Raw genomic sequence first — 115,343 nt, 5'->3', positions numbered from 1 at the left:
TTTACTTACGTAATGTTGCAAAAAGGTGCCGTGCTACCTGATAGCCTAAAGCAATACACTGTGGTAAATGTACCGGTAACAAAACTGGTAGCTACGAGTACAACGCACATTCCGTCGCTGGAAATTCTGGGGGTAGAAAATACGCTGGTGGGTTTTCCCGGAACGAATTATATTTCATCTGAAAAGACAAGGGCGCTTATTGATGGCGGAAAGATAAAAGAAGCCGGTGCCAATGAAAGCCTGAACACCGAAGTAGTCGTAGACCTGCAACCCGATGCCATAGTGGCCTTTGCGGTAGATGGTGCCAATAAAAGCCTGCAAGCGCTACAAAATGCCGGACTGAAAGTATTGTACAACGGCGACTGGACTGAACAAACCCCTATGGGTAAAGCCGAATGGATAAAACTTTTTGGGGCGCTGTATGGACTTGATGATAAGGCAGACGAAATATTTACAGGTATTGAAAAAGATTATAATGAAGCCCTGAAACTTGCACAGGTGGTCAAACAAAAACCTACCGTTATGGCAGGCGCCATGCTGAATGATCAATGGCTGATGCCGCAGGGCGACAGCTGGTTTGCGCAGTTTTATAAAGATGCCGGGGGAACTTACTTTTGGGCCAATACTAAAGGTACGGGCAGCCTGAGCCTTTCGTTTGAGCAGGTGCTGGAACGCGCACAAAATGCCGATGTATGGATAGGGCCTGGGCAGTATACTTCATTACTACAAATGCAGGAAGCCAACCCGCACTATGCGCAGTTTAAGGCTTTCAGGGAAAAAAGGGTATATTCGTACAGCAATAAAACGGGTAAAACCGGAGGACTTATCTTTTATGAGCTGGCTCCAAACCGCCCCGACCTGGTACTTAAAGACCTGGTATACATATTCCATCCGGAGCTTTTGCCGGGATACAAACTGCATTTTTTTGAACAATTAAAATAATACATTGCTATGCCTTATCAACGCCGCAGTAATATGCTGTTCCTTATAATGAGCTTGTGTTTGTTACTGCTTTTTGTAGCCAACGTAAGTTTGGGCAGTGTACACATTCCACTCGGCGAAGTGCTGAAACCTTTTTATGGGCAGCTGGCATCGCGCCCTTCATGGGATTATATCATTACCGAATACCGCCTGCCTAAAGCCATAGTGGCCGTAATTGCCGGTATGGCATTATCGGTTAGTGGCCTGCTCATGCAAACGCTTTTTCGCAACCCGCTTGCCGGGCCCGATGTATTGGGGCTTAGCAGCGGTGCCAGCCTTGGGGTGGCATTGGTAATATTAGGTTCAGGGTTGCTGCCGCTTACGATATCCTCTTATTTCCTTTCGGGCTATGGGCTGGTGCTGGCTTCGGTGGCAGGTACCTTTGGCGTATTACTATTGGTTTTGGCTGTATCACAACGCCTGCGCGATACCATGGCCATACTCATTACCGGTATTATGTTTGGTAGTTTTACAGGGGCTATAGTTGGGGTACTCAGTTATTTCAGCCAGGCCGAAAAATTACAGAAATATACGTTTTGGTCGCTGGGCAGCCTGGGTAACCTGCCGTGGAATTCGGTACTGCTGCTTGCGGTACTTACCATTGTAGGCATAGGTATGGGTATTGCCTGTATAAAACCACTTGATGCTTTAATGCTGGGTGAGCGTTATGCTGTAAGTATGGGGATAAACATTAACCGTTCGCGATTGCTTATTATACTGGCCACAAGCCTGCTTACGGGTTGCGTTACGGCCTTTACAGGGCCCATATCGTTTGTGGGGTTAATAGTGCCACACATAGCAAGGTTAATATTCCGGGCGGGTAACCATAGGGTACTTTTCTTTGCTACGATGCTTACCGGAGCCCTGCTTATGCTGTTGTGCGATATTTTTACCCAACTTCCCGGTACTGATTTAGTATTACCCATAAACGGAATAACATCAATAATAGGAGCGCCTGTAGTGGTGGGATTGTTGCTCCAAAACAGAAAGGGGGCTTTTAGATGAATACAAACATAAGCGTTCTTGAAGCCGAAAACCTGAGTATTGGTTACCACGGTAAAACCAATGCTATAATTGCCGGTGGCCTTAATCTTAGCCTGAATAAAGGCATACTATACACGCTTATTGGTGCCAATGGTATTGGCAAAAGCACCCTTTTGCGTACGCTGTGCGGTTTACAGTCATCATTGCAGGGATCGGTTTTGCTGGCGGGGAGAGATATTACAGGCTACACTGCTAACATGCTTGCACAAAGCCTTGCATTAGTCCTTACCGATACCCTGCCACAAGGTAACCTGTCGGTATACGAACTTGTATCACTGGGCAGGCAGCCGTACACCAACTGGATGGGGGCGCTTTCGTCATCAGACAGGGCAAAGGTGGATAATGCACTACAACTTACCGATACGTTTAATCTTGCGCATAAAAAGATACATGAACTTAGTGATGGCCAACTTCAAAATGTGCTTATAGCCCGTGCATTGGCACAGGATACTAATGTTATAGTGCTCGATGAACCTACTACCCACCTTGATTTGCCACATAAAGTAGCATTGCTTAAATTGCTTCGTAAGCTGGCAGAAGAGGAGGGGAAGTGTATACTGTATTCTACCCACGATTTAGATTTGGCACTACAGCTTAGCAATGAAATCATTATCATGAAAAAAGGCAGTCTGGTGCAGGGTACGCTACAGGAGCTTCAGGAAAAAGATGCCCTAAATAATATTTTTGATACGCCGGGTATTGTTTTTGATAAACAATCGGGTAGGTTTATTTTTAAGTAGTTAACTCGGATTACGATTTAATACAATTTTAAACCAGGTCTTAACAGTCTTTAAACACGTATATGTGCTTTATTGGTGTAATTTTAGGTTAAATAAAAACCTAAATGTTATGGGAAATCAATTCACAGTAAAGTATCCGGGAGACAAATCACAGCTTATCAGTAAAATACGTAGTGCTGTAGGGAATAAAGGTAAACTGGACGGTAACGAACAAAAAGGCAGTTTTGAAGGTAGCACCCCTGTGGGTGACTTTGAAGGATCGTATGTAATAAACGGGAACGATATTACTGTTACCATAAGTAAAAAACCTTTTCTGGTATCGCATGGGCGCATACAGGAAGAGTTTGAAAAAGCATTAAAAAATGTATAATATGAAGGTATTGTTTTTAGGTATTTGTTTATTGTTTTCGGTGCTGCTATCTGCGCAGGTGCCACAGCTTGAATTGAAACCTAATGGGTTTGACCCGGTTACTGTAACCCTTCCGCCTGCTAATACTAAAAAGCTTATAGCGCTTACTAAATCATGGGTGTCTGAACACCGTCGCAGTAGTGAGGTAGTGGAAGTAAGCAATATTACTGATAACAGTCTTATCATTACGGTTTACAAGCAGCACGCGTTTTATTACCGTGAGCGCGGCGAAGCATTTTACCAAAATATAAAAATGTTGATGAAGGTAGAATTCAGGAACGAGTCATTTAATCTTGCCGTATCTGTACCCGAAATATACAGCGAGGAAGGCCGCTTGCTGAAGTACCATATACCCGATTATTTTACCAGCGAAGGTAATATGAAAGACGGTTATGACGGACTTAAGGAATCGCTTGAGCTAACCGTAAACAGAATAGCGGGCAACTATTATAATTTTTTGGTAAATTATCGCTAAGGCAAAATTTTGTAATACTTAGTGCCATTGAAAGGGTAATAGAACTACCTGAAAAGCAAATTTTACTCCATATACACAAAGGGCGCAACCGATGAGGTTGCGCCCTTTGTGTATTTATAGCCCTATCAATTATTTTTTATGGGTAGGGCTTACAATCTGTACATTCTGGAATGCTATGGCACCACGTACCACACCTGTAATGGTAGAGCGTAAGGCATCTATTATCTGAACTTTCAATTCTTTTTTGTTGTAAATAAGGCTTACCTCACGCGATGGTTGCGGGTCTTTAAAATGGCGTAGTTTCTGAGCTGCTTTTTCTGGCATTTCCAGCGTGTGCAGGTACGGCAGCAGTGTCATGCCCAGGCCTTCATCGGCAAGTTTTACCATGGTTTCAAAGCTTCCGCATTCTATAGAAAAATGGTGGTTTTGTGGCAGGTTTGCCGCCTTGCAAATGTTCAGTACATTATTCCGGAAACAATGGCCGTCCTGCAACAGCAGTATGTTGTTCAGGTTCATTTCCAGGTCTTCTATATCGAACTCTTTTTTCTGGTACGCCGGGTTATTTTCTGGTACGTAGGCCACAAAGGGCTCGTAGTACAATACTACTTCTTTTATGGTATCTTCATTAAGAGGTGTTGCGGCTATGGCAGCGTCAAGCTGTCCGTTCTTCAGCATACGGATTATTTCTTCTGTAGGGCGTTCCTCTACAATCAGGTTTACTTTTGGGTACTTTTTTATAAAGTTTGCCATAAACATAGGCAGCAGGGTAGGTGTTACTGTAGGGATGATTCCCAACTTAAAATCACCTCCTATAAAACCTTTTTGCTGGTCTACAATGTCTTTAATGCGTGTAGACTCGTTTACAATGTTCTTGGCCTGCTGTACTATTTTTTCGCCCACATCAGTAAGTTGGATAGGTTTTTTGCTGCGGTCAAATATCTGTACATCCAGTTCTTCCTCAAGTTTTTGTATCTGCATACTCAGCGTGGGCTGGGTTACAAAGCATTTTTCGGCGGCTGAGGTAAAGTTCTTATGTTCGGCTACAGCAAGTACATACTGAAGTTGTGTAATTGTCATGTTATAGATTTTTATGATAAAATTATAAAAACCATTGATAATACCTATAGTTTTAATGCTTAAATTTACTCTAACTTTATATCTGTAAAAACTTACAAACTAATTAGCATATATAGCCATGAAAACAAAAGAACAAGCCTTTAACGTACTTGGTTTACCCGTAAAAGAAGCAGAAGTGATTGCAGCAGAGCTTAATATACTGCTGGCAAACTTTCAGGTATATTACCAAAATCTTCGCGGTATACACTGGAACATACGCGGCAAACGTTTCTTTCAGCTTCACGTAAAATTTGAAGAACTGTATAACGATGCCCAACTTAAAATAGATATGATTGCTGAAAGGGTATTAACACTGGGCGGAACACCTTTACATACATTTGAGGATTATATAGCCAATAACAAACTGAAGGTAGGTAAAAACATTAGCAAAGATACCGAAGCGGTAGCGCTTATAATAGAATCGCTGGCTAACCTGCTTAAAATAGAGCGTGTAATACTGGAAGAATCTGCAAAAATAGAAGACGAAGGTACTAACAGTATGATGAGCGATTTTATCAAGGAACAGGAAAAAACAGTGTGGATGATGAAAGCCTGGAGCGAAGAGGAAATTTGATTTTGATTTATTAGGTTTTTATCAAAAAAGTGCTATTTTCGCACCTATGAAGGTGTTGATAAACATAATTGTACTTTTTTTCCTCGTTTTTTTGGCGGCTCCCACTATAGTAAGCCTGCTACAGGACGATGATACAAAAACATCTGTTGTTTACGGCCTGGACGAAGAAGAACTTCAAAAAGAAATAAAAGAGGTAAAAATTGGAGTAGCTTATATTTATGAGCCTGCAATTGTACCTGTTGTTACAAGGTCTTTACCTATAAACGCCCATAATCTCCAAAAACATGAAAATGTTTCTGGAGATATTTTTTTGCTCCCTCCCGAAAAATGTTGCTAATCAGCTAACATTTCCTTTTACAGGAGTATAATTAGTTTTCCTAAAACAATTTATTGTTGACTCTACCTGTATAGTATACGGGCTTATCCATTTTTTGAGATACTATAGCTATGCTATAAAGCGTAGTATAAAGGTAAGAGGAAAGATGTTTCGGGATGAAACCGAAAAGGATTTGTACCTTTGCATACGTTAACCTCACAATTATATTGCGGCTTAAAGCCGGAGGTTAATGCATTAATAAGAGTTTTTAAGGTGATGTGTGTGCGGGCCCCTGACCAGTAATGGCGGGGGTCTGCTATTTTACAGCAGCCTCATAATTATTTCAGTTTCCAGTTAAATAAGGTGAGCGAAACGATAGGGTGGGGCCAGGTTTCTTCGCCTGCTATTTTTGGCATTACATCCAGTATGCTCGTTGTGGCCCATGCATTACTTTTAGGTGTATACATCAGGGCTTCGTAGTGCAGCGGTTTATCAAAAGGATTGTTTACTACAAGCATCATATAGGTACCGCCATCCTCTTGTTTTTCATACTCAAAACTCATGGTTATGGTCCTTTCCGGATGCAGGTTATCCTTCACCACTTTCATAGAGGCTATGTTGCCATCTTTCATTTCGGCCTCCACGTTCAGCTTTTCTCCCGGGTATATTTGCAGCAATGTAGGTTGCACAAAATAAGGCGACTTAGCCACATCCAGTGTATAAAAATGCACTTTGTCTACCGGTAGCTCCAGTGTGAATTCCTCGCGGTCGGGCTTATCGTTTTGTGCAAAACAAAACAATGTATTCAGAGCTATGATAAGGAAAAGCATTTTTTTCATGACAGCCGGTTTTCTTTTAATAACGCATTAAGCAACCGGCTTATTTTTCCGGCTGGCAAAAACAGAAACTATTAATGTGGTTATAACTCCCAGTATGGCACTACCCGCTAATCCCTGTAGGATATAGCTTTTCAGGTTAAAATAAGCCTCGGCGTCGGCCTGTGTGGTAAGGTTATGCGATACGCCGTAGTGAATAGCATTTTTAAAGAAATCGGGTGTTATATACGTCATGGTTATGTACTGGGCTAACGGACTTAAAAGGGTAATGAAACCGGTAATAATAAGCCCCGAGCTTACTGCCTGCTTGTAGGTAATGCGCCCGCCATAAAACCTGCGCCTTATTTCATTTATAGAAAATATGTACAAGGCTATGGCCGGAAAAGCAATAAGATTAGTATATATGGGGTGTTTTTCTATATGTACATCGTGCAGGCCTACAAGTTTTTCTCCGCCTACCCATATCATCCCCATGAGGGTAAAAGCCACAGCCCATTTAAATTCGGTGCCCAGTTTTTTCATGTGTGGTATTCAGTAATAAATTAAACAGAAGATTTTTGCCTTATGTACAGTATAAAAAGTACCAGTATGGCTATAGGTGAGCCAAAAGTGATAACCAGCATAGGCAGCCACAGGATTTCGAAAATGGCACCCACAACAGCGTTTTCATACACGTTAAAACTATTTCCTGTAATACGGAATAGTACCGAAACCATAAAGGCTATCAGTAGTATCAGGATAAACTTGGCGTACTTAGATTTTTTCAAGGCAATATAAATTTATACCCAAAAATAAGCAATATTGCTTAAAGTGTGTCTTCCTCTTCCAGGTTTTCGTTTAGGGCGCTGGGCAGTAACTGCGGAATAAATTTAATAAGCAGCGGTAACAGCAGGCTACCACCAGGCAACAGGAAAATGGTAAGGGATGGTACTGTTTTGCATATTTCCAACAGCTGTTTTTTTACCTTTTTCTTTTCCTTATCGTTAAGGCTGCGGTGGGTAGAGTGGGTAAGCAGCAGCATTAGCTCGCCGTTATTGCCCAGTTCTTTTATAAGGCGGTTTTTATTGCGAATGATAAGGTTAATCACGCTTTGCGACGCATGGTCGTAAAAATGCTTTACAGGGTTACTGTAATTAAAAAACGGTATGTGCTTTTTATTATGTTTAATAAAGGCATTGTATGAATCCAAGCTTTCCCTTGCGGCTTCCTCGCGCAATCCCAACTTTTGGTTCAGGCTGTGCAAAAAGTCAATTTCACTTTGTTGTGCCTGTCCATCACTCCATATTGCCATGGCTGCTACATCGAGCAGGTAGTTTTTCTCGGACTTGGATTCAAAGTAATCAAAACCGGCTTCGTCAAGGCTTTCTACGCTAATATGCGACAGCTTGGTATACCGCACTGATGATTCAAACAGTTTTATAAGCAGGTCGTCATACTGGGTTTTGTCCTGCTTGCTGTTTAGCGCCAGGTTTACTATGGTAACTACCGTTTCCTCAAGCTTTTTAAGGTATTTCTGCGGAAGTTCCCCTACAATAAGAAACTGCCTGAACGCCAGTACATCCATAAACAGTAGCGCATTGGTAAGTATATGGCTAAAGTTGCGGCTTATAATATTATCGTTGGTTTTTATACGCTCGTCAAGCAGGTTTTCCAGTTGGTAGCTTGGCGGAGACGATGGCAGTACTTTTTTTAGCAATACAAAACTCTCCGGATGCATTTCGGTATAAAAAGCTGTGGCACGGGCTATAAATCCTGTTGTATCCTGAGTTTTTGTTATTAGCCGGTAGGCATCATACAAGCCGTTCAGTAAGGCTACTTTGGTCACTTCCTCTACGGTCCAGTTACCGGTTTCTTTTGCATCAAGGTTTTTAAACTTAGCCACATGCCCGTATATAAAGCCGGTGTCGCGTATCGCCCTGTAAAAGGCGTGCGAGTTTTCATACTGGGGCAGGCGCCCCGAAAGCGTTCCGAAAAACTTGTCTATCCAGCCGCTGGCGCTTGGGTTTATCATGATGCCTGTTGCTATTGCTGTACAAATCTATGAAAAATGTACGGGCTAAAACAACAGTTAAATATATCATATAATTTATTTCCTGTTAATTCTGTTCTGCAAAAGCATACTAACTTTAAGTAAAAAACATGCTATGAGTCTTAAAGCAGGATATCCTTTATGGCTGGTACGCGATGGCCTGCCGTTTACCTACCCTAAATTGGATCATGATATAGAAACTGAAGTGGTAATACTTGGCGCCGGTATATCTGGGGCGCTTGCCCGATACTATCTTGTAGAGGCAGGAATACCTTGTGTTACCGTTGATGCCCGTACCATTGGTCTGGGCAGTACCAGTGCCAGTACATCGTTGCTGCAATATGAAATAGACGTGCCACTATACCGCCTTACCGAAATGATAGGTAAAGAAAAGGCAGAACGCGCTTACCGCCTGTGTGGCGATGCCATACTGGAGCTTGAGCGCATAACCTACGATGTGGGAATTAAGTATTTCGAACGGAAACAGAGCCTGTACTACGCAGCCTATAAAAAGGATGTAGCCTGGCTTAAAAAGGAATACGAAGCCCGTAAGGCGGCCAACTTTGCCGTTACCTGGCTCGACCCCGATGCTATTAAAGAACAGTACGGTTTTGATTCTTATGGGGGGATATTATCTGAGCTTGCAGCGCAAACCAATGCCTATATGTTGGCGCACTGCCTGCTGCGCCATAAATATGAAGAAGGTACTATTTACGATCGCAGCCCGGTAACCGACATTAAGCATACCACAAAAGGCGTAACCCTTACTACAGAAAACGGATATACGCTTAAGGCTAAGAAACTGGTATATGCGGTAGGGTATGAGGTGGTGAATTTTATTCAAAAGGATATAGTAAAACTGCTGAGCACTTATGCGGTGGTAAGCGAGCAGTATAACGAACGCAACTTTTGGAAGGATGAAGTTTTGATTTGGAACACAGCCGACCCTTACCTGTATCTGCGTACCACAGCCGACAACCGTGTGCTGGTAGGGGGTAGAGATGAGGATTTCCATGCCGACTGGAAGCGTGATAAGCTAATCAAAAAGAAAACGGAGCAACTGAAAGGAGATGTAGATAAGCTGTTTCCGGAGCTGGATTTTAAACCGGAGTTTAGCTGGACGGGTACATTTGGTTCCACTAAGGATGGATTGCCGTACATAGGCGAATATAAAGGAAAACCCAACGGGTATTTCTCGCTGGGTTTTGGTGGCAATGGTATTACATTTAGCCAGATTGGTGCTGTAATTATTCGGGATATGATACTGGGCAAGGAAAACAAGGATGCCCATTTGTTCAGTTTTGACAGGTAGGTTATTGCACAATTTTTTTTATAGCAATACTTACATAATTAAACAGAAAAAGCTGCCTTTCGGCAGCTTCCTCGTTTACAAAGTAGTTTTTGTATCCGAATCAGAATTGGTGTTTGGTTTGTTAAGTTCCATCATTTCCATTAGTTTAAGTCCAAGGAGGCCGCTTATGGGGCCATCGCTGGCACCGTTACCGCCTATCAGTACATCAGGGATAATTTTGATGTTGCCTTTGGCTATCTCCTCAGTAATCTTAAATCGTGTAAAGTTATCTCCACCCATAGCCGATACCTGTAGCTCATACGATTCGGCGGTTGATTTACCTATTGCCATAATTTTTTCAGCTTCAGCTAAGCCGGTTTTAGAAATACGCTCTGCTTCGGCACTGGCATTAAGCTTGGTAGCTTCTGCCTGTGCACCGGCGCGTGCTTTTGTAGCTTCTGCTTCTGCGCTTGCACGCATTTTAGTAGCTTCCGCTTCCGCATTTACGCTTAGTTTAAGGCTGGTAGCATCACCTTCAGCTTTTTTCACGGTAGCATCGGCGGTGCGCTGTGCAATTTCCACGCTTTGTGCAGCACGTACTATTTCCTTCTGCATATCGGCAATAGCAGTTTCTTTTTCCACACCCTGGCGCTGCTCTTGTGCCATACGCTGGGTTTGATAGGTTTTTTGTTCTTCCTCGGCTATTTTTCGGTCGGTTAGGGTTTTCATTAGCGACTCCGGAGGTACAATGTCACCTATCAGGGTATCCACAGCGTTTACGTTATATTCGTCAAGCACATCTTTAATATGGTTCTTGGCCGATTGTTGTCTTTCTTTACGGGTAGTAAGGAACGAAATCACATCACTATCCTGTGCCGAGTTACGGAAGTAGTTACCTATGGTAGGCTCCAGTACCTGCGATACAAGGTTGTTCATACTACCGAAACGGGCTATTACCTTAGGGGCTTCATTTGCCGGAATGTGTATAATCTGTGCCACATCCAGGTTAAAAGGGAAACCATCTTTACTACGCACGGTTATGGTACTCAGGTTTTTATCCAGGTTATGCGACTCACAGCGTGCATTGGCCCAGTTTAGTACCAGGTTAGTGGTAGGTACCAGTTCCAGCTTGGTGCTGTATTTGTTTAGCGCGTACTTACCGGGTCCCAGAGGCTCCAGCCATACACCGCGTTGTCCTTTTTTTACAATGTTACCGTGCTTAAAGCTTTCTCCGGTAAGGTCTTCACCGTCTTCACCTATATAAGAGATAACCACACCTACAGAGCCAATAGGCACATCGGTCATTGGGGTTTGCTCTATCTGTACCCCCCAGGTGTTAAGGTAGTACGAACCTGCAAGCATTACCTGCGGCTGAAGACCACGGTTACCGCCGTTTTCAAGAAACTTGTCAAAGTCCTGGAAGTTGTTGTGTCCGTCTACATACTTACCTGCTATTTGTCCCAGCGGAATAGGATCACCATCAAGCGCGGTTACAACGCCCACCATATTCTCAAATATCTTGAGCTGTTCGGCTATTACCACGTCAAACAGGTAGGTGTTTATCCTGTAAGAACCTGTGGTAATAAAGGCCGTTTGCCTACCTTTTTGTCCGCCGTTATCTAGGAATGCTACAGCATCCTGAAAGTTGTCGCTGTCTACCCTGCGGGCAAGGATTCTACCGGTAGGTATCTCTTTACCGTCTTTACTCAGCACAAGGCCTATTTTACCTTCTGGGATAATGGTAAACGGTGTCATGTCTATACTGTACTGCCATATCCATTTCATCCAGTACAGTCCGGGAGCAAGCGTTTGCGCCTGAAAACCCGCCTCGCCTTTAGTGGCCACAATACGTCCGTCGGGTAGTGACGTGTGTTCGCCAAAAAGCACAAATTTTTTGGTAACAAGGCCTATCCTGTCTTCGGGCACTATTACCATACCAAAGAAAACGCGAAGTACAAACTTGTACCCCACCACACATAAAACTATTAGCATAATCCACCAATAGTTGCTTAATACTGTTGCCATTTTTATAAAGATTTATATGACAAATGTAGAAGGCCGGAATATGCAGGAATAGCAAAATCGTAATTTTAACTAAACGGTGTTTTGGGGCTTTCAGGGTGCCTTAAAATAGCCTTTTTAAGGCCTTAAATTGACATCAGGTTAAATAATTTTTTAAAATGTCAGACATAGTTGGTTTTTTCAAAAATACCCTGTTTTAGGGCAATTTTAACATTTTCTGCTACTATATCGATTGTAGTAAAGTGTAAAATTCTGTAAGAATTTTGTTTGATTTGTAAGAAAAACGTCGAGTTGAGGGTTTAAAGCACTGAAATGTGATCAAAAAGGTCTATCTCCTTGGTTAATTCCATCTTGGTTGCAAGGCGTTCTTTTCGCTTTTTACAAGCCACAATAGTTATATTAAGTATCGATGCAATCTCCTTAATAGTAAGATTCATTTTAAGGTAAGCCACAAACCGAAGGTCATTAGCATTAAGGGTAGGGTACTGTTTTTTAAGGCGGGTTAAAAAACCGTGGTTCACTTCTTCAAAGTGGGTAAAGAAGCTGCTGTACTCATTATCTGTTCGCAGGTTATCTTTAAGCGAACGCACGTAGGCCGATAGTGTTCTGTCCGCAGCATAGCGAGGCTTTTTAGAAAGGTATTCCACTATTTCTTCTATCACCTCATTACGGTCAGACAAGTAAAGCGCCTTAGCCGAAAGTTTACGGCTGCGTTCTTCTACGGCGTCTTTCAGGTGCTCCTGTTCCAGGAGGGCATCGGTTATTTGTTTTTCCAGTTGCAGGTTCAGGTTTTTTTCCATTTCCAGGCTCAGTGCAGCCTGGTTACGCAGCTGTTCTGCCTTAAGGCTTTTGTGCCTGAATACCAGAACCAGGATAATAACTGCTGCAATAAGTGCCACAAGCGATGATATAAAGGTTATGCGCTCTACCCTTATTTTTTCTTCCTTATTTGCTACTTCATTGCGGTAATTTTGCAGTTCAAATTTTACACGATTATTTTCAAATAGCCTGCCGTTTGTTAATTCAGTTATCTTGGTATTCAGTGAAATAACCGAGTCTTTTGCAACTAATGCTTTATCGTAACTGTGGGTGGCAGCATAAACTTTTGCCAGGATTTCGTAGTTGTCTCGGCTTACCTCTTCGTCCTTGCTGGCCTTTATAACCTTACGGGCGTACGCCTCTGCATTGGTATAATCCTTGTCTTTTAAATAGCTTTCGGCAATTACCTGCCACAAATAGGTATTAAGGTCGTACTTATACAGTTCCGGATATTTTTTCAGCATTGTAAAGCTGGCCATGCGTGCCTTTGCTGTATTGCCCAGCAGCATATCATTTTCAGCTATAAGCACCTGTGCCGATATGCTGTCGTCATACTTTTTCATGTATTGCAACGACTCTACCAAGTAAGGGCGCGCTTTTACAGGCTTATTAAGTTTATTGTATATCATACCTATGTTCATCAGCGGTATGCCCATACGTTTTTCTACTTTATTTTCCTTAGCTGTTTCAAAAGCTTTTGTATAATATTCCAGCGCTTTAGGGTACAGTTTTTGGCGCATGTATACATTGGCAATATTATTCAGCGCCGAAATTTCGTCTTTTGGCTCCAGCTCTTTTACCGCTATGTTATAGCTTTCCAGATACAGGTCCATTGCCTCAGCATAGTCCAGCATAAAATAATAGGTAAGCCCCATATTAAACACGGCATTGTATTCCTGCTTGTACCAATGATGATTTTGAGCTAATGCACGCGAACGCTCCAGGAGTTCCAGAGATTTTTCATACTCCTTATTATAAGTGTATTCTACTGCCTTATCTACAATAGAATCACATTGCTCTCGCGTTTGCGCAAAAACGGCAGATGCGCCCACCGTTAAATACAGCAATATCAGGCTTAAATAGCCGCTAAGGTTGTTCATCTGGTTTTGCATTAGTGTGTAATTGGGATTTTTTAACGTTCAAATATAACATATGGTAGTAATAACCATATTGTTTTGAGTGTTAAAATTTTAACTTTTTACTGTGATTTTTATTTCAAACGTTATAAAAAACTTATATAATTACGCTTCAAAATAAAGCATTAATGATTATTTTGCATTTTCAAGTCTGTGTAGTCTTACTTATCTTTAATTGAAATTAAAATTTAAAAAAATGAAACTACTCGCCTTTGCAGGAAGCAGCAGCTCTACATCTATTAATAAAAAACTGGCTACTTATGCTGCATCATTATTTGTTAATGCAGAAGTTGAGGTAATAGACCTTAATGATTATGAATTGCCGCTTTTTAGTGTAGTTAAAGAAAAGCTTATAGGGCAACCTCCTGCCGCCAAAGCTTTTTACGAAAAAATAGAGCAGGCCGATATGCTGGTACTCTCTGTAGCCGAACACAATGCCGGGCTTACAGCGGCGTTTAAAAACATTTACGACTGGGCTTCGCGCCAAAAAAAGCTGGTGTTTGATAATAAGCCCATGCTACTTATGTCTACCTCTCCGGGGAAAATGGGCGGTAAAAATGCCCTTGAGGCCGCACAGATTAGCCTTAAGTGGTATGGGGGCAATATTAAGGCTACTTTTTCGCTGCCGTCTTTCAATGAAAATTTTGATACTCAAGCTGGAAAAATATCCAATATTGAACACGATATTGCGTTAAAAGATATTATAAACCATTTCAACTATGAATAAATCAATCAGGAGATTGCTCCGCTTTACTTTACGTTTTGCTTTAGCTATAGTTGCCTTCGTGGTACTATACCTGCTTTCGGTATTTATATTATATCGAATTCCGGTTAACCGCCACCCAACTGAGGGCGGAGATATTGCAATTTACATCCGCACAAACGGCGTACATACCGATATTGTTGTACCCATTAAAAACGAAATAAAGGACTGGACAACCGACCTGAAATTTGCCCATACCCAGGCTAATGACACTTTGGCTAAGTATGCTGCCTTTGGGTGGGGTGACAAGGGCTTTTACCTGTACACGCCCGAGTGGAGCGACCTGAAGGCAAGTACGGCTTTTAAGGCTGCCTTTTACCTGAGTACATCGGCCATGCATACTACGTTTTACCGCACCATGAAGGAGGATGCCGAGTGTAAAAAGATAATGGTAACCAAAGAGGACTATGCTGATTTGGTACAATATATAAGTGATAGTTTTCAGCCCGGTGCCGATGATAACCTGCAATGGATACAAGGACATAGCTACGGGCGTAACGACGCTTTTTATGAAGCTACCGGTCGCTATAGCCTGTTCTACACCTGTAACACCTGGGCAAACGGTGCCCTGAAATCCGCGCACCAGCGCGCTGCGTTATGGACGCCGTATGATAAGGGTATTTTTTATCATTATGAATGAGTCATAAAGTCAAAGGTCAAAAGTCATAAAGCATGCTACGGACTTTATGACTTTTGACCTTTGACCTTTGACTTTCGGCTTTAACAATAAATGGCAAAGTATTTGGTTTTCTATGTGTATGAAGATGAGGACTAAACTTTACGCTGTTATTGTTTTGGGTATGCTTGCCCTGGGTTCGTATGCCCAGGATTTTGTAAAAGTAGACAATACAGTAAAAACATACCCTACAACTTACAACAGCCTGGACAGGCTTGCATCGCGCATACAGTCTGATTTTAGATCGGATGAAGACCGCGCCCGTGCTATTTTTACCTGGATAGCACTAAACATCAAATACGATACCTCGCCGGGGGCGCTGGGGCGTGCGCCTATAAAATATTCTTACAGTACTGAGGCCGAACGCCAGGCCAAGATTGCGGAAATAGAAATGAACCTTGCCCGTGAAACCCTGCAAAAGAAAACAGGGGTGTGCCACGGTTATGCCATGTTGTATAAAATTCTTGCCGAAAAAATGGGTATAGAAACAGAGGTAATACACGGCAATGCCAAGATATTACCCAAGGACATTGGCAAAGGCCCGGTAACCAGCAACCACGCCTGGAATGCCGTAAATATAAACGGCCAATGGAAACTGATTGACGTTACCTGGGGTTCGGGGGGTATTATTGGAACTACCCGTAAGTTTGGTTTTTTGTTTGACGATAATTACTTCTTTACCCAGCCCGATGTGTTTTTTCGTAACCACTTCCCCGATGATAAGAAGTGGCTGCTTACCAATAAAAACGAACAGGATTTTGCTGAACAGCCGCTGTACTATGATTTGGGGTACGACCTTATTGCCCCAAACTTCGGGGTGCTTAAAATACAGAAGGGGGCAGGGCAGGTGCCGTTTAAAATAAAAGGCATAGAATCTACCGATGAGGTGGCGTACCAGTTTACATCGGGTATGTACTCTAAAAAAGTGACCCCGAATATAGTAAACGGTGTTGCCGAGTTTAATGTTCAGGTAGATGCTGCCACAAAAGGTACGCTTACCATTTTTGTAAATAAAATGTCGGTAGCGGCTTATACGGTACAGCGTTAGAAAATAATAGCCGGATGCGAATGAAATCGTAAAGTTTTCGGGCATCCGGCTTTCTTTTTTTGTGCAGATAATTTATATTAGCACAAAATACGCTTTTACCCCTATGTCAGAACAAAATCAGTACACGGAAGATAATATACGATCACTCGACTGGAAAGAACACATCCGCATGCGTCCCGGTATGTACATCGGGAAACTGGGCGACGGTTCATCGCCCGATGATGGTATATACATCCTTCTGAAAGAGGTTATTGATAACTCCATAGACGAATTTGTAATGGGTACCGGTAAAACCATTGAGGTTACCGTACGCGACAAGACTGTAACCATACGTGATTACGGCCGCGGTATTCCATTGGGTAAAGTGGTAGATGTGGTGAGTAAAATGAACACCGGTGGTAAGTACGACTCTAAAGCCTTTAAAAAATCAGTAGGATTAAACGGGGTAGGTACCAAGGCGGTGAATGCGCTTTCCAATTTTTTCAGGGTAGAATCAGTTCGCGATAACCAGCTTAAGGTTGCGGAGTTTTCGGCAGGGGAGCTAACCAGCGAAGAACCGCTTGCAGAAACTACCCGTCGTCGTGGTACCAAAGTACAGTTTGTAGCCGACGATACTATTTTTAAAAACTACAAGTACCGTAACGAGTATATTATAAAAATGCTGAAGAACTATTGTTACCTGAACACCGGGCTGACAATAATGTACAACGGCGAAAAACTATACAGCGATAACGGCCTTAAAGACCTGCTTGCTGAAAACATTCAGGAGGAAGATCGTATTTACGATATCATTCACCTTAAGGATGATGATATTGAAATAGCCATGACGCACAGTAAAACCCAGTACAGCGAGGAATACTATTCGTTTGTAAACGGACAAAACACCACACAGGGTGGTACTCACCTTGGGGCATTCCGTGAGGCTATTGTACGCACCATAAAGGAGTTTTACAACAAAAACTTCGAGGCTTCAGATATTCGAAAGTCTATTGTAAGTGCCATAAGCGTTAAGGTGGAAGAACCGGTGTTTGAGTCTCAGACCAAAACCAAACTGGGCTCTACCGATATGGGACCCGATCAGCCGAGTGTGCGTACGTTTGTAAATGACTTTATTAAAAACAAGCTCGATAACTTTTTGCACCGCAACCCTGAGGTAGCCGATGCATTACTGAAAAAAATACTTCAGGCCGAACGCGAACGTAAAGAACTTAGTGGTATCCGTAAACTGGCGCGCGACAGGGCTAAAAAAGCCAGCCTGCATAATAAAAAGCTGCGTGACTGCCGTGTGCACCTTACCGATGCAAAGAACCCGCGTAGCCTTGAAAGTACCCTTTTTATTACCGAGGGAGACTCGGCTTCCGGGTCTATTACAAAATCTCGCGATGTGAATACCCAGGCGGTTTTCAGCCTTCGTGGTAAGCCGCTGAACTCGTATGGCATGAGTAAGAAGATTGTGTACGAGAATGAGGAGTTCAACCTGCTTCAGGCAGCACTGGATATAGAGGAGGAAATGGAAAACCTGCGTTATAACAATATTGTTATAGCCACCGATGCCGATGTAGACGGTATGCACATACGCCTGCTGTTAATTACGTTCTTCCTGCAGTTTTTTCCTGAGCTTATCAAGGAAAACCATTTGTACATATTACAAACACCATTGTTCCGTGTACGTAATAAAAAGGAAACAATTTACTGCTACAGCGACGAAGAACGCCGCGCAGCCATAGAAAAGCTAAAAGGAAAACCTGAAATCACCCGATTTAAAGGTTTGGGCGAAATATCGCCGGATGAGTTTAAGCACTTTATAGGGCAGGACATAAGGCTTGATCCTGTGCTTATGGATAATGCCACTTCTATACAAAACCTGCTGGAGTTTTATATGGGGAAAAACACCCCGGACAGGCAGGAGTTCATCATCAATAACCTTAAGGTGGAAATTGATATGGCAGAATAATAGTTTAGTGTGCAGTTTTCAGTCGCAGTGGGTAGTTTGTTAACTGTAAACTGCGACTGAAAACTGTGACTAATAATTATTTTTTTTCTAATACCCTTTTTACTTCATTTAAAAGTAGCGGATAAGCCGGATCGGTCATCATGTGGCCATAGCCATCCAGTTCGTAATGTTTGGTTTGTGTATGCCCGTTTAGCTTCATCATACGCGCCATATAAGCGTTTTCATCGTAGCGGCCTAAGAGTTCAAGTTCTCTGTCGCCTGTAATTAGTAACAGGGGAGGAGCATCACCCCTTACATAGTATAGTGGCGCCCATTCATCAATAACCGGTTGTTTTTCGGGTATGCCCATTTCCTTTCGTGCAGTAAAGTGTGTAATACACTGCGGGCTGAAAGGGATTAGTCCTGCAATGTTGTTAGCATCGATATTGTATTTGGCGAGCCACTTTTTATCGAGCCCCACCATTAAATCGAGGTAACCACCCGCCGAGTGCCCCGAAAGGAATATCTTAGAAGCATCACCACCATATTTTTCTATATTATTAAATGTCCATGCTATGGCGGCCGCGGCATCTTCTATACATTGTTTTACCTTAACCTTAGGGCTTAGGCGGTAACCCACACCTATAATGGCATAGCCTTTATCTTTTAATGCTTGTGGTATTTCCTTACTACCTCCGGTAAGCCCACCGCCGTGAAACCATAGTATGGTAGCAAAGTCCTTTGTATCTTTAGGGTAGTAGACATCCAGCACGCAGCGTTCGGCTGCGTAAGCGTCGTTTTTGTAACTGGCTTCGGGGTAGTAACGAATGTTTGTTTTAGTGTCGTATTCTGTTTTTTGTGCGATAGCAAGCGAGCAGACAAACAACAGCAGTACTGAAAAAATGTTTCTCATGATTTTAAAATGTTTTGGAAAGCTTAAAGATACGCTTTTCTTCCCGAACCTACATTTTCGAGTTTTTCCAGTATACTTAATACAGTGTCTACATCTTTTATGCGGTATTGTGCACTAGTATTCCCAGGGCCTACTTTAACCGAAAATTCATTGGCTCCGGTAAGCTGTTCAAACATATCTTCATCGGTACGGTCATCGCCAAATGCAATTACAAAATCATGGTTTCCGGTAAGTATACTGTTTCGGCAGGTGGTGCCTTTATGGGCTAAGTAATGTTTTACCTCTATAACTTTATTACCGTCTATTATTTGTACGGGTTCGTTATACATGTGGTTTTTAAGCAGCGTAAGCAGCTCGCGTGAGGTAAGAAAACCCAGTTTTTCATCTACATTGCGGTAGTGCCATGCCACCCCGAACTCTTTTTCTTCAATAAAGCTCTCGGCGTTACGGTCTGTAAATTCCTCCATAATATTAATGACACGCTTTTTCCAGTTGTTAGTGCCCTGTATAACCGGTTCCCAACTTTCACGTTTTATCCAGCCGCCATGTTCGGCAACCAGTCCGGTACCGGTATCGCCCAGGTGCTTTTCCAGAAAGTTACGGTCGCGGCCACTAACTGCCCACACTTCGTTTGCAGGGTCTGATGAGAGTGTTTTTAGCAGTGTTTTTACCCTATCGTCAGGTACTGCCATTTCCGGTTTTGGTTGCAGTTTTACAAGAGTGCCGTCAAAGTCCAGTAGGAACAACCTGTTTTTAGCTGTTTGAAATTTCAACAATATTTCTTCAAGTGTGTTACCGCTAAGTACTACAGCCCTGTTATCGTTAGCATACATTTCTTCGGTATCCGCCAGAAAGCGGCTTGCCCATAAAAATACGTCGTGCTTGCGCAGGTACTGCTGCATGCGCCCCATACGGCGTTCCTGTTCTTGCAGGGGCATGGTAAGTGCCTGCCGAATCCTTTCGGCAGTATGATCGGTATCAAACGGGTTTATGGTTATAGAATCCTGTAGCTCTTTAATAGCTCCTGCCATAACGCTTAGCAGCAATACTCCGTGCTTGTCCTTGCGCGATGCCACATACTCTTTTGCAACCAGGTTCATACCGTCGCGCACGGGCGATATTAAGGCTACATCGGCACTATTGTACAAGGCTATAAGCCTTTCAAAGTCTACAGATTGATATTGGTATACTACAGGGCTCCACTTATAGTTACCCAGTGCTCCGTTTATGCGTCCTACATTATGCTCTATCATTCGCTTACGTTCGCCGTACTTGCCTATTTCCTCTCTTGATGGTACAATTACAAGCAGGAAAACCACTTTCTCTTTCCATTCGGGGTATTTGTTCAGGAAGGCTTCAAAAGCGTTGAGTCGGTTGTTTATCCCTTTTGAATAGTCAAGGCGGTCTACTGAAAAAATGATTTTTTTGTCGGGGTACAATGAAGTAATTTCCTCCCGTAGTTTTACTACTTCAGGCTTATCGTAAGCATCGTTGAATTTATCAAAGTCAATGCTTATGGGGTAAGACCCCACCTTTGTACGATGGCTTTCCTGAGAAAAGATGAAACCGTTTTGGTTATAGCCCAGCAGTTTTTCTACACACTCAGTAAAATGATTAGCGTTATCCCAGGTATGGAATCCGGCCAGGTTAGCGCCCAGTATACCTTCAAGCAGGTAGCGTTTTACCTGATTGGGTAATATGCGGAAAATTTCAAAATTAGGGAAAGGGATGTGCAGGAAGAAACTTATAATAGCATTGGGGTGCAGTTCGCGGATTAGCTTTGGTAATCCCATAAAATGGTAATCATGTATCCATATAATATCTCCGGGTTCATAGATTGTACTGATTTTTTCGGCTACAATTTCATTTGCGGTTTTATAAGCTTCAAAGGCTTCGGGGTGGTATTCCATAAATGAAGGGAAATAGTGAAATAAAGCCCATAGTATGGAGTTGCTAAATACATTGTAGAAGTTTTTATTCAGTCTTTTATCCAGGAATATCGGTTCGATTTCAAAGTTTTTCGGAAAACTGTCGCGGTTTGCTTCCCATACGGTTTTTTCAAAATCGGCTATGCCTACCCAGGTCAGGTCTTTACTGCTTTTCTCAGAGTAGGAGAGCACAGCAGTGGCAAGTCCGCCCGAAGTTTGTTTAATGGTGGTTTTTTGATTTTGTTTTTTAATGGAAAGGGGTAATCGATACGATACAGTAATAATTTTCATGATAATTTTATTTGCCGGCGGCCTAAACCTGACGGTTTTCATAAAATTACAAAACACAAAAGGTAGGGGCACTTTATAAAGAGGTCATTAACATTAATTTAAGCCCCTTTTGTCATATCCCGAATATTTAAAGAAAATTATTGCCATATTATAACCGGTAGTTATTTTTCGAGTATCATGGTCATTCCCTGCCCGCCTGCGGCACACACTGAAATCAATCCACACCCATTTCCTTTTTCGTTCAGTAGCTTTGCAAGAGTGGCAATTACGCGCCCGCCGGTAGCTGCAAACGGATGCCCGGTAGCAAGGCTGCTGCCGTTTACATTCAGCTTACTGAGGTCTATACTACCCAATGCAGGTACACCAAATTGGGCAGACAGTTCGTCGCTCTCCCAAATTTTAAGCAGTGCCAAAACCTGAGCTGCAAATGCTTCGTGTATTTCATAGAAATCAAAATCCTGAAGAGTAAGTCCGGCTTTTTGAAGCATCTTTGGGGCAGCATATACGGGAGCCAACAATAGGTTGTGCTTCTGTTCTATGTATTCTATGGCGGCTATTTCGGCGTGGGTAATGTATGCTAAAACGGGAAGGTTGTTTTGTGCAGCCCATTCTTCGCTTGCCAGTAACAGGCACGACGCGCCATCGGTTAGGGGAGAGGAATTGCCCGCTGTAAGTGTTCCGTTTATTTTATCAAATGCCGGTTTTAGCCGTGCAAGTTTCTCCAGGCTGGTATCGCGGCGCATGTTATTATCTTCAGTAAGCCCAAGGTATGGCGAAACCATATCCTTAAAGAATCCCCTGTCTGTAGCTGCCGCCATTTTTTGGTGGCTGCCCAGCGCAAAAGCATCCTGCGCTTCACGCGATATGTTGAAGTATTTAGCCGTGTATTCGGTATGCCCTCCCATAGATAACCCGGTGCCGGGTTCCAGGTTTTGTGGTGCCACTGGTGATAGATCGCCCAGTTTAATTTTGCCCAAAGCCTTCAGCTTGCCCCAAGTGGTTTTTTCCCGGCGTGCGGTTAACAGGAGTTTCCGAATATGTTCGTTTAATACCAATGGTACATTACTGGTAGAATCTACACCACCGGCTATACCGCAGTCTATTTGCCCCAGGGCAATTTTATTAGCAATATACATTGTTGCTTCAAGCCCGGTATTGCAGGCCTGCTGTATGTCGCATGCAGGGGTTTTTGGGTTTAGCGATGTATGCAGCACACATTCGCGCATTAGGTTTATTTCCCAGCTGTGTTTTATAACCGCACCACCGGCTACTTCCCCCAGTTGTTTGCCTGCAAGGTTGCATTTGGTAATTAGCCCGTTCATGGCTGCTACCATCATGTCCTGGTTAGATGCCTGTGCATAGTTAGTAAACTGCCGTGCAAACGGAATACGGTTGTAACCTATTATGGCTACCCTGCGGGGTTGTGCTGCTAACATGAGAGGTTTTGATTTATATATTAAAATTACAAAAAATAATGATTGTTTGCTGCCAAAAAGAAAAGGCTCCCGGAAGTCCGGGAGCCTTTAAAAGTAGTGTGGCTAAAATTTAGTTTTGCCTGTTAATGTAGATCCATCCTGTTTTAGATGCTCCTTCTGTGCGGTCTATTGCATAGAAGTAAGTACCTGTAGGAAGTTCTTCACCATTATTTGTTTGACCATGCCATTCGTTGGTGTAGTTAGTTTTAGCATATACTTCTTTGCCGTAACGGTTAAAGATAGTCAGCTTTTTAGCACCAAAGCCTGTAAGGTCGAAGAAGTCGTTTAGGTCATCAGTACCGCCCGGAGATATACCACGCTGTATTTCGCAAGTAATGCCATCTACAGTATAGGTTACCGGTACACTACATCCATTATTGGTTACCGTTAGGGTAATATCCATAGGGAATGAAGGGTAAGTAGACAGAGACGCTACGTATGCGCTAACATTCAGTTCTTCAGAATCACTGCCTATTGGAGTACCTGAAGCAGTTGTCCACTGGTAGGTTACTAAAGATGTGTCGAATGACTCATCTGTAGGGGTAGCAGTAATGATGAACGAAGGTCCGTTACAAACGCCGTCAAGTGTAAACGCGATTTCACCGTTAAGGTTGAAGTTTTCAGTATGGCTGTTGCCAAGGTTACAAGTGCTTGCGTCAGCTCCTACAGTGTAGGTTACTGAATATGTACCTGCAGCAACACCTGCAAGTGAAATTTCACCAGTTGAAGAGTTGATCGTTAGACCACCGCTTACAGTAAATGTACCACCTGCTGCAAATCCTGAAGCAAGTTCCGGAAGGATAGTTCCTGTACCGAAGCAGTATTGCTCGTCGTAAGTAAAGCCAACTTCCGGAGTAAATGCCGGAGTAATGGTTACTTGGGCAGTATTAGATCCTGAAGCTACACATCCGGTTACATTAGCTGCAAGTGTATACGTTACAGTATATGTACCAGCTGTACTGTTTGCCATATCTATCTCACCTGTTATAGCATCTACAGTAAGGCCTGCATCGGCAGTAAATGTACCACCAGTAGTAAATCCACTGAATAGTGCCGGAAGCTGGTTAGCAGCAGTAGAACACACATTAGTGTACTGGAAGCCTGTTACCGGAGTGCTTGGAGCAGTAATTTCTACAGTTGTAGTATATACACCAGCCGCAGAACAAGTAGTATCATCCTGTAGATATGTATATGATATAGTGTACATACCAGGAGTACTGTTAGCGAGGTCAATAACACCTGTTGTAGCGTCTATTGATAGGGTTCCTGTGCTGTTAGCGTCGGCATATGTTGCACCTGTAAGAGCAGGGTCTGCACTTGGAGCAACAGTAGCTTCTAATCCACATACGGTTGGATAACTGATATTTATAGACGGAGCTACAAGCGGAGTAATAGTAATAGTAACAGCGTCGCTGGTTGCGGCAGCCATACAGCTGGTAGCATCTTCAGCTACACTGTAGGTTACTGTATAAGTACCAGGGTTACTTAGTGCCATGTCTATTTCACCTGTTGTGGCATCTACCACAAGGTTTGCAGGGTCAGACGATGTAAACGTACCGTTTGCAGCAAAACCTGCATCAAGTACCGGAAGCTGGTTAGCAGCCGATTCACATACGTTGGTATATGTAAATGTAGTAACCGGCGTAGCAAGTGGTGTAATAGTAATGCTTACAGTTGTAGCGCTTGGAGCAACACATGTTGTTACATCACCTGCAATGCTGTAAGTAACGTCGTAAGTACCGGCAGTACTTAGTGTAAGGTCTATTTCACCTGTTGTAGCATCTATAACAAGGTTTGTAGGATCTGATGTTGTAAATGTACCTGTTGTAACAGCTGTAGCATCAAGTGTTGCAACCGGGTTTGTACCTGCAATACATACCGAAGCCGGTAGTGTAAAGGTAGTAACCTGTGCTGTAGGAGCACTAACAATTACATTAAGCGGAGCTCTTGGGCCTTCACATCCGGCAGGGGTAACCTGGCTTACATAGTAAGTGGTAGTACCTGCAACTGAAGTGTCAGGGGTAGGAGCAGTGGTTGTAGCTGTACCGCCTGTTGGGTCAGTATACCAGTTTAGCGTATTACCGTCAGCAGCAGTAGCTGTAAGTTCAGCAGCAGTAGCAGTTTGGCAGTAAGTTACATCTTCTGTGGTAGGAGCTACCGGAGTTTCGTTTACTGTAACAGTAATAGGAAGCCTTGGGCTTTCGCAAGCACCGGCAGTAGAAGACTGGCTTACATAGTAAGTAGTAGTGCCTACAACCGAAGTATCAGGGGTAGGAGCAGTAGCACTTGCAGTACCGCCTGTTTCTACATCATACCAGTTTAGTACATATCCGTCAAGGGCAGTAGCAGTAAGTGTTGTCGCTGTATTACCCTGGCAGTATGTGTATGTATCCTGTCCTGTAGGTGCAGCAATATCCGGAGCAGTGTAAGTAACAGTAAGTAGGTTAGTACAGTAAGCTGTAGTCCAGTCATACTGGTAAGTACCCGGAACGGTAAAGCCCGAAATGGTAGTACTGTTTGCAGTAGGATCTGCAATTATAGTAGCCGAAGGGTTATCAGCGTGTGCTATCCATGTACCACCACCTGTGGCTTCAACGTTTACATAGTTGAAGATATCGGTAGTAGTAGGGTCACAGTCTGCAACTGCAGGGTTTGTAGATGTAATAGCGTTGTTAGCTGTAAACGTAATTGCATCAAGGAAGTTACCTACACTGGTGTTACCAGTTGAAGTAGATACTGCCTGGAAGAAGAAACGTGTAGTAGTTTGTCCGGCAGGTACAGTGTATGTAAGAGTACCGTCGGCGCCATAGTAAGCCCATGCAGTACCGTTACCACCATTAGCAACACTAGCACCTGAAACACCCGGGTAGCCAGATGGTACACCATTAGCAGATGTACTGAAGTTAGTACCTACCTGAGTATATGTGTCTATTACATCGGCCAAAGTTTGACCCGCTGCCGGTACAGGACCAGCCATAAGTCGCATTACGTCTATAACGTTACCTGATGCTGCATAAGAAGCACTGGCATAGTTTGTATTCCTTGCCCTGTGTGCAAATTTCACAACAAACACGGTACCCGGGGCTGCAGTATAATCCTGGTAAACACCCATTGTGGTACCCTGGTTAGCATTAGCGTTTAGTTCTATAAACTGGTCGCTGTTAGCCGGAGCAGCTGCTGGCCAAGTAACGAAAAGATCGGTACCTGTATTAGTGTGGTAAGCAGGCTGGTGTTCGTAGTTTGGCTCTATCCAATATTCCATGGCATGATCTGTTGCACCTGTTTTCCATCCCGGAACAACATAGTCAAGGAAGAACGTAGGGCCCTGTCCAGAATTGGTATGCGCCATATCCGGAAGCTCAAAACTTGGGTTTATAGTAGTAATCTCACAGTCACTGTTTGTTGCTGATGACGGTGTAGTTATACAGATATTGAAAGTTGTGGTAAGGCTTATTGTTGTAGTTGTAGGGTTTAATGTTAACCTTACATAGTAAGTAGTACCCGGTGTAAGTCCTACCATGTTTACGGCGTTGTTAGCACTACAGAAAAGTTCACCTCCATCAGCAGGCGTGCCTTCATAAATACTGATTACTACCTGTTGCGCAGTTCCTGCAAATCCTGAAAGCGATAGGGTTTGTAGGCTGCTTGTTGCAGTAAACTGATACCAAATGTCTGGACCATTAGTAGTGTATGGGCTACATGTAGGTAATGATAGGGTAGAGCTTGTAGCGCCGGTAAATGCAGCTGCTGTAGTTACTGTACAGTCTGTACCGCTGTTTACAGTAAGGTCTACTGCTCCATCATAATTATCGTTGATAATTGCAGTAGTAAATGAGAATGGACCAGACCATATACTCTTATCACTGTCGCTACATATTGCCCTTACATAGTATTGGTATGTAGTAGCAGGGTTTAGCGGGCTATAAGTATAACCTGTGCTTGTAGTAACAGTTGTACCTGTGGTTGTAGCTGTAGGAGCAGCTGTACCGGTAGGTACTACGTATACTTCCCATGAAGTTTCTGTTCCCTGAGGAGTCCAGCTTAGCGTAGCTGAAGTACTTGTTTGTACAGCGGCAAGGTTTATTGGCTTAGGACAAGTAACAATAGTAATGTTAATGTTATCTACTGCCGCCGGCGGCTGAGTACCTATGCTACCATCATTCCTCCATTCAAATACAAGCCTGCGTACCTGGCCTGCATATGCCGAAACGTTAATCGTATTAAGGTAGTTTGTCCAGCTGCCGTTTACGTTAAAGTTGCCACCTACCTGTATACCGCCGCTGTTAGCTGCAGTCATTAGTGTACCTGCAACCGGAGTATAGGTAACAGGAACCATCCATACCCTTAGGTAATCACAACAAGATTCACCATACGCTTTCCAGTCAAATGAAAGGTTTATTTCGCTTGTGCCGGCAGGTATAAGGATATCCCTGTAGGCATGTACTGTAGATTGTGTAGTAATAGAGAAAGCATTGCTGGTACCGTTATCGTTAGTTATGTATAACGATTTTGTACCACCATTACTTGTAGCGCTGCCTACAATCCATTTATTAGGTTGTGTACCGTTATCAAACCCGAAGCCGTGTGTACCTTCAAAATCCTGGGTATAATTTAGTATAGCAGGTATTTGTGTGGTTGTAAAGCTTATAGGGCCTACCCATGTACTGTAATCACCACTGCCACAGTTGCTCCTTACCCATATATAATATGTAGTGTTTGGAGTTAGTGAGCTAAGTGAAAAAGAAGCTGGAGTTACGTTAGTCGTAGGACTCGTAGCTGCTACCGGAGCAGTATTGTTTGTAGAAAAATAAATATCATAGGTAGGAGTTACTGAAGAAGGTCCTGTCCATGTAAAGTTAGCAGTACTCTCAGTTACTGTACCCAAAGTAAAGTTTGTAGGAGCCGGACATGTTATTATAGACAGGTTAATGTTGTCTACTGCCGCCGGTGGCTGGGTACCTAGGCTGGTGTCGTTTCTCCATTCAAAGATAAGCCTCCTTACAGTACCTGCATAAGCAGCAGCATTTATTGTAGTGGTATATGTACTCCAGCTGGAGTTAAGGCCAAAGTTTCCACCTATTTGAATACCGCCACTGTTAGCAGCTGTTGTTTGTGTACCTGCTACCGGAGTGTAGGTTGCCGGTACAAGCCATACCCTTAAATAATCCCAACCGCTTTCACCCTGGTTTTTCCAGTCAAATGAAAGTGTAAGCTGGTCTACAGCGGCAGGCATTTGTATATCGCGGTATGCCATTACTGTAGAAAGTGTGTTTAAGGTATATGCGTTGTTAGCACCGTTGTCATTAGATACATATATAGAGTTAGTTCCTCCGTTTGAAGTAGCTGTACCGTAGTACCATTTGTTTGTTTGTGTTCCATTTACAATGGCCCAGTCCTGGGTTGATTCAAAACCATCGGTGAAGTTTAACGTTCCCGGGATTTGAGAAGTTGTAAAAGTATATGGTCCGGCCCATTCACTGTTGTTACCATCACCACATACTGCCCTTACATAATATTGATAAGTTGTTTGTGGTGTAAGTGTGGCAGGAGTAGTATAGCTTGTACCTGTTGCAGAAACACCCACACCTGTAGGTGAAGTACCGTTTGTAACTACTTCCACTTCAAAGTTAGTAGAAGTACTTGTCCAGTTTAGAGTAGCATAAGTGCCCGAAGGGTTTGCGCCAAGTGCTGTAGGGATGATACATTGTTCTACCACCTGTACATCGTCTACAAGCCAGCGGTCTCCGTCGTCGCCCATCATTACAAAGGCTACATAAACTTGTTGACCATTATAAGCAGCAGGTATATCTACTACTTTTTGTTCATATTCCTGCTGAACAGTATTCAGCGTTAATTCGGTCCAGGTTTGCAGGTCGGTAAACGGCTGCGTTATGTCTGTACCTATCATTACTTTGTAGCTGGTACCCTGGTCTCCGTTTACGGTTAGCCTCGACCAGAATTTCAACTGGGCGTTAGCAGGTACTGTAAACAGCGGAGTTACTAACCAGTCTTCACTCTGGGTGCCGCTTGCTACGTTTTCTTTGTTTAGATAAGCAGCATGGGTGCCAGAATATGCCGGCTGGGCAGTAGATCCATTACCCTGAATCCAGTACTGTACCGGGCCTGACACGTTTTTAATGTACCATCCGGTAGGTCCTGCACTGCCTTCTGTACCGGACAGAGGAGTCCATGTCCCCTCAAAGTCCTCAAGTGCAAGCTGAGCAAATCCACTTGCGGACAGGAGTAACATTAACAATAATGTAATTTTTCTCATAAGAAAGTCGAAATAAATTTTAGCACCTAAAAGTATCAAAAAAGTAAAAAAGGTTGCGTGCATTTTTCCGGAAAAATGCATTGTTTTAACAAAAAAAACAAATTTGTTCCCTGCGGTTAGATTTTTATGTTAAAAAGTAGTAAATGAGTAGTGAAAAAATAAATAAAGCCTCCGTTTTTGGCGGAGGCTTTTGGGTATTAAAAAGTTTTTTCTTAATTATTTAGCATTACAGGCATTACCAGCATGGTTACGGTTTCGCCTTCGTCAAGACCGTCTACCGGGGTAAGGATACCTGCGCGGTTTGGCAATGACATTTCAAGCTGAATTTCGTCGCTTTGCAGGTTGGTAAGCATTTCTGTAAGGAAACGCGAGTTAAAACCTATCTGCATATCGTCGCCCTGATAATCACAAGTCAACCTTTCTTCAGCTTTGTTAGAATAGTCAATGTCCTCAGCAGAAATGTTAAGTTCTGTGCCTGCTATTTTAAGGCGTATCTGGTGTGTGGTTTTATTACTGAAAATAGCCACACGACGCACCGAGCTAAAGAACTGGCTGCGGCTTATAAGCAGCTTGTTAGGGTTCTCTTTAGGTATTACCGCTTCGTAGTTAGGGTATTTACCATCTATAAGACGGCAGGTAAGCACGTAGTTGTCAAAAGAAAACGTAGCGTTACTGTCATTATATTCTATAGTTACATCAGAGTTAGATGTGGCAAGTATACCTTTAAGTATGTTAAGCGGTTTTTTAGGCATAATAAAGTCGGCCACCTGAGATGCTTTTACATCAGTACGTGCATACTTTACAAGTTTGTGCGCATCGGTAGCTACAAACGTTAGCCCTTGTGGAGAGAACTGGAAAAATACTCCCGACATTACCGGACGAAGATCATCATTACCGGCTGCAAATATGGTTTTGCTTACAGCGGTGGCAAGTACCTCGGCAGGAACTATAGTAGATGAAGGGTCTTCAAGCGATACAGCTTTCGGGAATTCGTCTCCGGCGGCATATGCCAGCGCATATTTACCCGAATTAGAACTTATTTCTACCGTGTTGTTGTCTTCTACAGTAAAAGTAAGCGGCTGTTCAGGAAAAGTTTTCAGGGTTTCAAGCAATAATTTTGCCGGAACCGCCACGCTGCCCACGCTGTCTGAATCTATTTCCAGAGTAGAGGTCATGGTGGTTTCAAGGTCTGAAGCCGAAACTTTTAGCTCTGTGCCGTTTAGCTCAAACAAGAAGTTATCTAAAATAGGCAGGGTGTTGTTGCTGTTTATAACACCGTTAAGCACCTGCAGCTGTTTTAGCAAATATGTACTTGATACTATGAATTTCATTCCTGATTATTTTTTTGTTTAGTTCCCTTTCGGGAATGGATAGCAAATATATCGCAAAGCAATTTAATACTGAAACTTTTTTTTCAACACAAAGGCTCTTATGCCTTGCTGTATTTTCTTTTTCTCAGCCATGTAAACAATCCGCCAAATGCGGCCAGCAACGCTAGCGGCAGACCTATGGTAATGATTCCTGCCATGTTATAATTGTCATATACCCTCTGTGTGTTTAGCATTGGCAGTTTTACATCCTTGGTACGTATGTTAATAAGACCGTTATCGTCCAGCAGGTAGTTTACACAGTTTAGCATAAAATCCTTGTTTTCGTAGAACTCCTCGGTCCACTTGTCATAGCCCAGTTCCAGTGGTGCACCGTTTTGGTCAAACTGGTTTTTAGCAATATCGCCGTCGGCTATTACAATCATTTTGCCTGGTACGCCTACAGTTTTATAACCGTTTAGCTTAAACGGCAGCAGCCTGTTTTCATACATTGAACGGAAACTCCCTTCAAGTAGTACCGCAACAGGCATGAAACCACCTTTTTCATAATCTTTCAGGTCGGTTTTTTCATTTACCATATCCAGTCTTATGGCGGTAGGAGTCCCCACTTTTTTAGATAAGCGTGATGACGATAACAGTACGTTTTTCTTAATACCATTTTTCAGGGTGTCTATAGGGTTTGCAAACTCCAGTTTTATACCACCCACGTTTTTAACAATAGGGTTAGTGTTTATCGAATCAGGGTACGCAAACGGCGAATACTTCCAGAAAAACTGCTGGTATTCTGTAGCGCTGCCCTGAGAGCCGGTAGCAAGTTTTATAGGAGTAGCCTGTTCATCTTTAATAATATCAGGGTTTAAACGCACACCGTACTTAAACAGCATATCGTTAATATTTAGGTCGCGTGGCAGGGCAGGGGTCATTCCCGTAGGGTTGTACAGGCTGTCCATTTCTACCTGTACAGCATCCAACATCCACAGGGTTTTACCACCGTTCAGTATATACTGGTCCAGTACCTCTTTTTCCTCTTCGGTAAATTTTTCAGTAGGTTTGGCTATAATGGCCAGGTCATACTGCTGTAGGTCTTTAAGGGTTTTTACCGGGTTAGTGGCGACAGAGTCCAGCGTAAATGGTGCTGTATGGTAGCTTTCGCCCAATGCCTTTATAAAGTTAGCCATGTAGCGGCTCTTCATTTCACCATTACCCTGTAGTACTACAATTTTTTTCTCTTTGTCGCTGCTAACTTTATTCAGCGCATCGGCAAATGCGTATTCCAGGTGCTGTACAGAGCCTTCCACTTTTTGCGCAGCATTAGCACCACGAATGTTTTTAAGTAATGGTATTTTTACGGTCTTACCTTTATAGGTAGCTATAGCCCACGGAAAAATAAGCGTTTCGCTTTGTTTGCCTTTGTCGTTTACGGTAATTTGTGCGGGTTTCATGCCGCTGCCGCTAAAGGTTTCAATTATAGCTTTGTCTATATCGGTAATACCGGCAATACTGTTTTTAACTTCGGTTTCATCCTTTGCAGACAGCTTCGGATTATCCATTTTAAAGACCTTGAAAATCAGCTCGCGCTTGGTTTCGGCACTGCTTTCTGATTTATCAAGCGGGTTAAAGAAGTTGAATTTTATATCGGGGTTACTTGCCGAAAACTCCTGTAGCAGCTGGCGTGTTTCATCCTGCAGGCGCTTAAATTCGCCCGGGAATTCCCCTTCAAGAAATACGTCTATATACAATGGCTCATTAACCGATTTTATTAAATTTACTGATGCCGGTGAAAGCGTGTAACGCTTATCGGCAGTAAGGTCCAGTCGTTTAAAGAAAAACGCCCCGGCCAGGTTAAGTAGTACCAATACTGCAAGGGTAATAAGCAGCTGTTTCCTGTTTTGTTGTTTAGCTGTTTCCATTACCATTTTAGCGATTTAAGTTTATACACAGTAAGCGATAAAAACAGCACGGCTATGCTGGTAAAGTATATTACATCTCGGGTATCTATAACACCGCGGCTCATGCTGCGGAAGTGGTAATCCATACCCACCTTTGAAACAATACTGCCAAAACCACCAAAGAAACCGGAAACGCCTTCGAACCCGAAAAAGAATACAAAGCACAAAAATACGGCACTGATAAACGCTACAATCTGATTATCTGAAAGGGTAGAGGTAAAAATGCCTATGGCGGTATAACCCGCTACAAGGAACAGTAACCCAAAGTACGAACCCATGGTACTGCCCATATCAATATTACCCTGCGGGTTCCCGAAATCTGAAAGTACAGCTACATAAATAAGTGTAGGCAGCAATGCCAGTATAATAAGCACAAACGCCCCGAAGAACTTGCCATTCACAATTTCCCAGGTGCTTAGCGGTTTGGTAAACAGCAGCTCCAGTGTGCCCTGTTTCTTTTCATCAGAAAAGCTGCGCATGGTTACCGCCGGTATCAGGAAAATAAGTATCCACGGCGAAAGGGTGAAAAACGGCCCCATATCGGCAAAACCGCTGTTCAGTATATTAAAGTCGTTTTCGAATACCCAAAGGAAAAGTCCGTTGAGCAAAAGGAAAATAGCGATAACCAAATACCCTATGGGCGAACCGAAAAAGGCTTTGATTTCACGTAGCAATAATGCTTTCATCTAATTTATTTAGTTTCTTTTGTTTAAAGTTCCAGGTTTCAAGTTTTCCATGTCGACGATAGGAGACATCTCAATCTAAAGTTCTAATAATCTAAAACTCTAAATTATCCATATATCTATCAATGCCTGCAAACATACAGTTTTATCCTATTCATGGCAAATGCATACCACACACATTCGCTAATCTTTCAATCTTTATATTTTCAATCATTCAAACTTAACGCTAACCATGTCTCTATATTTCAGTCCGAGTAATGTTTTTGCCGAACCTACTGTATGCGGGTTACTCCTGAAGATGGCTATTTCCAAAAAGCCCGCCTCATTAAACACTGCCAGCTTTTCGCCTTCATAGTCTTTTAATGAAAAACGTTCGTTCAGGTTAAAGTCAGAATACCCGCTTTTTATACCTTTTATTTCGCCTTTTGTGCCAAAGTTTATTTCCACATTACGTCCTTTGCCTATTTCCTTAAGCAGTTTTCTGCTAATGTTTGTAACACAGTTACCAAAATGGTCTATGTATACCACATTGCCGCGTATGCTGTTTTTATCGGTAGCCACTACCGGATTCATTTCGTGCATTGGTTTTAGCGGAGCGGTAGTTTCACGGCCTATAACGCTTAGGGTGCCGCCTTTGGCCAGGTGGCACGCTACGGTAGCAAATACATCCATAGCGTTGCTTCCTTCGGGCAGGCGGTCGTGTATGTTTATCTCAACAATTTTTTCGGGTAAAACCGACTGGGTTAGCAGGCTCAGTATGCCGTTATCGGCACATACAAAGTAATGTCCGTTCCACAGTATGGCTATATGGCGGTTTTCGGGGCTCAGTTCGGCATCCACGCCTATGAGGTGTACGGTGCCGACAGGGAAATTGCGCCACGCAGCACTAATGATATAACCGGCCTGGGGGATGTTAAAAAGGTCTACATTATGCGATATGTCTATAATCACGGCATCGCTGCATCCCGAAATCAATTTACCCTTTAGCGCGCCCACAAAATGGTCGCACAGGCCGAAATCGGTAGTAAGCGTAATTATTGACATAATTTTGTGTAAAACTTTATAAAATCGCGAATAAAAATTTCACTAAATTTGAATGCAAAGCTACAATAATTAGCTATAAAATTAATCAAAAACATACTTGCTTGAACGAAAGAATTATTGAATTAACTGACATCGCCCCTAAGGATTTTTGGGGCGCTCAGGATGCCCACCTTGAAACCATAAAAAAATACTATCCCAAGCTGAAAATAGTTGCACGGGGTTCTACGCTTAAAGCATTTGGCGAGAAAGAACTCCTCGATGAGTTTGAGACCCGTTTCAAGCGGTTGATGCTGCATTTTACCCGTTTTAACAGCATCGACGATAATGTAATAGAGCGTGTAATAAGCACTGGTGTACAAACCGAACACATGAACCCGAGTGATAAAGTACTGGTGCATGGGTTGGGCGGAAAGCTTATTAAGGCCATGACCCCTAACCAACAGCTGCTTGTAGACTACATGAGTAAAAACGACATGGTGTTTGCCGTAGGGCCTGCAGGTACGGGTAAAACCTACACAGGTGTGGCACTTGCGGTAAAAGCCCTGAAAGAAAAGCAGGTAAAACGTATTATACTTACCCGTCCTGCGGTAGAAGCGGGTGAAAACCTGGGCTTTCTTCCGGGTGATATGAAGGAGAAGCTGGATCCATACATGCAGCCGTTATACGATGCGCTGCGCGATATGCTGCCACCACTAACACTGGAAGATTACCTGCTGAAAGGTATTATTCAAATAGCTCCACTTGCCTTTATGCGCGGTCGTACGCTTGACAACGCTTTTGTAATCCTCGATGAGGCGCAGAATACCACACACAGCCAGATGAAAATGTTCCTGACGCGTATGGGTAAGAATGCCAAGTTTATGATTACCGGCGACCCCGGCCAGATAGACCTGCCGCGCAGTACCACCAGCGGACTTAAAGAAGCGTTATTGGTACTGAAAGATGTGGATGGCATAGGTATTATTTACCTTGATGATAAGGATGTGGTGCGCCACCGCCTTGTGAAGAAGGTTATTGAGGCATACAAGAGAATTGAACACCAGGGGTAAACTTTAGTCGAAAGTTGTAAAGCCAAAAGTCATAAAGCCTTGGTGAGATTAAAATATTTCGGGATTTTAAAACGTTATATGTTTGATAATAAACCATAAACCTATGAAAAAAATACTTTTAGCCACAGCCTTGGTCTTTTCTGCAGCTGCTTTTGCGCAGGTTGCTAAAAATGACGGACCGCAATTTGAGTCGAAATCTTTAACAGTTAGCGACGACAAAAAGCAAATGGTGTTTGATACGGATGTTTCATATACAGACGACAAGCTGACTGTAGAACACGCCGACAGCATTGTGTTTGACACTGAAAAAAAGGAACTTACCATAACGGGTGGCTGTCAGTATACTTTTTACGGTGCGGTAAATATTTCAAAGAATAACGATAAAAAACAGGTTAAATACAAAATAGGCGACAATACATTGTATGTTGAACATTAGCAAGATGAAACCTGATTTTACAAAACCTTCAGGCCTGCTTTTGGGCCTGTTGTATTTTTTTGTTTTGGCAATATTACTTTTAATAGTGATTGCCTTCAACGCAAAAATTACCGGTAGCATCTCAACATATGGAGTAAATAAGACTGTTGGTTGGGGTTGGGATATACTAAACTGGTTGCCGGTTTTCGCCATAGTTAGTTTGTTGCTTTACATTTTAGGTTATTTAATTTTATTTCTTTGTAAGGCTACAATCAGCAAGAAACTTTCTGTAATAAATCTAAGTCTTGTTCTTTTGTCGTTATTCCTTAGTTTTTTTCGAGGTTATGATTCTATGTATATGCTAAATCTTTTAGTTCCTGTATTGTCTGTATTGGTTTTATTTGTCAATATTGGTTTTGCAATAGGTAATAGTAAGGCGGTTAAAAGAAATGCAGCATGATAAAATAACTTTCTTATTTTTGCACCTCAATACTAAACAGCAAACAACACGATGAATACCATCACTACAACAAACTTTAACTTCCCCGGCCAGAAATCGGTTTACCGTGGTAAGGTGCGCGAAGTTTATAATATTAATGATGAGCTGCTGGTTATGGTGGCTACAGACAGGCTTAGTGCTTTTGACGTGGTTATGCCAAAAGGCATTCCGTACAAAGGACAGATACTAAACCAGATTGCTACTAAGTTTATGAGCCTTACACAGGACATAGTGCCTAACTGGCTTATAGCTACCCCGGATCCTAACGTGGCAGTAGGCCACCTGTGCGAACCGTTTAAGGTAGAAATGGTAATACGTGGTTACGTAAGCGGACACGCTGCACGTGAGTATGCTGCAGGTAAGCGTGTACTGTGTGGTGTGGAGCTTGTAGAGGGTCTTAAGGAGAACGATAAATTCCCTACACCGATAATTACCCCAACTACCAAAGCCGATAACGGCGAGCACGATATGGACATCAGCCGTGAGGATATTCTTGCTAAGGGAATTGTAAGCGAGGAAGATTACCTGGTGCTTGAAAAATATACCCGTGCATTGTTTCAGCGTGGTACTGAGATTGCCGCTTCACGCGGACTGATACTGGTAGATACCAAGTACGAATTTGGTAAAACCAAAGATGGCAAAATTGTATTGATTGACGAAATCCACACGCCGGATTCATCGCGTTATTTCTATGCCGAAGGTTACCAGGAGCGTCAGGATAAAGGCGAGGAACAAAAGCAGCTGAGCAAGGAGTTTGTGCGCCGCTGGCTTATAGAAAATGGTTTCCAGGGTAAAGAAGGCCAACAGATCCCGGAAATGACAGATGCTTACATAGAAACCGTATCAGAGCGCTATATAGAGCTATATGAAAATATCATAGGTGAGGAGTTTGTAAAAGCAGACATCACCAACATTAATGCCCGTATTGAAGAAAACGTACTGGCATTTTTGAATAAATAAAGATTACTATCCGGTCCGTCATTGCGAGGAGGCACGACGAAGCAATCTAAAAAAGATTGCCGCGTTCCGTTACACTTCGCTCGCAATGACGGCATCGGTTATACTTTCCGGCAAACCAATACTGTTTTTTCACCGTCTTTATTCGTGGTGAAAAACGTATATACATCGCCGCCATCTTTAATCTTCCACTTTTTTAGTAATTCTTCGGTCTTTAACGGAAAATTACGCACGGTAATATTCATTTTTTTGCCTTCAATATATTGTTTCATTTCGGCTTTGCCATAAGGCAGTACTTGTTGTATTTCAAACCTGCGGCCTGCAAAATCCATTAAACTATCTGAAGTATACAGTTGAGAATGCGCGTGCAGCTTTGCCATCTTGTAATGCGTAGCCACCGCACCAAAAGCACCTGATTTCATGACAGCGCTGTTTGGCTCGTACAAATAGGTAAGGGGCAGGCTCAGCGAGGCTATATCCTCATTGCCGTATTGGGCTTCAAAGGTGGTTGTTCCGTCTTTGGCAAGGTCTACCGCTATAAGTGCCGGAGCATCGGTAAATTCTTTTTGTAATATCCATAGCAGCTCCTTTACCTCATTGTTTACGGCTACTATGTGTATTGCCTTAACAGAATGCAATTCGCCCAACCCCGCCGAAATATCCAGCAGGGGTGCGGTTTTTATCATTATGTTTTCGGTGTAGCTAAAATACACATCAAGCAGTTCAGTTACATTAGGCAGGCAGTCGGCCAGCATAAAGACTTTGCCTTTGGCTTCGTTGCGCCGGGAAGGATCTATATAAATCCAGTCGTGTTGTTTGTTTTCAGCTTTTAGCGTTTCCAGGCTGTCGCCGGCAAAACACTGTATGTTATGGGCGCCCAGTACCGTAAAATTATGGGATGCTATTGCCGAAAGGTCGGCGTTCAGTTCGCAATGGGTAACCTGGTTTACGACCTTTGAAAAGTAATAATCATCAATCCCGAAACCGCCTGTAAGGTCGATAAGGCTTTCGCCCAAAACCAGGTTGGCTTTATATTGTGCCGCAGTTTCAGACGAGGTTTGCTCCACCGAAACTTTAGACGGATAAATGATATTTTCTGTGCCAAACCATGTGGGCAGTTTGTCTTTTGCCTTTTGGCGTGCAGCAATCTGGTTCAGAATTTCTGTCCACGGCAGGGCGGGGAACGGATTTTTTTGTAGCGCGAGCTTTTTTACATCGTCATGGGTATGCTCGTGTATGTATTCTTGAATTTCGGGTTGCAGTAAAGCGCTAAGCAATGTTAAATGTCTTTAGTAAGTATTTTTACCACAGGATTTTCCGGGAAGAATTCCTTGGCTATTATTTTTAATGTTGTGTACATGGGTATGGCTATGATCATGCCCAGTATACCGAAGGTAAAGCCACTGATAAGCACTACTATGAATATTTCCAACGGGTGCGAATTTGTGCTGTTACTGAATATGAGTGGCGACGTAATGTTGTTGTCTATAAACTGCCCCACGCAATAACCTATAAATACATACAGCGTAGTGCTGAACATGTCGTGGTGTGTTTCAGGACTCATGTGTCCCAGCATTGTAAGCACCACCACCAATACCGATGAAATTATAGGGCCAATGTACGGTATTATATTCAGGAAAGCCGTAATAAGTGCAATAACAAAGGCGTTTTTTACGCCAAAGACCAGCAATACAATAAGATAAATGGTGAATAAAATAGACATTTGTATAATAAGCCCTATAAAATAGCGGCTCAGCATTTCGTTTACCTTGTCAATAGAATGTAGTATCTTTTCTTCATGAGCGTCTGGTAACAGCTTTTTTGCACTTTTTATAAAAAGCATACGGTCTTTAAGGAAAAAGAAAGTGATGAACATTACCGATGCCAGTCCCATGCCAAAACCGCTAAGTACACCCAAAACGGAGTTCAGAAAAGATGGTATTATATTCAGGTTTATTTTTGATGTAATCTTTGATTCTGTTATCATTTTTTGGGTATCAATGCCAAAATGACTATCAATCTGTTCTATTATATGGGTGTAATCAGCCTGAAGCTGGTTTGTGTCTATCATGGCTATGTTTTCGCTCTGGCTTATGATAAGTGGAACAAACATGAGTATAAAACCCGCCAGGATGAGCAGAAAAAACACCAGTGTACTAATTACGGCGAGTATGTGCGGAAATTTTAATTTTAATTTCAGGAAGCGAACAATAGGTACCGCTATAAGGGTGAGTATTAGTGCTACAACCAGGTATATTATTACCGTTTGTATGGAGTACAAAAACATAAGCAGGACAAACACTCCCGCAAGTATTGCAATGGCTCTTAGCAAGCCGTTTGCTATAGTTTTACTGGTTACCATGGCTGTTAATTTTTTTTGATTTGGATGCCTCGAAAGTATGAAAAATTTTACTAAAACTAAACTGTCTTTAATATAAGATTATGATTTACTTATAAATAGCTTTTGGGTTTGTAAAATTAATCCTGTTTTCTAAACAACTCAATATTCTTGTTTTGAAGGCGTTGCCTTAGCCACTTTTTTAGTTTTTTAAGATCTTCTGGCTTTAATGCTTCATCCGATTCAAATGCTATGGTAGTTACGGTAAAGGTACTGTCTTTTGCCATATTAAATTTAGTATTGTCTATTACAGAAATGGCTTTTACCTGAGGGAAAAGTTCTTTGGTTTCATTAAAGATTTGATAATTATCCCGGTCTGTTGCGGCTATTTTGGCTTCCAGTTGATTTATCCTCGAATCGCGAAGGTGGATTTCGTTTTCATTAGAATGTATTTCGTTCAAAATATCACCCTTTAATGCTGAAAAACGGTCGGTAGTGTCCTGGCGTATTATCAACTCAGTGCCATTAAGGTACTCATTGTTTTTAATTTTCTTATTTAAGGCAGCGATTTCATTTTTACTAAACTTCTTTTGAAGGAAAGCCAGCTCCAGGCGTTTTTTTGTGGCTACAATCTCAGACCGTTTGTACACTACTGCATACCCTTTATCTGTAAACTCGTGTTCTATAAACAGGTCGGTGTTCTTTTTAAATTGTTGTTCTCTGTACAGGGCGTAAGCCAGGTAAGCGCTGGGCAGTAACATTACGGTTATTACAATGGTAATAATTACCCGTACCTGTTTTTGCTGTTTTTCGTCTATTTGTTTTTTAGCAGGATACCTCAGGTATTTTACAATGGCAAAAGTGGCAATGCCTATAAAAACGCAGTTGATGCAGTACAGGTAAAATGCCCCTAAAAAGTATTGCCACTGCGCGGTAGCTAAGCCATAGCCTGCAGTACACAGTGGTGGCATTAAAGCTGTTGCTATAGCCACACCGGGTATGGGGTTTCCTTTTTCTATGCGTGTTATAGAAATTGCTCCTACAATACCACCAAAAAAGGCAATAAGTATGTCGTATATATTAGGCGCTGTCCGGGCAAGCAGCTCAGATTGTACTTCTTTAAAAGGACTTATGAAAAAATAGATTGCCGATGCAGCAAGACTTACCAGAGTGGCGGTTAAAAGGTTTTGAAACGACCTTTTAAGTAGTACAAAATCATAAATGCCCAGTGCAAATCCTGCCCCTACAATGGGGCCCATGAGTGGCGAAATAAGCATGGCACCTATGATTACCGCGGTAGAGTTTACATTTAAGCCTACTGATGCTACTATGATAGCACAGGCCAAAATCCAAAGGTTTGAGCCTTTAAATGAAATATTTTTACTTACCGTTTCAAGGGTTTTCTCACGGTCGTCTTCACCTACATGAAGGTTGAGGATTTGTTTAAATTTATTCATAGGATGTTTGTTGCCAGTTAAATTTACAAAAAAAGTGGTTTGTTTCTTGTAGGATTAACAAATACATCAAACAATACTATAGCATAAATGAACGGTAAACAACCTTTAAAAGTTAAATGCGTAGTTAAGTATGTTTGCACCCATACGCAGTGCTTTAGTACGTACTTCTATAGGATCATTGTGTACCTCTTTGTCTTCCCAGCCGTCACCAAGGTCGGTTTCATGGGTGTACAGTAGCACCAGCCTACCTTCGTTAAAAATCCCCCAGGTATCAGGTGTCTTACCGTCGTGCTCGTGGATTTTCGGCATCCCTTGCGGAAAGCTGAAAGGTCCTTTAAAAATTTCATGGCTTACAGGTACGCGTATCAGTTCTTTATCGGGGAAAATGCGTTTTATTTCACGGCGGATGTACTCATCCATACCGTAGTTGTCGTCTATATGCAGGAAACCGCCTGAGGTAAGGTAGTTACGCAGGTTTGTAATGTCATTATCACTAAACACTACGTTGCCGTGACCCGTCATGTGTACAAACGCATACGAAAACAAATCGGGGCTGCCGGCCTCTACTACCGATGTTTTAGGAGTTATCTTGGTGCCAATGTTCTGGTTACAGAATTTAGCCAGGTTGGGCAATGAGGTAGGGTTACCGTACCAGTCGCCACCGCCTGAGTATTTCAGTACGGCGATTTCCTGTGCGGTTGTAAGTAGGGGCAAAGCAAGGAGTATATAGAGTAGTTTTTTCATGTTAGCTTTCTTCAGATGTAAATATAGTAAACGCAAATAAAAAACAGTTATTTCTTTTACTCATTTACAAACGCCACACTGTGCGCTGCTACAATGGCGGCCGTTTCGGTACGCAGGCGGGTATTGCCTAATGATACCGGTGCATAACCAAGACTTAATGCTAACTCAATTTCCTTTGTAGAAAAATCGCCCTCAGGGCCTATCAGTATGGTTTGGGTTTCTTTTGGTGTAAGCTCGGTTTTAAGTAGCTTTTTGTCGGTTTCCTCACAGTGGGCTATAAACAATTTGCCTTCGCGCTGTTGTTTTACAAACTGGTTAAACGGCACAGGTTCGTGCAGTACCGGCATGTGGTATTGCAGCGACTGCTTCATAGCGCTGTGGATTATTTTCTCAAAACGGTCTGCCTTAAAAACTGTACGTTCACTATGCTCGCAAATAATGGGAGTAATTTCGGTAATGCCTATTTCTACAGCTTTTTCCAGGAACCATTCGTAGCGCTCGTTCATTTTTGTAGGCGCTACAGCCAGGTGCAGGCGGTAGGGTAGTGGTTCAAAGTGCTCAACGGCAGTAATGCTTACTTCGCACTTTTTTTCATTGGCAAAAACCACTTCGCTTATAAATAAGTAACCTTTGCCATTGGTTATGTGTAATACATCTCCTTCTTTTTTGCGAAGTACTTTTACAATATGGCGGCTTTCCTCTTTGTCAAAAACAAAAATGGTATCGCCTTGTGAGATATTTGGGTCAAAAAATAGCTGCATTACAATTCTATTCTGGCTTTACTGGTTACACTTGCATCATTAAACTGTTCTTCCAGATATTTATGGTAACCTACTATGCCTATCATTGCGGCATTATCGGTTGTGTATTCAAATTTAGGGATATAGGTTTTCCATCCATATTTTTTCTCGGCTTCTTTCAATGTGTTACGTATACCGCTGTTAGCCGAAACCCCGCCGCCTATGGCTACTTGTTTAATGCCGGTTTCTTTCACAGCTATTTTCAGCTTATCCATCAGTATGTTGATGATGGTATACTGAATAGATGCACAGATATCTTCCATATTGTTCTTTACAAAATCAGGGTCTTCCTTAAGGTTTTTCTGAATGAAGTACAATATCTGCGTTTTTAGTCCGCTAAAACTGAAGTTAAGCCCCGGTACCTGCGGCTTGGTAAATTGGTAAGCTTTAGGATTGCCAGTTTGTGCGTATTTATCAATCAGCGGTCCACCCGGATAAGGCAAGCCAAGTATCTTAGCGCTTTTATCAAAGGCTTCGCCTACAGCATCATCAGTGGTTTCTCCTATAACTTCCATGCTGAAATAGCTGTCTACACGTACTATTTGTGTATGGCCGCCGCTTATGGTCATGGCCAGGAACGGAAACGTGGGTTTATCAAAACCTTCTTCGGCTATAAAATGGGCGAGTATGTGCGCCTGCATGTGGTTTACCGCAATTAACGGAACCTGTAGCGCCAGTGCAAAAGATTTAGCAAATGAACTGCCTACAAGCAGGCTGCCCATAAGCCCAGGCCCCTGGGTGAAGGCTACCGCACAAAGCTGTTCTTTTTGTATGCCGGCACGGCTTAGTGCCACATCTACCACGGGTACAATATTCTGCTGGTGGGCACGGCTGGCCAGCTCTGGTACTACGCCGCCATACTCTTCGTGTATTTGCTGGCGGGCTACAACATTACTCAATACTTTATCGTTTATAAGTACAGCTGCGGCCGTGTCATCGCACGAACTTTCTATTGCTAAGATATATTTGGGCTTTTCAGCCATATAGGCACGGATTTTGAGTTATAAAAAAGGGTTAAAGCAAGTTAAGGCTTTGTAAAATTTCCTACTTTTGCCGTTAACGGGACATTATACATTTTGGAGAACAAAGTTAAGACAAATAGCCGTTTCAAAAAATTTAAAAAAATACTGCTGCGTACCCTTTTGGGACTGGTGGTGTTTTTGTTATTGGTGGCTATTGCACTACAGGTTCCGTATGTGCAAACCCAGATAGCTCGCTACGCTACTGACCGTATTAACGAAGACTTTAAAACCCACATTTTTGTAGATAAAGTTGCTATAAATATTTTTGGTGGTGTTAGGCTGCAAAAAGTGCTTATAAAAGACCATCATAACGATACGCTTATAAGTGCTGATTATATAAAAACAAATCTGCTGAGTTTTAAAAAGCTGGCTAAGACCAATCTTGAGTTTGGCAAGCTTAATGCACAAAGCCTTAATGTGCACATGAAAACCTACAAAGGTGAAACAGTCAGTAGCCTTGATGTTTTTATAAAATCTTTTGATGATGGTAAACCCGGTAAAGGTAAATTCAGGCTAAATGTGGCTAATCTTTATGTTGCCGGCGGACGTTTCAGGCTTTCTAATGAAAATGCTGCACACACTAAGGTTTTGGACTTTACCAAAATAAGCGGCTTTGTAAAAAACTTTCTTGTAAAGGGGCCAAACATTTACGGTGATATACGAAAGCTTTCGTTGCATGACCATCACGGGCTTTTTGTGCAAAACCTTACAGGGGGATTTGCATACACCAAAAAGAATATTTCACTAAGGGATGCTGAAATAAAAACAGCAGAATCAGAACTTAAGGGAAACCTGAAGTTTACCTTTGAGCGAAAAGACCTGCCTTATTTTGTAGATAAGGTACAAACGGATTTTGATGTTACCCGCGCTGTAGTAAGCAGTAACGAGCTTAACTATTTTTACCCAGAATTTGGCAAAGACCAGAAGTTTTACCTTTCTACACACCTTAAGGGTACACTGAACAATTTTATACTGTACAACCTAAACCTTATTGATGATAAGGGTACCGAAATAAGCGGTAAGGTAAATTTCCGTAACCTGTTTACCCGCACAGGCCCCGGATTTTACATGAATGGTAATTTCAGGCGTATTACAGCGCAGTATAACAACCTGTGTGGTATTTTGCCGCGCATATTGGGTAAAAAACTTCCGGAACAACTGGGCAGGCTGGGCGAGGTAGATATTACCGGGCACATAGTGCTTACTAAAACCGACCTTACTACAGATATGTACGTGTTAAGTGGGTTAGGCGAAGCTACTGCTAATCTTGAAATAAAAGGATTTAATAATCCTAATGAGGCTAAATATAAAGGTGTTATAGACCTTCAGAAATTTAATGTGGGGGCACTTACCGATATAAAACAAGTGGGGCTGGCTACGCTGCACCTTGATGTAGACGGAAAAGGTTTTAATAAGGAATCGTTGAACACCAGTGTTAAGGGAGATGTTACTGCATTTGCATACAACGGCTATAACTATAAAAAAGTTACTGTAGACGGTTTGTTTAAGTGGCCTTATTTTAAAGGTCGTGTTAACAGTAACGACCCTAACCTCCTGATGAGTTTTGATGGGCTTGTGGATATGAGCCAGTATCGCAAAAATTATGATTTCCATGCGCAGGTAGACTATGCTGACCTAGCACTATTGAAAATAATGAAGAAAGATACACTGTCTATTTTTAAGGGCGACCTGCTGTTTGAGGCATCGGGTAATAACCTTAACGATTTGGCAGGTACGTTGCAAATATCACGACTCTCTTATCAAAACAGCCGCGACAGCTATTATTTTGAAGACTTTTTCATAGCGTCATCGTTTGATGATAATAACGAACGAACAGTTACGGTAAACTCTCAGGATATTATTGAAGGCCGTGTAACCGGCAAGTTTGATGTATACCAGGTACCTAAGATATTTGAAAACGGACTGGGTAGCCTGTATGCTAATTATTCGCCCCATAAGGTAAAGAAAGGACAGTATCTTGATTACGACCTTACTATTTATAATAAGATTGTTGGTATTGTATTACCAGAAATTTCAGTTAGTAAAGATACCCACCTTAAAGGACGGGTAAATGCCGATAAAAATGAGTTTGTTGTAGCGTTTAATTCGCCCGGTATTATAGCGTATGACAATGCCTTTAATAACGTAAAGCTTGATGTAAATAATAAAAACCCGCTTTATAATACTTATGTCAGCGTAGACAGCATGCGGGTGAAGAATTATAAGATTTCTGATTTCAGCCTTATTAATGTTACCCAGCACGATACGCTGTATGTGCGTACAGAATTTAAAGGCGGTAATCATGATAAGGATGCTTATAAGCTAAACCTGTACCATACTATTGATAAAGACCGCAATTCGGTTGTCGGCTTTAAAAAATCGGAAGTGAGTTTTAAAAACTCTATGTGGTATATTAATGAGCATGACGAACATAATAACAAAATTGTATTTAAGAGAAAGATAGACGATTTTAGCCTTGATAATATCTCGCTTTCTCACAACGACCAACATGTAGAGCTTAGTGGTGCTATAAAAGGTAATAGTTATAAGGATTTGCGACTTTCATTTAAAGAAGTAGACCTTAATAAAATCACTCCGTCATTGGATAGTATCAGTTTTGGCGGTAGGCTAAATGGTGAAGTAAGCCTGAAACAGAACCGCGATGTTTTTGAACCGTCAGCTTCTATTACCATAGATACCCTACGTATAAACGACTTTGCCCTGGGTGATATGAATACCCAGGTTACAGGAGATAGGTCATTCAGGAAGTTTAACCTTAAAAGCACTATAACCCGCCAGGGAGACGAAACTTTTAGTACAGCAGGTAATATAGAGATTGTAGATAAGCAGACTTTACTGTCGCTTGATGCTGTATTTACCAACTTTGATATCAGCCCGCTTACGGTGTTCCTTAAGAGCATTTTCCCTGAAATACGAGGTAGGGCAAGTGGTAGGGCAGCTATAGTGGGGAATGTGCGCAAGCCTGAAATTGACGGCGTGCTGTATGTAAAAGGAGGTGGTGTAAAGGTAGGCTACCTGAATACTGATTATAATTTTGACGAAAACTCCATGATTAACCTCACGGAGGACAAGATTATTTTTGGAAACGTACAGCTTACTGATACGCGCTATAAAACAAAAGCGCTCCTTCAGGGAGAGGTACGGCACGATTTATTTAGAAACTGGGCGCTCGATCTTAAAATGAGCTCAGATAACATATTGGTGCTTGATACCGAGGATCATGATGATGCACTGTACTACGGTAAAGCATTTATAAAAGGTACCGCCAGTATTAGCGGACCTACAAGCGGACTGCTGATTACGGCCGATGCCAAGTCGATGCCGAATACCGAGATAAACATTCCTATAAGTAATGTGGGAAGTACAAGTACCTCTACAGCTGCATTTATCCATTTCCTTAGTCCTAAGGAAAAAGAAAACATACAAAACGGACAAGAGCCTACTGTAAGCACTAAGGGCTTTAAGGGGCTTGAGATGCAGTTTGACCTTGTAGTAACCCCCGATGCTAAAATCAATGTAATAATAGACAAAAGTAGCGGGCACGGACTATCTTCTACAGGTAATGGCTACATGCTGCTGGGTATTAATACCCTTGGTAAGTTTACTATGGATGGTGACTATCAGGTAGACAAGGGTAAATATTTCTTTAGGTACGGTGGTGTTATAGATAAAGAATTTACCGTAAAAAAAGGTGGTACCATAAACTGGGAAGGCGACCCTACACGAGCCAGGCTAAACCTTGAAGCCGTATATACCACAAATGCTAACCCTGCCATACTGCTTGAAACCAATAGCTTTAACAGGCCGATAAAAACAGAGGTGGTTATATCACTACAGGGTAGTCTTCTTAAGCCTGAACCTGATTTTACCATTAATTTCCCGGGAGCAAGTTCGGTGCTGAAAAGTGACCTTGATTACAGGCTTAGTGATACCGACACCAGGCAAACCCAGGCACTGGCACTGCTTTCGGGGGGTAGTTTTATAAGCCCGTCTAATGCCAGTTCGGCGGTTACCGGAAGTTTGTTTGAAAAGGCAAGCAGCCTGTTTAATGATATTATTTCAGATGGTAGCGGCAAAGTAAACGTAGGTTTTAACTATGTACAGCAAACCCGCAACCCTTATGTAGATACAAACTCGCAGATAGGCATTACGCTCTCTTCTCAAATAAACGATAGGGTAAGTATTAACGGTCAGCTGGGTGTACCGGTAGGCGGAGTAAACGAAAGTGCTATTACCGGTAATATTGAAGTTAAACTCCGTATTAACGAGCCCGGCACGCTAAATGCAAGGGTGTTTAACCGTGAAAATGATATTAACTTTTTAGGTGAGGGTATAGGTTATACCCAGGGAGTAGGTCTTACGTATGAAGTAGACTTTAATACCATAAGCCAGCTTATGCGAAAAATATTCGGAACTACTGAAGTTAAGAAAGACGGTAACTCCAATAACAGTTCTGACGATATGCCGGATAGTGAACTGGCACCCGATTTTATGCAATTTGGCGATACACGCAAGAAAAAGACCGGAACAGATGAAGACAGGCAGCCGGATAATGTACCCGAGCCCGACATGTAAACAATTTAGTCGCAGAATAATTTTAGATTATAAAAAAAAGCAGGTGATTTTTTGAGAATTCACCTGCTTTTTAATTCTTTATTAACAGGTGTTTCAGAAAAACTTATTAACGAAAACGATTGAAAATCTGCTAAAATGATAATATAACCCAAAATTAAATGCATAAATTATATTATATTATTAATTTTACCATTCAAATACTGAAAAATGTCAAGTAAATTGAAAAGAATAGGTGTACTTACTTCAGGTGGTGATTCACCGGGTATGAATGCCGCTATACGTGCCGTAGTTCGCACATGTGCTTACCACAATATCGAATGTACGGGTATTTACAGGGGATATCAGGGTATGATAGAGGGAGATTTCAAAGAAATGGGCCCACGTACTGTAAATAATATTATTAACAAGGGAGGTACTATTCTTAAATCTGCCCGTTCAAAAGAGTTTATGACTCCTGAAGGCCGTAAAAAGGCTTATGATAATCTGGTAAAACAAGGTATAGATGCCTTTGTGGTAATAGGGGGTAACGGTAGCTTTACCGGAGGACTTATATTTAATGCCGAATACAACTTTCCTGTAATAGGAATACCGGGAACCATAGACAACGATATTTACGGCACCAGTTTTACACTGGGGTATGATACTGCTTTAAATACAGTTGTAGAGGTTATCGATAAAATACGTGATACTGCAAGCTCGCACAACAGGCTTTTCTTTGTAGAAGTTATGGGTAGGGATGCAGGTCACATAGCTCTAAATGCCGGTATTGGTGCAGGTGCTGAAGAAATCCTTATCCCGGAGGAGGATATGGGTCTGGACAGGCTTGTAGAATCGCTTAAGCGTAGTAAAGCTTCGGGTAAATCATCTAGCATTGTTGTTATTGCTGAAGGTGAAAAAACCGGAAAAAGCGCTTTTGAGCTTAAAGAATACTTTGATGAAAACATGCCGGAATATGACGTGCGTGTGTCTATCCTTGGCCACATGCAGCGTGGTGGTGCTCCTTCATGCTTTGACAGGGTGCTTGCCAGCAGGCTGGGTGTAAAAGCGGTTGAAGTGCTGCTTGAAGGAAAATCTAACTACATGGTGGGTGTTAGCAAAGATGAAATAGTACTTACTCCACTGGAACTTGCTGTTAAAGGTAAGTCGCAGATAGATAAAGAACTTATCAAAGTATCTGATATCGTATCTATTTAATTTCAGTAAATAAATAAACAAAAAAACAATTTAGAAGAAATGGCAACAGTTAAATTAGGGATAAACGGTTTCGGTAGGATTGGCCGTATCGTTTTCCGCGAAACATTCAACAGGGATAATGTTGAAGTTGTAGCTATTAACGACCTGCTTGATGTAGATCATTTGGCTTATCTATTAAAATATGATTCAGTTCACGGCCGTTTTCAAGGTGAGGTTGAGGTTAAAGACAACCAACTTTATGTAAACGGAAAACACATAAGGGTTACTGCCGAGAAAGACCCTAAAAACCTTAAGTGGGATGAAGTAGGTGTAGATGTTGTAGCTGAGTCTACAGGTATCTTTACTACTATCGAAACTGCTTCACAGCACATTACAGGTGGTGCTAAGAAAGTTATCATTTCTGCTCCGTCTGCAGATGCTCCTATGTTTGTTATGGGTGTTAACCACGAAACAGCTACTGCTGCTGATATCGTTGTGTCTAACGCTTCATGTACTACAAACTGTCTTGCTCCGCTTGCTAAAGTTATCAATGACAACTTTGGTATCGTAGAAGGTCTTATGACTACAGTACACGCTACTACTTCTACTCAAATGACTGCCGATGGTCCTTCAAGGAAAGACTGGAGAGGTGGCCGTGCAGCAAGCGTAAATATTATTCCTTCATCTACAGGTGCTGCTAAAGCTGTAGGTAAAGTAATCCCTGCGCTAAACGGTAAACTTACAGGTATGTCATTCCGTGTACCTACGGTAGACGTTTCTGTAGTAGACCTTACTGTAAAAGTGGCTAAAGAAACTTCTTACGAAGAAATCATGGCTGTACTTAAAGCTGCTTCTGAAAACGAACTAAAAGGCATCCTTGGCTTTACTGAAGATGACGTAGTATCTCAGGATTTCGTTTCAGATAAGCGTACAAGCATCATCGATGCTAAAGCCGGTATCGGTCTTAACTCTACATTCTTTAAGCTTGTGTCTTGGTATGACAATGAGTATGGCTATTCAAGCAAACTTATTGACCTTGCTGCTCACATAGCATCTTTGTAATTATAGTATAACATGTCCTGCATTACCTGTTAATGCGGGACATTGTCTTTTTTAAGCAGTAAGTAACCCATACTGTAACTTTTTAGTAACCCAAATTTTACTCTTACCTAACCCAAACTTGTAACAACTATGAAACTACTGGTAGACAGTGGTGCCACAAAAGCCGACTGGATAGCCCTTGACGACGAGGGAAACAGGCTTTTTACCACCCAAACCCTTGGGCTAAGCCCTGAGGTTATCAATAAGGAAGAGGCCCTGGAAAGGCTAGAAGCCCGTTTTGATATTTATAATAACCGCAAGGATGTATCAAACCTGTTTTTTTACGGTGCAGGCTGTGGTACAGACAGGATGAAAACGTACATGAGTAACGTTTTTAAAGAGTTTTTTCCAAATGCTGATGTGGTAGTTAAAGAAGATACTTATGCTGCGGCGTATGCTACTAACCCTTCTAATGAAAAAGCTATCATCTGTATATTAGGTACAGGATCTAACTGTAGCTATTTTGACGGAGAGCAACTAATACAAAAAGTACAGTCACTGGGCTATATAGCTATGGACGACTGTAGCGGAAACCGTTTCGGACGCGATCTTATCCGTGCTTACTATTTTAATAAAATGCCTAAGCACCTGTCTGATAAATTTGCGGCAGAATATAACCTGGACCCAGATGTAATAAAGCATAACCTGTACAAGGAGCCAAACCCAAATGCTTATCTTGCTACATTTGCTAAATTCCTTATCCAGAATAAAGAAGAGGCATTCATCAAAAAGATCATTACCGATGCTATGCAGGTATTTGTAGAAAACTACATACTACAGTTTGATGATGCGCGCGAAATTCCGGTACACTTTGTAGGTTCTATTGCATTCTACTTGAAAGCAGAACTTGATGAGGTACTTAGCGCTAACGGCCTTAAATTAGGTAATGTATTAAGAAGGCCTATTGATGGCCTGATAGAATATCACGAGCTTAACTAATTACGAAACATATTCATGGAAATCGCTATTATAGCCCACGACGGTATGAAAGACCGTATGGTAACTTTTCTTACCGCCCATAAAGACATTTTAATGAAAGAAGATGTAAAACTTATTGCTACCGGTACTACCGGGGGCAGGGCTGAAGAAGCCGGTTTTACGGTTCGTAGAATGCTTTCGGGACCGCTGGGTGGCGATGCGCAAATTGCAGGGCGAGTAGCAGAAGGAAAAACCGCACTGGTACTTTTCTTTAAAGACCCGCTGAGCAGCCATGCCCATGATGCAGATATTAATATGCTGATAAGGGTTTGCGACGTGCACAATGTGCCTATTGCTACAAACCCGTCTTCGGCTGAGTTGTTTATGAAGGCTTTATCAGTTTAAATAAACAAACAACAAATAAAAAAGGATAGTTAATTATGTTTAACTATCCTTTTTTTTACGGTGATATAGGTTTATACCACTGCTATCATAGATATTTCTACATTAACATCTTTTGGTAGTCTTGCTACCTGTACGGTTTCGCGTGCAGGAGCAGTTTCTTCGTTTATGTAGCTTCCGTATACGGTGTTTATTTTGCCAAAATCATCCATATTACTGATAAAGATAGTGGTCTTTACTACGTTTTCAAATGTGGCGCCTGCGGCTTCTAAAACTACTTTAAGGTTTTCCATTACCTGTTTTGTTTCGGCCTCAATGCTTTCGGTAACAAGTTCGCCTGTTGTGGTAAGCGGTATTTGTCCTGATGTGTAAATGGTGTTGCCTATTTGTGTAGCCTGGCTATATGGGCCTATAGGTGCTGGTGCCTTGTCTGTAAAAATAATTTTTTTCATAGTTATTGATGTTTAAAAAAAGCCTTCAACATCTGGTGTAAAAGGCTTGTTATTATACTGTTGTTATAAACTCCTGTCCGGTACCTGGCGCTTATCCCACTTAATATCGCTTAGTACAGACGACTTAATACCTATAAAGAAGCTCCAGTACTTGTTAGTACCCATAGGAACCCAGTTAAAGTCCATACGCCAGCTTAGCAGGTCGCGCTCAAAGCGCAGCTGGGTAAAGGTAACCCCTTTCTGTACAAAGTCGTAACCCGATGAAAAGCCCATTTTCCAGCGTGGGGTTAAATCCACGTTACCAGACATCATTAGTGAGCTGCTGGCTATCTTACTTTCCCGGTTGTTATTGGTGTATGTAAGCGAGTAAGCCAGTTTTAAATCCCAGGGGAGTTCGGCATTGTAAAACTTGCTGCCGGTTTTTTTCTTTTCCTTACCGTCATCTTCTTCTTCGTTGTCAAAGAGGCTTTTCCGTTGGTCGGCCATGTCAGTTGCTGTACCAAAAAGGTCATCGGTACGGCCACCGTTACGGGCGGTTTGGTTGTCTTTGTTCTTGTCGTTGCTATCTCCTTTGCTTGAAAAAGAGTAGTTCAGCGTTAGGTTAGCGCTGGTAAGCCTAAACAGGCTTCCGCCGTTGTCTATATTGTATGTGTCAATACGGTTACCTGCATTATCCAGTGCGTATGGATCTAATGAAGTACCGAAGTTAATGTTCATTTTGTTTTTAAATACTGTAGTACCACCCGTAATGCGTAGTGGAGACCAAGCAAGCGAGTCGGCAGCCATGTTGTAGCTGGTGCTTAGGTTTAGGTTATTTAACAGCATTATTTTTTTAGGTTCGGTGGCTTTTTCATCGTCATCGCGTACCTTGGCTTCAAAAGTGTTGTTCAGCGCCATACCTACGTTGTTGCTCATGCTTTTTCCGGGAGTACCGTACAGCCCACCTTCAAAGCGGGTATAATCAGCATATTTCGTTCCTGAAGCATCTACCTGGTAGGTGTCATAATACTGGTCAAAACTCGGGGTGTAGCTGTAAGAAACTGACGGACGCATTACGTGGCGGATGGCCTGGATTTTTTTATCCTCGCCAAAGTTGAAAGTACCATATACCGTAGTACCTATACTCGATGAAAAGTTATAGGTTCTAAAGGCATCAAAACCTTTTTCATCGGTAGTAACTACTGTGTTTGTGGTAGAATTATATTCTTTACTTATAGTGTTAAAAACCCAGTTTTCCTGATAATTTGTACTTGCCGAAACACTGAAAAATTTAAATACCTTAAAATTTGTGCTTAGCGGAATAGTATGTTGCAAACCTGTTTTAGCATCGCGGAACATTTGCGGCTTAAAGAATAGCGAATCGTAAGTGCTTATCCTGTTTTCACCGCGCAGGTTATATTGCAGGTTCATATTTTTGATAAGCCCTTTTTTAGGTTGATCTGCCCTTGCAAAAGGGTAAATACGGTCTACACTGGCCTGTAGGGTAGGCAGGGTCATGTTTATAGCCTGTGTATTGGTGTTCTGGCTGTGTGTGGCGCTAAGCGACATATTTACCTGCGGCACCGTTTGGAACGTCTTAGAGTACGATATAGACGATTGTAGGGTATTGTTTAGGCTGGCACCAATGTTAGCGGTATTAAGTGACTGCCTGAAATACTTGCTGGAACCCATGTTTACACTTGCCGAGAAACGTGAGTTAGGGTTTGATTTACTATCCTGGTTGTGAGACCACTGTATGTTGTAGTTTCGTGCCCTGGTATAATCAGGGAAACCACGCTCACTGCTTATAAGGTTTTCAAAACGTATGTTTACGTTACCGCTATATTTGTACCGTTTAGAGTAGCTGCTTTGTGTCCGTAAACCGTAACTGCCGTTAGTATAATAGTCTCCAGTAACAGCCAAATCGTAATAATCGCCTAAGGCAAAATAGTATCCACCGTTTTGCAGATAATACCCGCGGGTATTACTGTCTCCGTAAGAAGGTACTATAAAGCCCGATTCTGCGGTTTGGCTCATGGGGAAAAATGCAAACGGAAGCCCCAATGGGGTAGGTACGTCGGCAATCCACATATTGGTAGGGCCTACAACCACTTTTTCGCCGGGTACAAATTTTATTTTATTGGTGCGGAAAAAATATTCCGGATGGTCTATGTTAGTAGACGTGGTAAAGTTTGCTCCACGCATAAAATAAACCGAGTCGTTTTCTTTTTTTGTAATCTCTGCCTTAATACGGAATTCACCCTGGTCGCTGCGGGAGTTCCATACACGGGCTTTTTTTGTTACCGTATTAAAGTGTATTGAGTCGGCTTCAATAACGTTAGAGCCTTGTTTAAAGTAAGGATATTGGCTGTAAGCGCCGGTACTGTCCTTCATACGCCCGGCAAAAACTTCGTTTTTATCATACTTCATTAAAATAACACCGGCCTTAAGCTCCATGTCATTCATTTGTATGTAGGCGTTATTGTATAAGGTAAGCTCTTTCTTACGTTGGTCAAGCTTTTCGTAATCGTCTGCTGAGCGTTTTACAATGGCATCAAGACCCTTTTTTTGTTTCTTAACTGTATCGGCAACAGCTACTTTAGTAGTGTCGGGTGTCTTGGTAGCTTCTTTTTCTTTAGCGGCTTCTTTCTTAGCAGATGCTGGCTGTTCCACGGTTCGTTTTACGCCGCGTTGAATCTTTCTTCCTTCCTGAGCGTGCAGTTTACCAAGCCCCACTGTTAGGAAAATTGCTGATAAAACGATATTAAATAAGTTTGTGCGCAATGGTTTTAATACTAATTTTGTAACAGTATGGCTCATTTTTTGGTGTGTCAAACATACGATATTTTTGGCAAACTCACCACTAAATATAACTATGTCATTAGCAGTAAAATAACCAAAACGCAATGAAAAGGAACACGGAATTAAAACAGGCTTTTTGGCTTTTTATTATATCATGTACGGTAACATTTGCACAAAGCGGTGCAAAATTCAGGGTAGTAATAGACCCCGGACACGGCGGTAAAGACTTTGGCGCAGTGTACAATGGCTTTGTTGAAAAGAACATTGCCCTTAATATTGCTCTTAGAGCGGGTAAGCTGCTTGAGGCAGACTCATTTATAGATGTAACCTTTACAAGGAGTGCCGATGAATTTGTAACCCAGGCCGACAGGGCTGCTGTGGCTAACCGTTCTTCGGCTGATATTTTCATTTCAATACATTGTAATGCCGAAGCTAAAAAGCAGGCATTTGGTGCAGAAACCTATGTATTAGGAACTACAAAGAATCTTAACAGTGCTGAGATAGCTAAAAAGGAAAATGCCGTAATTACCCTTGAAAAAGATTTTAAGGATAAGTACGACGGTTATAATCCTGCTGCCCCTGAGGTAATAAACGGCTCTCTTGCACAGCAGGAAGCAGTACTTTCTAAAAGCCTTGACTTAGCCAGTAAACTACAGGAAGGGTTTACTAATATTAAAAGAAAAAACAGGGGTGTTAAACAGGCTCCGTTATGGATACTCAATAAAGTGGCCATGCCTGCCGTTTTTATAGAAATAGGTTTCCTTTCGTCTCAGGACGAAGGGGTGTACATAAACTCTGATGCGGGGCAGGACGAATTAGCAAGAGCGATTGCCAAGGCTGTTACAGAGTACAAAAAAGAATATTTTAATGGTAGTAGCCAGCCGGTAGCTAATACTAAGCCCGGAATTGTAGCCCCTGAACCTGCCAGGCCTAATCGTGTAGAAACACCTGTACCTACCGCTGTAGCCGGAAATGTTATGTTTAAGGTGCAAATAGCTTCAGGCGGCCGTGATCTGGAACTTACTCCGGCTAATTTTAAGGGGCTTGATAAAATATCTAAAGATGGTGCTACACCGTCTATAAAGTACTATTATGGAGCTACATCGCAATATGACGAGGCCAAGTCTCTAATGGAGGAAGCAAAGGCTAAGGGGTATACCGGCGCTTTTGTAGTAGCGTTTAGAGACGGGAAAAAAATTAGTATACAGGAAGCAATTAATAAATAGGAATTTTTTAAATCACTTTATCTGGACTTTAATATGGGAAAACTAATTAATCGGGGTTTTATAGCGGTACTGTTGTTTACGGGTATGGCTGTTTTTGCCCAGGATTTTAAAATAGTGCTCGATGCAGGCCATGGAGGTCATGATACCGGAACTAACCATAATGGGCACATGGAAAAAGAAATTGTGCTTAAAACAGTGCTTAAAATTGGTAAGATTTTAGAGCGCGAACCGGGGTTTGATGTGATTTATACCCGTAAAACCGACGTTTTTGTAGAGCTACGGGAAAGGGCTAATATAGCCAACAAAGAAAATGCCGACCTTTTTGTATCTATACACTGTAACGGGGTTAATGCGGCTTCGGCTTATGGTACCGAAACTTTTGTAATGGGGCTTTACCGTGCCGGTATGAACCTGGAGGTGGCTAAAAAAGAGAACAGTGTTATCTATCAGGAAAAAGATTACCAGAAAAAATATAAGGGCTTTGATCCTAATAGTGCAGATACATATATAGGATTATCTGTGCAGCAGGATGAAAACCTTAACCAAAGTGTGGTTCTTGCCACAAAAATACGTGACGGTTTCAGGGGGCTTAAAAAGAATGACAGGGGTATTAAGCAAATACCACTGTGGGTGCTTGATGCCACTACTATGCCGGGTGTACTGGTAGAGCTTGGCTTTGTGTCGCACAAAACCGAGGGAGCTTACCTGGATAGCGAGGCCGGGCAGGATGAGCTGGCACAAACCATAGCCGACGCCATTATTGATTATAAAAATCTTGTAAGAGGTAAAAGCGTAAGCAGCAGGGAGTACGAAAAAAAGCGCGTAGAAAAAGATGATGTAAAAACGGTTGAAGTAAAAACCGAAAAGACTGCTGAAAAATCAGCTGAGTCTGTTGCAACTATAGCTGGAGTTGTATTTAAGGTACAAATTTCAGCCAGTAACCGTAATCTTGATACCAAACCGGCAAACTTTAAAGGTTTAAAAAATATATCTAAAGAAAAGGAAGGGAAGCTTATACGTTATTTTTATGGCGAAACTTCTGATTACGATGAATCAAAAGAGCTTTTGGCTCAGGCCAAAAAGAAAGGGTATGACTCGGCATACATAGTACCCTTTAAAAACGGTGAAATTATAAGTATGGGTGAGGCATTAAAGAATTTGTAGCTTTTACAAAAGCTTTAAAATAATATTCACACTTACATAATTTTATTTGTCCTACATTTGTTAAAAAATATTACGTTTTGAAAGTTACAAGAGAAGTTAAAACCGCAATCTTAGTATTAGGCTCTATATTAATATTTATATGGGGATATAGTTATTTAAGAGGGAAAGACCTATTTAATTCATATAAAACATTTTATGTGGTATATGATAACGTAGAAGGGCTGCCGCCGTCGGCTCCGGTAACACTAAATGGTGTTACTGTAGGTAAGGTAAACGATATACAGTTTAAAGATGCAGTAAAAGGCCTTGTACAGGTAGAACTGCTTATAAAAACTGATTTCCCTATTTCTAAAACAAGCGTTGCTACGCTTTATGAGCCGGGTTTAGGGCTTTCGGGTAAACAGATAGCTATAGTGCCTGATATGAAAAACGCTACACTTGCTGAGGATGGCGATTTTCTTTCGCCAAATCTTGCTCCTGGTATGTTTGCCCAGGTAGGAGATAAGCTTGGTCCACTTCAAACCAAGGTAGAGTCTACAGTAACCAGTGCCGATAGCCTTTTGCAGCGTTTTAATAGTATACTGGATGTACAAACCCAGCAAAACCTTCGTATAGCTATTGCCGAACTGAGTAGTACTATGAAAGAGTTTAACCATGCAGCACATACCCTTGATGGTATGCTTGCAGGGAACAAGAACCATATAGACGCTACGCTTACTAACCTGGATAAAACAAGTACTAATCTTGTAAAGATTTCTGATTCTATAAATCAGGCTAACCTGGGTGAAGCCGTAAAAAAGCTTGAGAAATCACTGGCTAACGTAGACAACATTTTAAGTGATGTTGAGGCAGGTAAAGGTACGCTAGGTAAACTAATGAAGGATGAGGCTATGTATAATAACCTTAATGGGGCGTCTAAAGAACTGAAAGAATTACTTGCAGATGTGAAGGAAAACCCTAAGCGTTACATCCACTTATCTGTTTTTGGAAGAAAAGCCACTCCTTACAAAGCACCTGCCGAGGAAGAAGAAAAGGCAAAAAATGAAGAAGTGAAAAAATAATCACACTTTTTTTTATATTTGTTGAAATAATTGCCTTTATATATGGCCTATATCGATAATGTAATTTTTGTACTGCTGCTTATTGCAGGTTTTGGTTTCTTTGCTAACAATGTAAAAAAATTAATACGAAACATTAAGCTGGGGCGTAGCATAAACAGGTCAGACAATCCGTCTGCACGCTGGAACAACATGGCCATGATAGCTCTTGGTCAAAGTAAAATGGTGCGCCGCCCGGTGGCAGGTTTTTTGCACATTATTGTCTATGTAGGCTTTGTGCTTATAAATATAGAACTCCTTGAAATTATCATAGACGGTATATTTGGTACGCACAGGCTTTTCGGCTTTATGGGCGGTTTTTATAACTTCCTTATAGGCTCATTTGAAATATTAGCACTAGGTGTTATATTGTCTGTAACTGTTTTTTGGTTTAGGAGAAACGTTATTAAACTATGGCGTTTTGCCCATGGCGACCTTAAAGGCTGGCCAAAAAACGATGCTAATTATATCCTTTATTTCGAAACCGTATTAATGCTGCTGTTCCTTACAATGAACGCGGCAGACCATTACCTGCAGGGTGTAGGCTTTAGCCATTACCACACTGCCGGTTCATTCCCTGTATCTGGTTTTATATCTCCATTATTTAATGGTATAAATCCTGAGGCGGTTGAAATCGTAGAGCGTGTGTGCTGGTGGCTTCACATTACCGGTATTCTGGTATTTATGAACTATCTGTACTATTCTAAGCATCTTCATATACTGCTTGCATTCCCTAATACATATTACGCTAAACTGGAGCCTAAAGGCAAGTTTGACAACCTTGACTCGGTTACCGCCGAAGTGAAGCTGATGATGGACCCTAATGCCGACCCATTTGCTGCCGCACCTCCTGCTGCTGAAGGTGAAGCCCCGGCCAAATTTGGCGCAAGCGATGTTCAGGATTTAAACTGGGTTCAGTTGCTTAATGCCTATACATGTACTGAGTGTGGAAGATGTACGTCATCTTGCCCTGCAAACCTTACCGGCAAGAAGCTTTCGCCAAGGAATATTATGATGAAAACCCGCGACAGGATAGAAGAAGTGGGTAAAAATATTGACGCTAACAACGGCACATTTGTTGATGATGGTAAGTCGTTACTGAATGACTATATTACGCCGGAAGAGCTTTGGGCATGTACTACCTGTAACGGCTGTGTAGAGGCCTGCCCGGTAAATATAGACCCGTTGTCTATTATTATGGACATGAGGCGTTATCTTGTTATGGAACAAAGCGCGGCCCCTACCGAGCTTAACGGCATGATGAGTAACGTAGAAAATAACGGTGCACCATGGCAATACAGCCAGATGGACCGCTTAAACTGGAAAGAAGAGTTGTAATTTTGTATAAACGGTATTTAGATTAATTATGAAAGCTGAAGACATTGACAAGAACCTGCAGCAGCTTACCGAAAATGGTGAGCATGTAAGCCCTATACTCCCTGAGGGCATAAAAAATTATCTTATTGATATAGACGGAACAATTTGTGACGATATACCGAATGAAGAGCCGGAAAGGATGGTTACAGCTGCCGTATACCCTGATGCACTGGAAACCCTGAACCGCTGGTATGACGAAGGGCATATTATATTCTTTTTTACTTCTCGTACAGAGGCGCACCGTCAGGTTACCGAAGAGTGGCTTAACAAGCATGGCTTTAAGTACCATGGTATGCTTATGGGCAAACCTCGCGGTGGTAACTACCACTGGATAGACAACCACTTGGTTAAAGCCACACGTTATAGGGGTAAATTTACCGAACTGATAGAAAAAGAGGTTACCATCCAGGTTTTTGATGATGGTAAACACGACCAAGAATAATACTTATGAGCGAAAGCATTAATGTACCTACAATGGCCGATATGATGGCCGCCGGACAGCAACCTGAAGTTTTGTTTTGGGTGGGCTGCTCGGGCAGTTTTGACGATAGGGCAAAAAAGATTACCAAGGCATTTGTTAAGCTGCTTAACAATGCCGGTGTTTCATTTGCCGTGCTGGGAACAGAAGAAAGTTGTACCGGTGATCCTGCAAAAAGGGCCGGTAATGAGTTTTTGTTTCAGATGCAGGCCATGATGAACATTGAAGTGCTTAATGCTTATGATGTAAAAAAGATAGTTACGGCTTGTCCGCACTGCTTTAACACGCTTAAAAACGAATACCCCGGGTTGGGTGGTACTTATGAAGTGGTGCACCATACCGAGTTCCTTAAGTCTTTGCTTGACGATGGCAGGCTTAGTATAGAAGGCGGGCAGTTTAAGGGTAAGAAGATTACCTTTCATGACCCGTGCTACCTGGGCCGTGCCAACAACATTTATGAGGCTCCGCGCGACCTTATAGAAAAGCTTGACGCAGAGCTTGTAGAAATGAAACGCAGCCGCCTTAACGGGCTTTGCTGTGGAGCCGGTGGTGCCCAGATGTTTAAGGAACCCGAAAAAGGGAATAAGGATGTAAACGTAGAGCGCACAGAAGATGCGCTGGAAACACAGCCTGAAATTATTGCCGCCGGATGCCCGTTTTGTAATACCATGCTTACGGATGGCGTTAAGGCTAAAAACCGCGAGCACGATGTACAGGTAATGGATGTGGCTGAACTGATAGCCAATGCAAAAGATTTATAAAATTTAGGAGAAACGATTATGTACGTTCCGTTTGAAACCCTTCCCGAAGAGGCAAGGATATGGATATACCAGAGCAACAGGAAATTCAGCGACGAGGAAGTTGCCGAAATTGATGTTGCTGTAAAAGCTTTTGTTGAAGAGTGGGCTGCCCATGGCACCGGCCTTGAGGCTTCTTACACTATAAAATACAACAGGTTTATTATCCTGGCGGTAAACCAGGAAGGCCAGCATGCTACAGGCTGCAGTATAGATGCATCAGTACATTTTATACAACAGCTGGAGCAAAAATACAGCGTAGAGCTGCTGGATAAAATGAATGTAACCTTTAAGCAGGGTGAGTTCATTACCCATAAGCCGCTTATTGAGTTTAAAAAAATGGCTAAGGATAAGTCGGTTTCGGCTAATACCATTGTGTTTAATAACTTAGTGAATACGGTGGGTGAGTGGCAGGATTACTGGGAAGTACCCGCTGCTGAAAGCTGGCACAGCCGCTTTTTTTAATATTAAATAAATAAACAAATACTGATAGGCAAATCATCATTATACTATATAATGGTGATTTGCTGTTTAAGTATATAGACATACACAACAATTAATGAAAAGGTTTTTTATCTTATTTTTTTTACTGACGCTTCAGGTTGCTTTTTCGCAGCATAAGCCGCTTAGTTACAAGTCGGAAGCCGAACGCAAGTGGTCTGATAGTGTATACAGCAGTATGACGTTTGAAGAACGGGTAGGGCAGTTGTTTATGGTGGCTGCCTATTCTAATAAAGATTCGGCGCACGTAAAAGGCATTGACAAGCTGATTAAAGATTATAAGATAGGCGGACTTATCTTTTTTCAGGGTGGGCCATACCGTCAGGCTAAGCTTACAAACCGTTATCAAAAAGAAAGCAAGCTGCCACTGTACATTGGCATAGATGCTGAATGGGGTCTTAGTATGAGGCTTGATTCTACGTATCGTTTTCCGTGGAATATGACCCTTGGCGCTGTGCAGGATAATGAGCTGTTGTACAAAATGGGACACCAAATGGCGCAGCAATGCCGAAGGTTGGGCATACATTTTAACTTTGCCCCGGTAGTGGATATCAACACAAATCCTTCTAATCCTATTATTGGTAACCGTTCGTTTGGAGAAGATAAATATAATGTAACCAATAAGGGTTCGGCATTAATGAAAGGTATACAGGAAGGTGGTATTTATGCTACAGGCAAACACTTTCCGGGACATGGTGACACTGCTACCGACTCTCATTATGGCTTGCCACAGGTTAATTTTGATGAGCGGCGTATAGAAGATACCGAATTGTATCCGTATAGGAGGCTGTTCGGCGAAGGCCTTGCCAGTATCATGGTAGCACACCTTAATGTACCCGCGCTGGAACCTACACCCGGGTTACCTACCTCATTATCGTATAATACAATAACCCGTCTTGTTCAGGGTAAAATGGGTTTTGAAGGATTGGTGTTTACCGATGCGTTAAACATGAAAGGTGCCAGTGGCTATATGCAGCCGGGTGATATTGATGTGGAAGCATTCCTTGCAGGTAATGATGTATTACTATTCGCCGAAAATGTGCCGGTGGCAGTTGAAAAATTCAGGCAGGCGTATACTGATAGTGTACTATCTGATGAACGACTTGAATACTCGGTTAAAAAGATACTAGCTTTTAAATATCGTATTGGGTTACATAAAACCCCGGTTATAGACGTAAAGAATATTTTTGCCGACCTGAATGCCCACCAGTATGACGACCTTAATTTCAGGTTGTATGAAGATGCAGTAACAGTACTGAAGGATGAAGAAAATGTTCTTCCGGTTGCCGCGTTGGAAAATGAGAATGTAGCTTATGTGAAACTGGGCGATGATGATGGAAGTAATTTTGTGGATAACCTTAAGAAATACACCACCGTTACCGAGGTGAAGAACGATACGCTGCCTAACCTGATGAATGCGTTAAATCCGTATACAACAGTAGTTGTAGGTTATCATAAGGCAGACGGCGCCTGGAAAAAACACGATTTTTCTACCAAGGAACTACAATGGCTGGATACCATTGCTAAAAACAAAAGAGTAATACTTACCGTTTTTGCAAAGCCTTATGTGCTTAACAATATTAAGAGTTTTAATAACATAAAAGGCGTAGTGCTTGCGTACCAGAACAACAGCTTTGCGCAAACTGTGGCTGCAGAAGTCATTTTTGGGGCTATAGGCAGTAAAGGTAAAATTCCGGTGAGTGCAGGCGGCTTTGTTGTTAATTCGGGTATTTCCACGAAACCACTGGGCAGGCTTGGTTTTACAACGCCTGAGAATGTGGGTATGGATTCGAAGAAGCTGGAACAGATAGATGCCCTAGCCCAAAAAGCGATAAACCAGCAGATGACGCCCGGCTGCCAAGTGCTTGTGGCACGACATGGCAAGGTAATCTACCAAAAATCTTTTGGTTACCATACGTATGATAAGGTTACCCCGGTTAAGAATACCGATATTTACGATGTAGCATCACTTTCAAAGATACTGGGTACTTTACCAAATGTAATGCAACAATACGATAAGGGGCATCTTAAGCTTGAGGATAAACTTGGACATATATTACCGTATTTCCGTAAAACGGATAAAGCCAATATTACCGTAAAGGACATGTTATTGCACCAGTCGCGTTTTCAGACGTGGCAACCTTTTTATAAGGAAACACTCGACTCGGTAAACCATCCTGACACGTTGTATTACCGCAAAGTCTATTCTGAGCAGTTTCCGGTTCAGGTGGCTGAAAATCTGTACCTGAGGGCAGATTATCCTAAGCTTATTATTGAAAAGATAGCCAATAGCAGGCTGCTTACCAAAAAAGAGTATAAGTACAGTGATTTCAATTTTATATTGCTAAAAGAATATCTGGAAAGCAAGACGGGTACTACACTTGATGTGCTTGCGGATACTAACTTCTTTAAGCCACTGGGGGCTACAACAACAACTTACAATCCTCTTAAAAAGTTTGATAAAGGCATATTGCCACCTACCGAGGTTGACGCTTATTTCCGTTACCAGACCGTTCAGGGGTATGTGCACGATATGGCTGCAGCCATGATGGGTGGTGTAGCCGGGCATGCGGGCGTATTTAGCAGCAGCCTGGATGTAGCTAAAATTATGCAGATGTACTTGCAAAAAGGGTATTATGGTGGTAAACACTATTTTTCTGCTAAGACCTTTGATGCGTTTAATACCTGTTATGCATGCGTAGAGGGTAACCGTCGCGGACTTGGTTTTGATAAGCCACAATTACCCGGTGCTCAGGGTCCTACCTGTGGTTGTGTGTCTATGAGCAGTTTCGGGCATACAGGCTTTACAGGGACTATGGCCTGGGCCGATCCGGCTAATGATGTTGTATATGTTTTCTTAAGTAACCGTACGTACCCGGATGCTGCCGACAACAAACTTTCTAAAGGCAATATTAGGGAAGACATACAAAAGGTGATACAGGAAGCGATCTTGGACAAGTAAAATTTCAGATTTCAGAGTGTAGATTTAAGATTTAATTCCACTCAGATTCATTAAGTAATAAAACAGCCGCATTAGAAACTTCTAATGCGGCTGTTTGTTTATGGTTGATTTTCAATTCCGAATTGAAAATTTGGTATTATAAACTATTCCAGTTTACGGCGTTCGCGTTCTGTTTTAAGCAGGTTCAGTTCACGGCTGGTTTGCCCGGCTACCGATGTGTTTTCTTCGGCGCGGCGAATAAGATAAGGCATTACATCACGCACAGGGCCAAACGGCAGGTACTTGGCTACATTGTAACCATTAGCCGCAAGGTTAAAGCTTATGTTGTCGCTCATGCCATACAACTGGCCAAACCATACACGCTTGTCGCCTTTATCTATACAGGCTTTATTCATCAGTTTTATCAGTTTGTATGAACTGTCTTCGTTGTGCGTACCGGCAAATATGGCCATACTGTCTATATGGTCTAACATGTAGGCAATACAATCGTTATAATTAATATCGGTAGCTTCCTTGCTGATGCAGATAGGAGAGATATAGCCCATTTCCTCAGCACGCTTGTTCTCCTTTTCCATATAAGCGCCACGAACTACCTTCATACCAATATGAAAACGCTCGGCTTTAGCCCTAACGTGTAGTTTTTTCAGGTAATCAAGCCTATCCCAGCGGTACATTTGCAGGGTGTTAAACACTATGGCTTTCTCCTTATTATATTTTGCCATCATGTCGGCTACCAGACTATCGGCGGCATCTTGCATCCAGCTCTCTTCGGCATCAACAAGTACAGGTACATCACTTTCATAAGCGGCTTTGCATACCTTTTCAAAACGGTTGGTTACACGTTGCCACTCTGCAGCTTCTTCCATGGTTAAGGTTTTTCCTTCGCCCAGCTTTTGCCACAGGTCAAAACGTCCAAATCCTGTAGGTTTAAATACAGCAAACGGTATGGCTTTTCGCTCTTTAGAAAATTCTATTACTTTTAAGGTGATGTCCAGCGCTTTGTCAAATTCACTTTCATCCTCTTTCGCCTCTACCGAATAATCCAGTACAGACGATACACCTTTAGTATACATCCTGTCTACTACCGGCAGGCAGTCTTCTTCATTAGTACCGCCACAAAAGTGGTCGAATACCGTAGCACGGATAAGCCCTTCTACCGGCAGGTGCGCCTTAAGGGCAAAATTTGTTACCGCAGTGCCTATGCGTACCAGTGGCTGCGAGGCTATAAGTTTAAATAAAAAATAAGCCCTTTCCAGCTCAGTATCGCTTTTAAGGCTAAAGGCATTAGCTGTGTTGTTAAAAATCTTCTCCATTTGGTTAAAAAATCTGTTACAAAGATACATACCACCTGAGAATTTATCATATAAAATACTTTATTTTGCTATATCTCTAAAATATTATTCATGCAGCAGATAAACGGCTCAGATTATACGGTTTATTTTGATACTGATTGTTACGCTTACTTACAGCAATTGCTGGTAGCGGGCAGCTATAGCCGTATTTTTATTCTTTCAGACGAAAACACTTCGGTACATTGCCTCCCACGTCTTTTGGGCAGCCTTGCTACCGAAATTCCTATTGAATTGCTGGAAATAGAGCCGGGAGAAGAAAATAAGAACATAGATACCTGCATTCAGCTTTGGGAAGCATTAACAGAACTTGGTGCCGACCGCAAGAGCCTGATGATAAATGTAGGAGGTGGTGTGCTAACTGATATGGGCGGTTTTGTGGCACTTACCTTTAAGCGCGGGATGGATTTTATAAATGTGCCTACTACGCTGTTGGCTATGGTAGATGCATCGGTAGGAGGGAAAACGGGTATCGATCTGGGGTCTTTAAAAAACCAGGTGGGTATTATAAGTAACCCCAAGGCTGTTTTAATTGATACTGCTTTCCTGGAAACCCTACCTGTAGAACAAATGCGCTCCGGACTTGCTGAAATGCTGAAGCATGGCCTTATAGCCGACAGGGGGTACTGGAATGAGTTTACGAGTATGGAGTCGCTTACTACCGATGATTTGGCTGCTTTAATACATCGCTCCGTTGAAATAAAGAATGAGGTTGTACTGGAAGATCCTACCGAAAAAGGCCTGCGAAAAATATTGAACTTCGGACATACGCTGGGGCATGCTATTGAGTCGTATTTTCTTGAAAGTGACGATAAAGAGATGTTGTTGCATGGTGAGGCTATAGCTATAGGTATGGTACTTGAGGCACATATATCTGCCGCTATGGGTATGCTGCCCGTTACAGAATACCGCGAAATAAAAGAGGTGATTAACAGCCTGTATCCGGTGGTAGATTTTACTCCAAATGATATAGAGGTTATCATGTCTTTGCTGGTACACGATAAAAAAAATGAGGCCGGTGAGGTTAAATTTACACTTCTGGAAAAAACGGGCAAAGCAGTTATCAACAAAATTGTTGAGAATTCATTGATAATCAATGCGTTTGAAGACTACCAAAACTAACATTTTTTTAAGACATTTGTTTTTAAATACGAAGTATATTTTTTTACATTTGCCGGGATGAAATTGAAACTTACGTCGTTTTTGCCCTTTGGGGTAATCAGCAAAAATTGGGTTCCGGGCATAGTGGCTCCGGCCAAATTTGCTGTTAGTAACGTACTGTTTGCAGAAGTTTTGTACAATATACTGTGCAGCCGCGAAAAGCTGCAGATACGTTATGCTAATCTTAGGGTTTGAAAAAGGTTTATTTTTTTTAGGATAACCGCCAAATTCTTAAACTTATAATCCATTAGCAAACAAACAGATGAATACAAAATATTTCGACCTGATAAACCAAACTTTTTATTTCCCACAAGAGGAATTTACTCTAAGCAAGGATAATCAACTGCAATTTCATAACATAGATCTTATGAAGCTTGTAGAGCAGTATGGTACACCACTAAAGTTTACTTATTTGCCGCAAATTTCAAATAATATACGTAAGGCTAAGGACTGGTTCCGTAATGCCATGGAAAAAAACCAGTACGAGGGTAAGTATTATTATTGCTACTGTACTAAGAGTTCGCATTTTGAATTTGTACTTAATGAAGCCTTTAAGAACAAAATACATATAGAAACTTCGGCCGCATTTGACGTAGATATAGTAGAGAACCTACTTAAAAACGGAAAAATAAACAGGAATACGTATGTAATATGTAACGGTTTTAAACGCGATCAGTACATTACAAACATAGCCAGGCTTATAAACAATGGCCATAGCAGGACTATTCCTATTATTGATAACTTTGAAGAGCTGGATTTGTTACAGGAACAAATTCAGGGTAAGTTTAAAATAGGTATCCGTATAGCAAGTGAGGAAGAGCCTAAGTTTGAATTTTATACTTCAAGGCTGGGTATAGGTTATAAAAATATTGTACCTTTTTACCGCAAGCAAATACAGGAGAACAAGAATCTTGAGCTAAAAATGCTTCACTTCTTTATTAATACAGGTATCAGGGATACTTCGTATTACTGGAACGAGCTTGCCAAGTGTCTTAAGGTATACGTAAGCCTTAAGAAGGAATGTCCGTCGCTGGACAGTCTTAACATAGGTGGTGGTTTCCCTATTAAGAATTCGCTTGCATTTGAATACGATTACCAGTACATGATCGATGAGATTGTGAACCAGATTAAAATAGCCTGTGAGGAAGCCGAGGTAGATGTACCAAACATTTTTACTGAGTTTGGTTCGTTTACAGTAGGTGAGAGCGGAGGAGCTATATACAAAGTGCTTTACCAAAAGCAACAAAACGACCGTGAAAAGTGGAACATGATTGACTCGTCTTTCATTACTACACTACCGGATACATGGGCTATAAACAAGCGTTTTATTATGCTTGCCATAAACCGCTGGAACGACCAGTACGAACGTGTATTACTGGGCGGACTTACGTGCGACAGCGACGATTATTACAACTCTGAGCAGAACTTAAACGCCATATACCTGCCTAAGTACAGTAAAGATAAGCCACTATATATAGGCTTCTTTAATACCGGTGCTTATCAGGAAACCATAGGTGGTTTTGGCGGGCTTCACCACTGCCTTATACCGCAGCCGAAGCACATACTTATAGACAGGGACGAAAACGGATTCCTGGCCACAGAGGTATTCTCTGAGCAGCAGCAGGCTCCGGATATCCTAAAGATACTGGGCTATGAGGTAGAGGGTAATAATGACAAGTAAAAAGACATTGATAAACTAAAATACAACAAACAAATGAACAAAGGACCAATAAGCCAGTTCATCGAAAAGTACTACCTGCACTTTAACTCGGCAGCACTTGTAGATGCGGCTAAAGCTTATGAAAAGCAGCTGCAGGACGGTGCCAAGATGATGGTAACCCTTGCCGGTGCCATGAGTACAGCGGAGTTGGGTAAAATATTTGCCGAAATGATCCGTAAAGATAAAGTACAGATTATTTCATGTACAGGTGCTAACCTGGAAGAAGATATTATGAATCTTGTGGCGCACAGCCATTATGAAAGGGTACCAAACTACCGCGATCTTACTCCACAACAGGAGTGGGACCTGCTGGAGCGTGGCCTTAACCGTGTTACCGATACTTGTATACCGGAGCACGAAGCGTTCCGTCGCCTGCAAAAACATATTTACAAAATATGGAAAGATGCAGATGATAAAGGTGAGCGTTATTTCCCGCATGAGTTTATGTACAAAATGCTGCTTAGCGGTGTTCTTGAAGAATACTATGAAATAGACCTTAAAGACAGCTGGATGTATGCTGCAGCCGAGGCTAACCTGCCTATTATTGTACCGGGATGGGAAGACAGTACTATGGGTAACATCTTCGCGTCTTATGTGATTAAAGGCGAGCTTAAGGCAAGTACCATGAAAAGTGGTATAGAGTACATGACCTTCCTTGCAGACTGGTATACTAAAAACAGCGATAACGGTATTGGCTTCTTCCAGATTGGTGGTGGTATAGCCGGTGATTTCCCTATCTGTGTGGTGCCTATGCTGTACCAGGATATGGAAATGCACGATGTGCCGTTCTGGAGCTATTTCTGCCAGATATCAGATTCTACCACAAGTTACGGTTCTTACTCGGGCGCAGTGCCAAACGAAAAGATAACATGGGGTAAACTTGATATAAATACGCCAAAATTTATTATAGAAAGTGATGCTACTATCGTTGCACCTCTTATATTTGCGTACCTATTAGATTTATAATTGACATATGAAAAGAGTTATTGTTGATTACGCCAAGCTTACAAACGAAATTTTAACCCTACTGGTTGAAAGGTTTCCTGATGGTTATGATGATTCGCATATCATCCGTTTTAAAAACGCCAAAAACGAAACTATTGAGGCCGTAGAAGTTAGAACCGAAGATACTATTTACCTTGTTAAGGTAAGTACTAAACTTGCAGACAGGATAGAGAATTTTGACGACGACGATATGGACGATCCGGCAGATGACCTGGATGCACTAAAAGACCTGGAAATGGGCGGTGATGATGATGAAGATGATACCCCTAAAAAGGAAAAATCGAGTTCTCGTGAAAGTGATGGAGATGATGATGAAGACGACGATGATGACGATGACGACGACGATGATGAGGATCGTGATTATGACGACGATGAAGATGATGAAGACGACGAAGAATAGTCAGAAATTTTATATATAGGGTTCCATATTTTGGAACCCTTTTTTTATGCTGTGGTACGACATTTGCAATTATCTTGATTATGAAAAAGTTAATGATACTATTAGCCATGCTTCCTTTTTTTTTAATCTCCTGTAATAATAGGGGAAAGGAAGTACCTGTAGATGTGGTAATAGATGACGTAGTACCACAACCCGAAACAGTAAACGGTTTTCAGCGTTTTTTAAAGGTAACAGAGTTTAACGATACACTTTTAAACAGGGTTGTGCGCGATACCATGGCTTTTGATATGAACCGCAGGGGAGATAGTATAAAAGGAAGCCTGTTACTAAAACCCTATGAAAAGGACAAAAAGCTAAGTACCTATGAAGGGGTTATTAATGGTAATTCGGCCAGCGTAATTGCAGTTTCATTTGCAGAGGGCGAACAGTATAAGGAAGAGTTGTTTTTTACCCTTACAGACAGTGCTGTGGCTATAAAGTTTGGTGAAATGATAAAGGGTAAAAACAATACCTGGTACTATAAAAACAAGAATACGGCACACCAGGAAGTGCTGGAAAGAGTAGAGTAGTGCTACCTTATAAATATCCTTATTCCTACAATAATAAGGCATAGAGATAGCGCCTGTAATATAACTGAGCTTTTTAACTTGCCCGAAAAATACGCACCCAGTTGTGCTCCTGGTACTACACCGATAGCTAATAATACAATTAGTTTTATTATTTCGGGACTGTTATAAGTGCCTTCGGTAAGGTGGGTAATCACTGTAGCGGTAGCCATTACAGACAAGATAAAATGCGAAGTTGCAGTGGCTATATGTACCGGAAAACGCAGCCAGTTTACCATGGCAGGTACGTGTATAATACCACCGCCTATACCCAGCAAAGGAGATATAAAACCAACTACTATACTAATTGCGTAACCCTTTATTTTACTAAAGCTATAGGTAAATGTTGTGCCGGTTTTATCGGTAAGTGTATGGGTAGCGTAACCCTTTGTGGCAGTTATGGCTGTATGTGTTTTAAGAGGCCTGCTGTTTTTGTAAAAAAGATAAACGGCTAATACTACCAGCAATATGCCAAAAACAAAACTAAAGGCATCACGCGGGATGTATTTTACCAGAAGAGCGCCAAGTACAGATCCCGGTATGGTGAATGCACTAAAGCTGATCCCGGCCTTGTAATCTATACGTCCTGATTTTGCATAAGCTGCTGTACCCGATATGGCGTTTAATGAAACAACCGCCATAGATATGGCCGTAATGCGCTCAGTACCCAGTTCAGGGTAAAATATAAGCAGCATTGGCACAAGTATAAATCCGCCTCCGGCACCTATAAGGGTACCGCAACTGCCTATAATAAAGCCCGCCGCTATAAGGAGTATGTTTTCCACCTGAATAACCAATTACAAAACAAATTTCAGTAATATTTCGATTTAATCCTAATTGTTTTGAATTTATTTCACTTAAATAACTATTTTGTTGATAATATTGTAAAAATATAGATTTAGTAGACTAATGAAAAAATAACAAGGGCCACCCGTATGGGCAGCCCTTTGTTTAAGGAATATTTGATATGTATATTAGTTAGGATAGCCTTGGTTTTGGGTAAAGTCTTTAGAAATATCCATGGTAGACTGTGGTATAGGGAAAATCCTCCTGTACGGCTCAGTCACCGGTTTTGCAGAACCAGGAAGCGCTTGCTCGTATTTACCGAAACGTATCATTTGCGGCCTTCTCCACATTTCCCAGTAGGTTTCAAAACCTATTTCCCTGTATAAGATGTCCATGTCTATAGACGGTATTGCAGTACCTGCAGCATTGCCATAAAGCGCCTCACGTGTACGGCTTGTGCGAAGCATGTTAATATCTGCAAGGGCAGCGGCGCTATTACCTTTACGCATATAAGCTTCAGCCCTCATGGTGTAAATACCTCCTAAACGGTATAGTGATATGTCTACGTTGCTGGATCCGTTTCCTTCCTGAGGGTCAAATTCATATTTAAAGCAACGAGCACCACGATTAATCTGGTTTTGAGCAAACACAGCTTGGGCAGGATTGTCAAAATTCAGTTCAGGTGTAAAGTTCATAGGGGTAGTTGTACTCTTTTCGCATACCAATGAAGATACTTTTATCCTGCCATCGTCTGTCATTTCCAGTGTACCGCTCGAAAGTAGTTTAGGACCGTATTGCTGACCGTAAAGTATACCCCTGTTAAAGTGGAACCAAGGGTTTTGTGTGCCTACTACAAGGCTTGTAGCGGGTACACTTACGTCGGTACCGTCGTTCATAAACCAGGTACCGTCGCTGTACTGGTAGTGCCTTGAAAACCTTGGGTCGTCATGGAAACCATCCCATGTGGCAAAGAACTCAGGAGTAAGACAAGAACCGTTAGTTCCCCTGTTTCCGGCCGAACACCTTTGGTTACGTTCGCAGCTCATGTACGCCAGGTCGTTATCACCGTTGTGTACGTAATCTATTTTTTGCACTATGGCAAATATAAGCTCACTACCGTTTGTGTTATCTATATCAAAATTGTGGAAATAGTTACTCTCCAGGCTGTAAATACCAGAGTTTATAATAGCGCTGGTATACTCTATAACCTTGTCCATATCGGTACCGTTTCCGCTCACAGCAGTCTCAGTAAAGTTAAAGCTTGCGCTTGCGTTATAGCGGTCTTTATATACGGCACGGTTAAGGTACATAGAGCTAAGCAGTGCATAGGCAGCCTGTTTTGTAAAACGGCCGTGGTGTGTACCCTGTGTATTCATATCAGCAAGGTTAGGCAGCAGGCTTTCTACTTCTACAATAAGTTCGTCTATTGCAGTATCGGCTTTGCGTACCTCCAGCGGGGCGTTAGGATTCATTGGGTCGCGGTACGGTGCCTGCCCAAACAAATCTAACGTGTGGTAGGTATAAAATGCAAGAAGGCCACGAGCCTCAGCAAGAAAAAGCTCTTTTTGGTCTATAGTACTTGCACTGATAATGTTTATAGCCGTTAACGAGCGTGTAATACCGTTAGTAAGGTTGTTCCAGTTAGTGGTTACCACTGCATTATCAGGAGCCCAGGTAAACTCGTGCATGGCACGCCATTTTCCGCCGTCACCCCAGTCACTTCCACGGGTAGGTAGTAACGACATATCGCTGGCATAGTCTTGCATGGCTATCATACCACCGTTGTCTACAAAAGTTCCGTCGCCAAGGCGGTCATAAGCCGCGGCAAGTGCGCCGGCCGGATCTGAAGCATCAGATCCCAGTACTTCGTCAAGCACCTGTTCGTTCAGCGATGTACAGCCGGCAAGAATAATTGCTGTAACGGCTGCAAGTAAAAGTTTTCCTTTATGTTTATTCAGTTTCATAGTAATTAGATTTTTAGGGTTGCACCTAGTATAAATGTCCTTGAAGTAGGGTATGCACCGTAGTCTATACCGATACTTTGGTTACCACCGCTCGATTTTGGCGAGTTTATAAGTGGGTCGTAGCCTGTATATGGCGTTATTGTAAGCAGGTTAGTACCTGTAACGTATAGGTTTAAGCTTTGTAGCCAGTTTAGTTTAGGGTGTTTAAACGTGTAACCTAAGCGCGCACTGTTAATACGCAGGAAGTCAGATTTTTCAAGGTAAAGTGTAGATACCTGCGGAGAGTTAGACGGGTTAGCACCGCTTTCATAATAGTTTGTGGCTACGTTCCTGTCTGATGCAAGGTTGTTTATGTTTAGTGCATTAAGCCCGGTATTGTTTAGCAGGTAGCCACCGCTTTGTCCTATGATAGACATAGAGAAGTCGAAGCTCTTGTAGCGCAGGTTAGTGTTAAAACCGTAAGTAAGTTTAGGTAGTGCACCTTCTTTTATAAAGCGGTCGTTGTTATCTATAACACCGTTATTGTCTTTGTCTACGTAAGTAGCAGCGCCGTTTTCATCAAAACCATTAAATTTAAGCAGGTAGAATGAACCGGCTGCATAACCGCTTTTATAAATGTTAGCTAATACACCGCTTTGCCCCGGACCTGATACTGTACCCGAAAGGATTTCAGATACCGGAAGGTCCTTAATCTCATTTTTAAGTGTGGCACCGTTAATGTCTGCCGACCATGAGAAATCCTGCGTGTCTATGATTTTAGACCCCAGCATTACTTCTAAACCCTTGTTTATTATCTTACCATTGTTTACGTTAGTCCACACATACGTTGTAGGGCTAAGTACCGGAGCAGGGATATAAAGGATAGCATCGGTAGTGGTCTTGTTAAAGTAATCTACAGTACCATACAGTTTGTCGTTAAGGATGCTGAAATCAGTACCTACGTTGTACTGTGTTACTACTTCCCACTTAAGGTCAGGGTTTGGTGTACGCGACACAGATATACCGTTTACAAGCGTCAGGTCGTCATACAGGTAGTAACCGTCAGACGGGCTAAGAGCATAAGCAGCCAGGGTTTGTTTGTTTTGTACGTCCTGGTTACCGGTTTGTCCCCAGCTTAAACGAAGCTTCAGGTTAGATATAGTTTGAGAATCCTTTAGGAAGCTTTCCTGCGAAATGTTCCAGCCAAGTGCTGCCGATGGGAAGTAACCATATTTGTTGTTTGCACCGAAACGTGTAGAACCGTCGGCCCTTAAAGATGCTGTTACAAGGTACTTATCGTTAAAGGTGTAGTTTACCCTGCCGAAGTATGATTGTAGCTCATTTATCTGTGCATAACCCGATACACCGGCCTGTGTGCCCTGGAAAGCAGGGTTGTTTGCAGGGTTTACACCAGTATCCTGGTCGGCAATACCATCCATAATAAAGCTGGTACCGCTACGCTCAAATTTCTGGTATGAGAAACCGGCAAGGGCTTCAACTTTATGAGTACCAAACGTTTTGTTATAGGTAAGGTAGTGTTCTAATAGCGAGCTTTTAGATTCCATGTTGCCCTGTACATAACGTCCGTTAGGGTAACGGTCTGTAAGGTTAGGATACATAGTAGTGTTCCTTTCAGACATAGAACGGTCTATACCTACATTCAGCTTATACTCAAGTCCGTCTATAATACGGAATGATGTTTCTACATTACCCAGTATACGTGTGGTGCGGGTTTCGTCGCTGTATACGCTTAGCAGGTAAGCAGGGTTGTAGTGGGCATTCATGTTAAAGTTGGTATAATCGCCGTTTTCGTCAAATACAGAACGGGTAGGGTTAGCCATCAACGCATGGATGATAAGCTGTCCGTCGCTACCACCGTCATCACCTGTAGGTACTCCGCTGTCTTTGGTTTCGCTGGCAGTAAGGTTTGCCTTAACACGCAGGCGCTTGTTATCCAGGAATGATTCAGCTACGTTTACCCTTCCGGTAGTACGCTTAAAGCCGCTGTTTTGCACAATACCTTCCTGATCCATTTGCGAAAGCGATACATAGTAGTTACCACTGTTTGATTGCTTAGAAAAGGAGAATGAATTGTTTTTAGTAACCGCAGTACGGAATATTACATCCTGCCAGTCGGTATTTCCACCGTGGTCAAATGCCGGGTCGCCACCGGTTTCAGTAAGTGCATTACGGTACTCGCTTGCGCTAAGCACGTCTATTTTGTGCGCTACCGATGAATAACCAAGGTACGAATCCACCGTAAAGTTGGCTTCGCCTTTTGCGCCTTTTTTAGTGGTTATGATTACCACACCGTTACTACCACGGGCACCGTATATAGCGGCGGCAGAAGCGTCTTTAAGCACGGTCATCGATTCGATATCGCTTGTGTTCAAAAAGTTAAGTGGGTTTTTGGCCGATGAAGTACCAAATCCCATGTTTGGCCCAGACGGACTTGCGTCGTCGTTAGTAAGTGGCACACCGTCTACCACAAATAGCGGTGTACTACCGCTACGGATAGAGCCTATACCTCGTATACTTACGTTGATACCTGCACCCGGCTCGCCGCTGGTAGGTACTACGCGTACACCGGCTACTTTACCTTGTAGTAGGTTATCTGCAGAAATGTTTACACCCTGGCGGAACTGCTCAGAACTAAGTTGTGTTACAGATCCTGTAAGGTCTTTTTTGGTTTGGTTACCGTAACCTATAAGTACTACTTCCTGAAGCTCGTTAGCACCAGATTTCATGTTTACGGTAATTTCACTGCCGTTTACAGTAACGGTTTGTCGTTCAAAGCCAACAAACACTATTTCAAGGGCGGCGCCCTGTGCAGCTTCAATTTCAAAGTTACCGTCCATGTCGGTAACGGTATTTTTTCCGTTAGCTTTATTAATAACGGTAGCTCCCGGTAGCGGCATGCCGGTTTCATCGAGTACACGGCCTTTTACGGTTTGTTGAAATACAAAAGCTTTTCCTGCTTTTGTGGTAACAGTAATACTATTTATATTTACTGTTGTGTTTGCTTCGGCACTGTACCCGGTTTGTAACGCCATTAGGGCAGGTGCAATAAAGCAGTACTTTTTAAGGTTAAAATGTGTAGTTTTAAAATACATTGGGTTTTAAGTTGTTTGTTTATACACGGCTTAATACTCCGGCCGTAACTGTTGCAGCAGTTGCGGCCCCTTTTGTTTTTTTGGTATACCAAAAAGGGTTATATCATAGGCAGAGCAGTTTAATTTTATATATTTAATTGGGTCTGTACAGGAGAAAAAAGTTAGGTGCGAAATAAGGCAACAACGAGCGGAAACGTTTTTTTTAAAGGTTATTTTTAAATTAAGAAGATGTTTACCGAACTAACCTATGTTAGCTCCTAAAACGTTTTAATAGTAAGCAATGGTGATTTTGTGTTTACTTAAAATTGATGTAGGGTTCAATTTTTGTTTGCGTTTAGGTAACACGGCTCTAATATGGGGGGAGTAGCTTTGAAATCCTGAACAATTCATTAAATTCCCAATATGAAATTTTTTCAATTACCGCTTGTGCTGGCCTTCAGTGCAGGTTTTTCTTTTACAGCTTTAGCCCAAAACGACAACCTTAAACTAAACCAGATTCAGGTTATAGGTTCTCATAACAGCTACCGAAAAGCTATAGAACCACAACTGTATGAGGCTTTACATAAGCTTGATACTACACGCGATCTTAGTGGGCTGCAATATGACCATATAGAAACCACCAAGCAGCTGGATATGGGCCTGCGTAACCTGGAAATAGACATCTATGCCGATACACAGGGCGGTAGGTATGCACACCCCAAAGGGCTTGAACTGGCTAAGCCTATTACTCCTTATAATACCGATGGTGCTATGAATAAGCCGGGCTTTAAGGTTTTCCACATGACGGATGTAGATTTTCGTACCTGGTATACCACGTTTGACGAACTGCTTATTGCCCTTAAAAAATGGAGTGATGCACATCCCGGGCACGAACCAATATTTATAACCCTTGAGCCTAAGGATGAAGACAGCAAGCTGGGAGGTACAGCCGAAAAGTATTCTCCACAGGTGTATGATGCTGTGGATGCTACTATAATTAAAAACTTGGGTAAAGACAAACTGATAACACCGGATATGGTGCGCGGAAATTACAAAACCCTTGAAGAAGCGGTGCTTAAAGGTAACTGGCCTACGCTGAAACAGGCGCGCGGCAGGTTTATGTTTATACTGGACAATAACGGCAAAAAACGCGACCTTTATATGGAAGGGCATCCTTCGCTAAAAGGGCGAGTGGCTTTTGTAAACGTAAAACCCGGTACTCCCGAAGCAGCAGCTATGTTCCTGAACGAACCGCAAAAAGACAACATTAAAGAAATGGTAGAGAAAGGCTACATTATACGTACTCGTGCCGATGCCGATACTAAAGAGGCTCGTAAAAACGATTACAGCCGCTTTGAAGCTGCCAAAGAATCAGGTGCGCAGATAATAACTACTGATTATTATTTACCAAGTACTTTCTTTACCTCGCCTTATCATATTTCATTTGACAAGAATACTTATTTCAGGATAAACCCTGTTTCAGGTAAAGTAAAATAGCTAGTTCTTCTTTTATACCCTTTAAACGAAAAATCCCCTTTACCTAAATAAGATAAAGGGGATTTTAATTTGAAATGCTGTTTTTTAATATACTATCTTTTTAGAAACCGTTCCTTTTGCAGTTTGTATCTCTACAATCAGTACCTGTTGTTCTGCATTTAGTCCATTTATGCTGGTTTCAGTGGTGTTTAGCCCGTTTTCAGTAAACAGTTTCCTTCCGCGAATGTCATAAATACTAACACCCTGCATAAGTGTATTGCCAGTATTAATGCCTATTGTATTACCGTTTTTATAAACAACAACGGTGCTGGCGTCTATTACCGGGTTTTCGGTGCCAAGTGCAGTAGTGGTATATACTATATCAAAACGGTCGTTAAATATACCGGCTTCGGTAGTAAAGGTATAGTCGTTATCATTAAGGTTACGTACTAAGCCTTCTGTTTTATCTACCAGGAATACCGACTGGCCGTTTGCAAATACACCGTCGTTATGATCCATGCTTATTGTATATTCACCAGCGGTTACAGCATTAAAACCTACAGTTACCAAGTCTTGGTTTTCAAACTGTGGCCTTGCCTGTACCGCAAAGTTACTTTCGGCAGCAATGGTATATAGGCTTATGTTGTTTCCGTCTACCATGGTTTTACCATCATAACCATAGTCAAATCCGGTAGTGGTATTCTCCATATACGCCACAGCCATTTGACTGAAAGCGCCTGCCTGGTTTGTAAGGTTTAGCCAGTAGCGTGATTTATTTATACCGGCATTAGGGTTTACATTTTTAAAGAAGGCTTGTCCGGCAGATGATGCTGCAGTCCTCATGCTGTTATTAAAGGTAAGTATAGCACCTGTAGTAGCTGTAAATTTAGTCTGTACAAAGAAGCCTTGCGTAGGAGCCAGTGTCCAGGTGGTTTCGTCAGGGTTAGAAAAATATCCTGCCTGATCCTGCCCTCCCATAGCCGAGCCATTATTCGCTGTGAATGCCGATAGTGTAAGTGTGGCATAGGTTGATGTTGTCGCATTGTTTCTCTTCCTCCATAAATAGAGTGTACCTGTTTCCAGCACATCAGTGTTTTGTGTTATAAACTCATACAGGCTGATAGGCGACGGGTATGGGTTACCTACAGCATTGAAGCGGTTAAGGTCAAGTGAAAGGGTTTTCGTAATTGTTCCATTGTTAGGTACACCTTCAAATTTACCCGGATAATAATAGTTATCAGTACCTGCGGTATATTCGGCAGGTGTGGTTACACCATCGTTTGTAGTGCCTGTTACGTCGCTTGTTAGCACGTTTGGCATACGGATAAGGTAACTTTTAGCGGCTTCAAATTCTGTTGAAGAAGGAATAGGGTTATATAGTTGAGCATTTTCGGCTGCAACATATATGTATTCATAAAAACGACTAGCGACTGTAGCAGGACTAAATTCATACAGTGTGTACCCTGTAACCGGAGATGACCAAAGTGTGTAGTCTAACCTGTATAGTGGGTTGCTGGTCTTTTTTACTGTCACTTCGGCAGTATTTGCAGCAGTGCTGTTTTGCAGTAACGATGCATTATTTTCTATCACAAAATCATTTACCGCACTGTTGTTTGTAATACCTTCTTCAAGTATTACTGTGGTGTTTTCTGAAAGCGTAAAGGTATACCCATTGTTAAGTGTAATGCTTTTTGCTGTAAATGTACCATCAGTAGCAGTGGTATAATCTTCAGCTATAATTACATCAGTAAGTGCATTAGGGGTTTGCCCGTTTGGTTGCCATTGAGGTGCTGTAAGCCCATTTGGTATTACCCATGTAAGTGTTTCAGATAGTGTAGTTACGGCTATGGTATTACTGTTAACCGAGGTGTTGTTAGTGCTGTATGCCCTAACCCTGTAATAATACGTGGTATTATCTTCAAGGCCTGTTACAGCATCTGAAGTACCGCTTACCGTTTTATTTTCGTATCCCGAAACATAATCAGGTGTAAAGTTAAAGGTATGGCTGCCCAGGTATGTTCCGGTATCTATTGTATAAACATCCCATTCTGTTGCCAGGGTAGGGAAGCCCGAAGCGGGGTTAACCGATACGCCACTTGTTACAGAGGCTTTACGTACAAGGGTTTTGTCTAATGTAGAATATCCGCCGGTTGCTGTCCATTGCGTGCCCGGATCCTGGCCTATAGTTCCTATTATGTCTACATAAGTGCCGTCTGTTTTGGCTAGTACCAGCGCATCATCTCCGTTATAGTTGGCTATAGAGTTACTGGTTATAGCTGTACCGCTGTAAATGGTAGCTGCCGAGTTTTTGTACACAATAGTTTGTCCGTTTGCCAAAGACCCCGACATGTTTACTGTACCCGTTGCAGCAGTAGCACCGTTAGCATAGATTTGAAGTTTATAGCCCGAAAGGTCTACTGTTTCTCCTGTTCCATTGTATATTTCAAGGTATTTGTTGTTTGATGAGCCTTCTACGTATTCTGAGAAGAACAGGTCTGTAGCCAGTGTGCCAATACCAAAGTGTTCGTATTTACTTACATCAAGTTGATATGATGAGGCACCCGTTACTGCAGTCCAGTTTGCGGTAAATGTTGTATAGTCTATATCAGTGGCAGCAGTAGCCGTAGGCGCATCAAGTGATTCTGTTGTAAAAGACTGCTGGCTGCCATAGTGTGTACCGGCGCCGTCTGAAATAAATGCTTTATAGTAATACGTTGTTGCAGGCAATAATCCGGTTACTGAGGCGCTGAAACTGCCGCTGCTAAGATTTGAGGCTGTAACTACGGTACCGGCACCATTAGCAAATCCCGAAGTAGTACTGTATTCAAAACCGTATGTGCTGAATGATGAACATCCGGTAGTAGATGTAGCATGTAAAATTGCGGTGTTTGCGGTTATCTCTGCTCCGCTGGCGGCTACAGTAGTTACCGTACCCGGAGTATTTATACCTGTACCCGTTGCGGCTACGGTTAGTTGGGCAGAACTGTTGGTACCCTGTCCGTTTACCGGTATATTACCATCATAAGATTGTGCTGCGGTAGGGGTAAGGTGTACCCATACGGTTGTTTCGCTTCCTGTAAAGCCTGTTATGTTAAGGGTACTGGTATAGGTTCCGGTTTCGGTTAACGAGTACGAATATCCTGCCAGTGCATCTACAACTATGGTAGCACTGCCAGCTATATTAGTACCTGTAAAGCTGAATGAACCGGTAGTGTAACTGTTAAGGCAGATGTCTCCGAAAGCCAGAGATGAAGTACTTAGCGCAAGTGTAGGTGCGGTAGCTTCGCTGGTTGTTTCGTTTGCGCTACCGCTCCAGTTTGTAAGAGCTGAGGCAGTGTTACGTGCACGGCTGTCAAATGTATAGGTTGTGGCCGGTGCAAGGCCTGTTACGGTTACAGGAGATGCCCATTCGGCAGCGGTTTGAAATACTTCTGTAGTATTTATGCTACCGTCTGCCTGTACAAAGTAATTGGTATAAATACCCCCGTTTACCCTGATTGAATATTTAGAAGTGGCATTGTTGCCGTTTTCGGCAATGCTTACTTGTAGTGTAGTGCTTGTAGAAGTACTTGTAGGGGTGCTTACAGTAGGGGTGCCCGGTGTAATACAGCTTGTAGTAAAGCTGTATTCGGTTCCGTAAGCCGTACCGTTTTCGTTAATTCCATACGCCCTGTAATAGTATAGTGTGTTAGAAGTCAGTGGCGTCAGTGTACTGCTATACGTATCAGGGTTAGATCCGCTGCCAGCGCCTTCATTAGTTTTGGTAGTAAGCGCGGTAGTAGGGTTAGCCGCGGTATCCCATACCACACCCTTAGCAGTTACGGTACCATTAGGGTAGCTTATGGTGCCACCCGATGTGGCCGAAGTAATTGTAGATACCGTAGTGGTAACCTGTGTGGTGCTTATGGCCGGCCCCGATACCGCTGCCGTAAAGTTCTTGATGTAGAATGCCGAATAAGCGCCAAGGCTTCCTGTGTATTTAAAGGCTACGTGTACGTTACCCGATACAGGTAACTGTACACTCCCTGTGCCGGTAACGGTAGTTACTGCTGTGGCCCCCGAAATAGTATAAAACGTAGTCCATGTAGCGGTAGATGGTGCACTATAGCCGTCATAATTTGTAGAATATTGTAGCAACAGGTCGCCTCCGGTATAAGGCACTGTGTAGTTAAAAGTAATAACAGCACCGTTAATACCTGTAAACTTAGGCGATATTAACCACGATTCTACCGATGGGTCTACGTTATACCCGTTTGCATAAGCCCCGGTAGGGGTAGAGCTGCTGTATAACCAAGGTTTATTTCCGGTAACGGCATAGCTGTACCAGTCGCCCAGTGAGGTACTGAAAGGCTGCGAGTATGGCAGGGTGGCAGTATTAGGTGGGGTTATGGTTATGGTTTTAGATGTAATTACACTGTCTATAAGACCGCTGCCTGTGGCAATGGCCTTAATGGTGCTGGTACTTGTTATACTAAAAGGCCCTGTATATGGTGTAGAGGCCGATGTAGGTGTAGAACCATCGGTGGTATAATAAATTGTAGCCCCTGATGTAATAGTAGATAGCGTAACAGAAGCCGAACCCCAGTAGGTATCGGTGCCGTTTGCCACACCAGTTGCAGCTATGGTAGGTGCCGCGGCCTGGCTGGCTGCTGCAAGCGTAGCGGTAATGCTAAAGTTGTCTACGGCAAGGCCGTCATCAGCACCTGTAGCGTTTGAATCGTTCCAGCGGATGAATAGTGTGCCTCCGCTGGCAAGGTTTATACCCGTAAAAGTATATGTTTTTGCAGTGTTGTTCCCGGTAGTGTTTCCCACTAAGGCACCGGTAGGCGCTGTTGTTACAGGCGCTATAAAGTCCAGGTTGTCCTGGTCAGTCCAGGTACCGGTTGTTAATGATGTAGCATCGGTGCTGTACTGAAAGTCAAGTTTATCTTCGCGCCCGGTAGCACCCAGGCGCCACTGCTCACCCGTGTAGGCTATTTGCAGGTCGTTAATGGTACTGCCGGTATTGTTTACAAAATAAAAACCAATAGAATATGTAACAGTTGAAGATAGTAGTGTTCCTAAGGCTCTGTCTGTAGCAGATGCTACACCAAAGCTATAGGTATCACCTGTGTTTGTGCTTCCTGTACCTGCTGTTAAGACTGTAGGGCTTGAACCTCCTACTTCAGAAAAATACCAGCCGTTTAGTGCGGTGTTGTAATTGTTAAGGTTTCCACCAGTTGCTGTAGCAGTACCCGAAGCAGGTAAAGCATCAAAGGTCTGGCTATAGGTAGTACCTGTTAGTGAATATTGCCCCCAGGATACTGCCGAGGTGAGGAGCACCGTAACCAGTATAAGGAGGTTGAACTTAATGTGTAATTTTTTTCCCATTCAAAGTAATAATTAAAGTTCTTTTTTCGGTTTCAGAGAGCATAACATGTGTTATGCAAATATAAAATTTGAACTTTATCTATTAAAAGAATGTTGATAAGTAGTTGTTTATGTTTTATTTATGATTTATTTTCTATTAAATATAAATATCGTTATTAAAAATATAATTTAAAAGGGTTAAAATTATGTGTTTGTTAAAATTTAAGACTTTATTTATGTATCAGTTTTAATATTTTAACGGTTTTACCGTTGGTAATTGTTAAAAAATACATTCCCGGCGCATTTTTCTCTACCGAAAAAGTGCCGTTTGTTACAGAAATGGGTATTTGTTGTCCTAACATATTGTACAAAGCATAATTGTATTTTTCACCTTCAGTATTCATTATATGTACCTCGTCGTTTGTACAGGTAGGGTACAGGTATATATTGTTTAATTTATTAGTTACGGTAGCCAGCAGCCCCCATGTATCTTCGGCCTGCGGGCCATTCCATATACGGTTTGCAAGGTAAGGGTTGTCTATAAACGGGTTTCGGTTGCCCTGTAGTTGTTGCAGTACATCATTTCTGTTTGTTTCGTAGTAGCTTACCGGGTCTTCCTCGTTCCATTCCAGGAAAATATTAGGCATATCGCCATATGTACTGTAACTGGTATCGCCGGCGCCTACTACGGTAGCCTCGCACTGGGTGTTGTAGCGCACGTACATATACATCATCATTCGGGCTACATCGCCTTTCCATTCATCACCCGGATAAAACTGGTCGTTTGGCAGGGTAGTAGCATTTCCGCTTCCGTCAGCAAAAATGCGGTTGCTGCGGCTGCCGTTCATACTGTTATCTATCGCCCTCAGGTGGTGCGCATCCGATCCCGGCCCTTCAAACTCCAGGTTTGGGTTACCCAAAGACCTTGGGTATACGTGTTCGCGCACCCAAAGCCCGGTGCAACTGCTGGTATGGCAGCTAAGGTCTTTATCGCGGGTGCGGTCTGTGCTTACATCAGTGTCGGTATCATCGTATCCGTAAACCAGTAATACATTTTCACTATTGGTGGGGTCCAGGTCGGTTTGTACCAGGGCATCCCATGCGCCCGGGGTATATACAAGCTCGGTAGTATGTGTGTCGGTAATCAGCGTAGCCAGTTGTGCCTTTAGTGCATCGCCGGTAAGGCTAAAGTCTATGCTGCTGTAGTATTGCGGTACCTGTGCTGCGGCTAAAAAAGGTAAGCTTATAAGGAGTAAAAGTTTCTTCATGGAGTAATAGTTTAGGAACCAAATATACTAAAAAGGCTAACCTACTGCCCGTTAAAGTTATTTATGAAATATTTATTAATTGTTTAAGCCGTCATCTTTGAGTACTTAACAACTCCTTAACAAATCTTTTTGCTATTTTTGGAGGATGATGGCTCCTGATTATTGCCTTGTTATTTTATTCACTTTGCCTACCCGTATTATGCGGGATTTCAGGCTGTATGGCATTAGCCATTTTACCGGTAAAACTACCCAGCTGACATGATTCTTATTGTAGACGACCAGCGGGAGAACATCCTGCCCCTTAAAAAAATACTTGCCCTGCATAACCTGGACTCTGATTCGGCCGAATCGGGGGAAGAGGCACTTATTAAAATCCTGAAAACAGATTATTCCCTTATCATCCTCGATGTGCAAATGCCGGGTATGGATGGTTTTGAGGTAATGGAAATTATGGCGGGAAGCTCGCGCACACGCGATATTCCGGTAATATTCCTTTCGGCAATAAACAAAGAAAAAAAATACATTTCTAAAGGATACGAAACCGGAGCGGTAGATTATATAACCAAGCCCGTAGACCCGGACCTGCTGATACTTAAGGTGAAAACATTCCTGAAATTGTATGAGCAAAAACAGGAACTGCGCCAGATTCGCGATATTTTAAGCAAAGAAATTGAAATACGTAAAGAAGCACAGGACAACCTGGAAGCCAAAGTGGAAGAGCGTACCCGCGAGTTACTCCAAAAAAATGAGGAACTGGAACTTCGAAACCATGAGTTGCAGCAATTCAGCTGGGTGGTATCGCACGACCTGAAAGAGCCACTGCGGAAAATAGAAATGTTTACCAAAATAATCAGGGACAGGTATATTACATCTGACGATGCGCAGGATTATATAAGCCGTACACTACGTTCGGCTAATCGTATGTCGAGGCTTATTACCGACCTGATAGATTATTCGCGTCTTTCCTCTAAAGTAGTACCCGAACAGGTAGACCTTAATGATGTTATTAATGAAGTAATTACTGATTTTGATTACCTCATAGAAGAAAAAGATGCACGTATAAGTTTATCTCCGTTGCAGTCTATACATGGTGTAAGGAGTCAATTAAGGCAACTTTTTCAGAATTTAGTGGGAAATTCGCTTAAATTTGCGAAAGTTGGTGTTCCGCCTCAAATAACAATAGAAGGTGAGTATACTAATGAAAAAAGCTTTGATGCTCCTGTTTCCAATGCCCGGGATAACTTCTATCGCATCGTTGTAAAAGACAATGGGATAGGATTTGATGAAAAATATTTAGACCGTATCTTCATCATCTTCCAGAGCCTTAACGACCGCCAGCAGTATGACGGTACCGGAATAGGCCTGGCCATAGCAAAGAAAATAATAGAAAAGCACAACGGAATTATTACCGCAAAAAGCGCGCCGGGCGAGGGTGCCAGCTTTATTATGGTATTTCCTGTTTAATAACTCCAAAAAGACAAAGACAGATTAGATGAATACAAATTTCAGGAGAAATTTATTTATAGGTTTTAGTATATCATTCATTATATTAATAATAAGCTCTTTAGCTTCTTATTTTTGTATAGGTAATTTGCTGGGCAGTAATAAAATGGTAGACCATACGCAGCAGGTTATATCTAATGTAAATAATGGTAATACTGTTTTACTGGAGGCACAAACCAGTATGCGCGGATACCTTATAACCGGCAAAGAAGAGTACCTGAGCCAGTATAAAGGTGCGCAGCAGGAATGTAATTCATACTTTGATGAAGTAGAACTGCTTACGCTGGATAATCCCATACAGCAAAAAACACTTCAAAAACTGGCACCGCTTGTAGATTCGTATTTCAATTTTATGGAAGACCGCATTAAGCTTAAGCGAGAGCATCGTACGGTTTATCCTGAAGATATAGACGAAGGCAGAAGAATTATGGGGGCGATAAGGAAGTGTATTTCCGACCTTCAGGAAGAAGAGCAAGGACTGCTTAAACAACGCATGGAGTATACTGAGAATTATAGTGATGCATCGGTAGTTACCATAGTGCTTGCAGCGTTGTTATCACTTTTTATAAGCGGTTTTTACTTCAGTAAGATAATGCGCGATTACAGGGAACGCGCTGTGCTTCATGAAACCCTTAGGCAAAAAGACAGGGAAATGAGCGAACGTATTGAAGTTATCAGCGGAATAGCTTCGCAAATTTCGGCAGGAGACTATGAGATTCGTACCAATGACCGTCAGAATGATTCTCTTGGCTCATTAAGCGGTTCGCTTAACAGTATGGCGAGGTCACTAAGCCAATCGTTTAAAACGCTATCTGATAATGAGTGGGAACAATCGGGTATAGCAGAGCTTAATACCGTAATGATAGGCGAAAAGCCGGTTGAGCAGCTGTGTAGTGATATAGTAGACTACATAGCCTCTTACATTAACAGCGATGCTGCTGCAATTTACATTGTAGAAAATGATATGCTTCATTCTGTGGCGGGCTACAGCTTTGTGCCTTCAGAAGAAAGGCGAAATGTAAAGTTTGGCGACGGCGTTTTGGGCCAGGCGGCGCTATCGGGTAATATGATAGAGCTTAAAGGCATAGAAACAGAAAACATAAGTATTTCTTATGCCCTGGGAGAGTTAAAACCGTCGCACATTATAGCGCTTCCACTTAAAGATATTAAGGTAGAAGGCGCTATGGGGCTGGTAAGCGTAAAAGGGTTTTGCCCTCGCGAGGTAGAGTTCCTTAAAGCAGTATCAAATAACATAGGCATAGCCCTTAAGGCAGCCCGAAACCGTAAACGCCTGCAGGAACTGTTAGAAGAAACCCAGGCACAAAGTGAGGAGCTAAGAGCACAACACAGCGAACTGGAAAGCATGAATGCCGAACTGGAAACGCAAACTGAAAAACTACAGGCCAGCGAGGAAGAACTGCGTGTGCAACAGGAAGAACTACAGCAAACCAATGAGGAACTTAGCGAACGTGGTGCCTTGCTGGAAGAGCGTAATATGGAAATACTTAAAAAATCGGAAGAGCTGGAAATATCTACCCGATACAAGAGTGAGTTCCTGGCAAATATGTCGCACGAACTGCGTACTCCGCTAAACTCTATACTACTGCTAAGCAGGCTACTTTCTGAAAACAGTGATAAGAACCTTAATGATGAGCAAATAGAATTTGCAAGGGTTATACAAAGTTCGGGTAACGGATTGTTAGGGCTTATAGATGAGATTCTGGATTTGAGCAAGATAGAATCCGGAAAAATGGACCTGGATTTTTCTGATATACCTACAGAAGAAGTTACGTCAGCCCTTAAGGGTATGTTTACCCCGATGGCAAGGGAAAAGGCAATTAGCCTTTATATAGATGATAAAGATGCACCGGTGGTGCTGCGTTCAGATAAAATGCGCCTGGAGCAGATACTTAAAAACCTGCTTTCTAATGCTATTAAGTTTACCAGTGAGGGTAGTGTAACCCTTACTGTAAAAAAGCTTCCTGAAAACGATAAGCTGATACAATTTACGGTTAAAGATACAGGTATAGGTATTCCGCTGGAAAAACAGGCCATGGTGTTTGAAGCATTTAAGCAGGCAGACGGTAGTACAAGGCGCAAGTACGGAGGTACTGGCCTTGGCCTTTCTATAAGTCGTGAACTTGCCAAGTTACTTAATGGTGAACTTGCTCTTAAAAGTGAAGCAGGAAAAGGCAGTGAATTTACCCTAACCATTCCGGTATATGGTACTCCTGTTCCGCAACATGTTGTAGTATCTCCTTCTAATTTGGTACAACCTAAGGTTGATGTCAAACCCGTTGCTGAAAAAGAAACCCTGCTGGACAGGCCGGTAGAAGATTATCGCAGTACAGTAATCCCTGAAAGTGTAGAAGACGACCGCGAGAGCCTGCAACCGGGAGACCGTTCGGTACTTATCGTTGAAGACGATGTGCCGTTTGCACGCACTTTGTTAGATTTTACGCGCAAGCGCGGTTACAAGGGTATTGTAAGTGTACGCGGCGACCAGGCACTGGATCTTGCACTTGCTTACAGGCCATCGGGGGTATTGCTGGATATAGAGCTTCCTGTAAAAAGCGGTTGGGAGGTTATGGAAGAGCTGAAGGCTAATGCTCAAACCCGCCATATACCGGTGCACATTATGAGTAGCCATAAGCTTAAAAAAGAAAGCCTGCTTAAGGGGGCTGTTAACTTCCTGGATAAGCCTATGGCGTATGAGCAGATACCGGACGTGTTTAAACGTATAGAGCATTTTATAAACCGTGAATCGCAAAAGGTACTTATTGTAGAAGACAACCCTAAGCACGCGCAGGCACTTTCATATTTCCTGGGGTCTTATAATATTAATTCGGAGATAAAAAGCGCTGTTACAGATGGCGTTGAGGCACTAAAACGTGAAGAGGTAGACTGTGTAATATTGGATATGGGTGTGCCCGATAAGCAGGCGTACCAAATCCTTGAAAACGTGAAGCAAACTCCGGGCCTTGAAAACCTTCCGGTTATCGTATTTACAGGTAAGAGCCTGTCTATGAAAGAGGAGTTTAAAATACGTAAGTATGCCGACAGTATTATTGTAAAAACAGCCCACTCGTACCAGCGTATGCTTGATGAGGTTTCGCTGTTCCTGCACCTGGTGGAAGAAAATAAAGGAAAACCCGGCGATGCAGGTAAGAAGCGCGGTGCCATGAATAACATCCTCAGCGATAAGAAAGTACTGGTTGTAGACGATGATGTACGTAATATATATTCGCTTACAAAGGCACTTGAAGCCCTAAAAATGACAGTTATTACGGCTATTGATGGTAAAGAGGCTTTAAAAACCCTGAACCAGAACCCAGATACCGATGTGGTACTACTGGATATGATGATGCCTAACATGGACGGATATGAAACAGCAGCCCATATAAGAAGGGATGGCAGGTTTAAGAACCTTCCTGTTATAGCAGTAACGGCTAAGGCCATGACCGGCGACCGTGAGAAATGTATTAATGCCGGAGCCAGCGATTATATTACAAAGCCTGTAGATACAGACCAGCTTTTATCTTTGCTAAGGGTATGGTTATACGACAAACAATGATCATTTTAATATAAAAAGATGGAAGCAAAAAACAAAACAGTAATGATCATTGATGATGATGCCCGTAATATCTTTGCGCTGAATGCGGTATTAAAATCCAGAGGCTACCGTTGTATATCGGCCCAGGGAGCTGCAGAGGCCATTGAGCTTTTAGAAGGTAACATTCCTACAGATATAGTACTTATAGATATGATGATGCCGGGTATGGATGGCTATGAGGCCATACCGGTTATAAAAGGTTTAGAAAACAGGCAAGGAGTTCCGGTAATAGCCGTAACCGCCCAGGCCATGGTAGGCGACAGGGAAAAATGCCTTAGGGCAGGTGCAGACGGATATGTATCTAAACCAATAGATGTAGATAAACTGATGCAGCAACTTGCTGTACTGTAATTAAGAAAAGTATATGATAGAGGATAGGGAACTGCAACTCCTTATAAATGATATTTTTGAATACTACGGCTACGATTTTTCGGGCTATTCGCGGGCTTCATTTAAGCGCCGCGTAGACCGTCTGTACCAAATGGACGGGTTTTCCAGTTTTCCGGAATTTCTTTCGAGGGTAAGGGTAGATGAGGCTTACTTCAGCCGTATGATTGAAGAAATTACCGTAAACGTAACCGAAATGTTTCGTGACCCGGCTTTTTATGCCGTATTACGAAATGAAATAATACCTGTTTTGGCAACCAAGCCTTTTATACGTATATGGCATGCAGGCTGTTCTACGGGCGAGGAGGTATATTCTATGGCTATACTACTTAAAGAAGCCAACCTGTTGCACAAAAGCCTTATTTACGCCACAGATATTAATACCAATGTACTGGATACAGCCAAGAGTGGTGTGTTTCCGTTACGTATGATGAAAACGTACAGCGAAAACTACGTTGCAGCAGGCGGTAGGGAGGATTTCTCTAACTACTATATTGCCAACTACGGAATAGCCAAATTCAGTTCTGAGCTTTCTGAGCGTATGGTGTTTTCGCAGCACAACCTGGTTTCAGACCGTTCGTTTAACGAGTTTGATATCATCCTGTGCCGCAACGTACTTATTTATTTTGACAAAGACCTCCAGGACCGTGCGCTGCATTTGTTTGATGACAGCCTGGCTACGTTAGGCTATCTTGCCTTAGGAACAAAAGAAACCATCAAGTTTTCGAAAATGCAGGAACAGTACGAACAGCTGAGAAAGGAAAAGATATGGAAAAAGATTCGCTGATCGTAAAACAACTTTTGCTTATTGGCGGTTCAGCCGGTAGTCTGGAAGTGCTGATAAAAGTACTTCCTAAGTTAGATATTCTTAAAAACCTTTCTATAGTTATTGTGCTGCACAGGGCAAATACCGAAGACAGCCAGCTTGAAGAACTGATAGCGCTTAAAACCAGTATACCCGTAGAAGATATTGAAGATAAAACACAGCTTAAGCGAGGATATATTTATGTTGCTCCGGCCGATTACCACCTGCTTTTTGAAAGAAATGGTGAATTAAGTCTTGATGTTTCTGAAAAAGTGCATTACAGCAGGCCGAGTATCGATGTGGTTTTCCAGTCGGCGGCAGATGCCTACGGTAGTGGTATTACGGCAATATTACTTTCGGGCGCTAATGCCGATGGTACAGACGGCCTAAAAGCAGTTAAGGCAGCGGGAGGAAGTATACTTATACAAGATCCTGTAACGGCCGAAATATCGTTTATGCCCCAACATGCATTAGGAATAATTGAACCCGATAAGGTTTTTACCCCTGAAGATTTAGCTCAAATTATTAACAACTTAGAAACTGGTTTGGATTTTTAACACGAAAAAGATATTTTCGCAAAAATCCTTTCTATGAGCACCTACAACGAGAAACTAAGCCTCCTGTCTGATATGATTGCTTTTGCGCGTATAGACGGTCATGTAAACGAGCGCGAACACCGTTTCCTGACCATTATAGCAAAACACCTTGATGTAGAAACAGATGTGTTTGAAAGCCTGTTTACAAAACCGGCAGAACACCTAACCATAAAAGACGAGCACGAACGTATACTGCACTTTTACAGACTGGCATTGTTAATGCACGCCGATGGTATATTAAACGATTTAGAGGAGGTGGCCATACACGAAATAGGGATCAATATGGGCTTAAGTCCGTTTGCCACCCAGGGTGTGCTTGATGCTATGGAAGCATCAGAAACTGGAATGGTAGAACCTAATTTCTTGCTAGGACTTTTTAAAGCACAGCAAAACTAATATTACATAAAAAGAAAGCCGTGCAAAACTGCACGGCTCTACTAACTTAGAACTATTAAAAACGCTTCATTTATCCGTTGTTGTATACTCTTACGTAGTCTATAACATATTCCTGCGGAAAAATGCTGTCGTCTACCTTAGGGCCACCAAAGTTGCCGCCTACTGCCATATTTATCAGTATATAAAATGGTTGGTCAAACGGCCAGTTTTCTATGGTTTTCTTTTCCGGGGCGTATTTGTACACTTCTTTTCCGTCTACATAAAACGTCATGGCATCCTTAGTCCAGTTTACCCCATACGTGTGGAAACCTTCCTCTATATTACCCATATCGGTTTTTTTGCTGCTGGCGTGTTCGCCGTGTGTGGCTTTTGTGTGTAGGGTAGTGTATATGGTATGCGGCTCACGGCCTATGTACTCCATAATATCTATTTCGCCGGCAAGCGGCCATCCTGCCTGCTTAATGTTACCACCCAGCATCCAGAACGCAGGCCAAATGCCGTAACCCTTAGGTAGCTTGGCACGGGCTTCTATATAGCCGTATTTAAACTCCTTGTTGCCTGCCGTGGTTATACGGGTACTGGTATAGTGGTCGCCGTCTTTTTTTGCGGTAATGGTAAGGAAACCACCCGCCACACTGTGATTGTCCTTAGTGTAATCCTGGCGTTCGTTGTTACCCCATCCGTTGTTGCCTAACTCAAAGTTCCATACTTTTTCGTTCAGGGTAGTACCGTCAAAGTTTTCTTCCCATACAAGCTTTCCCTTTTTTGGCTGGGCCAAAGCCGTTACAGTAGCGCATAACAGCAGGGTAGTGGATAGTATTTTCATAATCATATAAGTTTATTCGGTATAGCTGAATGAAGCGTTTAATGTAGCGTTAGAGTCGCCTCCTACAAATACTGTAAAATCGCCCGGCTCTGCTTCAAATTTTTTATTGGCGGTATAAAAAGTCACCAGCTCTTCGTCAATGATAAAGCTCACGGTTTTGGTTTCACCCGGTTTCAGGCTAATGTTTTTAAACCCTTTCAGTTCCCTTACAGGGCGTGTTACCGAAGCTACCAAGTCGTGAAGGTACAGCTGTACTATTTCCTTACCTTCCACTTTCCCGGTATTGGTTACATCAACAGTAACGGTAATCTTACCGTTTTTGCCAAACGAGTTACCGCTTATTTTCAGGTTACCATAGCTAAATGTGGTATAGCTAAGTCCGTACCCAAACGGATATTGCGGGCTGTTTGCCACATCAGTGTAATGCGACCAAAATACGCTTTCGGTAGGCTGCCCGTTACCCGGTCTTCCTGTGGTTTTGTGATTGTAGTAAATAGGAACCTGCCCCACATTCCTCGGGAAGCTCATAGGCAGTTTACCGCTTGGGTTATAGTCACCATACAGTACCTGCGCCACGGCGTTACCGGCTTCTGTGCCCAGATGCCATGCCTCAACAATAGCCGGAATGTTTTCGGCAGCCCACGGCAATGCTAATGGGCGTCCATTGTTCAGTACCAGTACAATATTTGGGTTGGCTTTATAAATTGTTTCCAGTAGTTCCTGTTGCACACCCGGTAATCCCAGGTCGCTGCGGCTGCGGCCTTCCCCGGTTTGCAGGCCGTGTTCGCCCAGTACCATAACCACAACATCGGCAGCTTTTGCGGCTTTTACAGCCTCGGCAAAACCACTTTTATCTGTTGTGTTAATATGGGTTTCGCTTACAAATACAGGCTTACCAAGTGCTACATCAGCACCTTTTGTATAGGTAAGCTGGTTGCCTTTGTATTGCTGCATACCTTCGAGTACAGAGACGGCAGTACCGTCATCGGCACCGATACGCCAACTGCCCAGCGGACTGGTTTTATCGTTTGCCAAGGCTCCTATTAGTGCTATCTTTTTACCTTGTTTTGCCAAAGGAAGCAGGTTCTTCTCGTTCTTCAGCAGCACAATTGACTTTTTAGCCATATCCAGTACTCCGTCGTGGAATTCTTTCTTGCCTATGGTTTCTTTTTCACGGGTTTCATCGCAGTATTTATACGGATTGTCAAACAAGCCCAACATAAACTTTACACGCAGTATACGGCGCACTGCATCGTCTACTTTTTCTTGAGATACCTTACCTTCTTTTACTAATGCAGCCAGGTGTTCTATATAACCCGAAGATTCCATATCCATGTCGCTGCCTGCATTGGCGGCTTTCATTGCAGCATCTTTAAGGTCTTTGGCGTAGCCATGCGGAATCATCTCACCCATAGAACCCCAGTCTGACACTACAAAGCCTTTAAAACCCCATTCGCCTTTCAGCAGTTCGCGCTGTAGGTAGCCATTTCCTGTAGAAGGGATACCTTCCAGCTCGTTAAACGAGTTCATAAAGGTAAGCGCACCGGCATCGGAAGCAGCTTTAAAAGGAGGCAGGATAATGTTGTGCAATGTATTATCACTAACATCTACCGTGTTGTAATCCCTGCCCGATTCAGCAAAAGCATAGCCTGCAAAGTGTTTTACGCAGGCAGCAAGGCTCAGTTCACCCAGGTCGCCCTGAAAGCCTTTTACACGGGCTTCGGCGATACGGCTGTTAAGGAACGGGTCTTCTCCTGCACCTTCCATCACGCGTCCCCAGCGGGCATCTCGGCTTACATCCACCATCGGGGCAAAGGTCCAGTTAAGGCCACTTGCGGCAGCTTCGGCGGCGGCAATTTCAGCTGATTGTTGTATGGCTTCCATATCCCAGCTTGCAGATTCGGCCAGCGGGATAGGGCTTACCGTTTTGTACCCGTGAATAACATCAAACCCGAAGATAACCGGTATGTGCAGGCGGGTTTCTTCTACGGCTATTTTTTGTAACGCTTTTACATCCTTAACCCCGCGTACATTCAGCATAGAGCCTACCCAGCCTTTTTTTAGATGGTCGTACTTAATGGCGGCTGCACCATCTTTTGGCGCAGGGCCTGTTACTTCCCAAAAGCCATTGTACTGGTTCATCTGGCCTACTTTTTCCTCCAGGGTCATTAGCGCCAGTACCGAGTCTACCTTTCGGTCTATGCCTGTTTTTTCTGTTTGTACTACAGGCTGTTGTGCTACCGGTTGTTTACTGCCGCCACAGCCTATGGCCAGGGCAAGCGGGGCTACAAAAACGTATTTACTGAATTTGTATTTCATTGTTATGTGTGTTGTTCTCCAAAAAGAGTAATGGTAAGCCGGTAAATAACCGGCTTACCATACCTTAATGCAGGTATTTTAAGAAAGATGTTTTTTTTGAAAAGTTTTATTGGTAAACGCGAACATAGTCTACTTCCATGGCACTTTGTGTAAAGGCAGCATCCACTGTACCACCCATGTTTCCACCCATAGCTACGTTAAATATCAGGAAGTAATTCCAGTTAAAGTACGGGTGAGCGGTTGTAGAGTTAGTAAACTGCTTAATAAGTACCGGATCTGATGTTTCGGTATCCCTTACATAGAATTTAATTACATCAGCACTCCAAACCAGCTCGTAGATTTTAAAGCCATCTGAAACTCCTGCTACAGTAGCTGATGAGGTGTTGGCATTTCCTCCTGAGTTACCTGGATAATGCAGCGTACTGTGAACCACATTCTGGCTGTTGCCTACATGCTCCATTATATCTATTTCACCACAGGCCGGCCAGGCGGTAGTTTCGTAGTTGCTGCCCAGCATCCACAGCGCAGGCCAGGTACCACCACCGGTAGGCAGTTTTACTTTTATTGCCACACGGCCGTATTTAAAGTCGTACTTGTTGTGGGTATTCATACGTGCAGATGTATATGAGTATCCGTTATAAGTCTCTTTTTTAGCCGTGATTTTTAGTGTTCCGTCGCTCACTGTAGCATTTTCAGCCCTGTAATATTCCAGTTCATTATTACCCCAGCCGTTGGTTCCGTTACCGATTTCCATGGTCCATTTGGTGCTGTCGGGCGCACCGGTGTAGTCGAATTCATCTGCCCACATAAGGGTATTGTATTGCGGATCCGGAGTTCCGTAAGGGTCTTCGGTAGTAAAAATGTGATACCATGCCAGCCCGCTGTTATTACCCTGTACGGCACGTACTACCATGCGGTTATCGGTAATTTCAAGGATTTCATAAGTATTTGTACCAATGTAATAACCCATAAAGCCGTTATCGCTAAACTTCATTTGTGTTCCGGTTGTAAACTCATCTGCAACAACAGAGTTCTTTGGCTCAAGCGATACGGTTTTTTGTCCTGAAGTGTCGTATGCCAGGCAGGTATCTTCAGTTTGAGATCCTCCTGCTACGCCTACATAGCCGGCATTAAAGAAGGTAGCACCACCGTTATCAAGGCTGAAGCGGATAAGGTTGCCGTCTTTTGTAAAGGTTAGCTTGTTATTGTACAGACAGCTGCTTGTTTCTGAACCTGCTTTTTCAAAAGGCTGAGCCATATACCATGATGCCCAGTAGTTGTTGCCGTCTACGGTGTTAGGGCCTACGCCAAGGTGCCCGGCTTCAGATGCTGCCCAATACCATACCTTGGTGGCACCACCGGTAAGCTTTTGTACTGTAATAGGGTCATCAAAGGTACTTAGCAGGTCGGTTATGGTTATAGAGCCTGTAGTAGATGTACCGCCCTTACCGTAAGCAATTACCGTAACCTCATACGAGTGTACGCCCGATTCGGTAAAACGTTTTGTTATTTCGCCGCTGCCATTACTGTCAAAAGTACCGTCAGGGTATATAAATTTATAGGTTATGGCACCATCGGCATGAGCCGTAATTACCGCATTACCGCTACCGTCACCGTTAGGGTTTTCGGTACTTTGGCCCACTATGGTGTAGCCCAGTTCAAGGTTGCTTGGCGCTGTTAAGTCGCCAAAACTATGTTCATCGTCCTGGCATCCTACTGCAAATAACAGTAGTAACAGGAACGACCCAAATATTTTTAAAGCCTTTTTCATAGTATTTTAGTTAGACTGTTTAATATCGTCAAAATAATAGGTTTCGCCCGTACCGGACACGTTGAAGTTAAAGAACAGTACTATTTGCTGGTAGTTCTTAGAGTTGTCTATGCCTGTAAAGTCAAACGTGATTTCTTCCCACTGGTTAGCTACCGTTGTGGTGGTAGTTTTTTCAATATCGTCTGCCGTATTGTGTGGGTTCATGTTTTCAAACTTCATCAGTACCGTGATACCCGCTTGTGGTGACCAAATTTTCATTTTTACTTTTTTCATTACCGAAAAGTCGATAACGTCATCAAATGGTATGGCGATACCGGCCCATGTTTGCGAACCTGCTGTTTTAAGGAACTTGCCCACTTGCATGCTGGTGTTTACACCGCTTTGATCAGGGTTAACCACCTGTGAACCTACCGCACCACCAAAGTTGTTCCAGGTAAGGTTAGGATTCTGCTCAAAAGTAAGTGGGAACCCTATCTCTACACCCGACGCTGATTGTTCAATATCGTCAAAGTAATAGGTGTCTCCCGTACCCGGATTACCTGCATTGAAGAACAGTACCACCTTAGAGTAGCTGGCTGTAGCACCTGTAAAGTCATAAATAAGTTCTTCCCACTGGTTTGCTACACTGGTATACAGGGTATGCTCGGCGCTGATGCCACCGTCTGTAAGGTTTTCAAGCTTAAACAGTACCGGCACTCCTGCCTGTGGCGACCATACTTTAATTTTAAAGAAATGGTTTGTCATATCCAGCGGAGTATCCAATGTTAAGTAGCCACCTGTCCAGGTTTGTCCTGCGGCAGGTATAAGCTTGCCCACTTTGCTGCTGGTGTTTATACCGGTAGCATCAGGGTTGTCCACCACATCTGCGGCAGCACCACTCCATGTGGTAAAGGCATAGTTTAGTGTACTGTTTTCAAAATCTATAGGCAGTGCCAGCGGGTTGCTTATAGTTACCTCTTGTGAGTATGATGTACTTTCGCTACCACCGCTAAAGGCTGTTACCGTTACGGTATAGGTGCCAATATTGCTGTAAGTATAGCTTACGGTATCGCCTTCGTTAAATTGTACAGGTACAGCAGTAGGGTCTTCGCCAAAAGTTACCTCAAAGTAGGTTTCCAGGTCGGCCTCTGCGCTAACGTTTATCATCATTGGGCTGCCCACTACATTGCTTATAGTAACTGCAAGGTTTTCCGGTGCCACAAATGATACTGTTAATGGTAGCTCTACAGCAGTAGTTTTGCCATTAATACCTATGCCTACTACTTTAACAGTAAAGGTACCTTCAGGGTAAATGTGGTTTATCTTTTCTCCAGCCGAAAGCGTGCCGGGTTCGGTAGTGCCGTCGCCGTAGTATATTTCAAAAGCGGTAACGCCCTCGCCATGAGGGGCAATGGTTACATTACCAGTGTTGTCCTGCGAAATGGTAAACAGTGCAGTAATGTTCTTTGGCGCTTCGGCATTTTCCACAAAGCCTATATCGCCTTCTTCTGTACAGCCAAACAACACGGCTGCAAACAGTATAAAGATGTATTTTAAGTGTTTCATGATAATTAACTGTTAGTTATAGCCTGGGTTTTGCTGCCAGTTGTTGTTACTGAATTGTATTTCCTCATACGGTATAGGGAATAGCTCGTTTTTACCTGTGGTAAAGTTTGGTATAAGGTTACCGCGGCCTGTACGTACCAGGTCGAAGAAACGGTGGCCTTCGCCCATAAGCTCCCTACGACGCTCTTCAAAAATAAGGTCGCCCAGTGCAGCCCCAGATGCGCTTAGGTTATGGTTACTGTCGCCAAAGGCACGCGCCCTTACCATGTTTACATACGTACGGGCTTTGTTGTCGTCGCCTACTTCGTTAAAGGCTTCGGCAGCCATAAGCAGTACATCGGCGTAGCGTATAGCCCTATAGTTGTTAGGATTGGTCAGTTTACTGTCGCCCAGGTTTAGGTCGCCCTGCCTTGGAATATACTTCTTGTTAAAGTAACCTGTATGCTGGTAGCCTTCTCCATATGTAGTACCTGTATTTGCAGCAGCAAAGGCTACAATATCCAGTATGGCTACATCGCGACGGTTGTCACCCGGCTCATAGATACCATACGATTCGGCAGTAGGGATGTTAAAGCTGTAACCCGAATCGTATAGTGGGCCTACAAAGTTCCTTGGGCCGTTAAAGCCCACTGCTACGTTACCCTCGCTACACTGAAGGCAGCCGAAACCTGCACCTTCCTGGTCGGTATACTGTACTTCAAATACAGACTCAGTGCCATTTTCACCTGAGTTTTCAAAGATGGTGTCGTAATCGCTTACCAGTGTGTAGGCATTGCTTTGTATCAGTTGCTCAAGTATGTCTGCTGCCTGCTGGTATTTGCCCTGGTACAGGTATGCCTTGCCCAGTAGTGCCTGTGCAGCACCTTTTGTTATGCGGCCGGCTTCCTGCTGGCCTGTTTCCATATTTTCTATGGCGTACAGCAGGTCTTCTTCTATAGAGGCATACACTTCTTCTTTTGTAGAACGCGGTATGGTGGTTTCATCGCCTACTACAAAACGCTGATCGCCTTTCAAAGGGATACCGCCAAACCATTTTACCAGTTCGAAATGGAAATAAGCACGTAGGAAACGCGTTTGCGCAATGATTTTCTCTTTGCCTTCAAAATCGGTTTTATCCTTGTTTTCCATGATGTAGTTGGCACGGGCTATACCGGCAAACATCCAGTCCCAAACGTTCTTCAGGTTGGCGTTTACAGGCGTGTGGCTCATTTGGTCTACCTGCTGAAAGCCCGGTACGTCGGTAGCGCTTTCGCCTCCGCAAAGAGTATTGTCTGAGGCTATTTCGCCCAGCAGCACGTTTACATAGGTACTTTGCAGTATATCGTATACGCCTATTAGGGCATTCTGGTAATCGTCTTCGTTAAGGAAGTAATTGTCAGAGTCTAACTGGTAGGGTGGGGTAGTGTCAACAAAATCGTCGCACGAAGTGTTGAAACTTATTATGGTTAATGCCGTAATGGCAATAAGAAATTTCCTTTTCATGATGCTTTGGGTTAAAAATTAATGTTGGCGCCTATCATATACACTCTTGGTACCGGGTAAAAACCATAGTCGATACCGCTGCCTATAGGTGCGCCGCTTGAAGCGCCCGGATCATATCCCTTGTATTTTGTAAAGGTGTACAGGTTGTTTACTGCAAAGTAAATACGTGCCTTAGACACCACATTGCCAAGCCACTCTGGGTTTACAGAGTAACCGATTTGTGCGTTTTGTATACGGCAGTATGATGCATCTTCTACGTAGTACGATGAAAATAAGGTATTGTTAGTAGCACCCGTAGTTACCCTTGGTACGCTGTTGCTTGTACCTTCGCCTGTCCAGCGGTCCAGTACGTAGTTAAGGCGGTTAGCATTAGGTACGTTACGCTCATAAGCACGTACCATATCGTTACCCAATGATGCAAAAACATACGATGTAAAATCAAAGCCTTTGTAGCTAAGGCTCAGGTTAAAGCCCATGGTAGCGTTTGGTATTGGGTTACCCAAGTTAGTTTTATCGGCAGCGGTAATTACGCCGTCGCCGTTTACATCCTTAAAGCGGATATCACCCGGAGAGGTAGTGGCCGAGCCTAAACCTGCCTGGCTTGGAGCAGCATCAATTTCTGCCTGGTTCTGGAAAATACCTTCCATTTTATAGCCGTAAAAATATCCCATTGGCATGCCTATTTCCATGCGCGATGGTTGCTCACTAAGCCCGAAGGTACCACCAGGGTAGTAGCCCGTTCCGTTGTTTACCTCTGTAACCTTATTTTTAATGAAGGTTACATTATAGTTGGCCTCCAGCCTGAAATTATCGCTAAGGTTGTTTTTGTAGCCTACGGCAAATTCAAAACCTGAGTTTTTTACTGTACCGGCATTTACGGTAGGTGCACTTGCTCCCGGCGCTCCTATACCTACAAGACCTGTTGTAGGTATGTTAGGTATCAACTGGTTTGAGCGGGTATCATCAAAATAATCAGCTACTATACTTACTTTGTCCTTAAATAGGTTAATGTCGGCACCTATGTCTAGTTTTTTAGAAATTTCCCATTTTGCCCTCGGGTTAGCTACTGTTCCTGTAGCGGCACCGTTTACCATAACACCATTAAACACATAGGTAGCTTCTCCATTCAAGCCTGAAAAGAATATAGAGCTGCCAAGGCCACTGTCACTGCCCAAATTACCATAACTGGCTCGGAGCTTGGCAAAACTTATAATGCCTTCTTTGTTGAAGAACGATTCTTCAGATATGTTCCAACCTGCAGTAACAGACGGGAACCAAGCGACTCTGTATTCCGGTGCAAAGTTGGTAGAAAGGTCGCGGCGCAGCATACCCGAAAGTAGGTAACGGCCTTTGTAGTCGTACTGTAACCTGCCAAAGTGTGATACCCTGCGTTGGTCATACGAATATGCAGAGGATGTTTTTCCGTTTAGGAACCCTGTCGTTAGGTTGATGCTTGCGTATTGCCAACTGTTGTAAGGTACATCGTATCCGGTTCCCGAAAGGTATCCGCCCCACGATTTGTATTGTGTTGTACCTACTGTAGCGGTTATGTGGTGTGCCTCATCAAAAGTACGGTCGTAGTTTGCAAACAAATCCAGTGTATAGCTTTTGTCGTTTGCCGCACTTTGTGTAACGCTGCTGCGGGTTACGTCATATATTTTGCCACCATAATTTACTTCAGGGCTAAAATTCCTGCCTTCGCTGTTTGCGCTGTTAAAACCTATACGCCCGGTAACTTTTAGTCCTTTTATTACTTCATAATCCAAACCAAAAGTACCGTTTAGCTTACGGAAGTTATAATCGTTGTAGGTGTTTTGTATCTGCGCCAGCGGGTTAATGATTTCTGTACCAAAACCTGTAGTGCTGGGTACCAGCGTATAATCTCCGTTTTCGTCGTATGGGCTTAGTGTAGCCGGTACGTTTAGCGCGTTAAACAGTACAGATCCCAGTACGTTTTCGTTCAGGCTCTTTCTGTCAAACTGGGTGAAAATCATGTTTGTATTCAGCTTCAGTTTCGGGGTGATGTCTATACCCAGACCCAGGCGTGCAGTATTACGGTTAAAGCCCGATTTGTCTTCGCCCACAATACCTTTTTGGTCCAGGCTTGAAACACCTAACGAATAGGTTATGGTTTCGCTACCACCCGAAAGGCTTAGGTCGTGGTTTGTAATAGGTACCCCTTTACTAAACACCTGGTCTTGCCAGTCGGTGCCACGGCCCAGCCCGCTAAGGTTAGGGTAGGGTATGGTTTGCCCGCCGTTTGCATAGGTTTCGTTAAGCAGTGCGGCATATTCTGTAGCGTTAAGTAATGGTAGCTTACGCGATGTTTCCTGGAAACCGCTGTATACATTGTATACCAGTTTTGGTTTCTGGTTTTTGCGGCCTTTTTTAGTTGTAACGAGTATTACACCGTTTGCACCCAAAACACCATATATGGCTGCCTGAGCATCTTTAAGTACCGTTATACTTTCTATATCTGCCGGGTTTAGTAGTCCCAGTTCGCCCGCATACCCGTCTATAAGTACATAAGGATCGGCGTTACCGTTAGTACCAATACCCCTGATGCGGATAGATAAGCCTGCACCGGGAGAACCTGATGTGGTGGTAACGTTTACACCCGATACCGTACCCTGTAGCGCCTGCTCTATTTTTACAGGACGCATTTTGTCTATGGTTTCTGCGCTAACCATGCTTACTGCACCGGTAACTTCTTTTTTCTTCTGACTACCGTAGCCTATTACCACTACTTCGTCCAGGGTTTTTACGTTTTCCGCCAGGCTAACCGAAATAGTGCCTCCGGTAGCGGTTTTTTCTACGGTTTCAAAACCGATGTAGCTAAAGATAAGTGTAGCACCCTTTGCAACTTTTATGGTATAGTTACCATCAATGTCTGTAGCAGTGCTTACAGTGCTGTTTTTAACCGTTACACTCGCTCCCGGAATGGGTAGTCCTGTTGCGGCTTCAGTTACCTGCCCGCTTATTTGTACATCCTGTGCAAAACAGAATGCCGAAAATAACAGGAAGGCAAACAAGAATAATTTTGACTTCATATAAGATTTGGGTTTTTTGTGATATGATAAAATTACCCGCCTTTTTCAGATGAAACCCAAAATAAACCTCTACAAAAATTCTACATTGATAAAAAAATGATGGGTTGTGTTTTTAAAAGCCCTTTAAAGCAGTATTAACAGGCTTTTAGGCGGTTTGTTAAGTGTTAAAATATTTTTACGAAAACCTTGTAAATACACGGTTTGTATAGGTATTGTATAGGTGTTTTTACTAAATGTTGAGTTGGGTCATATTGACAATATGTACTCAACCAGTCCCAGTTCGTGCTGTAAATCCATTTTTTTACGCAAACGATAACGCTTTATTTCTACACTGCGTACCGAAATGTTTAGTAACGGAGCTATTTCCTTAGACGAAAGGTTTAGCCTTAGGTAAGCACATAGGCGTAAATCGTTTGGTGTAAGCGATGGATGTGAGGCTTTAATTTTCTTCAAGAAGTCTTTATCGGCATTATTAAAGGCTTCCTTAAACATATCCCAGGTGTCGTCTTCGTTTATGTTTTTATTAATGGTTGTAATAACCGATTTCAGGCTGCGGTCGCCTTCGCTGGTTTTTTTCAGGTCGTCTTTTATTGCCGATAGTAATTCGTTCTTTTTAATGAGGTTCATGGTACTGGCCGCCAACTCACGGTTTTTGTTTTCAAACTCCTGTTGCAGCTGGTCATTTTTCAGGCGCATCAGTTCCTGCTCGGTTTCAAGCTCCTTAATTTCCAGTAGGCGGTTGTTTTCCTCAATTAGTTTTTCCTGCTGCTCGCGGTAGTAGTTTTTGTAGCTGCGGTTTATAAGGTACGCTGCCACTATGCCCAGTATTACATATATACAAATTGCAAAGTTAGTAGCATACCACGGCCTTAAAACCGTTATGGTGTATACTGCCGTATTTAACGATTGTGAGTCGCCCGTCTTAGCCCTTACCCTGAAGATGTAGCTACCGGCAGGGAGGTTTTTAAAGTTTACTGAGGTACGGGTGCTCCATTCACTCCATTCGTCCTGCATGCCTTCCAGCTGATAGCTGTATTCGGCATTGATGTATTTACCGTACTCCGGCACGGTAAAGGTAAAAGTCAGGTTATTAGCATTGTAATCTACTTTGCTGTTTCCCTTTACAGTAAGGTTAAATGGCGCTTTGTTTTGTTCATTCGCGGTGATTCCGGTTATTGATACAGCATATTTTTTGAACGAAATCTCGTTTACGTTCAGGGTATAGTAGCCGTCTGTAGTGCCTATAAGGTATACATTTGGCGATAGTTGTGCTATGTTCTCAAACCCCGGCATGGAGTTAGTTAAGCTCGATGGTATGGGGATAATGTTGTGTTTTAATTCTGCAGCCAGCTTACCCGATGATAAATAATTAATGTAGTTTTTGGTAAAAAACCATAGCTTACCGCTACTATCGGGTATCAACTTGCCCGATGTATATTCGTCATTACCAAATATTGAAGAAAGCCGTGCCTGCTTTTCAAACTTTTTACTTTTATCATTAAGCCTGAAGATACCTTCCTTAGAGGCGTAGTATACCTGACCGTTAAAGGTAGCAAGGCTTGCGTTTCTGCCTTTTCCCGGTTCTTTGTAAATGGTAACGTCCTTTACTTTTGTGTAGTTTTCGTCTACACTTATACGGTAAACACCTTTGTATTCGTGGCTTATATAAATTTCGTTGTTCTTCCTGATGGCAAAAAAGCGGCTCGATACCCCGAAATTATCAATTCGGTTACGGAATTTCCACCCTGTGGCGGTTTTTTCCAGTACCGAAAGCCCCATATAGTTGCCCTGTATCAGCAGGTTTTTGTTATGCGGATGCGGTTCGAACTTCCAGGTACCTAACCCGGTGAATATAGCTGTAGCTGTTGTACCGTTAATGATATAAGTACCAAAGTCGTGCCCGCAAAACAGTGTGCCGTCATATTCGTATAACGACCATACCTGGCCCTTTGTACCCGGGATGAATTTAAAATTCTCACCAGAATTGTAAGGCTTACAAAACAATCCCTGGTTAGTGCCTACATACAACAGTCCGTTGTGTAGTACTGAACTGTAAACCGTACCTAAAAAGCCTGTATCGTCGGCATAGCTGCGCACCGGCGATTGCAGGTTAATGCAGTCTATACCATTATCTAGCCCCAGCCATACGTTGTTGTCGTTATCTTCATATAGTGAAAGGGCGGTATTGTTACCCAGTCCCTTGTTTTGTGTAATATGGTATTTTACGGTGCCGTTAGCGGTTAGTATAAAAATACCGTTACTCACCGTACCTATGGCAAAGCTTCCGTCAGAAAGCTTGCTGCTGCTGTATATAGTACCCATACCCAGTTCGGCATCGGCAGGGATTGCCCATTTGCTAAACTTTCCGTTTTTAAAGGTATAAAAACCATTGTGTTGCGTAAGTATCAGGTAACCATCGTCCTGCCCGTATATGTTTACTATTTTATTAGCTGTGAGGAAAGGATCGTTACTTATGGGTTTACTTTTGCCGTTTTCTATTTCAAATAAGCCGGAGCCAAAAGTTTGGTACAGCACGGTATTGTTTACCGTAAATACCCGGTGCATACCCGTATCAGAACCGATAACATTAAACTTCCCGGTTTTGGTATCGTATATAAAAACCTGCATCAGCGACTGGAACAGCACCCAGCGATCGTACTGTATAATGTTCCAGAACTGTTCATCGTCTATAATCTTATTCCTGATTTTTTTACCCAATGAAGTATAGGCCAGCCTGCCGTCTTCCTTGCGCGTCCAGTACCCGAAATCCATATAAAACCCGGTGTAAATACGGTTACCTATCACTTTAACCGAACGCATTATGGTTTCGTTTGGGGTGGGGTACAGGCTCCATTCCGACCCGTTGTACTCCAGCAGGCCTTCGTTGTTAGCAAAGTACATATAGCCGTTGTTGTCCTGGCTTATCATCCAGTTTTGGTTACCGGCAGCATAGTTTACAGGATTGTATTTTAGGATAGGAGGGAGGTCCTGTGCGTGTAACGACAGGAAGCAAAATATGATGGATAAAAAGATTATCTTTTTCAAACGTTATATCTGTTGGTATGAATGTACGAATATAATAAAACAAAAATGAAAAACCGCAGTGCTTTAAGGCACTGCGGTTAACTATCAACACGAAATTAAATTACTTTATTGCTTAATAAAACGAATGGTAGACGTTTTGCCGCCTGCTGTAGCATTAACCATATAAACACCAGAATTTAGGTTGCTTATGTTTAAGCTTGTTGTTGTGTTTTTTGGCTGAGTTGTTATTACAGCCTGTCCCAGCATGTTATACACTGTAAGGCTTTCAATTGTGTTTTGATTGACAATGTTAAGTACGTCGTTTGCAGGGTTAGGGTAAACGGTAAGTGCATTTTTAGTGTTTGTAGCAACAGCGGCAGTTGATGTACCTACTTTGGCATAACCTATTGACGAAGCTTGTGCTGGGTTAGCGTTTAACCCGGTAACGGTATACCCGTACTGGAAATGTGCGCCATTACTGTAATCAGCAGGGGTTACGGTAAGGCTGAAGTCTCCGTTTGTTGTAAGCGGTGCATTTACATATTTTACAGTACTGTAGTTGCTGTCCATTACTTTTATAAAGGCCACTGCTGTGTACCCTTCTGCAAAAGTATTGGTTATACAGTGTCCGTTAAAGGTTACTGTTTGCCCAAGCAGTGATTCGTCCTGAACGTAGGTGTTACCCTCAAATAGCTTAGCACCTATCTCTCCATTTGCCCAATAAGCATCTGTACCATCGCCATAGGTATTGTAGTTAGGGTGAAGGTCTATAGTACCATCTTCATTTATTATGGTTTGAATGTCTGCTAAGCCCCATTCACTACCACCCGCATAGCTGTTATCAGCAGGGTTAAACCAGTTGGCATATCCAACAAGAGCTGATGTGGCGGTAATATCTACCACTGTACCCTGCGGTACTTCGGGTTCGCCTGCGGTTACTACTACATTGCCGTATTCGGCCATATAGGCAGGGTTAGCATTTAGCCCGTGAATCATAAATCCATATTGAACGTGGGCTGCCCCTGCATACAAGTTGGCATTGTAAGGTATGCTTACTATACCTGTTTCTGTAATATAAGCGTACGTTTCGTTTAGTGTAGCCCAGTCTGCAGAGAAAGTTTTTACAAAGGCCCTGGCTGTATAACCCGATGCAAGCGTAAATGATGTAACATTTGCCGAAAAAGTAAATTCCTGTGTGGCAAGGGCATCATCTATAACCATGGTAATACCATCCAGGTATTTATTTCCCATATCGCCGTTAGACCAGTAACTGTCTGTGGCGCTGTAGGCATTATAATTAGGATATAGTGTAAGGGTATTGTCTGTAGTGTTCTTTTCGGTTTTTACATCGGCAAGTGCCCAGTCGCTATACCATAAGTAAGGTTGCTCAGGGGTGTTGTCATAACATAGCACTGCGCCTACCCAGTTAGCATTGGCATCTACGGTAATGTTGGTTTGTGCCAATCCGGATTGTAAGCCAAATATAGCCAAAGAAGCTATTGCAAGTTTTTTAAATGTTTTTAAATGTAGAGTTTTGGGTTCCATAAATACTTGTTTAAGGTTGTATGATAAAATTATATAATCAACGAAAACGATGTAATAAAGCCACCTATATAGAAACTATACATTTTTTTGGCGATATTTTTTTGGATTGTATAAAAACGGGAAACCTTGTGATTATAAGCGCTTTTAATTATGGGCGGGGTAACAGGCTTTAAACCCCATCATCTTATTAAACCCTCTTTGTATAGGTGTTGTATAGTTAAAATTTAATGCGTAGTGATTTTGTTGTGGTCAATAGTTTATGTCTGTAACTGGGTTTTGTTCCAAAAAGCACAATAATTACATATTGTGTTGTTCATTGTTAATCTTTTGGTTAAAGTTTATTGTTAAAAGCCTTTAAGTATTTTTTCTTACAGCGGGCTGCAGTCCCTTGTTTTTAAATGAGGTAAGGATTATCCCATAGCGTTTGTGCTGTTAAACTTATTCTAAAAGTTTCATTTTAAGAAAATTGAAATATTTACCCGTATAGTTTTGGGGTACTAACACTAATTAATTTGCCATTATGAAAAAGATCAATTTTCTATTTGGTGCGCTTGCCATAGGTGCACTGGGATTAACGTCGTGCAGCGATGATGACAACAACGATGTAGGGATAGCAGGTACCTATACACTTAAGGAAGTAAACACCGAGGCAGCTACAGACTTTGACCAGGACGGTGAAGAACACATTAACCAGAAAGAAGAATCAAGTTGTTATAACGGTGGTAGAATAAGGCTTAACAGTGATAATACCTTTACCTATGTAATTACCGGTATTCTTATTGATGAAAGTGACGGATCTGTGGGTTGTAAAAACGAGTTTGAAGCATCGGGCACATGGCAGGTACAATCGGGCACTGATGATGATGCGATTATATCGGCAGCCTATGAAGACCAAAACGGCGATGACCAAGTTATTACTCTTGTAAAAGATGGTAATACGCTAACCCTGGCAGACGACAACATCCTTTCTACCTATCCGGACAGGAACAGTAGCGGAGAGGCGGTTTATACATCGGGTAGCATTACTTACGTGTTTCAGAAATAACAACCGTACTGCCCTGACAGAAAAGTATAAAATAGGAATGCCCACAGGCATTCCTATTTGTATTAATGAAAAACGCCATGGTTTCCCACGGCGCTTCCTTTCATAATATAATTGGTTTTCTGAAAATTAAAGTTTCAGCAGGCTGCAAATCTGCTCGGCAAGTTCAGTACCTATACGGTCTTGTGCTTCAAGAGTAGCAGCGCCTATGTGTGGCGTAAGCGACACTTTAGGGTGCATTAGTACCTGTACAGCCGGTTTAGGCTCTTCCTCAAAAACATCAAGGCCGGCAAAGGCTACTTTACCGCTATCCAGTGCGGCAAGCAGGGCAACCTCGTCTATAATACCACCACGAGATGCGTTTACAATACCCACACCATCTTTCATGGATTCAAACTCAGGTGTACCTATTACGTAACCTTCTTTTTGGGCAGGTACGTGTAGTGATATAAAATCAGCTTCTTTTAGAATGTCTTCTACCGGTTCGGTTTTAATGGCTACATTGATAAACTGACCGTTGTAAAAATCTACACGAACTTCAGCTTCGTCTACAAATTTATCTGTAGCTACCACACGCATACCAAGGCCAAGCGCCATACGTGCCACAGAACGGCCTATACGACCAAAACCGATAATACCAAGGGTTTTGCCACGAAGTTCTATACCATTGGCATACGCTTTTTTAAGACCTTCAAAGTTAGTGTCGCCTTCAAGAGGCATTTGGCGGTTACTGTCATACAGGAAACGCACACCGCTAAACAGGTGTGCAAACACCAGCTCGGCAACAGAATCAGATGATGAAGCAGGAGTGTTTATTACATGGATGCCTTTTTCGCGGGCATACTCCACATCTATATTATCCATACCTACACCGCCACGGCCTATTATTTTAAGACCCGGGCAGGCATCTATAATGTCTTTGCGTACTTTTGTAGCGCTACGTACAAGCAGTACGGCAACATCGTTTGTATTTATATAATTGGCCACCTGTTCCTGGGCCACCTTTGTTGTTATTACGGTATATCCGGCATCTTCCAGGGCTATAATACCTGCTTTAGAGATACCATCATTTGCTAATATTTTCATGTTTGATTTTAGATTTATGATTTTAGATTTCAGATTGTGCTTCACTCAGCTATATTATTACTGTATGATTGTAACCTGAAACTTTAAACCTGAAACAAATTAAACTGTTTTCTCAAGCTCCTTCATTACATCTACAAGCACCTGTACGCTTTCTATTGGCATGGCATTGTATATAGATGCCCTGTAACCACCTACAGACCTGTGTCCGTTAAGGCCGCTGATTCCAGCAGCTTTCCATAGCTTGTCAAACTGTTCTGTGTGGGCTTCGTCTTTAAGCAGGAAGCACACGTTCATCTTAGAACGGTCTTCGGTTTTGGCTGTGCCTACAAATAGTGGATTACGGTCTATTTCGCCATAAAGCAGTGCTGCCTTTTCGTTGTTTTTAGCTTCAACAGCCTTAACGCCGCCCTGGTTTTTAATCCATTGCAGGGTTAGGTATGATGCGTATACAGGGAATACCGCAGGGGTATTGTACATACTTTCCTTATCTATGTGCTGCTGGTAATCTAATAGCGACGGAATGTTGCGGCCTGTTTTGCCAAGTAGCTCTTCCTTAATCACTATAAGGGCAGTACCGGCAGGGCCCATATTTTTTTGTGCACCGGCATAGATAATTCCGAATTTGCTGAAATCAAGTTCACGTGAAAATATGTCTGAACTCATGTCGCATACCAGTGGCACATCTGTTTCAGGGAAATCCTGCATTTGTGTACCAAAAATGGTATTGTTGCTGGTGCAATGGAAATAATCTGCATCAGCAGGTATGGTATATCCTTTAGGGATGTAGTTATAGTTTTCGTCTTTGGAGGAAGCCACAACTTCGGTAGTACCAAATTTTTTAGCTTCTTTAATGGCAGCAGCGGCCCATGTACCTGTGTCAAGGTAAGCTGCTTTTCCGCCTTCTTTAAGCAGGTTGTAAGGCACGCGGATAAACTCCAGCGATGCACCACCCGACAGGAATATTGCCTGATAGCCTTTTCCGGTTAAGCCCATAAGTTCCAGGGCCAGTGCGCGGGCTTCTTCCATAACGGCAACAAAATCTTTGCTGCGGTGGGAGATTTCCAGGATTGAAAGGCCTGAGCCGTTAAAATCAAGGATTGCCTGTGCTGATTTTTCAAATACTTCTTGTGGCAGGATTGATGGACCTGCGCTAAAGTTGTGCTTTTTCATTGTGTGTTTACTTATAAAGTGCAACAAATTTCCTAATAATCGGTTGATTTAGCACCAAAATTTTTATAAATAATTTCATCAAATTTTTGATAAAAATGAAATTGTATCAACATTATCAGCATAATCTAACAATCCGGGCTTTTGTGTATGACCAAATTTTACCGCATTATCAAAACCGGTGTTGGCTACAATGCACTGTATCTGCTCGTGTTCGGTTTCAAACTTCGCCTTTAGGGCTTCAATATCATCGTAGTATTCATAAAAAATACTCGAAATAGGCGAGGCGTAGCTGCTGTCTTCCTTAAGGGTAAGGAACTCGTTATCCAGCAGTTTAAAGTTACTCATCAGGAAAACGGCCTTGTTGTAGTCGTAATTATTGGCGTACTTCTCGTAGTGGATAATTTCCCCATACGGGAAAATAGATTCAAAAAAGTCTTTAAAATCATATCCTTGCGGTACAAAGAGTTTTGACACATTACGGCAACCCAACCCAAAGTAGCGGAAAATATCTTCGCCCAGGGCTTCAAGCTCTGCTTTGGTTTCGTTACCGGTAAGTACAGCTACGCTGTTTCGGTTTTTGCGGATGATGTTTGGCTTGCTTTTAAAGTAATATTCAAAATAGCGGGCAGTGTTGTTACTGCCTGTGGCTATTACGGCATCAAAGCCTTCCAGCTTTTCATCAGAGAATTTTATGTAGTCTGCAAACTCAGGTGCTACGGCAATAAGGTATTTTGCCAGTAGCGGCATCAGGAACTTATCATTACTGGATAGCTTTACTAAAACCTTATGCCCGCTTATAAGTACCGATAAAAAATCGTGGAACCCTACCAGCGGTATATTACCTGCAAGTATAAGAGCTACAGTCTTAGGGTTTATGTTAGTAAGATCGTAGTTAATCAGCCAGTTATCCAGGTTTTCCTGGGTAAGTGCTTCGGCCCATTGTGCAGTAGCAAAGTACACCTGCTCAGGCGTAAACCAGTGGTTGTGTATCTGCGATTGCTCTATTAGGCTAAGGTATTTTTCGAAATATTCATCGTTAAAAGGCACTCCTGCCTGTGGGGTACTGCTTTGTGGGGTGAACTGCCCCAGGAAAGTGCCCAGTGTGGCAAATGCTTTTTTTCTTTCTGTTAACGTCATTATGTTTGTATAATAATGGATTTGGACGTAATTTTGTTGCAAATTTACGTATTAATACCATAGATTACCATGGCAATTATAATAACTGACGAATGTATTAACTGTGGGGCCTGCGAACCTGAATGTCCTAACACTGCTATATATGAAGGTGCCGACGACTGGCGCTATAAAGACGGAACCAAACTACACGGGCGTATAGTACTGCCAAGTGGTGAGGAAGTAGATGCCGATGCACCACACACACCTATAAGCGATGACATTTATTACATAGTACCGGGTAAGTGTACCGAGTGTAAAGGTTTCCATGACGAGCCACAGTGTGCTGCCGTATGTCCGGTAGACTGCTGCGTGCCCGATGATAACCACGTAGAAAGTGAAGAAACCTTACTTAACAGGCAGGCTTTCCTTCATGGCGATGAATAGGATATTTTGAGGGATTAATTTAAAACCATCATTTAAAATATAAAAACCCCGTAAGCATAATAACTTACGGGGTTTGTTTTTCATAGCAAATCAACTGATTACAATTTTATTGTACCGGTACTTTGGTGTACGTTTCTACCATAATACCATCTGTATTGTCATCGTAGCGTTCTACTACAAAGTTTCCTTTTTCATCAAAATACCCTATAGAGGTTGCATTTTTAGTACGGTAAATGTACTGTCCGGTGCTGGTGCGTCGTACCACGCCATATTTGGTATCAGCATCCGATGAAATTTTATACCCTCCTTTGTCGGTAACAAAAATGTATTTTTCACCGTTAAGTTCGTAGTAAGTAGGTATACCGTCGCCCTGTATGGTAGTGCTGCTGCTCACCTGTACGGGTGTAGGTTTCATATCCTTGTTCAGTTTTTTGCTGTCGGCATCCTTCAGCTCTATGTTTTGGCGCGCCTCTGTGGTTTCAGTCTTTGTTATCTTTTTAGGTTTACCTGTTCCGTTATTTACCGTTACGGTTGTGGTGGTACTCTCCTTGGTTATGTTCTGTGTTTGCGCTGCTACGGTAAAACCCGCCGAAAGCAACACCAGCAAAGCTATCTTTTTCATATCAGTTGTATTTTTATGTTACTGATACAAAGGTATTTTGCAGATGTTAAAAGCATTGGTAACAAAAAGATAAAGAAGTGCTAAAAAGCTACTTAGCCCCTGAGCTGCTTAGCCCCTTAGTTTTTATGTGCATTTCCCGTAAATAAATCGTTCATTTTTTAAGGTTTAAGTTTTTGGGCTTAAGAAGCTTGTTTTGTTTGTTATATAACTAAACGACCCCAGTTACCCGGCTCAGAAACTCAGAGGCTAAGTTGCTTAGAAGCTTAAAAAAAACTATCTTTGCACCCTCAAAAAACAACATCTTAAATGAAAGCAGGTATCGTAGGATTGCCAAACGTAGGTAAATCGACCCTTTTTAACTGTCTGTCTAATGCTAAGGCGCAGAGTGCTAACTTCCCGTTTTGTACCATTGAGCCAAACGTGGGCGTGGTAAACGTACCGGATCCGAGGCTTTCTAAGCTGGAAGAACTGGTAAACCCACAACGTGTGGTACCTGCCACTGTAGATATTGTAGATATTGCAGGTCTTGTAAAAGGGGCAAGTAAGGGTGAAGGCCTTGGTAACCAGTTTTTGGGCAACATACGCGAGTGTAATGCTATTATACACGTACTGCGTTGTTTTGATAATGATAATATTGTACACGTAGATGGTAGTGTAAACCCGATACGCGACAAAGAAACTATAGATATAGAGCTGCAGCTAAAAGACCTTGAAACTGTAGAAAAACGCCTTGAAAAGGCTAAAAAAGCGGCTAAGGTTGGTGCAAAAGAAGCCCAGGCAGAAGTGGCCCTTTTAGAAAGGATTAAAGATGCCCTGCTACAGGCAAAATCTGCGCGTACGGTTGTGCCTCAAACTGATGAGGAAGCAAGGCTTATGGAAAGTTTCCAGCTTATTACTACAAAGCCTGTACTATACGTATGTAACGTAGACGAAGGTTCGGCAGTAAATGGTAACAAGTATGTAGAGCAGGTGCGCGAGCTTGTAAAAGACGAAAACGCTGAAGTGCTTTACCTTGCTGTAGGCACTGAGGCTGATATTACTGAGCTTGAAACTTTTGAGGAGCGCCAAATGTTCCTTGAAGACCTTGGCCTTACTGAGCCGGGTTCTTCGGCACTTATTCGTGGTGCTTACAAACTGCTTAACCTGCAAACGTATTTTACAGCAGGTGTACAGGAAGTACGTGCATGGACCATTAACATAGGCGATACTGCTCCGCAGGCTGCAGGTGTTATCCATTCTGATTTTGAAAAAGGATTTATCCGTGCCGAGGTTATTGCTTTTGATGATTATGCTAACTACGGTACTGAAGCTAAGGTTAAAGAAGCCGGAAAGCTTAGGGTAGAAGGTAAAGAATATATAGTTAAAGACGGTGATGTAATGCACTTCAGGTTTAACGTATAATGTATTAAGTACGGAGTATCAAGTACTAAGTATTAAGATATAAAGACTGTCTTAAAAAGTAGGAATCACCACTTTTTAGACAGTCTTTTTTTGTTTACGCTATCTCCTTGAGCATTTAACATAAATGTTGTTTATATTTGCCGCCTTTGCTTGTTAATTATCCTTTATAGAAATGACTAAACCAGACCATACCAAAAAAATAAAAAAAAGCCTTAGCGTATTACTTAAACTGTTTATTACGGCCGGGCTGTTGTATTTGGTATATTCTAAAATAAAACTGTCTGATATAAAGGAGAAGCTGGATAACGCCAATATGTTTTGGTTGCTAATGGGCATAGTACTTGTGGCGGTATCGCAGGTATTGTCTTCGGCAAGGCTGCGCAAACTAATGATAAAATCACACCTGCCCATATCGCTTCGCAGTAACAGCGAGCTGTATGTGCTGGGCATGTTCTATAACTTTTTTATTCCCGGTGGGGTAGGAGGCGATGCCTATAAAGTGTACCTACTGAATAAAAGTTTCGGCTGGAAGGTAAAGCGGCTTATTAAGCTTATGGTAGCCGACAGGCTTTTTGGTATGTTTGGTATTATTGCCATAGTATGCCTTTTGGGTATTACATTGCCCTATTTTAGCTTTTCTTATGGGTTACAGGTAGCACTGGGTATAGCCTTTGTAGCAATGTTTCTTATAATGGGGCGCTGGTTTGTAAAACTGTTCTTTAAAGATTATGTACACTATTTTTATACCGGTATAGGCTATTCGGTAGTTGTGCAGTTGTTCCAGGTGCTGTGTGTTATATGCATTTTACAGGCGTTTGGCGGAGTATCGGTTTCGTTATACCTTATTTACATACTGGTATTCCTTATCAGTTCGCTGCTATCGGTATTTTCATTTTCGGGTATCGGCGTACGCGAATATGTGTTCTTACAGGCATCTGCCATCTTTAGCCTGGATATACAAACAGCCGTAAGCGTAGGAGCGGTTTTCTCCATACTTACAGCTGTTATATCGGCGCCGGGCTTGTATTACCATTTCAGGAAACCGGC

87 protein-coding genes and 1 pseudogene (1 of these 88 running past the window's edge) are annotated in these 115,343 nt (G+C 42.5%); 47 read left to right on the top strand and 41 right to left on the bottom strand.

What is annotated here, in order from left to right; genetic code table 11:
* From ACLI1A_RS04790 to ACLI1A_RS04770, 5 genes are all read left to right on the top strand, one after another.
* Positions 1-942, top strand: partial view of an ABC transporter substrate-binding protein gene (locus ACLI1A_RS04790; protein ID WP_411406653.1) — the 3' portion only. It extends 195 nt beyond the left edge of the window; only the last 942 of its 1,137 coding nucleotides appear in the window; the start codon falls outside the window, past its left edge; the stop codon is at positions 940-942.
* 9 nt (positions 943-951) lie between these two features.
* Entirely contained in the window at positions 952-1,986 is a 1,035-nt protein-coding gene (locus ACLI1A_RS04785) for an iron chelate uptake ABC transporter family permease subunit (protein WP_411406651.1), read from the top strand.
* Positions 1,983-2,765 (top strand): ABC transporter ATP-binding protein, encoded by a 783-nt coding sequence (locus tag ACLI1A_RS04780; RefSeq protein ID WP_411406649.1) that lies wholly within the window; start codon positions 1,983-1,985, stop codon positions 2,763-2,765. The genes ACLI1A_RS04785 and ACLI1A_RS04780 overlap by 4 nt, the downstream gene beginning before the upstream one ends.
* Before the next feature lie 109 nt (positions 2,766-2,874).
* Positions 2,875-3,135 (top strand): hypothetical protein, encoded by a 261-nt coding sequence (locus ACLI1A_RS04775; RefSeq protein ID WP_411406647.1) that lies wholly within the window; start codon positions 2,875-2,877, stop codon positions 3,133-3,135.
* Position 3,136: 1 nt separating this feature from the next.
* Positions 3,137-3,649: a hypothetical protein gene (locus ACLI1A_RS04770; RefSeq protein WP_411406645.1), complete on the top strand. Its 513-nt coding sequence runs from the start codon at positions 3,137-3,139 to the stop codon at positions 3,647-3,649.
* A 129-nt stretch (positions 3,650-3,778) separates the two neighbouring features.
* Here ACLI1A_RS04770 and ACLI1A_RS04765 read toward each other — a convergent pair whose 3' ends face one another.
* The gene (locus ACLI1A_RS04765) at positions 3,779-4,726 is read right to left on the bottom strand and encodes a LysR substrate-binding domain-containing protein (RefSeq protein ID WP_411406643.1); all 948 of its coding nucleotides are present in this window, start codon (positions 4,724-4,726) and stop codon (positions 3,779-3,781) included.
* Between the two features lie 118 nt (positions 4,727-4,844).
* Between ACLI1A_RS04765 and ACLI1A_RS04760 the strand changes: the two genes are divergently transcribed.
* Together ACLI1A_RS04760 and ACLI1A_RS04755 are read left to right on the top strand one after the other, a co-directional pair.
* Positions 4,845-5,339 (top strand): Dps family protein, encoded by a 495-nt coding sequence (locus ACLI1A_RS04760; protein ID WP_411406641.1) that lies wholly within the window; start codon positions 4,845-4,847, stop codon positions 5,337-5,339.
* Positions 5,340-5,385: 46 nt separating this feature from the next.
* The gene (locus ACLI1A_RS04755) at positions 5,386-5,676 is read left to right on the top strand and encodes a hypothetical protein (protein WP_411406639.1); all 291 of its coding nucleotides are present in this window, start codon (positions 5,386-5,388) and stop codon (positions 5,674-5,676) included.
* 317 nt (positions 5,677-5,993) lie between these two features.
* On the opposite strand, the gene ACLI1A_RS04750 is transcribed toward ACLI1A_RS04755, so the two are convergent.
* The 4 genes from ACLI1A_RS04750 to ACLI1A_RS04735 are packed head-to-tail and all read right to left on the bottom strand — an operon-like array spanning position 5,994 to position 8,502.
* Positions 5,994-6,494, bottom strand: coding sequence for a hypothetical protein (locus ACLI1A_RS04750; RefSeq protein ID WP_411406637.1), 501 nt, complete (start codon positions 6,492-6,494; stop codon positions 5,994-5,996).
* A 27-nt stretch (positions 6,495-6,521) separates the two neighbouring features.
* Positions 6,522-7,013 carry a DUF4199 domain-containing protein gene (locus tag ACLI1A_RS04745; protein ID WP_411406635.1) on the bottom strand — a complete coding sequence of 164 codons (492 nt, stop codon included), beginning with the start codon at positions 7,011-7,013 and terminating at the stop codon, positions 6,522-6,524.
* A gap of 20 nt (positions 7,014-7,033) precedes the next feature.
* Positions 7,034-7,258 carry a hypothetical protein gene (locus ACLI1A_RS04740; protein WP_411406633.1) on the bottom strand — a complete coding sequence of 75 codons (225 nt, stop codon included), beginning with the start codon at positions 7,256-7,258 and terminating at the stop codon, positions 7,034-7,036.
* 38 nt (positions 7,259-7,296) lie between these two features.
* The gene (locus tag ACLI1A_RS04735; protein WP_411406631.1) at positions 7,297-8,502 is read right to left on the bottom strand and encodes an LETM1-related biofilm-associated protein; all 1,206 of its coding nucleotides are present in this window, start codon (positions 8,500-8,502) and stop codon (positions 7,297-7,299) included.
* A 133-nt stretch (positions 8,503-8,635) separates the two neighbouring features.
* On the opposite strand from ACLI1A_RS04735, the gene ACLI1A_RS04730 reads away from it, so the two are divergent.
* Positions 8,636-9,832, top strand: coding sequence for an NAD(P)/FAD-dependent oxidoreductase (locus ACLI1A_RS04730; protein WP_411406629.1), 1,197 nt, complete (start codon positions 8,636-8,638; stop codon positions 9,830-9,832).
* A gap of 75 nt (positions 9,833-9,907) precedes the next feature.
* Here the strand turns inward: ACLI1A_RS04730 and ACLI1A_RS04725 are convergent, their stop codons facing one another.
* The gene (locus ACLI1A_RS04725; RefSeq protein WP_411406626.1) at positions 9,908-11,836 is read right to left on the bottom strand and encodes an SPFH domain-containing protein; all 1,929 of its coding nucleotides are present in this window, start codon (positions 11,834-11,836) and stop codon (positions 9,908-9,910) included.
* Between the two features lie 296 nt (positions 11,837-12,132).
* Positions 12,133-13,764 carry a tetratricopeptide repeat protein gene (locus ACLI1A_RS04720; RefSeq protein WP_411406624.1) on the bottom strand — a complete coding sequence of 544 codons (1,632 nt, stop codon included), beginning with the start codon at positions 13,762-13,764 and terminating at the stop codon, positions 12,133-12,135.
* A 220-nt stretch (positions 13,765-13,984) separates the two neighbouring features.
* Between ACLI1A_RS04720 and ACLI1A_RS04715 the strand changes: the two genes are divergently transcribed.
* The 4 genes from ACLI1A_RS04715 to ACLI1A_RS04700 all read left to right on the top strand — a co-directional run bounded on the left by ACLI1A_RS04715 (position 13,985) and on the right by ACLI1A_RS04700 (position 18,229).
* On the top strand, positions 13,985-14,515 hold the full coding sequence (locus ACLI1A_RS04715) for an NADPH-dependent FMN reductase (RefSeq protein WP_411406622.1): 531 nt from the start codon (positions 13,985-13,987) through the stop codon (positions 14,513-14,515).
* The gene (locus tag ACLI1A_RS04710; protein ID WP_411406620.1) at positions 14,508-15,191 is read left to right on the top strand and encodes a TIGR02117 family protein; all 684 of its coding nucleotides are present in this window, start codon (positions 14,508-14,510) and stop codon (positions 15,189-15,191) included. The genes ACLI1A_RS04715 and ACLI1A_RS04710 overlap by 8 nt, the downstream gene beginning before the upstream one ends.
* Before the next feature lie 124 nt (positions 15,192-15,315).
* Entirely contained in the window at positions 15,316-16,275 is a 960-nt protein-coding gene (locus tag ACLI1A_RS04705) for a transglutaminase domain-containing protein (protein ID WP_411406617.1), read from the top strand.
* A 103-nt stretch (positions 16,276-16,378) separates the two neighbouring features.
* Positions 16,379-18,229 carry a DNA topoisomerase IV subunit B gene (locus ACLI1A_RS04700; protein WP_411406615.1) on the top strand — a complete coding sequence of 617 codons (1,851 nt, stop codon included), beginning with the start codon at positions 16,379-16,381 and terminating at the stop codon, positions 18,227-18,229.
* A gap of 76 nt (positions 18,230-18,305) precedes the next feature.
* Here ACLI1A_RS04700 and ACLI1A_RS04695 read toward each other — a convergent pair whose 3' ends face one another.
* The 8 genes from ACLI1A_RS04695 to ACLI1A_RS04660 all read right to left on the bottom strand — a co-directional run bounded on the left by ACLI1A_RS04695 (position 18,306) and on the right by ACLI1A_RS04660 (position 34,093).
* The gene (locus tag ACLI1A_RS04695) at positions 18,306-19,121 is read right to left on the bottom strand and encodes an alpha/beta hydrolase (protein ID WP_411406613.1); all 816 of its coding nucleotides are present in this window, start codon (positions 19,119-19,121) and stop codon (positions 18,306-18,308) included.
* 23 nt (positions 19,122-19,144) lie between these two features.
* Positions 19,145-21,340 carry a bifunctional alpha,alpha-trehalose-phosphate synthase (UDP-forming)/trehalose-phosphatase gene (locus ACLI1A_RS04690; protein ID WP_411406611.1) on the bottom strand — a complete coding sequence of 732 codons (2,196 nt, stop codon included), beginning with the start codon at positions 21,338-21,340 and terminating at the stop codon, positions 19,145-19,147.
* A 161-nt stretch (positions 21,341-21,501) separates the two neighbouring features.
* Entirely contained in the window at positions 21,502-22,776 is a 1,275-nt protein-coding gene (locus ACLI1A_RS04685; RefSeq protein WP_411406609.1) for an acetyl-CoA C-acetyltransferase, read from the bottom strand.
* A gap of 109 nt (positions 22,777-22,885) precedes the next feature.
* Positions 22,886-29,065 carry a choice-of-anchor J domain-containing protein gene (locus tag ACLI1A_RS04680; protein ID WP_411406607.1) on the bottom strand — a complete coding sequence of 2,060 codons (6,180 nt, stop codon included), beginning with the start codon at positions 29,063-29,065 and terminating at the stop codon, positions 22,886-22,888.
* A 236-nt stretch (positions 29,066-29,301) separates the two neighbouring features.
* Positions 29,302-30,420 carry a DNA polymerase III subunit beta gene (gene dnaN / locus ACLI1A_RS04675; RefSeq protein WP_411406605.1) on the bottom strand — a complete coding sequence of 373 codons (1,119 nt, stop codon included), beginning with the start codon at positions 30,418-30,420 and terminating at the stop codon, positions 29,302-29,304.
* A 98-nt stretch (positions 30,421-30,518) separates the two neighbouring features.
* A complete protein-coding gene (gene gldG, locus ACLI1A_RS04670) occupies positions 30,519-32,327 on the bottom strand; it encodes a gliding motility-associated ABC transporter substrate-binding protein GldG (RefSeq protein WP_411406603.1) in 1,809 nt (602 codons plus the stop codon).
* The gene (gene gldF / locus ACLI1A_RS04665; protein WP_411406601.1) at positions 32,327-33,052 is read right to left on the bottom strand and encodes a gliding motility-associated ABC transporter permease subunit GldF; all 726 of its coding nucleotides are present in this window, start codon (positions 33,050-33,052) and stop codon (positions 32,327-32,329) included. Before gldF ends, gldG begins: the two co-directional genes overlap by 1 nt.
* A 207-nt stretch (positions 33,053-33,259) precedes the next feature.
* A complete protein-coding gene (locus tag ACLI1A_RS04660; protein WP_411406599.1) occupies positions 33,260-34,093 on the bottom strand; it encodes an S-adenosyl-l-methionine hydroxide adenosyltransferase family protein in 834 nt (277 codons plus the stop codon).
* Positions 34,094-34,194: 101 nt separating this feature from the next.
* On the opposite strand from ACLI1A_RS04660, the gene ACLI1A_RS04655 reads away from it, so the two are divergent.
* From ACLI1A_RS04655 to ACLI1A_RS04640, 4 genes are all read left to right on the top strand, one after another.
* Entirely contained in the window at positions 34,195-35,142 is a 948-nt protein-coding gene (locus ACLI1A_RS04655) for a PhoH family protein (protein ID WP_411406597.1), read from the top strand.
* A gap of 103 nt (positions 35,143-35,245) precedes the next feature.
* Positions 35,246-35,578, top strand: coding sequence for a hypothetical protein (locus ACLI1A_RS04650; RefSeq protein WP_411406595.1), 333 nt, complete (start codon positions 35,246-35,248; stop codon positions 35,576-35,578).
* A gap of 4 nt (positions 35,579-35,582) precedes the next feature.
* Positions 35,583-36,017 carry a hypothetical protein gene (locus tag ACLI1A_RS04645; protein WP_411406593.1) on the top strand — a complete coding sequence of 145 codons (435 nt, stop codon included), beginning with the start codon at positions 35,583-35,585 and terminating at the stop codon, positions 36,015-36,017.
* A 51-nt stretch (positions 36,018-36,068) separates the two neighbouring features.
* A complete protein-coding gene (locus ACLI1A_RS04640) occupies positions 36,069-37,016 on the top strand; it encodes a phosphoribosylaminoimidazolesuccinocarboxamide synthase (protein ID WP_411406591.1) in 948 nt (315 codons plus the stop codon).
* Between the two features lie 98 nt (positions 37,017-37,114).
* On the opposite strand, the gene ACLI1A_RS04635 is transcribed toward ACLI1A_RS04640, so the two are convergent.
* The 6 genes from ACLI1A_RS04635 to tsaD all read right to left on the bottom strand — a co-directional run bounded on the left by ACLI1A_RS04635 (position 37,115) and on the right by tsaD (position 43,335).
* Positions 37,115-38,290 (bottom strand): THUMP-like domain-containing protein, encoded by a 1,176-nt coding sequence (locus ACLI1A_RS04635; protein ID WP_411406589.1) that lies wholly within the window; start codon positions 38,288-38,290, stop codon positions 37,115-37,117.
* Positions 38,291-38,292: 2 nt separating this feature from the next.
* Positions 38,293-39,375 carry an AI-2E family transporter gene (locus ACLI1A_RS04630; RefSeq protein ID WP_411406587.1) on the bottom strand — a complete coding sequence of 361 codons (1,083 nt, stop codon included), beginning with the start codon at positions 39,373-39,375 and terminating at the stop codon, positions 38,293-38,295.
* Between the two features lie 116 nt (positions 39,376-39,491).
* On the bottom strand, positions 39,492-40,808 hold the full coding sequence (locus ACLI1A_RS04625; RefSeq protein WP_411406585.1) for a DUF389 domain-containing protein: 1,317 nt from the start codon (positions 40,806-40,808) through the stop codon (positions 39,492-39,494).
* Positions 40,809-40,913: 105 nt separating this feature from the next.
* The gene (locus ACLI1A_RS04620) at positions 40,914-41,552 is read right to left on the bottom strand and encodes a DUF4159 domain-containing protein (RefSeq protein ID WP_411406583.1); all 639 of its coding nucleotides are present in this window, start codon (positions 41,550-41,552) and stop codon (positions 40,914-40,916) included.
* Positions 41,553-41,608: 56 nt separating this feature from the next.
* Positions 41,609-42,313 (bottom strand): 16S rRNA (uracil(1498)-N(3))-methyltransferase, encoded by a 705-nt coding sequence (locus ACLI1A_RS04615; RefSeq protein WP_411406581.1) that lies wholly within the window; start codon positions 42,311-42,313, stop codon positions 41,609-41,611.
* Entirely contained in the window at positions 42,313-43,335 is a 1,023-nt protein-coding gene (tsaD, locus tag ACLI1A_RS04610) for a tRNA (adenosine(37)-N6)-threonylcarbamoyltransferase complex transferase subunit TsaD (RefSeq protein WP_411406579.1), read from the bottom strand. The genes ACLI1A_RS04615 and tsaD overlap by 1 nt, the downstream gene beginning before the upstream one ends.
* 93 nt (positions 43,336-43,428) lie before the next feature.
* Between tsaD and ACLI1A_RS04605 the strand changes: the two genes are divergently transcribed.
* The 5 genes from ACLI1A_RS04605 to ACLI1A_RS04585 all read left to right on the top strand — a co-directional run bounded on the left by ACLI1A_RS04605 (position 43,429) and on the right by ACLI1A_RS04585 (position 51,567).
* Complete coding sequence (locus ACLI1A_RS04605; RefSeq protein WP_411406577.1) at positions 43,429-47,970, top strand: translocation/assembly module TamB domain-containing protein; 4,542 nt, start codon at positions 43,429-43,431, stop codon at positions 47,968-47,970.
* 207 nt (positions 47,971-48,177) lie between these two features.
* A complete protein-coding gene (pfkA, locus tag ACLI1A_RS04600; RefSeq protein ID WP_411406575.1) occupies positions 48,178-49,164 on the top strand; it encodes a 6-phosphofructokinase in 987 nt (328 codons plus the stop codon).
* A gap of 39 nt (positions 49,165-49,203) precedes the next feature.
* Positions 49,204-50,205, top strand: a complete 1,002-nt coding sequence (gene gap / locus ACLI1A_RS04595; RefSeq protein WP_411406573.1) for a type I glyceraldehyde-3-phosphate dehydrogenase — start codon at positions 49,204-49,206, stop codon at positions 50,203-50,205.
* 129 nt (positions 50,206-50,334) lie between these two features.
* Positions 50,335-51,183, top strand: coding sequence for an N-acetylglucosamine kinase (locus ACLI1A_RS04590; protein WP_411406571.1), 849 nt, complete (start codon positions 50,335-50,337; stop codon positions 51,181-51,183).
* Positions 51,184-51,198: 15 nt separating this feature from the next.
* Positions 51,199-51,567 carry a methylglyoxal synthase gene (locus ACLI1A_RS04585; protein ID WP_411406569.1) on the top strand — a complete coding sequence of 123 codons (369 nt, stop codon included), beginning with the start codon at positions 51,199-51,201 and terminating at the stop codon, positions 51,565-51,567.
* 71 nt (positions 51,568-51,638) lie between these two features.
* Here the strand turns inward: ACLI1A_RS04585 and ACLI1A_RS04580 are convergent, their stop codons facing one another.
* Together ACLI1A_RS04580 and ACLI1A_RS04575 are read right to left on the bottom strand one after the other, a co-directional pair.
* Positions 51,639-52,016, bottom strand: a complete 378-nt coding sequence (locus ACLI1A_RS04580) for a RidA family protein (RefSeq protein ID WP_411406567.1) — start codon at positions 52,014-52,016, stop codon at positions 51,639-51,641.
* Positions 52,017-52,079: 63 nt separating this feature from the next.
* On the bottom strand, positions 52,080-54,779 hold the full coding sequence (locus ACLI1A_RS04575) for a putative LPS assembly protein LptD (RefSeq protein WP_411406565.1): 2,700 nt from the start codon (positions 54,777-54,779) through the stop codon (positions 52,080-52,082).
* A 122-nt stretch (positions 54,780-54,901) separates the two neighbouring features.
* Here ACLI1A_RS04575 and ACLI1A_RS04570 point away from each other — a divergent pair, with 122 nt between their 5' ends.
* From ACLI1A_RS04570 to ACLI1A_RS04535, 8 genes are all read left to right on the top strand, one after another.
* Positions 54,902-56,023, top strand: a complete 1,122-nt coding sequence (locus ACLI1A_RS04570; protein WP_411406563.1) for an N-acetylmuramoyl-L-alanine amidase family protein — start codon at positions 54,902-54,904, stop codon at positions 56,021-56,023.
* A gap of 33 nt (positions 56,024-56,056) precedes the next feature.
* On the top strand, positions 56,057-57,187 hold the full coding sequence (locus ACLI1A_RS04565) for an N-acetylmuramoyl-L-alanine amidase family protein (protein WP_411406561.1): 1,131 nt from the start codon (positions 56,057-56,059) through the stop codon (positions 57,185-57,187).
* 77 nt (positions 57,188-57,264) lie between these two features.
* Positions 57,265-58,248: an MlaD family protein gene (locus ACLI1A_RS04560; protein WP_411406559.1), complete on the top strand. Its 984-nt coding sequence runs from the start codon at positions 57,265-57,267 to the stop codon at positions 58,246-58,248.
* Positions 58,249-58,290: 42 nt separating this feature from the next.
* A complete protein-coding gene (locus tag ACLI1A_RS04555) occupies positions 58,291-59,622 on the top strand; it encodes a 4Fe-4S dicluster domain-containing protein (RefSeq protein WP_411406557.1) in 1,332 nt (443 codons plus the stop codon).
* Positions 59,623-59,650: 28 nt separating this feature from the next.
* On the top strand, positions 59,651-60,103 hold the full coding sequence (locus ACLI1A_RS04550; RefSeq protein WP_411406555.1) for a phosphoheptose isomerase: 453 nt from the start codon (positions 59,651-59,653) through the stop codon (positions 60,101-60,103).
* A gap of 5 nt (positions 60,104-60,108) precedes the next feature.
* On the top strand, positions 60,109-60,900 hold the full coding sequence (locus tag ACLI1A_RS04545; protein ID WP_411406553.1) for a (Fe-S)-binding protein: 792 nt from the start codon (positions 60,109-60,111) through the stop codon (positions 60,898-60,900).
* 18 nt (positions 60,901-60,918) lie between these two features.
* Positions 60,919-61,401: an ABC transporter ATPase gene (locus tag ACLI1A_RS04540; protein ID WP_411406551.1), complete on the top strand. Its 483-nt coding sequence runs from the start codon at positions 60,919-60,921 to the stop codon at positions 61,399-61,401.
* A gap of 94 nt (positions 61,402-61,495) precedes the next feature.
* Positions 61,496-64,399, top strand: a complete 2,904-nt coding sequence (locus ACLI1A_RS04535) for a glycoside hydrolase family 3 N-terminal domain-containing protein (RefSeq protein ID WP_411406549.1) — start codon at positions 61,496-61,498, stop codon at positions 64,397-64,399.
* A 143-nt stretch (positions 64,400-64,542) separates the two neighbouring features.
* Here the strand turns inward: ACLI1A_RS04535 and ACLI1A_RS04530 are convergent, their stop codons facing one another.
* Entirely contained in the window at positions 64,543-65,712 is a 1,170-nt protein-coding gene (locus ACLI1A_RS04530) for a proline dehydrogenase family protein (RefSeq protein ID WP_411406547.1), read from the bottom strand.
* A gap of 90 nt (positions 65,713-65,802) precedes the next feature.
* On the opposite strand from ACLI1A_RS04530, the gene aroB reads away from it, so the two are divergent.
* The 6 genes from aroB (at position 65,803) to ACLI1A_RS04500 (ending at position 70,603) form a co-directional block, all read left to right on the top strand.
* On the top strand, positions 65,803-66,870 hold the full coding sequence (gene aroB, locus ACLI1A_RS04525; RefSeq protein WP_411406545.1) for a 3-dehydroquinate synthase: 1,068 nt from the start codon (positions 65,803-65,805) through the stop codon (positions 66,868-66,870).
* Between the two features lie 57 nt (positions 66,871-66,927).
* The gene (locus tag ACLI1A_RS04520) at positions 66,928-67,104 is read left to right on the top strand and encodes a hypothetical protein (RefSeq protein ID WP_411406543.1); all 177 of its coding nucleotides are present in this window, start codon (positions 66,928-66,930) and stop codon (positions 67,102-67,104) included.
* A gap of 67 nt (positions 67,105-67,171) precedes the next feature.
* A complete protein-coding gene (locus ACLI1A_RS04515; protein ID WP_411406541.1) occupies positions 67,172-68,590 on the top strand; it encodes an arginine decarboxylase in 1,419 nt (472 codons plus the stop codon).
* A 33-nt stretch (positions 68,591-68,623) separates the two neighbouring features.
* Complete coding sequence (locus ACLI1A_RS04510; protein WP_411406539.1) at positions 68,624-69,595, top strand: deoxyhypusine synthase family protein; 972 nt, start codon at positions 68,624-68,626, stop codon at positions 69,593-69,595.
* Between the two features lie 7 nt (positions 69,596-69,602).
* On the top strand, positions 69,603-70,034 hold the full coding sequence (locus ACLI1A_RS04505) for a DNA primase (RefSeq protein ID WP_411406537.1): 432 nt from the start codon (positions 69,603-69,605) through the stop codon (positions 70,032-70,034).
* Positions 70,035-70,114: 80 nt separating this feature from the next.
* The gene (locus tag ACLI1A_RS04500) at positions 70,115-70,603 is read left to right on the top strand and encodes a hypothetical protein (RefSeq protein ID WP_411406535.1); all 489 of its coding nucleotides are present in this window, start codon (positions 70,115-70,117) and stop codon (positions 70,601-70,603) included.
* Between the two features lie 2 nt (positions 70,604-70,605).
* Here ACLI1A_RS04500 and ACLI1A_RS04495 read toward each other — a convergent pair whose 3' ends face one another.
* The 3 genes from ACLI1A_RS04495 to ACLI1A_RS04485 form a co-directional block, all read right to left on the bottom strand.
* Positions 70,606-71,424: a sulfite exporter TauE/SafE family protein gene (locus tag ACLI1A_RS04495; protein ID WP_411406533.1), complete on the bottom strand. Its 819-nt coding sequence runs from the start codon at positions 71,422-71,424 to the stop codon at positions 70,606-70,608.
* A gap of 189 nt (positions 71,425-71,613) precedes the next feature.
* Positions 71,614-73,389: a RagB/SusD family nutrient uptake outer membrane protein gene (locus tag ACLI1A_RS04490; RefSeq protein WP_411406531.1), complete on the bottom strand. Its 1,776-nt coding sequence runs from the start codon at positions 73,387-73,389 to the stop codon at positions 71,614-71,616.
* Positions 73,390-73,394: 5 nt separating this feature from the next.
* Entirely contained in the window at positions 73,395-76,481 is a 3,087-nt protein-coding gene (locus ACLI1A_RS04485; protein ID WP_411406529.1) for a SusC/RagA family TonB-linked outer membrane protein, read from the bottom strand.
* A 402-nt stretch (positions 76,482-76,883) separates the two neighbouring features.
* On the opposite strand from ACLI1A_RS04485, the gene ACLI1A_RS04480 reads away from it, so the two are divergent.
* Positions 76,884-77,957, top strand: coding sequence for a phosphatidylinositol-specific phospholipase C1-like protein (locus tag ACLI1A_RS04480; RefSeq protein ID WP_411406527.1), 1,074 nt, complete (start codon positions 76,884-76,886; stop codon positions 77,955-77,957).
* An 84-nt stretch (positions 77,958-78,041) separates the two neighbouring features.
* On the opposite strand, the gene ACLI1A_RS04475 is transcribed toward ACLI1A_RS04480, so the two are convergent.
* Positions 78,042-83,306 (bottom strand): chitobiase/beta-hexosaminidase C-terminal domain-containing protein, encoded by a 5,265-nt coding sequence (locus ACLI1A_RS04475; RefSeq protein WP_411406525.1) that lies wholly within the window; start codon positions 83,304-83,306, stop codon positions 78,042-78,044.
* Between the two features lie 209 nt (positions 83,307-83,515).
* Positions 83,516-84,553, bottom strand: a complete 1,038-nt coding sequence (locus tag ACLI1A_RS04470) for an endonuclease (RefSeq protein ID WP_411406523.1) — start codon at positions 84,551-84,553, stop codon at positions 83,516-83,518.
* A gap of 258 nt (positions 84,554-84,811) precedes the next feature.
* Here ACLI1A_RS04470 and ACLI1A_RS04465 point away from each other — a divergent pair, with 258 nt between their 5' ends.
* The 7 genes and pseudogenes from ACLI1A_RS04465 to ACLI1A_RS04435 all read left to right on the top strand — a co-directional run bounded on the left by ACLI1A_RS04465 (position 84,812) and on the right by ACLI1A_RS04435 (position 91,853).
* A complete protein-coding gene (locus ACLI1A_RS04465) occupies positions 84,812-86,017 on the top strand; it encodes a response regulator (protein ID WP_411406521.1) in 1,206 nt (401 codons plus the stop codon).
* A gap of 28 nt (positions 86,018-86,045) precedes the next feature.
* A pseudogene (locus ACLI1A_RS04460) lies at positions 86,046-87,311 on the top strand (CHASE3 domain-containing protein); the annotation flags it as partial.
* 240 nt (positions 87,312-87,551) lie between these two features.
* Positions 87,552-89,630 (top strand): response regulator, encoded by a 2,079-nt coding sequence (locus ACLI1A_RS04455; RefSeq protein WP_411407213.1) that lies wholly within the window; start codon positions 87,552-87,554, stop codon positions 89,628-89,630.
* Positions 89,631-89,648: 18 nt separating this feature from the next.
* Positions 89,649-90,020 (top strand): response regulator, encoded by a 372-nt coding sequence (locus tag ACLI1A_RS04450; RefSeq protein WP_411406519.1) that lies wholly within the window; start codon positions 89,649-89,651, stop codon positions 90,018-90,020.
* Positions 90,021-90,033: 13 nt separating this feature from the next.
* On the top strand, positions 90,034-90,843 hold the full coding sequence (locus ACLI1A_RS04445; RefSeq protein ID WP_411406517.1) for a CheR family methyltransferase: 810 nt from the start codon (positions 90,034-90,036) through the stop codon (positions 90,841-90,843).
* Positions 90,825-91,418, top strand: coding sequence for a chemotaxis protein CheB (locus ACLI1A_RS04440; protein WP_411406515.1), 594 nt, complete (start codon positions 90,825-90,827; stop codon positions 91,416-91,418). The genes ACLI1A_RS04445 and ACLI1A_RS04440 overlap by 19 nt, the downstream gene beginning before the upstream one ends.
* A gap of 33 nt (positions 91,419-91,451) precedes the next feature.
* Positions 91,452-91,853 carry an excinuclease ABC subunit B gene (locus ACLI1A_RS04435; protein ID WP_411406513.1) on the top strand — a complete coding sequence of 134 codons (402 nt, stop codon included), beginning with the start codon at positions 91,452-91,454 and terminating at the stop codon, positions 91,851-91,853.
* Between the two features lie 70 nt (positions 91,854-91,923).
* On the opposite strand, the gene ACLI1A_RS04430 is transcribed toward ACLI1A_RS04435, so the two are convergent.
* The 8 genes from ACLI1A_RS04430 to ACLI1A_RS04395 all read right to left on the bottom strand — a co-directional run bounded on the left by ACLI1A_RS04430 (position 91,924) and on the right by ACLI1A_RS04395 (position 107,415).
* Positions 91,924-92,679, bottom strand: a complete 756-nt coding sequence (locus ACLI1A_RS04430) for a family 16 glycosylhydrolase (RefSeq protein ID WP_411406511.1) — start codon at positions 92,677-92,679, stop codon at positions 91,924-91,926.
* A gap of 12 nt (positions 92,680-92,691) precedes the next feature.
* Entirely contained in the window at positions 92,692-94,998 is a 2,307-nt protein-coding gene (gene bglX, locus ACLI1A_RS04425; protein WP_411406509.1) for a beta-glucosidase BglX, read from the bottom strand.
* A 106-nt stretch (positions 94,999-95,104) separates the two neighbouring features.
* On the bottom strand, positions 95,105-96,769 hold the full coding sequence (locus ACLI1A_RS04420) for a family 16 glycosylhydrolase (protein WP_411406507.1): 1,665 nt from the start codon (positions 96,767-96,769) through the stop codon (positions 95,105-95,107).
* 6 nt (positions 96,770-96,775) lie between these two features.
* Complete coding sequence (locus ACLI1A_RS04415; protein ID WP_411406505.1) at positions 96,776-98,314, bottom strand: hypothetical protein; 1,539 nt, start codon at positions 98,312-98,314, stop codon at positions 96,776-96,778.
* 12 nt (positions 98,315-98,326) lie between these two features.
* Positions 98,327-99,796 (bottom strand): RagB/SusD family nutrient uptake outer membrane protein, encoded by a 1,470-nt coding sequence (locus ACLI1A_RS04410; RefSeq protein WP_411406503.1) that lies wholly within the window; start codon positions 99,794-99,796, stop codon positions 98,327-98,329.
* Between the two features lie 11 nt (positions 99,797-99,807).
* Positions 99,808-102,846 (bottom strand): SusC/RagA family TonB-linked outer membrane protein, encoded by a 3,039-nt coding sequence (locus tag ACLI1A_RS04405; protein ID WP_411406501.1) that lies wholly within the window; start codon positions 102,844-102,846, stop codon positions 99,808-99,810.
* 246 nt (positions 102,847-103,092) lie between these two features.
* Positions 103,093-105,891: a triple tyrosine motif-containing protein gene (locus tag ACLI1A_RS04400; RefSeq protein ID WP_411406499.1), complete on the bottom strand. Its 2,799-nt coding sequence runs from the start codon at positions 105,889-105,891 to the stop codon at positions 103,093-103,095.
* A gap of 105 nt (positions 105,892-105,996) precedes the next feature.
* The gene (locus ACLI1A_RS04395; protein ID WP_411406497.1) at positions 105,997-107,415 is read right to left on the bottom strand and encodes a T9SS type A sorting domain-containing protein; all 1,419 of its coding nucleotides are present in this window, start codon (positions 107,413-107,415) and stop codon (positions 105,997-105,999) included.
* Between the two features lie 520 nt (positions 107,416-107,935).
* Here ACLI1A_RS04395 and ACLI1A_RS04390 point away from each other — a divergent pair.
* Positions 107,936-108,460 (top strand): hypothetical protein, encoded by a 525-nt coding sequence (locus ACLI1A_RS04390; protein ID WP_411406495.1) that lies wholly within the window; start codon positions 107,936-107,938, stop codon positions 108,458-108,460.
* Between the two features lie 126 nt (positions 108,461-108,586).
* Here ACLI1A_RS04390 and ACLI1A_RS04385 read toward each other — a convergent pair whose 3' ends face one another.
* From ACLI1A_RS04385 to ACLI1A_RS04375, 3 genes are all read right to left on the bottom strand, one after another.
* A complete protein-coding gene (locus tag ACLI1A_RS04385; RefSeq protein WP_411406493.1) occupies positions 108,587-109,543 on the bottom strand; it encodes a D-2-hydroxyacid dehydrogenase in 957 nt (318 codons plus the stop codon).
* A gap of 99 nt (positions 109,544-109,642) precedes the next feature.
* Positions 109,643-110,713, bottom strand: coding sequence for a 3-phosphoserine/phosphohydroxythreonine transaminase (gene serC, locus ACLI1A_RS04380; protein ID WP_411406491.1), 1,071 nt, complete (start codon positions 110,711-110,713; stop codon positions 109,643-109,645).
* A gap of 78 nt (positions 110,714-110,791) precedes the next feature.
* Positions 110,792-111,850, bottom strand: coding sequence for an acyl-CoA reductase (locus tag ACLI1A_RS04375; RefSeq protein ID WP_411406489.1), 1,059 nt, complete (start codon positions 111,848-111,850; stop codon positions 110,792-110,794).
* Between the two features lie 69 nt (positions 111,851-111,919).
* Here ACLI1A_RS04375 and ACLI1A_RS04370 point away from each other — a divergent pair, with 69 nt between their 5' ends.
* On the top strand, positions 111,920-112,273 hold the full coding sequence (locus ACLI1A_RS04370; RefSeq protein ID WP_411406487.1) for a 4Fe-4S dicluster domain-containing protein: 354 nt from the start codon (positions 111,920-111,922) through the stop codon (positions 112,271-112,273).
* A gap of 106 nt (positions 112,274-112,379) precedes the next feature.
* Here the strand turns inward: ACLI1A_RS04370 and ACLI1A_RS04365 are convergent, their stop codons facing one another.
* Positions 112,380-112,895 (bottom strand): hypothetical protein, encoded by a 516-nt coding sequence (locus ACLI1A_RS04365; protein ID WP_411406485.1) that lies wholly within the window; start codon positions 112,893-112,895, stop codon positions 112,380-112,382.
* Positions 112,896-113,201: 306 nt separating this feature from the next.
* On the opposite strand from ACLI1A_RS04365, the gene ychF reads away from it, so the two are divergent.
* Positions 113,202-114,296, top strand: a complete 1,095-nt coding sequence (gene ychF / locus ACLI1A_RS04360) for a redox-regulated ATPase YchF (protein WP_411406483.1) — start codon at positions 113,202-113,204, stop codon at positions 114,294-114,296.
* Between the two features lie 172 nt (positions 114,297-114,468).
* Positions 114,469-115,343: lysylphosphatidylglycerol synthase transmembrane domain-containing protein (locus ACLI1A_RS04355; protein WP_411406481.1), on the top strand; the 875-nt coding region annotated here is incomplete at its 3' end.

The organism is Flavobacterium sp. RHBU_3, assembly GCF_046613565.1.
In the GTDB taxonomy this organism is placed as follows: Bacteria; Bacteroidota; Bacteroidia; order Flavobacteriales; family Flavobacteriaceae; genus Flavobacterium.
This window is presented reverse-complemented; position numbering and strand designations above follow the sequence as displayed.

Bases quoted from the DNA above. Each gene is read 5' to 3' on its own strand.
- ACLI1A_RS04785 (WP_411406651.1), top strand. From the start codon at position 952: ATGCCTTATCAACGCCGCAGTAATATGCTGTTCCTTATAATGAGCTTG.
- ACLI1A_RS04780 (WP_411406649.1), top strand. From the start codon at position 1,983: ATGAATACAAACATAAGCGTTCTTGAAGCCGAAAACCTGAGTATTGGT.
- ACLI1A_RS04775 (WP_411406647.1), top strand. From the start codon at position 2,875: ATGGGAAATCAATTCACAGTAAAGTATCCGGGAGACAAATCACAGCTT.
- ACLI1A_RS04770 (WP_411406645.1), top strand. From the start codon at position 3,137: ATGAAGGTATTGTTTTTAGGTATTTGTTTATTGTTTTCGGTGCTGCTA.
- ACLI1A_RS04765 (WP_411406643.1), bottom strand. From the start codon at position 4,726: ATGACAATTACACAACTTCAGTATGTACTTGCTGTAGCCGAACATAAG.
- ACLI1A_RS04760 (WP_411406641.1), top strand. From the start codon at position 4,845: ATGAAAACAAAAGAACAAGCCTTTAACGTACTTGGTTTACCCGTAAAA.
- ACLI1A_RS04755 (WP_411406639.1), top strand. From the start codon at position 5,386: ATGAAGGTGTTGATAAACATAATTGTACTTTTTTTCCTCGTTTTTTTG.
- ACLI1A_RS04750 (WP_411406637.1), bottom strand. From the start codon at position 6,494: ATGAAAAAAATGCTTTTCCTTATCATAGCTCTGAATACATTGTTTTGT.
- ACLI1A_RS04745 (WP_411406635.1), bottom strand. From the start codon at position 7,013: ATGAAAAAACTGGGCACCGAATTTAAATGGGCTGTGGCTTTTACCCTC.
- ACLI1A_RS04735 (WP_411406631.1), bottom strand. From the start codon at position 8,502: ATGATAAACCCAAGCGCCAGCGGCTGGATAGACAAGTTTTTCGGAACG.
- ACLI1A_RS04730 (WP_411406629.1), top strand. From the start codon at position 8,636: ATGAGTCTTAAAGCAGGATATCCTTTATGGCTGGTACGCGATGGCCTG.
- ACLI1A_RS04725 (WP_411406626.1), bottom strand. From the start codon at position 11,836: ATGGCAACAGTATTAAGCAACTATTGGTGGATTATGCTAATAGTTTTA.
- ACLI1A_RS04720 (WP_411406624.1), bottom strand. From the start codon at position 13,764: ATGCAAAACCAGATGAACAACCTTAGCGGCTATTTAAGCCTGATATTG.
- ACLI1A_RS04715 (WP_411406622.1), top strand. From the start codon at position 13,985: ATGAAACTACTCGCCTTTGCAGGAAGCAGCAGCTCTACATCTATTAAT.
- ACLI1A_RS04710 (WP_411406620.1), top strand. From the start codon at position 14,508: ATGAATAAATCAATCAGGAGATTGCTCCGCTTTACTTTACGTTTTGCT.
- ACLI1A_RS04705 (WP_411406617.1), top strand. From the start codon at position 15,316: ATGAGGACTAAACTTTACGCTGTTATTGTTTTGGGTATGCTTGCCCTG.
- ACLI1A_RS04700 (WP_411406615.1), top strand. From the start codon at position 16,379: ATGTCAGAACAAAATCAGTACACGGAAGATAATATACGATCACTCGAC.
- ACLI1A_RS04695 (WP_411406613.1), bottom strand. From the start codon at position 19,121: ATGAGAAACATTTTTTCAGTACTGCTGTTGTTTGTCTGCTCGCTTGCT.
- ACLI1A_RS04690 (WP_411406611.1), bottom strand. From the start codon at position 21,340: ATGAAAATTATTACTGTATCGTATCGATTACCCCTTTCCATTAAAAAA.
- ACLI1A_RS04685 (WP_411406609.1), bottom strand. From the start codon at position 22,776: ATGTTAGCAGCACAACCCCGCAGGGTAGCCATAATAGGTTACAACCGT.
- ACLI1A_RS04680 (WP_411406607.1), bottom strand. From the start codon at position 29,065: ATGTTACTCCTGTCCGCAAGTGGATTTGCTCAGCTTGCACTTGAGGAC.
- dnaN (WP_411406605.1), bottom strand. From the start codon at position 30,420: ATGAAATTCATAGTATCAAGTACATATTTGCTAAAACAGCTGCAGGTG.
- gldG (WP_411406603.1), bottom strand. From the start codon at position 32,327: ATGGAAACAGCTAAACAACAAAACAGGAAACAGCTGCTTATTACCCTT.
- gldF (WP_411406601.1), bottom strand. From the start codon at position 33,052: ATGAAAGCATTATTGCTACGTGAAATCAAAGCCTTTTTCGGTTCGCCC.
- ACLI1A_RS04660 (WP_411406599.1), bottom strand. From the start codon at position 34,093: ATGTCAATAATTACGCTTACTACCGATTTCGGCCTGTGCGACCATTTT.
- ACLI1A_RS04650 (WP_411406595.1), top strand. From the start codon at position 35,246: ATGAAAAAAATACTTTTAGCCACAGCCTTGGTCTTTTCTGCAGCTGCT.
- ACLI1A_RS04645 (WP_411406593.1), top strand. From the start codon at position 35,583: ATGAAACCTGATTTTACAAAACCTTCAGGCCTGCTTTTGGGCCTGTTG.
- ACLI1A_RS04640 (WP_411406591.1), top strand. From the start codon at position 36,069: ATGAATACCATCACTACAACAAACTTTAACTTCCCCGGCCAGAAATCG.
- ACLI1A_RS04630 (WP_411406587.1), bottom strand. From the start codon at position 39,375: ATGGTAACCAGTAAAACTATAGCAAACGGCTTGCTAAGAGCCATTGCA.
- ACLI1A_RS04625 (WP_411406585.1), bottom strand. From the start codon at position 40,808: ATGAATAAATTTAAACAAATCCTCAACCTTCATGTAGGTGAAGACGAC.
- ACLI1A_RS04620 (WP_411406583.1), bottom strand. From the start codon at position 41,552: ATGAAAAAACTACTCTATATACTCCTTGCTTTGCCCCTACTTACAACC.
- ACLI1A_RS04615 (WP_411406581.1), bottom strand. From the start codon at position 42,313: ATGCAGCTATTTTTTGACCCAAATATCTCACAAGGCGATACCATTTTT.
- tsaD (WP_411406579.1), bottom strand. From the start codon at position 43,335: ATGGCTGAAAAGCCCAAATATATCTTAGCAATAGAAAGTTCGTGCGAT.
- pfkA (WP_411406575.1), top strand. From the start codon at position 48,178: ATGTCAAGTAAATTGAAAAGAATAGGTGTACTTACTTCAGGTGGTGAT.
- gap (WP_411406573.1), top strand. From the start codon at position 49,204: ATGGCAACAGTTAAATTAGGGATAAACGGTTTCGGTAGGATTGGCCGT.
- ACLI1A_RS04590 (WP_411406571.1), top strand. From the start codon at position 50,335: ATGAAACTACTGGTAGACAGTGGTGCCACAAAAGCCGACTGGATAGCC.
- ACLI1A_RS04585 (WP_411406569.1), top strand. From the start codon at position 51,199: ATGGAAATCGCTATTATAGCCCACGACGGTATGAAAGACCGTATGGTA.
- ACLI1A_RS04580 (WP_411406567.1), bottom strand. From the start codon at position 52,016: ATGAAAAAAATTATTTTTACAGACAAGGCACCAGCACCTATAGGCCCA.
- ACLI1A_RS04570 (WP_411406563.1), top strand. From the start codon at position 54,902: ATGAAAAGGAACACGGAATTAAAACAGGCTTTTTGGCTTTTTATTATA.
- ACLI1A_RS04565 (WP_411406561.1), top strand. From the start codon at position 56,057: ATGGGAAAACTAATTAATCGGGGTTTTATAGCGGTACTGTTGTTTACG.
- ACLI1A_RS04555 (WP_411406557.1), top strand. From the start codon at position 58,291: ATGGCCTATATCGATAATGTAATTTTTGTACTGCTGCTTATTGCAGGT.
- ACLI1A_RS04550 (WP_411406555.1), top strand. From the start codon at position 59,651: ATGAAAGCTGAAGACATTGACAAGAACCTGCAGCAGCTTACCGAAAAT.
- ACLI1A_RS04545 (WP_411406553.1), top strand. From the start codon at position 60,109: ATGAGCGAAAGCATTAATGTACCTACAATGGCCGATATGATGGCCGCC.
- ACLI1A_RS04540 (WP_411406551.1), top strand. From the start codon at position 60,919: ATGTACGTTCCGTTTGAAACCCTTCCCGAAGAGGCAAGGATATGGATA.
- ACLI1A_RS04535 (WP_411406549.1), top strand. From the start codon at position 61,496: ATGAAAAGGTTTTTTATCTTATTTTTTTTACTGACGCTTCAGGTTGCT.
- ACLI1A_RS04530 (WP_411406547.1), bottom strand. From the start codon at position 65,712: ATGGAGAAGATTTTTAACAACACAGCTAATGCCTTTAGCCTTAAAAGC.
- aroB (WP_411406545.1), top strand. From the start codon at position 65,803: ATGCAGCAGATAAACGGCTCAGATTATACGGTTTATTTTGATACTGAT.
- ACLI1A_RS04520 (WP_411406543.1), top strand. From the start codon at position 66,928: ATGAAATTGAAACTTACGTCGTTTTTGCCCTTTGGGGTAATCAGCAAA.
- ACLI1A_RS04515 (WP_411406541.1), top strand. From the start codon at position 67,172: ATGAATACAAAATATTTCGACCTGATAAACCAAACTTTTTATTTCCCA.
- ACLI1A_RS04510 (WP_411406539.1), top strand. From the start codon at position 68,624: ATGAACAAAGGACCAATAAGCCAGTTCATCGAAAAGTACTACCTGCAC.
- ACLI1A_RS04505 (WP_411406537.1), top strand. From the start codon at position 69,603: ATGAAAAGAGTTATTGTTGATTACGCCAAGCTTACAAACGAAATTTTA.
- ACLI1A_RS04500 (WP_411406535.1), top strand. From the start codon at position 70,115: ATGAAAAAGTTAATGATACTATTAGCCATGCTTCCTTTTTTTTTAATC.
- ACLI1A_RS04490 (WP_411406531.1), bottom strand. From the start codon at position 73,389: ATGAAACTGAATAAACATAAAGGAAAACTTTTACTTGCAGCCGTTACA.
- ACLI1A_RS04485 (WP_411406529.1), bottom strand. From the start codon at position 76,481: ATGTATTTTAAAACTACACATTTTAACCTTAAAAAGTACTGCTTTATT.
- ACLI1A_RS04480 (WP_411406527.1), top strand. From the start codon at position 76,884: ATGAAATTTTTTCAATTACCGCTTGTGCTGGCCTTCAGTGCAGGTTTT.
- ACLI1A_RS04475 (WP_411406525.1), bottom strand. From the start codon at position 83,306: ATGGGAAAAAAATTACACATTAAGTTCAACCTCCTTATACTGGTTACG.
- ACLI1A_RS04470 (WP_411406523.1), bottom strand. From the start codon at position 84,553: ATGAAGAAACTTTTACTCCTTATAAGCTTACCTTTTTTAGCCGCAGCA.
- ACLI1A_RS04465 (WP_411406521.1), top strand. From the start codon at position 84,812: ATGATTCTTATTGTAGACGACCAGCGGGAGAACATCCTGCCCCTTAAA.
- ACLI1A_RS04455 (WP_411407213.1), top strand. From the start codon at position 87,552: ATGGAAATACTTAAAAAATCGGAAGAGCTGGAAATATCTACCCGATAC.
- ACLI1A_RS04450 (WP_411406519.1), top strand. From the start codon at position 89,649: ATGGAAGCAAAAAACAAAACAGTAATGATCATTGATGATGATGCCCGT.
- ACLI1A_RS04445 (WP_411406517.1), top strand. From the start codon at position 90,034: ATGATAGAGGATAGGGAACTGCAACTCCTTATAAATGATATTTTTGAA.
- ACLI1A_RS04440 (WP_411406515.1), top strand. From the start codon at position 90,825: ATGGAAAAAGATTCGCTGATCGTAAAACAACTTTTGCTTATTGGCGGT.
- ACLI1A_RS04435 (WP_411406513.1), top strand. From the start codon at position 91,452: ATGAGCACCTACAACGAGAAACTAAGCCTCCTGTCTGATATGATTGCT.
- ACLI1A_RS04430 (WP_411406511.1), bottom strand. From the start codon at position 92,679: ATGAAAATACTATCCACTACCCTGCTGTTATGCGCTACTGTAACGGCT.
- bglX (WP_411406509.1), bottom strand. From the start codon at position 94,998: ATGAAATACAAATTCAGTAAATACGTTTTTGTAGCCCCGCTTGCCCTG.
- ACLI1A_RS04420 (WP_411406507.1), bottom strand. From the start codon at position 96,769: ATGAAAAAGGCTTTAAAAATATTTGGGTCGTTCCTGTTACTACTGTTA.
- ACLI1A_RS04415 (WP_411406505.1), bottom strand. From the start codon at position 98,314: ATGAAACACTTAAAATACATCTTTATACTGTTTGCAGCCGTGTTGTTT.
- ACLI1A_RS04410 (WP_411406503.1), bottom strand. From the start codon at position 99,796: ATGAAAAGGAAATTTCTTATTGCCATTACGGCATTAACCATAATAAGT.
- ACLI1A_RS04405 (WP_411406501.1), bottom strand. From the start codon at position 102,846: ATGAAGTCAAAATTATTCTTGTTTGCCTTCCTGTTATTTTCGGCATTC.
- ACLI1A_RS04395 (WP_411406497.1), bottom strand. From the start codon at position 107,415: ATGGAACCCAAAACTCTACATTTAAAAACATTTAAAAAACTTGCAATA.
- ACLI1A_RS04390 (WP_411406495.1), top strand. From the start codon at position 107,936: ATGAAAAAGATCAATTTTCTATTTGGTGCGCTTGCCATAGGTGCACTG.
- ACLI1A_RS04385 (WP_411406493.1), bottom strand. From the start codon at position 109,543: ATGAAAATATTAGCAAATGATGGTATCTCTAAAGCAGGTATTATAGCC.
- serC (WP_411406491.1), bottom strand. From the start codon at position 110,713: ATGAAAAAGCACAACTTTAGCGCAGGTCCATCAATCCTGCCACAAGAA.
- ACLI1A_RS04375 (WP_411406489.1), bottom strand. From the start codon at position 111,850: ATGACGTTAACAGAAAGAAAAAAAGCATTTGCCACACTGGGCACTTTC.
- ACLI1A_RS04370 (WP_411406487.1), top strand. From the start codon at position 111,920: ATGGCAATTATAATAACTGACGAATGTATTAACTGTGGGGCCTGCGAA.
- ACLI1A_RS04365 (WP_411406485.1), bottom strand. From the start codon at position 112,895: ATGAAAAAGATAGCTTTGCTGGTGTTGCTTTCGGCGGGTTTTACCGTA.
- ychF (WP_411406483.1), top strand. From the start codon at position 113,202: ATGAAAGCAGGTATCGTAGGATTGCCAAACGTAGGTAAATCGACCCTT.